Consider the following 115343-nt stretch of genomic DNA (forward strand, 5'->3'; position numbering starts at 1 on the left):
CACTCGCGCTAGCTTCGGTTTGTCAGTTTGCCAGTGCAGACCAACTCACTGTGGTGTCTTTTGGTGGTGCCTATGGCGCCGCTCAGCAAAAGCACATGTTAGACCCCTATATGGCTAAAACTGGAAACAAACTATTATTTGAAAACTACTCGGGTGGTATTGCAGAAATTAAAGCCCAAGTCGAAAGTGGTAATATCCTTTGGGATGTTGTCGACATCGAAGTGATCGACTTAGAACGAGCCTGTTCCGAAGGTTTATTAGAGGTCATTCCTCAAGACAAACTCCCTCCAGGTGATGACGGTACACCCGCAGCGCAAGACTTTAGCAAAGCGGCCTTAGCCAACGAGTGTGGTGTGGGTAACATTGTTTGGACCGTACTCTACGCCTACAGTGACGACACCATCAAGGGCGGTACACCAAGTACCATCGCTGATTTATTTGATACCAAGAAATTCCCAGGTAAACGCGCCCTACGTAAACGTCCTCAGGTGAATCTTGAGTGGGCTTTGATTGCCGATGGCGTGCCTAAAGACAAAGTCTACGACGTTCTAGAAACTGAAGAAGGACAAGCAAGAGCCTTCGCCAAACTGGCAACGATTGCCGATGATATCGTCTGGTTCGACAGCTGGTCACAAGCGCCACAACTCCTCAATGACGGCGGCGCGGTCATGGTGCAATCAGCAAATGGCCGGATCTTCGATGCCATTCAAAGTGAAGGGAAACCCTTTGAAATGGTTTGGGATGGCCACCTCTACGATCTAGATGTCTGGGCCATTGTGAAAGGCACCAAGAAAAAAGATCTCGCGCTAGACTTCGTGAGTTTTGCCACTAGTTCTAAACCGCTCAGTGGTATGCCAGAAGTAGCCTACGGTCCAACCCGTAACTCCTCTTATGCCTATGTTGATAAGGCAGTGATCCCTAAACTACCCTCTTCTCACCTCGATGAAGGTTTGAAAGCGTCAGGCGATTTCTGGGCTGACTACGGTGAGTCTTTAGGCGAAAAATTCAATGAGTGGCTGTTGAAGTAATCACTAGATTGACGAAGGCTTTTAGCCTTCGTCTCTTATCATAGAGGTACAGATGGAAACAAACAGTCTCAGCGTGGAAGAGATCTTAGCCGGTAAGAAAATGCTCAAGCGTAAAAAACGCTTGTTGCTAGCCTTTACCATGCCTTTATTAATATTTATCTTTATCACCTTTATCGCACCAATAGCTTCGATGCTCTATCGCAGTGTTTATCATCCTGCGGTCAGCCAATTGGTGCCACTCACCTTGAGTGAGATGAAACATTGGGATGAAACCAGTGAAGAATTACCGAAGCCAGAAATCATCCAACAATTTGCCATCGAATTGCAAGACTTAGCCAATCAACGCTTATCAGGAAAATTAGCGGAAGAAATCAATCGGCTTAAACCCGGCAGCTCCAGTTTAATTAAATCAACCGCGCGTAAACTCAAGAAAAAAGACTTGAGTGAGCTACAACAGCACGGTGCCGAATTCCTATTATCCAGTTCAAAAAAATGGCACGACATTTATTTATGGCGAGCAGTCAAAAAAGCCGGACAACCTTTTACCGACAGCTACTACCTCACCGCTTTCGACTTAAAACGCGACTCAGCGGGAGAAATTGCACAACGAGACACTCAGATTTACCTAAAGCTTTATTGGAAAAGCCTAAAAATTTCGCTGATTATTACCTTATTAACAGCATTATTAGCCTATCCTTTGGCCTATTACTTGGCCAATGCACCCAGTAAAATAGCCAACCGCTTAATGGTGTTTGTACTCCTGCCATTTTGGACCTCGCTATTAGTGCGTACTACCTCATGGATTGCGATTTTACAAACCAATGGGGTACTGAACTCAATCCTACAAACTTTAGGCATTATCGATGAACCCTTGGAGTTGCTGTATACCCAATCAGCAACAATCATAGCGATGACTCATATCTTGCTGCCCTTTATGATTTTGCCTCTATATAGCGTGATGAAAAATATTGACCCAAGCTATTATAGAGCGGCGCTTTCTTTGGGCTCTAAACCACTACCAGCTTTCATTAAAATTTACTTACCGATGACCGTGCCCGGAGTCAGCGCGGGAGCCTTACTGGTATTTATCATTTCAATTGGCTACTACATTACCCCTGCAATTGTCGGTGGTACCGAAGGACAAATGATCTCCAATATCATTGCCTTCCATATGCAATCGTCAAATAACTGGGAACTCGCCGCAGCCTTGGGCTCGTTATTATTAGCGTTAATTTTGGCGCTGTATTGGATCTATGACCGCCTGATCGGGGTCAGTAACATTAAGTTGGGCTAAACTATGAGTCGTTACCCGAAATACTTTACCTTTTGGCATATCTCGGCACATTATGGTCTGCGTCTCAGCTCACTGCTGGTATTAGCTTTCTTAATGTTGCCGATTATGGTGATCATTCCCTTATCATTTAATGTGGAGCCTTTTTTCACCTTTACTGAAGGCATGTTAGCCCTCGACCCCGAGGCCTATTCATTGAAGTGGTACGCCGAGATTTTACACGATGACAAATGGCTATTAGCGATTAAGAATAGCTTTGTGATCGGTATTTTTGCCACCCTTATCGCGACCGTATTAGGCACTTTTGCCGCCATCGGTTTAAGTAATCCAGCGATGCCTTGGCAACGACTTTGGATGGCGATTTTACTATCGCCAATGATTGTGCCGCTGATCATCACCGCGGCTGGCATGTACTTCTTCTATAGCCAGCTTAATCTGGCTGGTTCCTATATGGGCGTGATCTTGGCGCATGCAGCCTTGGGGACGCCCTTTGTGGTGATTACGGTGAACGCTGCCCTATCCGGTTTTGATTATTCGCTAGTGAACGCGTCTTTAGGTTTAGGCGCCAAACCCATGTTTACCTTCTTCAAAGTCATCATGCCGCTGATCCGCCCTGGCGTCATCTCGGGTGCTTTGTTCGCCTTCATCACCTCCTTCGATGAAGTGGTCGTGGTCCTGTTTTTAGCTGGCCCCGAGCAACGCACCATTCCAAGGCAAATGTTTTCTGGTCTGCGAGAACAGATCAATCCAACCATCCTCGCGGTGGCAACCTTGTTGATCGTTATTTCCGCGATGCTACTGTTCACCATTGAATACCTGCGCGCGCGCAGCGAACGTATTCAAAGCGGTGACTTAGACAACTAAGCCATTTTACTTCGGTTCCGCCCCACCACATTGTTCGGTGGGGCGTCCTTATCGAACACTCGATAAGGCTTTTCATCTCAAGTACAACTTGCTCATCCTAATGATGCGCATCGTTTATCGAGCAAAGTCATCTAAAAAAGCTTGATGGCTTGCTTCTGAGCGATCAATAGAATCCGCTCGTCATGAATGTTACTTACAACATTCATGACGAGTTGCCTGCGTCCTACCAGCCCGCATGACTAGATAAAATAATGCCGAAAAATCAACGCGCCTGACCATCTTCGATAATTGAAATAATTACCCCAAAAACTAAGTATCTACAAACAAACTTGTTAAGCTGATTAATCAAACACAAGACGATAGCTAATAGCTATCATAAGGATAGATCTAATCGTTTTTACTTATTAACCCTGAAGCTTGATACTAAACCTATCAAACGAACACACTTATTCATCAAATTTGGAGAGACCCATGTTAGAGAATCGCGAAGGCCAAACTATTCCCAGCGTTACTTTTCACACCCGTCAAAACGACGCTTGGGTAGACATTAGCACCGAGCAACTGTTTAAAGATAAAACAGTGGTGGTATTCGCTTTACCGGGTGCCTTTACCCCGACTTGTTCTTCAACTCATCTACCTCGTTACAACGAGCTAGCGAGTGTACTCAAAGACAATGGTGTGGATGATATTATCTGCCTCAGTGTCAACGATACTTTTGTGATGAATGCTTGGTTAGCCGACCAAGAAGCAGAAAACATCACCGTCATTCCCGATGGCAACGGTGAATTCAGTGCAGGCATGGGCATGTTAGTCGACAAAACAGCCCTCGGTTTTGGTCAACGCAGCTGGCGCTACTCAATGCTGGTTAAGAATGGAGTGATCGAAAAAATGTTCATTGAAGCTGACGTTCCTGGCGACCCCTTTGAAGTCTCAGATGCCGATACCATGTTGCATTACATTAACTGTGATGCCAAAAAACCCGCGGCGATTAGTATCATCACCAAACCGGGGTGTCCATTCTGCATCAAGGCTAAACAGCTCTTGCAGCAACAAGGCTTAAGCTATGAAGAAGTGGTACTTGGCGCGGATGCGACCAGCGTTAGTCTGAAGGCCCTCAGTGGACGTAGCACCGTTCCACAAATATTCGTCGATGGCCAACACATTGGCGGTAGCGAAGAGTTAGAAGCCTACTTGGCCTAAGCCTTATCCGCAGGCGTGTCTCGTAACTCGTCTGCATTTTCTTCCATTATCAGTGATTTATAGGTCGTGAAGATGTCCCAATTAAAACCCAACAAAACCGTTGATGTCGCCATTATCGGCGGAGGTACTGCTGGCCTAGCTGCCTACCGTGCCGCTAAAGAACATACCAGCTCGGTAGTGATGATTGAGGCTGGTCCCTACGGCACGACCTGCGCGCGTGTCGGTTGCATGCCTAGTAAATTATTAATCGCGGCCGCAGAAAATGCTCACCAGTACCACAAATCGGCCCAATTTGGCGTCAACTTAGGAAAACCCAAGATCGATGGTTTTGCCGTCATGCAAAGAGTAAAAGCCGAACGAGACCGCTTTGTTAGTTTTGTCTTAGAATCGGTCGACGGCATCGAAGCGGAACACAAAATCGATGGCTATGCAGAATTTGTCGACCAACATCACCTGAGGGTGAGCCATAGCAACGGCGACACTCTGATTATTAAAGCCAAACGAATTGTTATCGCGAGCGGCTCTCGCCCCGCTTATCCGGCGGCATGGCAGGCCTTGGGCGATCGTTTACTAATTAATGATGACATCTTTGAATGGGACCGCCTCCCAAAATCAGTGGCAGTATTCGGCCCAGGTGTGATTGGTTTAGAATTAGGCCAAGCGCTGCATCGCTTAGGAGTAAAGGTTCTCATGTTCGGTGTTGGTGGTGCGGTCGGTCCGCTCAGCGACCCCGCGCTCACTGAGTATGCGAATATAGTTTATGGTAATGAATTCTATTTAGATAGCGATGCAAAAGTAAGCTTAATTGAACGCAGTGAGCAGGGAGTAAAGTTACGTTATCAAGACCAACAAGGTCAAAGCGTAGAGACCGAGGTCGACTATTTAATCGCCGCGACGGGTCGCCGACCCAACACCGATAAGCTGGGCTTGGACAAACTAAATATTGAATTGGATACCCGTGGCGTCCCAGTAGCCGACCACTACACTTTGCAGACCTCTGTTAGCAATATATTTATTGCGGGTGATGCCAGTAATCAAATTCCACTGCTGCATGAGGCCGCAGACCAAGGAAAAATTGCTGGCGATAACGCAGGCCGTGGTAAAGATATCAGAGCAGGCTTACGTCGTAGTCCAATTGCAGCAGTATTTAGCGATCCGCAAATCGCCATGGTGGGTGAAAGCTATCGCGATATTGAACAACGCTTGGGTAACTGCGGCTGCTTTGAGATCGGCAGTGTCAGCTTTGAAAACCAAGGGCGTAGCCGAGTGATGTTGGTCAATCAGGGACTCGCTCACTTATATGGTGAACAAGGCACTGGCCGTTTTTTAGGCGCAGAAATCATCGGCCCCAACGCTGAACACTTAGCGCATTTACTCGCCTGGGCACATCAAGCAAAAATGACGGTATCACAGATGCTAGACATGCCCTTCTATCACCCGGTCATCGAAGAAGGTTTACGCACCGCCTTACGTGACCTCAATGCCAAATTACACCTTGGCCCAGAAATGATCGATGCCTGTATGGAGTGCGGCGTAGGCAGTTAAATCGCGAACCACCACCGCAACGAAACTGAACAAATTCTATCAACAAAAAAGTTAATAGAATTTGTTTATATAGCCACAATATGCATCAGGGCTTACCATCTCGCGCTGTTTGCTCTATGCTACTTATAGTTTTGTTGGTACAGGGATCGTCGACGCAAACATTTATGCCTATTTTTCGCCTATTCGCCACATTGGGTTTAGTGATCGTGTTGTTATCTGATTACGCCAATGCTGCCACAGCACTCAAGAGCAGTGCTCAACATATTTATATTGCCGAAGATCAGCAAGTATTGCCGCATCGCTACGCAAATATTCCCCATTGGCTTGATAGTTTAACCGAGGTGAATCGGGTCGCCTTAACGGGTGGCAGCTACTGGTTAGTTAAGCAACTCAATATCCAGCAAGCAGATCAATGGCTCGCCAGCGTCGATGGTCCCAATATCGAGAATATAGATTATTATCTTTACTCTGAAGGTAACCAGCTCCGCCATCTTAGCAGCGGCTATTTGCACCCTTACGAATATCTGTTCAGCTATGCCCGACATATTGACACGCCAACTTTGGGAGGTTATTGGCTCATCGCCCGTGTATCAAGTCACTATTATACCGAGCAGCCGCAACTTAATTTCGCGCCCAAAGCAGAACTAGGCCAGTTATACCACCAACGGGCGAGTTTAATTACCCTCTGCTTAGGGGCCTTACTGATTTTGGCAATCTATAACGGCGCTGTCAGTATTGTTCAGCAAGACAAAGTATTTACCCTTTTTAGCGCTTACTTGCTAGCGATAACTATTTCTTTAGCCTTGGTTTTTCAAGTCACCGTTCACTTATTTAATCTACGAGCACTGAGCATACAATTGTTACCACTGCTCACAATTCCAGTTTTCAGCGTATTGTTTTATAGTCGTTTTCTTGATCTCCAACGATACTCGCCGCGGTTATGGTTAATCAGTCGGTATTTAATCGCGCTTTGCCTACTGGCAATCCCCGCCACCACAATTTGGCTGAACTATACCGTCGTGATCATTTTCAACTTAATCCTACTATGGATAACGCTCACGCTGGTCAGTGCGATGGTCTGTTGGCGAAAAGGTTCTGAGCAGGCAAGATCATTCATTTTACCAACCCTATTATTAATCGTACCTGCACTGCTAATCGTGTTATCAGTGATCCCCAAAGACACCACGACCTTACTCGCTACCGATATTTTATTATTACTTTGCTGTACCTTAAGCGGCTTAAGCATGTCGCTGGCATTACACTATAAATTTAAACGCTTAGTGCTTGAGTCATTGAAAGTGAACCAACAACTCAACCTGGAGCGTGACGCAGCCAGACTAGACGCCTTAACAGGCTTACAAAATCGCTATGCCTTTAACGAATATGTGAGTCAACAACTCACATTTACCGGCGAGCAAAACTGCTGCCTAGCCCTCATTGATATCGATTATTTAAAAATTGTGAATGACCAATCTGGACATCAAGAAGGAGATCGCTTAATCAAACTGGCCGCCGAAGCTTTAAATATGGTGTTAACTGATCGAGTTGAACTATTTAGGATCGGCGGGGATGAATTTGCGGTTTTTTCCAGCCAGCTTTCTGCGAGCGAACTTCAAGAGAAACTCAGTATCGTAGACAAGGTTATTCAACTCAATGGTGCGGCACACAGTGGGATAAGCTTTGGCTGTGCCAACACCAATAGCTGTCGCGACGCCGAGCAACTTTTTTATCGCGCCGATATGACCATGTACCAACAAAAAGCACAGCGTAAAAGCAAAGCCAAATTGGTTGTCGCTCCCAGTTATCCTTAAAGCTTACTCGCATTAATATGCTTAAAGGAGTCATCGATGCCACAGCAAGCAAACCAGACAAACCATTCAATGAACGACGCAACGGCGATATCCTTGCCAATAGCGGATTGATCAATAAAGTCATGAGAAAACAAGGTTCACCAGAACCAAGTATTAAGCCGTATAATTGCCAACGCGGTAGGCATTTATACCCGCATCGTTTTGGCCCGCCAGCCATCGAGACTTGATAAGCTTGAATGAGATCCAGAGCTACAGTATTAGATCATGAGTGAAAAATTAAGGGGGACTCATTTGAGTCGACTAAAACGATGATTGTAATTAAAGCGATTACCAGTGAACAAACGCTCGCCATTCGCCAGCAAGTATTATGGCCTCAACATGATATCAACTTCTGTCGTGTCGCCGAAGATCAACAAGGGCTGCACTTTGGTGGTTGGCTTGAACAAAAATTAGTCATTGTAGCCTCGCTATTTGTTAGTCAACGAGAAGTTCGCTTACGTAAATTTGCTTGCTTAGAGCAATATCAAAACCGCGGATTTGGAAGCACCATGCTCCGTTACCTAATCGAACAACAACAAAACCAAGCGCAATCCGATACGTTTTGGTTTGACGCCCGCTATACAGCCATCACCTTTTATCAAAATTTAGGCTTTCACGTCGACAGCGAAGTATTCTACAAGCACCAAATTGCCTACGTTAAAATGTCCCGCGACCTTGTTGCAGCAAGAACTGAAGAGGCAAACACATAAAAAAGACGAAAAAAAGGAGAAGCTAATAGCCTCTCCCATTTTCTGTCGGTCAACAAAGGTCAGATCTTATTTCTTTATCGCGCCAATCCTTAGCGCGATGTATTTAGAGTAATGATAGCGTTTTCTTGATGCAAGTTTTTTCCCCTAAAATCATAAGAAACTAGATCAAGCTCACTTAAAGTTGCCATTAAAGTGACCTAGATCAATGAAGCTAATTTAATATCTATTAACCGTACAAACCTTGCACTCAAGAGCACTGAGCTCATCGTCAACTGGAAACATCCCTTCCCAAAAAACAAGCAAAATGACATTTAAAAATGCATAAATGTCATAAATAAGCAGCATGTAAGCCATCGCTACAGCCAAGCTAAATGGACCTCTGCCCTTAGGCCAAAGCGTAAATATCGAAACGGTGAGTCTTGGTTGTTAGCTGATGATGGCTAGCCTTTCCCGCTAAAGGCTCCGCATAGCTCGGACGTTTCACTACCACTCGCTTGCTGGCAACCGCCAATGCTTGATCTAACAACAAATCGGCATCGAGATCGGCCCCAACGAGTTGCTGAAATACTCGCATTTCTTTCTTAACTTGCGCCGATTTTTTACGATGGGGATACATCGGATCAAGATAAACCACCTCGGCTTCTAGGCCAAGTTGTTGCAACTCATCAATACTACTCGCGTGTACCAACTGCATCCGCTCTGCGACCCAGGCGCCGATTTCAGGATCAGCTTTTGCTCTGCGTAAGCCATCTGCCAGCAAAGCGGCAACCCAAGGAGAGCGCTCAACCATGGTGACTCGGCATCCTAAGTTAGCCAAAACAAAAGCATCCCGACCTAAGCCCGCTGTCGCATCAATCACCGTAGGCCGCAGCCCCTTCTTCACGCCCACAGCTTTACTCACGGCTTCGGCGCCGCCATAGTGACGACGATGGGCCGCTCGCCCTGCCAAAAAATCGACCGAAATGTCTCCTAATTTGGCTTCATCACACCAGCGTAAATACAAGGTCTGTTGATCCAAGATCAAACAAAACCCCTGCTCTGGTCGTTGCGAACAAACTTGTAAGTTAAAACCGTCAATTAAACGCTGAGCATATCCACCATCAGCAGATGCTTCACAAAAAATACGAGGCTGAATTTGACTCACCTAACACTCTCCCAAACTCGGCAATAGACCTAGTTTAACAGCCTTATGGTCATTTTAGTTAAGCACGAACATCTCGATGGGCACCGGCCGACCAAAATGATAGCCTTGGGCATAGTCCACGCCAATCTCGAGTAAGATTTGATTGATTGCTTCATTTTCAACAAATTCAGCAATCGTTTTTTTACCCATCTCATGCGCAACTTGATTAATACTCTTAACAATCGCTGCATCCATACTATCGTTTTCTAGATCGCGAATGAAAATACCATCAATTTTTAGATAATCGATCGGCAGATTTTTTAAATAACCGAAGGAAGAGAGACCGGAGCCAAAATCATCCAGGGCAATTTTGCAACCTAACTGACGAACTTTATTGAAGAATTCTGTCGCAACATTAAAATTAGAAATAGCGACCGTTTCAGTGGTTTCAAAACACAGTTTATTCATTGGTAAAGCACACTCTTCCAACGTTGCTAGTAACCACTCAACAAACTCGCGATTCCCTAAAGACTGACCCGAGAGGTTCATCGAACACATCGTTAAACGAGTGAGATGACCAGGATTAACCGCCAACCATTGCAAACTTTTCGCAATCACCAAACGGTCTATTTGTTCTGCTAGATTATAATTCTCAGCCGCGGGTAAAAACGCACTCGGAGGCACAACTCGGCCATCTTCATCAATCATGCGAATTAAGACTTCATAATGTAGATAGTCTTCATCAACAGCTGAGACCGGAACAATCGGCTGGGCATAAAGTAAAAAACGCTCCTCTCGCAAGGCTTTTTGAATACGCGTGACCCATTCCATCTGCCCTTGACGCTCCAACAACATCTGGTCACCCATTTGATATAAGTAAGCTCGGTTGCGCCCTAAAGACTTAGCGGTAAAACAGGCTTTATCTGCTTGAGTTAAGATCTGTTGTGCAGAAGCTTGGTAGTGCCCAAATAAAGTCAAACCGATGCTACAGCCAAAACTAAACATACGCTCATCACACACATAGTGAGTATCATTCAGGCTCTTAATCAACAAGTTAGCAAAATCGAGACAGCTCTGCTGATCGGTCTGTTCAAGCAAAATAGCAAACTCATCACTGCCCAAGCGAGCCACAATTGCTGACCCTGTCAGCAATTGTTCCAGTACGCCAGCAACCTGTTTTAATGCCTGATCGCCAGAATTATGGCCGAAGGTATCGTTAATCACTTTAAACTGGGCTAAATCTATCACCAATAGTGCATGTTGACACGAATCAGATTGCTGCAACAACGTACTTAACCTGCGTTCAAAAAACGTACGGTTATAAACATCCGTGAGTGAATCATAGTTGGTGTAATAATCAAGTTTCTGAGTCAGATCACGAGTGGTGGTAATATCCTCACAACAGACAATAAAGCTATCTTCATTGGCTATTTTGAGGATGGATTCCTTAAACCACAAACCTTGCTCATTTCGAGTTCGATAGCGGACTTCTCGTACCTGAATATGGTCCGAAATCCCATCTAAATAGCGAAGCAATGAGGTTTGTAAATCGGCGTCACCATACAAACTACGTAATTGAGACAACTCTAATTGCTTGCGAGAAAAGCCTAAGTGATCGGCAAGCATTCTGTTACAAAAAACAATCACCCCCAAACGATTCAACAGCATTAACATCGCAGGGTTATGCTCAAACATCGCTCGATAATGACGCTCACTAGAAGTGAGCTGCTGATATTGCAACTCCATTAAATGAAGGCTTCTCAGCTCTAAGACCATTTGTTCGACCTGCTGCGCCGCTTTAAACTGAGGACTAATCACAAAATCGTATAATAGGTTTTCACTGGCGAGTAATAGAGTTGCATTAAAATGAACGACATTGCCTTGTAAACACTGAGCAAAGCCTTCTCGCAAACGTTGCGCTAGGGCCTGCTGATGCTGCCAAAACTGGCTGGAGAGCAAGGGATTCCCCACTAAATACTTCGCTCTCTCACCTAATAAAGTCATCAATGCCGGATTCATCATGAGCACGACACCGTGCTCATCCAGTAAAGCGCAAGCCTGCTCAGTATTAACAAATGCAGAGCAGAGTTGCTGCTGCTTTGCCTGCAAAGATTGCTTACTCTGGAGCCGGCGACGCATCACCCAAATCAGCAACAGCAACAGCAACAACACCACACTACTAAGAATAACGCTCGCTTGATAACGTGGTAACCAAGCCTGAAAAGCGGGTCGATTGATAAAAATTGCATCGCTTGCCAGATTCGATTTAGACATCTGCCAACGAGTTAATTGCGCATAATCAAAAAGATAGAGCTGCGGACTACGAGCCCGAATCGGGATCTCTTTTACATCACTTCCTTGTAAAGCTCGTCCAACCATCACACCAACCGCTTCACCGAGCTGATCTGGTAAAGTGACCATTCCACCAACGACGCCATCACCAATCGCATAATCCCATAAACTAAAAATAGGCGCCCGAGAAGCCAATGATAAAGCTTGCAGATTCTGCTGACTAAGTTTGCTGTTTCCGGTAAGCGAGGACGGCAACATCCCAAGTAGCAGGGCATGTTTAGGGGTTAACTGCGAGGTTTTTGCTTTGAGTTCCTCATAATCCATATCTTGCCAAATGGTATAGGTAATACCAAATTGTTCGGCTAAGCGCTTAAAACGTTCCGCAATACGTTGGCTAATGGCACTTTTGTCGAGCACTAAGTGCAAAGATTCAAGTTCGGGGAGCAATTGCCTGATCAACAATAGATTTTCACGTACCGCTTGCTGTTCGTGGATCCCAGTCAACATCGCCTTACGAGGTCCGGTGTAGGCGACCAAATCGGCACCCGCGGCAACCAATGGCGCTTGCAGCGTACCTTCGTTTTGTAAGGCTAAGGCCAACTTTAAAGCTTGCTCACCAACACTCACAACCAAATCAAACTGATAATAAAGAATGACTTGCTTAAGCATATTGAGCTGCGCTGCGCTGTATGGAGATTGATTGGGATTCAGCTCCGCTTCTACACGCTGATTAAAAAACCATATGGAACGTTCCGCTAATTGATCACGCAAACCTTGCTCAAAGCTTGCATCCCACTGCAAACCCGCCGGATAAGAATTCAGTAATAATACTCGTTCAGTCCGAGCCAAGGCAGCTTGTGAAATAAGCAGTAAACTCAACACAGCCGCATAGCAAAGTTGATTCGGCCTTGCTATCAACCCTATTCGTTTTAGTAACGTACTCACAAAAATAAACAACCGTCCTTCTCTGTTTTGGTTGACTCACTAGGCGTAGAAAGAGCCTTTGATACTGCCACTAGGCGTAAGCAAATCAGTTCTGTAGAATATGCGTCAATTCACCATAAGGTTTCACGCATTTATGAATATTTTGATGGCTCTTTCACAGCTCGAAGTGACTGGAGCCGAAGTCTACGCAACTCAAGTTGGTAATACTCTAGCGCAACGAGGGCATCAAGTATTCTATGTTTCTGACACCTTAAATTCTCCCCATCAAGGGCAGTATTTCAAGTTACGTTTCAATAAACGCAGTCTACCTAGAAGAGTATGGCATGTATTTTATCTTATCTATTTAATTTTTAGATATAAAATACAGTTAGTTCACGCACATAGTCGCGCTTCGGGTTGGTCTGCTTATGTTGCCTGCCGACTCACCAATACGCCAATGATCACCACCGTTCATGGACGACAGCCGGTACATCGCTCACGCAAAAAGTTCCATGCCTTGGGATATCATGCTGTCGCGGTGTGTGAAAATATCGCCCGACAAATCGTCCGTGATTTGGGTGTCGCCGAGTCACAGGTCAGCGTGCTGCGCAATGGCGTCGATAGTCAAGTATTCAAACCCTTAGCAGCGAATCACCGGGCCAAACCGGTAATTCAGATTATTGGTCGTTTAACCGGCCCCAAGGGCCAATTGGTCTATCAACTACTGGAACAATGCATTGATTTAGCGGCAAACCAAGTTCAAGTGATCAGCGGTAGTCAAATCGATCCAATCTTCGATAAATTTAAAACTAAAGTAAAATTTTGCGGCTATAGCGCCAATATTCGCCAAACCATCAGCCAAGCAGACTTAGTCATCGGGGCAGGACGGGTGGCCATGGAAGCCTTAATGTGCCAAAAACCGGTTTTTGCGGTCGGCGAAGCAAATGCCATCGGTTTAATCTCGGTAGACAATCTAGCATCGGCCATGGCCAGCAATTTTGGTGATGTTGCCGACGGAGGGAAAACCGAACTCGATATCGACTACCCTCAATTAGCCAAGCAACTACGAAGTGCGCTCAAACAGCCCAAAGTTGATGAAGAAGTTTACCAAATAATCACCGAACAATATTCCTTAGAGAAAATGACTCAACGACTGCTTGAGTTGTATCAAAGTGCTTATGTATACACCAAGAAACGAGAAATCCCGATCATCATGTATCACCGGGTGATTCACAACGATCCAAGCCAACACGGGGTGTATGGCACTTATGTGACTTTGGAGCGTTTGGAGCAACACTTTCAAACGATTCAGCGCATGGGTTTAAGCCCGATCACTTTCCAGCAATTAGATGAGATCGGTTTAGACCATCGTTTCGACCACGGCAAACGCTACATCATTCTTACCTTCGACGATGGTTTTAAAGACAACTACGATTTATTACTACCACTACTCAAAAAGTATCAATTTAAGGCAATGATCTACGCTGTCACCGGCACCGATCATAATCGCTGGGATGTAGAACATCCCAGTAAGCCCGACCAACGCTTTGAACTGATGAGTCCACAACAACTGCGCGACATCGACCGCAGCGGTTATGTTGAGATCGGCGGACATACCGTGAACCATCCCAAATTGGCCAGTCTCAGTCATGCCGAACAACAGCATGAGATCGCGTACAACAAGGCACAACTCGAAAGCTTACTTGAGCGCCCCCTTTATAGCTTTGCCTACCCCTATGGCGACCATAACGAGCAAACAAAACGACTGGCGAAACAAGCGGGCTATACCTACACTGTCGCCACCGACTCTGGACCGGTAGCCCTACATGAAGATTTACAACAGATTCGACGAATCGTGATGTTCCCCAGTACCACCAAGTTCGGTTTGTGGCGTAAAATTAAAGGCAACTACACCATCAAAAAAGCGGCTAAACCTCAAACTAAGAACTTGAGTTAAGCAATCAATTGAAAATCTAAGGTCACTCAACAATGAATATTTCGATTGTGATGATTAACTACAATTCGACCCGACATACACTCGAGTGTTTGCAGTCTATTGCAGACTCTCAACCCAAGGTAAGTTTTGAAGTTATTGTGGTAGACAATGCTTCTCAAGCTGAGCAACTTGAAAACTTACAACAAGAAATTGGTGCTTATCCGTGGGCAAAGCTCATCATCAATCCCCTTAATCTTGGTTTTTCCGGGGGCAACATGTCTGGTTACCCTCACGCCACTGGTGACTACTTATTTTTTCTCAATAATGATACTCAGGTCAGTCCGCACTGCTTAGATGTATTACACCATTTCATGGAAAGCCACCCAGAAGTAGCCCTTTGCAGTCCGACCATCTTCAGCGAAACCAATCAGCATACAGCCTCTTTTGAGTTCATCCCTAGCGTCGCCAATAAACTATTCGGAGCATCGCTATTAAGACTACTGCAGCCGAGCAACTATCCTCAGCGCAAACAGCAGCATCAACAACCGATTAAAGTGCCGGTGATCAGCGGTGCCACCATGTTTTTCAGACGCCAGGACTTTGAGCAACTGGGTGGCTACGACACCAAATATTTCTTGTATTGCGAAGAAGAAGATTTTGCCATCCGTCTACGTGATGCCAACAAAGCCATCTACTTACTGAATGAGGCAAAGGTGGTCCACTCCGGCGGCGGCAGCACAGAACGGGATCTTGCGATTGAAAAAGAGTTCTATATCTCATTTTATCGTCTACTCGATAAACACTATTCACGCTTATCAAAAATCATTATTAAGGCCTTATATATCATTAAGGAATGTAAGCGAGTACTAAAAAAACCAGAAAGAAAACCCTTGCTAGCTTTCTTACTTAAAGGGGCTCCGGAGTCAGAATCTCTTCGATACCAACAATCAAGTCAGGATATGCAATGAGTCACTCAACCTTAAAAGCCAGTGTCATTATTTCGATTTATCAAGATGTTGAGGCTCTCCATGCAATTTTATACGCTTTAAGCCGTCAAATCGAGCAACGCTTTGAGGTCATCATCGCTGAAGACTGTGAATGTAAAGCCGTAAGGGAATACCTCGCTCAGCACACATTTCCTTTCGCCATCAATCACCTCACCCAAGAAGATAAAGGTTTTCGTAAGACCAAAGCCGTAAACCGAGCGGTCGCCGCAGCAAAAACCGAGTATTTGATGTTTTTAGATGGCGATTGCCTGCCCCATAGCCAATACGTCGCCGAGCATTTGAATCAACGTGAAAACAATCGCGTCTGCACTGGGCGTCGCGTGCATCTTGGCCCCACAATGTCCAGGTGGTTTAGGAAGAACCCCTCATTAATAAAGCTGATTGAAAATCGGCTGGTGTATACCCTGCTAGGACTTCCCTTAGTGTTTGATCACACCAAAAACTATGAGATTGGCTTTCGCTCAACTACGCTACACAAACGCCAAGCAAAAAAATACCTAACGATCGTAGGTTGCAACTGGTCAGTGTCAAGAGCCGATATGTTGAAAATAAACGGCTATAATGAAGATTTGCCGGGTGTGGGAGGAGAAGATGACGATCTGGGATGGCGTTTTAATGGCAAGGGCATTCACGAAAAAAGTGTTAAATTTGTAATTCCCGTTTATCACCTTCACCATGTTGAACGCCGCGCAGATGTCAGCACCAACTTACAGATCATCAAGCAAAATACCGCCCAAAAGCGCTACTACTGTAAAAATGGTGTCGATAAATATCTTTCTGAGACTCACGAAAACTTAAATCAAACGCATAAATCATGACGCATCAATTCACACCAGTGGAAATCGACCAAGTTAGCTATAGCCACCAATTTGCTATATGCACCCTTGTCACCGATCACGCAGAATACCAAGGTATGCTAAACTCCTTCGCTCGCGCTGGTTTTAGCCCACAAAACTCTCAATTCATTTTTGCTGACAATAGTACGCATAATAAATTGGATGCTTATCAGGCAGTCAAAAAATTTATTAATCATGCCGACGCCGAATACATCATTATTTGCCATCAGGACATCTTGTTAGATTTTGACGATAAAGCAGTTTTAGAACAGCGCATAGCAGAACTTGATGCCATCGATCCTAACTGGGGGATATGTGGCAATGCGGGATATATCAACTTTAAAAATTATGCCATGAGAATTAGTGACCCGCATGAAGAAAACATAAATGTGGGGCCATTCCCCGCCAAGGTAAAAAGCTTAGATGAAAACTTTTTAGTATTAAGAAAACATGCTGCACTGTCTGTTTCTAGCGACCTATCTGGGTTTCACTTGTATGCCACCGATATGTGTATCTTAGCTAACATATTAGGCCACAATAGCTACGTGATCGATTTTCATCTGCGCCATAACAGTGGCGGAAATATCGAGCAAAGCTTTGAACAGAGTAAGCGTGCATTACTCAATAAATATGCCAATGCATTAAGCAATAAGTATATAAGAAGTACCTGCACCAAAATGATAATAACCAGCAATCGTGCTTTAAATAGAATATTCAATAGAAATCTATTTTATAGCATTCGAAAAAGAATAGAGATAATCACCAATCTATTCAGGAATTAAGCATGCGAAAATTTATAATATTTGCCCCGTCATATGACGAAACCGTGGGGGGCGCAATCGTACTTCACAAGCTTTGTCATGTGATCAACAAATTAGGCTTTAAAGCTTATCTCTTCCCTAGCTTTGATTCTGAATTAACGAATAAATATCACTTTTTAAAGCCTACCAAGCAGATTTTCAACTCTCTTTTCCATAAAAGAGACCGGAAATTTAGAGTCAATCCTAGCTTTTTAACGCCCATCTATACTGGGCAATTATCAGCTTTAAATGACGACTACGTCGTGGTTTACCCTGAAACTGTATTAGGGAATCCTCTGCAAGCTAAAAATATCGTTCGCTGGCTACTGCATGAGCCTGGCTATCATACGGGTCAATTCTGTTTCGGTAGAAATGAGCTTATTTACAAGTTTAGTAGCGGCATAAAAGATTTCATCGTCGATAGTTCGCTAACATCATCACTGCTGTTAAAGGTGATTCATTATCCTCTAGAGCACTACAATACAGAATCAACAGCTAAAGTACGCTCTGGCACCGCATACTGTTTACGTAAAGGTGCAAACAAAGCAATGATGCATGATCTTAACGACTCGATTCTTATCGACAATAAGTCGAACGCTGAAATTGCGGCCATTTTTAAGTCTGTTAAAAGCTTTATTTCCTACGATACCTTAACTGCCTATTCTGTTTTTGCCGTACTGTGTGGCTGTCAATCAATCATTATACCGGACCAAGGTGTATCAGAAGAACAATGGTACCCTAAGGCCGAAGACAGATATGGCCTCGCCTATGGCTTTAACAATATACACAAAGCTGAAGAAACAGCCCACTTAGTATTGCCGAGGGTTCTTAACGAAGAAAGAGGCGTTGAAAAGCTGGTCTCACAATTCTTACTAGAGACCCAAAACTTTTTTGCTTAAGCGACGAATGTCTTGGCATTTTTATATGACGACTAACGGTAAACCATCACCATGGATATAAAGTTTAATACGCCTTACATTTCAGGAAAAGAACTCTACTACATAGCGCAAGCTGTCATGGGAGGCTATTCGGCTGGCGATGGGCCTTTTGGTAAGCGCTGTGAGGATAGCTTAAATCAGCTATTATCTATTAAAAATAGCGTTTTACTAACTACATCCTGCACTTCAGCCATGGAGATAGCCGCATTAGAGCTTAAGCTCTCTAGTCAAGACGAGTTTATACTGCCTTCCTATACCTTTGTATCGACAGCGAATGCCTTTTGCCTCAGAGGCGCTAAGCCTATCTTTGCAGATATCGATCCTATCACCTTAAATATAGATTTGGCCCATGTTGAAAGCCTCATTTCATCGGCGACAAAAGCATTAGTTCCAGTTCACTATGCGGGTATTAGCTGTGATATGGAGCAATTAATGTCAATTAGCCACTCTGCAAATATTCCAGTTATTGAAGATGCCGCACAGGCAATAGGCTCTAGTTATAAGGGGCAAGCATTAGGCACTTTTGGAGACTATGCCGCCTTTAGTTTTCATGAGACAAAAAATATTATTTGCGGAGAAGGTGGAGCCTTAGTTTGTAAAACAAATAAACTCAAAGAAGCCAGTGAAATTATTCGTGAAAAAGGTACTAACAGAGCACAGTTTTTCCGAGGCCAAGTCGACAAATATACATGGACATCTATAGGCTCTTCTTACGTATTATCTGATTTATCTGCTGCATTTTTATTTGCTCAATTAGAAAACTTTAATGAAATACAGCAACGCAGAATGGCTGTTTACAATTGCTATTCCAAGCGCTTAGCCATACTTGAGCAGCAAGGCTTGGCAAAGTTGCCTAACATTCCAAACTACAATACCCATAACGGGCATATCTTTTACTTGCTGTTAGAAGATTTGGACACTCGACAACGCTTAATTGCCTTCCTTAAAGAAAAGGGAATTATGGCAGTGTTTCATTACGTTCCACTGCATTCTTCCCCTATGGGCGAATCTCTCGGCTACAAAAAGGGCATGCTACCAGTCACGGAAAAAGTGAGTGATACCTTATTAAGATTGCCTTTATGTTCAGCCTACGATGAAGACATTGCCAATACCGTATCCGATGCGGTTCTGGAGTTTTTTGGGCTACAAAAATGAATATTACTTTTTTCTTCATGACACAAAAAGCATATGACTGCTTACCTGTAATAAAACGCTTAAACAAAACCGTTAATCCGCTTGTTGTTATTGGTCAAGATCCGTCAGTAGAAAACGACTATTCAAAAGGTATGGTCAGCTACTGTGAAGAACACAATATAGCTTATTGCTTAAAACAGGATTATCCCAACGACAACCAAGCAGAGTATGCTGTAGCCATAGGCTGGAGATGGATGCTCACAAATTTAGATTGTGAACTAATCGTATTCCATGACTCGTTACTACCTAAATACCGTGGGTTTAATCCTTTAGTTTCTGCGCTAATAAATGGTGAGCCAGAAGTTGGTGTCACTGCATTAAAAGCTAACCTAGAATTTGATGCAGGTGATATTGTAGGGCAGCAATCTGTTCACATTAGCTACCCCATTAAAATTCAACAGGCCATCACTTTAGTTAGTCGATGTTACCAAGACTTACTAGATCGAGTCTTAATTAGCATGCTGAACGAAAACCTAAGTTATCAAGCTCAAGACACAAGCTTAGCGACTTACAGTGTGTGGAGAGATGAACGTGATTATCAAATTAATTGGAGCGACGATGCGAGAAAAATAGCACGTTTTGTTGATGCTATTGGTTATCCTTATAAAGGGGCTCAAACAACCATAAATGGCGAGCCTTGCCACATCACCGACGTCGAGGTGGTTGAGCCTTTTAAAGTAGAAAACAGAGTCGCTGGCAAGGTAATGTTCATTAAAGCGGGCCAGCCTGTTGTTCTTTGTGGAAATGGCGCAATTAAAATCATCAATGGCCACTACGAAGACCAAAGGCCATTGGTACCTCTAGAAAAGTTCCGTAGTCGCTTTGGAGATGAGAAATAGCCATCTAGCATTTGAGCAAGATGGCTCTTCCATCAAGTCCAATCCAAAACCACCTTGCCGCTTTGCCCAGAGCGCATCGCGTCAAAGCCTTGTTGAAAATCATCAACATGATAATGGTGAGTAATGATAGGGCTTAAATCAAGACCTGATTGTACCAAAGATGCCATTTTGTACCACGTTTCAAACATCTCTCGCCCGTAGATGCCTTTAATCACCAGGCCTTTAAAAATCACTTGGCTCCAATCGATGCTCATGTCGCTGGGAGGGATCCCCAACATCGCCACTTTACCGCCATGATTCATCAATTCTAACATCGAACAAAAAGCAGTCGGCACGCCTGACATTTCCAGGCCAACATCAAAGCCTTCGGTCATTTTAAGTTCGCTCATGGTATCGCTCAGTGCTTGCTTAGCGACATTCACCACTCGCGTTGCGCCCATTTTCTTGGCTAAATCGAGGCGGTAATCATTCACATCGGTCACCACCACATGCCGCGCACCAACATGTCTACAAATCGCAGCGGCCATGACCCCAATGGGGCCTGCGCCGGTAATCAGTACATCTTCACCCACCAGATCAAAGGATAAAGCACTGTGTACCGCGTTGCCAAAAGGGTCAAAAATGGCGGCAAGGTCATCGCTAATTTCATCCGGTAACTTAAAGGCATTCACCGCAGGGATCACTAAGTATTGGGAGAAACAACCGGTGCGGTTCACCCCCACACCGACGGTATTACGACACAAATGAGTACGCCCACCGCGACAGTTACGGCAATGGCCACAGGTAATATGACCCTCACCGGAGACCCGATCACCAACCGAAAAACCACGCACTTCCTGACCAATGTCGACCACCTCTCCGGCATATTCATGGCCAATTACCATGGGGACAGGAATGGTTTTTTGGGACCACTCATCCCAGTTGTAAATGTGTACATCGGTACCACAAATAGCGGTTTTATTGATTTTGATTAATAGGTCGTTATGACCAAGCTCTGGCATTTCCACTTGGGTCATCCAAATGCCGGGCTCCGCCTTCAGTTTTGCTAAGGCCTTAATAGTCATGCAATCACTCCTAGTTCTTTACCCACCTCAGTGAAGGCTGCTACTGCATGTGCTAACTGCTCGCGCGTGTGCGCAGCAGAAATCTGAGTGCGGATCCGCGCTTGGCCTTTTGGCACCACCGGAAAAGAAAAACCAATCACGTAAATGCCGCGCTCTAACAACTTATCAGCAAAGCAACTCGCCAATTTGGCGTCACCCAACATCACCGGAATAATCGCATGGTCGGCACCATCTAGCGCAAAACCCGCCTTGCTCATTTCCTCTCTAAAATACGCGACGTTGTCCCACAGCTGTTTGCGCAAAGCATCGCCTTCGGCCAATAGTTCCAGCACTTTAAGTGAAGCACTCACAATGGCTGGGGCCAGTGAGTTGGAAAATAAATAAGGGCGTGAACGTTGGCGCAACCAATCAATCACTTCTTTTTTAGCTGCGGTAAAACCACCCGATGCGCCGCCCATGGCTTTACCCAAGGTACCGGTAATAATATCCACTCGACCCATCACCTGATGATACTCATGGGTGCCACGCCCCCCTGCGCCAACAAAACCAACCGCGTGAGAATCATCCACCATCACCATCGCATTATATTTGTCGGCTAAATCACAAATGCCAGGCAGGTTAGCAATTACCCCATCCATAGAAAACACCCCATCGGTGGCGATCAGCTTAAAGCGCGCACCAGCGGCATCGGCATCCTTTAAGCATTGCTCTAATTCGGTGAGATCATTATTGGCATAACGGAAGCGTTTCGCTTTACATAAACGCACCCCATCAATGATCGATGCATGATTGAGCGCATCGGAGATAATCGCATCTTCAGGGCCTAACAAAGTTTCAAACAAACCTGCATTGGCATCAAAGCAAGAAGAGTAAAGGATGGTATCTTCCATCCCAAGGAATTCACTCAAGCCCCGTTCTAACTGTTTATGAATATCTTGGGTGCCACAAATAAAGCGCACCGAAGCGGCGCCAAAGCCATGGCTATCTAGGCCCGTTTTGGCGGCTTCAATCAAGGCTGGAGAGTTTGCTAAACCCAAATAGTTGTTGGCACAGAAGTTAATTACTGGGCCCTGCGCCACCGTAATATTGGCTTGCTGCTGAGAACTAATTACCCGTTCCTGTTTGTACAGGCCATCGTCTTTAACTTGTTGCAATTGCTGCTGAATATAAGAAGAAAAAGAAGCCGTCATAACACACCTAATTAAAAGCCAGAATTCTGGCTGAATTATAGTGATTTGTTTGGCAAATTCAGCTTATATTCTAAATAAAATGCTATTTTTTGCGCTGTGCACACTCTGAATAGTGTTGGTGCAATCGCTGATAAATACTCATCGACTGTTCTGTAAAATAAGGTCGTAGAATAAACAGTATTTTTAACACCCCCTCATAGAGTCGCGGTTTAGTGATTAGTCCGCCTTTTAGTTGCGCACTCTGGTAGCCGATCCAAGCACCAATGATGAATTTAATGCTATCCGCCAATTCGACTAGGCTGGCATCATCGCCCGTAATAAAGCGACTATCTCGAAACTGCACCAGTATATCCCGGCTCCATTTTTCCAGCTCGGTTTGTAAGGCCTGATATTTGGCTTCAAGCAAGGGATCTCGGGCCAATAACTCTAATAAATTGGCGTACATAAAACGGAAGCGCCACATCAGTTCAAAGCTTGCATCCAAATATTGCATCACATGATCGAGCGTTAATAGTTGATCGGCATGCGGGCGAAAACTACTATCAAGCTGCTCAGCATAAAGCTCAAAAATGCTACGAATAATCTCCTGTTTATTACTAAAATGGTAATACAGGTTTCCCGGGCTAATGCCTAACTCAGCAGCAATATGATTAGTGCTCACTTGGCGCTCGCCACGCTCATTAAATAACTTCAAAGAAGCATGAATAATTTTGTCTTTGGTTTTCATTTAGCTGTTACGTTGCCAGTTATATTATTGTGATACCTGTAAACGCCTCCAAAATCCAGTTTTTATTCACTGTTTTCCACTGGTCACGCAATTGCTATTCGGCGCATCACAGCATAAAATCCTTGCACTCATGGCAAATTTTAGAATGGTAGAATTATGATTATTGTAACCGGCGGAGCTGGCTTTATTGGCGCCAACATAGTGAAGAGCTTAAATGAGCTAGGCCATAACGACATCATCGTGGTTGACGACCTAAAAGACGGCACCAAATTTGTCAACTTAGTCGATCTGGATATCGCCGATTATCTCGACAAAGATGATTTTATCGCTCGTATCGTCTCCGGTGAAGACCTTGGCGCGGAATACGGCCAAGAGATCGAAGCCATATTCCACGAAGGTGCCTGCTCTGCCACCACCGAGTGGGATGGCAAATACATGATGGAAAACAATTATGAGTACTCTAAAGAATTACTTCATTATTGTTTAGAACGTCGTATTCCCTTCCTGTATGCCTCATCGGCGGCCACTTACGGTGATACCGAAACCTTCATCGAAGAAAAACAATACGAAGGCCCACTCAACGTTTACGGCTATTCAAAACTGCAATTCGACAATTACGTACGCCGTTTACTACCAGAGATAGAGTCACAAGTGGTTGGCTTTCGTTACTTCAATGTTTACGGCCCACGAGAGCAACACAAAGGCAGTATGGCCAGTGTGGCTTTCCACCTGAACAACCAAGTCAACGATGGGCAAAACCCCAAACTATTTGAAGGCTATGATGGTTACGGTAACGGCGGACAGAGCCGCGATTTTGTGTATGTAGGCGATGTAGCTAAAGTTAACTTATGGTTTTGGCAAAATCCCGAACAAAGCGGTATTTTTAATTTGGGGACAGGTCAGGCGGAACCGTTCCGTTCAGTGGCCGAAGCGGTGATTAAACATCACCAAAAAGGTGAAATTGAATACATTCCCTTCCCCGACCACCTCAAAGGTCGCTACCAGAGCTTTACTCAAGCCAATATCGATAAGCTACGCGCCGCAGGTTATAGCGAAGATTTTAAAACCGTCGCCGAGGGCGTTGCTGAATACATGACTTGGTTGAATAAATAAATCTCCCGCGACAAAAGGGGCGATAGGCCCCTTCAGGTAAAACATGAAGATATTGGTGGTCGGCCCGTCTTGGGTGGGTGACATGGTGATGTCACAAAGTTTATATAAAAGCTTAAAACAACTACACCCGCAGGCGCAATTAGACGTATTGGCCCCCGATTGGTGTCGTCCGATGTTGGAGCGCATGCCGGAGGTAGACAATGCCTTACGGATGCCGCTGGGCCATGGTGATCTGCAACTCGCGGTGCGCTGGAAGCTCGCCAGAGCCATCAAAGCTAAAGGCTATGATTGGGCCATCACTCAACCAAATTCGCTCAAAGCAGCACTGGTTCCTTGGTTTGCAGGCATTAAACGCCGTACCGGCTGGAAGGGAGAGAGCCGTTATGGTGTACTCAACGACCTGCGCAGCAATAAACAAGCCTTCCCACTCATGGTGGAACGTTATGTGTCTTTGGCCTACCCAAAGCAGACGATGACTTCTGCCGCTAAGCTTCCGAGCTACCAGCATCCGGCCTTAAGCGCCAACTCAAACAACCAGCAACAGGCACTCAGCCAATTAAACTTAAGCGACTCTCAACCCATTTTGGCACTTTGCCCCGGCGCAGAATTTGGCCCCGCCAAGCGCTGGCCAGAGCAACATTATGCAACAGTTGCCCAGCACTGGATTGAACAACGTAACGGTCAAGTGTGGATTTTCGGTTCGGATAAAGATCAAGCGGTAGGCGAGCAAATCATCGCTCATTTAGCGGAAGCCTCGCAAAGCGCTTGTTATAATCTCGCAGGTAAAACCAAACTAGCCGAAGCAATCGACTTAATGGCGCTGGCCAGCTTAGCCATTAGCAACGACTCCGGCCTAATGCACATCGCCGCCGCGCTAAAGCTCCCCTTAATCGCAGTGTATGGCTCATCGTCCCCACAATACACCCCGCCACTGACAGATACGGCAGAAATTTTACACACCGATATCGAATGCCGCCCTTGCTTTAAGAAAACCTGTCAGTTTGGCCATTTAAAATGCTTAAGCGAATTAGCGCCCGAGCGAGCTATCTTGCTCATCAATAACTTACTCACAACATCATGATCATAGGAAACTTATGCTACGAATTTTAATTATTCGTTCAGGCGCGCTAGGCGATACTATTTTTGCGAGTGCCGTGATGGAGGTACTTCATCAGGCATACCCTCAAGCGAGTTTTGATTGGATAGTCAGTAGCAAATCCATCGGTTTATTTGAACATGATCCGCGAGTGACTCAGTGCTTTAGCCTAAAACACCGTAAACTGCCGATTTTTATAAGCTTAGAAAAGCAAGCGATCATTCGTCACAGCAAACAACAACCTTATGATTTAGTGGTCAATCTAGAACATCACCCAACCTTTTGTGCTTTGGCAAAAGCCATACAAACCAGAGCCCGCCTCGAAATTAACGATCACCCGATAACTAGCAACAAGGTACCGCACGCTGTAGAAACCATGAAACAGCCTCTTTACGCCTTGCTAAGGAATGAGTCCTTAGCAAGCAGCCTTAATCAGCTGAATATTGCAGACATTGGCCCACGGATCATGGGTGAGCCGCTTGCTAAAATTGAGGCTAAATTTAAACTCCCGAAGCATTACATCGTCTTATGCCCAGGGAATAGCCATTCCAAAAAGAGTAAAATCAACCACAGGGCATGGCCAGAAGCACATTGGATTCAACTGATTAAGGAATTCGCAAACAGTCAGACGATCGTGCTATTGGGGAGCCAGGCAGACCGCCAGCAAATCGAACTTTGGGATCTGCCTAAAAGCTCGTCAATCTTAAACCTTGCAGGCAAAACCAATCTCAGTGAGTTAGTCGCGCTCATAGAACATGCAGTGGTAGCCGTCACCACCGATTCGGGCCCGACTCATATCGCATCCGCGGTACAAACCCCAAACATTGCACTGATCGGCCCAACCGATCCAGATAGTACCGGTCCCTATCAAACCCAAGATAATCATTCGCAGATACTGCTATCCAATTTGGATTGTCAGCCTTGTTATGGCACCGATATCCAGCGTCAATGTACGAATAATGAATGTATGAACCAACTCACTCCAGAGTTAGTTAAGCATACCATCAACAAATATCTTCACGCTTCAATGAGTGAGCAATAAAAGGCACAATCATGCTTGGTGGTTTATATCAGCTACTATTACTAATATTTTTACCTTTCGCCATGTATAAATTGTATTGGCCAAAACGAGGTAAACCAGTGGTGGGTAAACGCTGGCCAGAACACTTTGGTTTAGGTAAAAAAATCGCTCAGGTCGACCTGTGGTTGCATACCGTATCGGTGGGCGAGGTGATTGCCGCCACCCCTTTTATTCAGCAGCTAAAACAGCAGCAACCACAGCTGAACATTTTACTCACCACCACCACCGCCACGGGTGCTAAGCAAGCACAGCAGCGGCTCTCAGAGCTGGTGACTCACCGTTATGCGCCCTTTGACCTTTGGCCCTGTATTACCTTGTTTTTGGCGAAATACCAGCCTAAGCAGCTGTGGATCATGGAAACCGAGTTATGGCCCAACTGGCTTAGCCTATGCCACGCCAAAAACATCCCGGTGGCCCTAATAAACGCCCGCATGTCCCAACGCTCCTGTCGCCGTTATCAAAAATTATCTGCATTCTCTCGGCCGCTGTTCGCCAAACTCAAACTGGTGTTAGCGCAACATCAAGACGATGCACAGCGCTTCAATCAACTTGGCGTCGATGCGGCAAAGCTGGTGGTCACAGGTTCGATTAAATACGATTTACCCGATTGTCAGCACATTCAAGCACAAGCCATCCAGTTACGTGCGCAGCTATTTGGCCAACGCCCAGTGTGGATAGCAGCCAGCACCCATAAGGGAGAAGACGAGCGGGTGCTTGAGATCATGCAACAAGTGCAGCAGCAACACCCCACGAGTCTACTTATTTTGGTACCTCGTCACCCCGAGCGCTTCGAGCAAGTGGCCGAGTTATTAAATCAACAACAGGTCAAATTTGCTCGACGCAGTAAACACAATCATGTCGAACCGCAACAACTGGTATATTTAGCCGATAGCATGGGAGAAATGATGTTGATGTACGGCTGCGCAGATATCGCCTTTGTAGGAGGCTCACTGGTTCCCATTGGCGGGCACAATTATTTGGAGGCGGCGGCCATGAGCCTCCCTTGCATTGCCGGAGAATTTGATTTCAACTTCTCCGACATCAGCCAACAGCTACAAAGTTGTGGGGCGCTGAAACTAAGCGCCGATAGCAGCCAACTGGCAACTTGGCTAAACCAATGGCTGAGTCAGCCACAGCTGGCCGCAGAGGCGGGGGCTGCAGGCTTAACGGTGGTCAAACAAAACCAAGGCGCACTCCAGCGAAGTTTAAAGGCACTCAAAACACTTTAAAGCGCTTTTTGGTATGCATCCACTAAGTTTAGCCAATCAGATTCTAACCAATGACAATAGCCTGGCTTGGCTTGTTCTTTCACCAAGGAGCGGAGTAGCCGGGTTATATTTTCTTGCCGCCAGCGTTTACGAGGACGGCAAATCGCCCCATTATCGAAGTCGATCAGCCACACTTTGCCATTGGTATCAATCATGATATTACGTAGATTTAGATCGGCGTGATTCACTCCCGCCTTATGAAACGCGGCAATGGTTTCCCCCATTTGACGCCATAAAGAAACTGGCAAACGTTTCTCACTCAATAGCTGGGCCAGATCTCGAGCGCCATGGATCCGTTCTATAATCAAGTCGGCTTGAAAACTGAACCCCTGTCGTTTAATACGTCCAGCAATCGGCGTTGGTGCGGGCAATCCCAACGTTTGCAATTGCATCAATAACACAAACTCTCGCCACACTCGGCTACGCTTCAAACTAACATAAAAGTAACGATCATTACTCACCTTGGAGACGAGGCCACCTCGATGGTAATGGCGCAATACAAACTCCCGATGGAGATAACGAAAAAACAAAGTCTTACCACGGCCCATGGCTTGTCCAACCACCGCTCGATTTTGTTGCCAATGGCGTGCTTCAAAGTAAACGTCACTTACCTCTTGCCATTCAGCGGGGTTGTAGAACAACCATCCTTCATTTGTGCGTTGCTTTTCTATCTGCATAACTATCGCTTATGGAATATATCTGGGCGATTTTACATCGCAGGCTGCAAAAAGCATAATACTTAAGAAAATTCGCCAGCTTAGCCAAGATGAACTCAATTCAACCCGCACAAAAAGTTTGTATCTTACGCCTTTCGGCAATCGGTGATGTTTGCAATGCATTAGCAGTCGTACAGCAACTGCAGCAAGCTTGGCCACAAGCACAAATCACCTGGGTTTGCGGTAAAGCCGAAGCGCAAATGTTAGCACTTTTCGATAACATAAATATTATTATTTATGATAAAAAACAGGGTATTAAAGGACTAATCCAACTCAGAAAACAACTACGCGATACACAATTTGATGTTCTTTTACATATGCAGGCTGCCCTACGAGCCAGCCTTGTGAGTTGTTGCATTAACGCAAAACGTCGGATCGGTTTCGATCGCAGTCGCGCCAAAGATGGTCAATGGATATTCACTAATGAAAAAATAGCCAAAGCCCCCTCGCCCCACGTGTTAGACGGATTTTTACAATTCTTAAATCAACTAGATATCCAAGCTCAGCCGCCCCGTTGGCACGTCCCATTAAGTGCTACATTACACAATAAAGCCAAGCACTTACTGGGGGAAGGGCGACATCTATTAATTTGCCCCGCGGCCAGTAAACCCTATAAAAACTGGACTATTGAAGGTTATGCGGCATTCGCCCAATTTGCCCAAGCCAAAGGCTACAAAGTCAGTTTAATCGGCAGTCCCGCCCCCCAGGAGATGACTTTAGCCGAACAAGTGAACCTCGCCAGCCAAGGGCAACTCAATAATCTTTGTGGGCAAACATCCTTGCTCGAATTGTGGGCCTTGGTGGCCGAAGCAACACTGCTAGTTTCTCCCGATACGGGTCCCGCTCATATGGCAGTGGCGGTGAATACCCCAGTGCTCGGCCTGTATGCACATCACAACCCGCAACGCACCGGGCCTTATCACTATCGCAACTACGTGGTGAGTGTTTGGCAACAGTGTATTGAACAAGAGCAAGGCAAGTCCGTTGCGCAGCTTAACTGGCGCAGCCGCGTAAAAGATCCCAATGCAATGCAACAGATCACACTAGAATCAGTTATTCATATGTTTGAAATATTAGAAAAAGAGCAGCTATCATGAGTCAAGCAAGAGCTACCATATCGGCAATTATCATTACTAAAAATGAACAAGAAAGCTTAAAGGATTGTCTGGAAAGTTTAACTTGGGTTGACCAAATAGTGGTGCTTGATTCAGGCAGCAACGATGGCACGATTGAACTGGCAAAGCAATATACTCAAGACGTGTATAGCAATCATGAATGGCCTGGCTTTGGCAAACAAAAACAGCTCGCTCAAAGCTACGCCACCGGCGATTGGATCTTAGCAGTAGATGCCGATGAACGTATCGATTCGACCTTACGTAGCAGCATTGAAAATATGCTAAACGCTCCTCCCAGCCATACTGTATTCAACTTAAATGAGCTCACTTGGGTATTTGGTCGGTTTCTTAAACATTCGGGCTGGTATTACCGACATATTCGACTTTATCCACGTCATTTAACCCAATACAACGATAATCTAGTGCATGAATCGGTGATTGTTCCTGCGAACTGCCAGATCGCCGAATTAGACGGTGATATCCTGCATTATTCCTACCGAAATCTTGAACACTACTTGGTAAAATCGGCGGGTTACGCTAAGGCATGGGCCGACCAGCGAGAAGCCAAAGGTAAAAAAGCATCTCTCGGCCAAGGCTTATTACACGCGCTCGGTTGCTTCACCAAAATGTACCTACTCAAACGTGGCTTTTTAGACGGGAAACAAGGTTTATTAATTGCACTCCTGTCGGCCCACTCTACTTTCGTAAAATATGCCGACCTGTGGGCAAGGCAACATGATCACCACTATCGTAAATAAGTTTAACTCAAGCCTAGCTGCCTCAACACGGGTTGGGGCTGCAGCGCATCTAAATCGCAAATATTCACAACATGCTCACCCAAGCAGCCATATTGCATCACATTGGTCATGGTAAACAAACCAACACAACGCGCACCAGCAGCGCTGGCCAGATGTAAAGGGCCAGTATCGCCACAAATGAATAAGGAAACTTGCTGTAAAAATGCAGCCAGTTGCCGTAAGTCACGATTCAGATAAGTAAAATGAGTGTGGCTCAAAGGCTCCGCAATATCAGGGCTCAAAATTTCAATCACATTTAATTCACCCGCGTAGTATTGTTTAAACTTAGCCAACAATACCTGCCATTTTTCATCGTCAACTATTTTGCTACCACGCGCCCCTCTAAAATAGGCAAGGCAAGGCTTATGATGATGTTCACCGAGCATTTGCTTAAGTTGCTCTGCCGCATACTGTTGCTCGCGATGACTGAGCTTTAGGCACGCACTGGCGTGCGCTACCGGGGGTAAACCTAAATACTCTAATAGCTCCAAACATCCCAAAGCATAGTGCGAGTATTTATGTTGGTACTTAACCGTATGACTGCATACCGCAGCATCGGCCGGACCGTCAAAAGCATGCACATTCTTCCCTTCCGTTAAGGCCGCAACAATCCGGTCGCTGGAGCCGCCGTAAGGCAACAAAATTAAATCATAAGAATGTTTTCGTAGTTGATGTATGGAGCGAATAAAGGCGGGAATGGTTTTTAGACCAAATTGCGAGAAATGAATATTTTTTAATCCCAGGTTTTCAAAGACTTTCCCCTGCCAAGGGTCACTGAGTAATAACTCAACTTCTGCGTCTGGGTACAAGGCTTGAACATAATTAACAAAAGGCAATAAGAAGAACATATTCCCAATGCGCTTGTTATTTCGAATAATCAATACCCGTTTAATTTGTGACTTCTGGAGGCGTTCAGTTAATCGACCCTTACGCCCCCCGAGTAACTTTAAAAAGGCGACTTCAAGGCCAATGGAGCGCTCACGCCGTTTACTATCAAATTGACGTAAAGCAGTGCGAATCCGCTTGATTAGGCTCATGATAGCCTAACACCTTGCGATAACTGCAGCTTACGCCACCAACGATTAATTTTTAGGGCTGAATCACTCACATTAATCAAACTCATATCTTCTTGGGTTAACTCTCCTTCTGGCGGAGAAAAACATAGGTGGCGTCCTTCACTATTAGGCGGACGCCAGCGTAACGGAGTGGCGCTGGTTCGATTTGGAAAAAAACCTGCGGTGGGCACATCAATGGCACCGGCAATATGTAAAGGGCCTGTAGAGCCAGCAATAAACAAGTCTGCACAGGCTAATACTTCACAAAAAGCCGCTAATCCATCTTCAGAGAAGTACAAACAATATGCCACGTCTAAATGTTCCAGCTCACTCACCAACTCTTGCGCTGCTACCAATTCGCCAGGGCCTGCGGTGATCACAAAATACAATTCTGCATTGAGTTTCGCCAAACAATCAATCAAACTCACATACTGCTCTAAACTAAGGTTATTAGCCGACCCACCGCTGCCAATATGTACCATCACCAGTGAGTCTTTATCAGCAAATAGCTGCTGTTTGCGCTGTGTTAATACTTCAGTCGCGAACTGCAGATATGGCCCCGAAGGCTGTTGCGCAGAATAGCCATGCTGCTCTAGAAATGCCTTGGTCAAATCCAGATTATACTGATACTCGGGTTTTAGCGAGCGAGAACGGCGCTGTACCACGCGCTGAGTATAAAGGAATTGCGCCAGCTTAGTCGCCGGAGCACAACGGTTTGAGATCTTGGCACGAAAACCAAGCCAAGCATTGCGAAGATTAGAAAATAAACACAAATAACCGTCGAATTTTTGCTGTTTCACCTGCTTAAGCAAACTCGCTTGAGCCGCCGAATTTGCGGTGCTACCGCAATCAATGATCACCTTGTCGATCCAAGGGCATAATTCCGCCAAAGGCGCGGTATAGTTCGGCACCAAGGCCGTAATTTCACAATTAGGCATCGACAATTTCAACATGGCAAAACTGGGCCAAGCCAGCATAAAATCACCAATTTTGTCATTTCGTACCACCAACAACTTTTGCATTATTTAACCTTTATCTTCAAGCTTGCGCATTGTGACGAATCTTTATGACAGGCTCAAGAATTTTCCCCCAGCCCTGTGAGCAGGTTATAATCCCGCTAACATTTATCATTAGCAGATATTCATGACTACTCGAGTTATTTACCCCGGCACCTTCGATCCCGTGACTCACGGCCATAGCGATCTCATTCAACGAGCCGCTCGCATGTTCGACAAAGTTATCGTCGCGGTTGCTGCCAGCCCAAGTAAACAACCGCTGTTCAGCTTAACCGAGCGGGTTCAATTACTTGAGCAAAGCATCGGCACAAGCAGCAACATTGAAGTGATTGGTTTTACAGGCCTATTAGTTAACTTAGCGAAACAACAAAATGCCAGCGTCCTGTTACGAGGCCTGCGCACCGGTTCTGACTTTGAATACGAATTACAACTAGCCGACATGAATCGACAGCTAGATCCCAACCTGGAAAGTGTTTTTTTAACGCCTGGCGAAGGCGTCTCCTTCATCTCTTCCAGCTTGATTAAAGAAGTCGCTAAACATGGCGGCGATATCAACCGCTTTGTTGCGCCGCATGTCGCCGAAGCCGTGGCCCAAAAGCTCGCAACTAATTAACCACCGAAGGGCAGCATCGCTTGCTGCTTAACTTCAATTAGCGCTGGCAATGTGGGCAGAAAAAAGTATTACGCTGCCCTATTCGTAGTGCCTTAATCAGCTCACCACAGCAATCACAGCGCTCACCTTCACGGCCATATACCGCCAAAGTTTGTTTAAAATAGCCTGGCTTACCATCCACATTAGTAAAATCTTTTAAGCTGGTGCCGCCTTGCTCAATGGCCTCGGCTAATACTTGTTTAATATTTTCGGTCAGTTGTTTTAAGCGAACTTTACTAACCTTGTTGGCGGCGCGTTTTGGATGGATCCCGGTTCGAAATAGGGCTTCATTGGCATAGATATTCCCCACGCCCACCACCACCTTGTTATCCATAATAAACTGCTTAATCGCCACACTACGTGTTGCCGCCTTAGCAATTAAATAAGCACTCGAGAAATCCTCTTCTAAAGGTTCCGGGCCTAAGTTTACGAACAACTGATGCTCCTCTAAAGGAAGCGGAGTAAACAATACGCAGCCAAACCGTCGAGGATCATTAAAACGCAGCACCTTTCCATTGGCAAATTGCATATCGAGATGATCATGTTTTCCCGCTGCAACCGCTTGTTCCAGTACCCTTAGGCTGCCCGACATCCCCAGATGAATGATAATGTAGCCCGCTTCGGTTTCAATCAGCAGATACTTGGCTCGGCGGCGAATGCTTAACACGGACAAACCCACATTACACTGGATCAATTCGGGTACTGGCCAACGTAACTGCGGCTGGCGAACCACAATCGCGCTAATCGTTTGCTGCAGCAAGTGTGGACTAATGCCGCGGCGGCTGGTCTCTACCTCGGGTAACTCAGGCATCAGCTTTCACTTAAATGAGGGAACAAGGCACTGTAGCTGGCTTGATCAAGTTGAAATAACTGCCCCTGCCAATTGGTGATCATCCGTTGATCGCCCAATTCAAACAAGGTGAGTTGTAAAGGACTCGCTAAATTAGCCAAATAAACTTGAATAATGTGACTCCGAGCCGCACCGCCTACGGCGTTTGGCCAAGGTTCGAGTTGCACATGCAGCCATGCATCAACCACCGCAATAGGGTGGTCAATTACGGGCTTGCTGCGCCATTCGGTGCCTAAGCGTTCAATTAGCAAATCTGGCAGCTCTATCCGCAAAATCGTGGCGCCAACAGGCAACAGCTGCTGAGCTGCACTTGCCTCAACACTCACCGACTTATCGTTAATCTCGACATACTTAAAAACCAAAATCATCGCCGCAACGGCAAAGATAATAATGTTATTCCAGCCTCGGCGGCTCATTTTCATCGGATATCTCCCTTTTATCCATTCATCATAAGCGGGAAGTAATTCACGAGTAAACCCTCTGACTCATTCAGCGGGGCGAAAAAAAGCCAAAAAAAAGCCCAGCCTAAGCTGAGCTTCTTTACATCAAAGCCAAAATCTATTTGATTTTGCCTTCTTTGTACATAACGTGCTTGCGAACAACGGGATCAAATTTTTTGATTTCCATTTTTTCAGGCATGTTACGTTTGTTCTTATCAGTGGTATAGAAGTGACCAGTGCCAGCTGATGAGTTCAAACGAATTTTCTCGCGAATACCTTTAGCCATTTTTTAGTTCCTTATACCTTCTCACCACGACCACGCATCTCGGCTAAAATAGCGTCGATACCTTTTTTGTCGATGATGCGCATACCTTTAGTCGATACACGTAATTTAACAAAACGTTTTTCACTCTCTACCCAAAAACGGTGAGATTGAAGGTTAGGCAAAAAACGACGACGAGTGCGGTTTTTTGCGTGCGATACGTTGTTACCAACAGCTGGCTTCTTACCAGTAACTTGGCATACTCTAGACATGTCAGTCTTCTCCAAATAAATACTTCTGCTCGAGCATCTGTTCATGCCCCGTTAGGCCGTCGCCCGGGACGACAGAAAGGCCGCATTTTATACAGGAAATAGAACCCTAGATCAACTAAAAATTGAACAAAGATCAGATCCAACCTCGCTCGGCGAAAGACATTGTCTCTCCACAGCCGACAACAACATGGTCTAAAACTCGCACATCAATCAGTGCTAAGGCCTTGATTAATTTAGTAGTAATTTGCCTATCGGCCAAACTTGGTTCGGCCACACCCGAAGGATGGTTATGGGCAAATATTACCGCAGCGGCATTTTTTTCTAATACACGCTGTACCACTACCCGTGGATAAACACTGGCAGCATCAATCGTTCCGAAAAATAACGGCGCGAATTGTAACACTCGATGCTGATTATCCAATAGCAATATTGCAAATACTTCACGTTGTTGGTGAGATAATTCCATAGAAAGGTAGTTTTTGGCCGATTCAGCGCTATCCAGCACACTTTTTTCACTGATCTCGGCCAACAAATAACGACGACTCATTTCAATTGTTGCACGTAATTGTGCATATTTTGCGCTTCCCATGCCTCGCTCGGCACAAAAAGTTGCCTGATCCGCCGACAAAATCGCCCGCAACGAACCAAATTGTTGGAGTAAATGCTGCGCTAAACTCACCGCATCCATTCCAGCACAACCAATCCGTAAAAAAATGGCTAATAACTCCGCGTCACTTAAACTCGCTGCGCCTTGCGCCAATAATTTTTCTCTAGGCCGCTGCTCGGCAGGCCAATCAGATATAGCCATTATTTTAATTACAAAAAAGTCAATATAATAAAGGTAGCCGAATCTGCAGTCTTGTCTATGCGGAGAACTTAAGTTTTATGGTAGGCTTGCCGATACTAGACGGTGATTATTATTTCGGTATCAGCATGTTAACGGGAAAGAAAATTCTGCTCGCAATCTCTGGTGGGATTGCAGCCTATAAAATACCAGAGTTGGTGCGGCGCTTAAAAGACCAAGGCGCGCAAGTCAAAGTAGTGATGACCGAACACGCCACCCACTTTATCACTCCCTTAACTTTGCAAGCCGTCTCTGGCGAAGCGGTCGGCCTTAAAGTGGTTGACCCAAGTCAAGAAGGCTCTATGGGCCACATTGCCTACGCCAAGTGGCCGGATTTAGTATTGGTGGCCCCCGGCACAGCCAATGTGATTGCAAAGTTTTGCCATGGCATCGCCGATGATTTGGTGAGTACCTTATTACAAGCCACCAGCGCACCAGTCGCCCTCGCGCCAGCCATGAATCAACAAATGTATCTCGCAGCGGCCACTCAAGCAAACCTAGCGGTCCTTCGGCAACGCGGCGTCCCTATCTGGGGGCCAGCTCAAGGCGAACAAGCCTGTGGTGATGTAGGGCCAGGCAGAATGCTTGAACCAGCTCAACTGCTAACACATATTCAGCAACACTTCGCGGCCTTAGACCAGCCGCAAAGTTTAGCTGGGCGAAGAGTTGTGATTACCGCCGGGCCAACCCGTGAGGCCATTGATCCGGTGCGTTATATCAGTAATCATAGCTCAGGAAAAATGGGCTTTGCTTTAGCGCGAGCCGCTCAACAACTAGGTGCCGAAGTCAGCTTGATCGCCGGGCCAGTCAACTTAGCCACCCCAGCAGGGGTACGCAAAGTCGCCGTAGAAAGCGCTCAGCAAATGCTCGAAGCGGCCTTAGCTGAGACCGTGAGCAGCGACATCTTCATCGCTTGCGCAGCAGTCGCTGATTATCGAGTGGCTACCGTTGCCGAACAAAAGATCAAAAAAACTGACGACCAACAACAACTGCAGCTACAGCTGGTTAAAAACCCAGACATTGTGGCCACCATCGCCGGCCAAAAAGAGAAGCCGTTTACGGTCGGCTTCGCCGCCGAAACCCAAGATGTCGCCAGTTACGCTAAAGACAAATTAAAGCGCAAAAACTTAGATATGATTGCGGCCAACGACGTATCTAATCCCGAACAGGGCTTTAATAGTGAACAGAATGCCTTAACGGTATTTTGGCCAAATGGACAACAGCAATTAGACCTCGCTGACAAGACCTTATTGGCCGAACAACTACTCGCGTTGATCGCCGAGCACTACTCTTTACAACAAATAAAATAATAAGCATGAAACAAATAGCACTTAAAATACTAGACCCTCGAATTGGCAGTACGTTTCCGCTGCCTGAATACGCGACTCCCGGCTCGGCAGGCATGGATCTGCGGGCCTGTCTGGATCAAGCCCTAGAACTAGCCCCTGGTCAAACAGAGCTAATTCCTACTGGTTTGGCAATTCATATTGCCGATCCCGGCTTAGCGGCCACCATCTTGCCACGTTCCGGCTTAGGCCATAAACACGGCATCGTCTTAGGCAATCTGGTGGGTTTAATCGACTCCGATTACCAAGGGCAGTTGATGGTGTCTTGCTGGAATCGCGGACAAAGCACTTTCACCATCGAACCCGGTGAGCGGATCGCCCAGCTGGTCTTTGTACCCGTGGTGCAAGCCAGCTTCGAGATTGTGGAAGACTTCGACGCAAGCCAACGCGGAGAAGGTGGGTTTGGCCATTCAGGTAAACATTAAATTGGTTCAGATGCAGTACGCTAATAAATAATAAAAGGATAATTATAACAATGGCGGGAAAACCAAAAAGCAATCGCCGCGAACAGATCCTCCAAGCCTTGGCAAGAATGTTAGAGACCAGCCATGGCCAACGGATTACCACCGCGAATTTAGCCAAAGAAGTCGGTGTTTCAGAAGCCGCACTCTATCGACACTTTCCAAGCAAAGCACGCATGTTTGAAGGTCTGATAGAATTTATTGAAGAAACCTTATTGTCTCGAATCAATCTGATTCAAGAAGAGCAAAAAGACACCCTAAATCGCTGTCAGCACATCCTGATGCTACTGCTGGGGTTTGCTGAACGTAACCCCGGTTTAAGCCGCATTCTTACTGGTGATGCCTTACAGGGCGAACACGAGCGTTTACGTGCCCGAGTGAGTGTGCTGTTTGACAAAATAGAAGTTCAGCTGAAGCAAGTGCTACGAGAGCGGCGACTGCGAGAAGGACAGGGCTTCTTAATTGAAGAGAACAGCCTTGCCACCTTACTCCTCGCCTATAGCGAAGGGCGCATTAGCCAATATGTACGTAGTGAATTTAAACTCGCCCCCACCGAACAATTTGACATCCACTGGGGCTTTTTAAAGCAACAACTGATGCGCGCTTAGATCTTTAATTCCCTGATGAAGCCGACAAATTTTCGCGAGAAGTGAGGGTCTGCCCAAACTCTCGCTCGGCTTTCATACACCGCCCGCTCACCATAAATTAACTCCCCACCATCAAACTAGACAAGTAGCTTTACAGGCTGCTGCAACGCTCTGCGAAGCAAAGTGCTTAGCAGCGGATTTCAATCCGGGCAAAAACCTGCAGCACTTCGTAAAAACTAAACGAAACATAATCTTGTTTGTCATGAAAAAACTGCTAAATTTGTAACAACTTTAATTCATCACGGGTCTCAACACATGGATGTACTTCATCAAGGAACCAATTGGTTCGAAAACAACCAAGAAATGCTAGTTCAATACGCCATCAATATTGCTGCGGCAATCATTATTCTGATTGTGGGTATGTTGGTCGCGCGAATTCTCGCGGCAAGCATCGAGAAACTAATGAATGCACGCAAATTAGATAACACCATCAGCCACTTTGTCGGCTCCATGGTGAAATACACCATTGTCGCCTTTGTGATTATTGCTGCACTGTCACGCATTGGCATTCAAACAGCCTCGTTTGTCGCGATTATCGGTGCCGCAGGCTTAGCGGTTGGTTTAGCGCTACAAGGTTCACTCTCTAACTTTGCGGCAGGCGTACTGATTATTGGTTTTCGCCCATTCAAAGCCGGTGACTTCGTAGAAATTGCAGGTACTGCTGGCTCGGTAGCCTCGGTGCAAATTTTTACCACGGTATTAAAAACCCCAGACAACAAACAAATTGTGGTGCCTAACTCGGCAGTTTTAGGCGGCAATATTGTTAACTACTCGACTCACCCAACGCGTCGTGTCGACTTGGTGGTTGGCGTCAGCTACGCAGCCGACTTGGCCAAAACCAAACAAGTATTGCGCGCCGTATGTGAAGCCGATAGCCGGGTATTGAAAGATCCTGATATTACCGTTGCGGTATTAGAGCTGGCAGACAGCTCGGTTAATTTTGTGGTTCGCCCTTGGGTAAATTCTGCAGATTACTGGCCAGCACGTTTCGACTTGATGGAAAACATCAAGAATGCCCTAGACGAAGCGGGTATCGAAATTCCATTCCCACAAATGGATGTGCACTTAGAAAAAGTCGCCAGCTAAATTCGGCTTCTTAAAACAACAAAAGCACAGCTACTAGGCTGTGCTTTTTTATTGAATAGCAATTTAAATATCATCCAAACGATGAGTAGCATGCACCATTTGTTGCTGACGCTTCTCTTGATGCTCGATCAAGTTTGCTAAAAACTGCTGCTCTGCCAGCATAGTTAAACCATCCTTCGCCTGCCTGAGTAAGTCTAAAGACTGCTCACTTAAATCCAAGGCCAGACTCATCACATCATCACTGCTCATGTTCGCAGGCAAGCTCACCTTGGCCATTTTATCCACCAAGTCGTGCTCGGCTCGAATATCGGTCCAGGTATCTAATAACTCAGGTTTAGCCTGACTAATAAAATCTTTTACATGAGCGGTATTTTCTTTTTCTTGATGTTGTAAATAATTTAACAGCATTCTCACGCGTTCCGCATCCGCATTCATTTCTAAGCGTCGATAAACCACCCGCATCTCTTCTCGACAATTCACAAAATGTTCGAGCAATAGTCTTAACTGATTAAATCGCATGATGAGCACTCCCACTAATCGTCTCTCTCTTTATAGTAGAGTGTGCCTAAAAAATCTGCTTTGGCTAAGCGATTATGGCTTGATGTATATCAACTTCATTGAAGCACTTCACTTTATCTTGTGAGTCACCAGCAATTTTTAACAGCGCTGAAACCGAGGCGAATGCTAAAATAGGCCTCATGATTCAAGGATTCATACTAGGTTATAAAATGAAAAAACTGCTGATTTGGAGCGAGAAAAATAATTTTATTTTTTTAACTCTGGCCTTGATTGGCTACATTTTTTTAGCCGCCTGTGTTGACCAATTTTGGCAAGGAGACGGCTTTAAGTTTCTGCAGGCCGCCATGGTTTTAGTGCTCGCCGCAGGCGTATGGCAAGCCAAGGGCAAAAAACTTTGGTTTGCCATCGGCTTGGGATTTTTACTCTCTACCACATTAATCGCCATTTTTAATTTGTGGTTTGAAGCCGAAAGCTTAGCGGGTATCTACCTCGGCTTTGTATTTTGTTATCTAGTGATCAGCACTTGGACCGCACTTAAGCAGGTCTTATTCACGGGCGAAATCGACACCAATAAGCTGGTAGGCGCTATCTGTATTTTCCTGCTGGTCGGTTTAGGCTGGGCCCACCTCTATACCATCTTAAACAGCTACCTCCCCGAAGCCTTTAGCGGCGTTTCCGCAGAGCATTGGAGCAGCCAGATAAACGCTTTCATCTACTTCAGCTTTGTCACGCTCACCACTTTGGGCTACGGCGAGATCACCCCCAAGGTGCCAATTACTCGCTTCTTTACCTTCAGCGAAGCCATTTTCGGGGTATTTTATATGGCAATATTAGTGGCAAGCCTAGTGGGCGCTCGCATGTCTAAGCGCGAACGCTAAGCAACAAAAAAGGCGACCCAATGGTCACCTTTTATTTCACTGAACGCGCAACAGCCCGCTTGCTTAAGCGATCCCGTATTGCTCACGGTAAGCACTCACCGCCGCCAACGCAGTTTGATTATCGCCTTGCTCTTCTAAATAAGTGATTAAATCTGCCAGCTTAACAATAGAAATCACCGTGGCATTGTAGTCACGCTCAACTTCTTGAATCGCCGACAACTCACCTTTACCTTTCTCTTGGCGATCCAGCGCAATTAGCACACCAGCTAACTCCGCATCATGGGCATTAATAATGTCCATCGACTCGCGAATCGCGGTGCCCGCGGTAATCACATCATCCACCAGCATCACCTTGCCAGCCAGCTCAGAGCCCACCAAGCTACCACCTTCACCGTGGGTTTTAGCTTCTTTACGGTTAAAGCAGTAAGGCACATCTTTTTGGTAATGCTCGTCTAAGGCCACCACGGTAGTGGTGGCAATGGGGATCCCCTTGTACGCTGGGCCAAACACTAAGTCGTACTCAATGTTTGAGTCTTGCAGCGCGGCGGCATAAAACTTACCTAAACGGTTTAAATCACGGCCAGTATTAAACAAACCCGCGTTAAAAAAGTAAGGGCTGGTTCGGCCCGACTTTAAGGTAAATTCGCCAAACTTTAGTACGCCTTTGGCTAAAGCAAATTCAATAAACTCGCGTTGATAAGCTTTCATCATTCTCTCTCAAATTAACCCGCAAGGGCTTCACGTTGGGCCGCATTAATTTGGGCAATACCTTGTTTAGCAAAGGCCAGCATGTCTAGTAGCTCTTGATGGCTAAATGGCGCGCCCTCGGCCGTGCCTTGCACTTCAATCATGTTGCCGTCTTCACACATCACCACGTTCATGTCGGTCTCAGCAACACTGTCTTCGGTGTACTCAAGGTCACAGACAACCTCACCACCAACCACTCCCACCGAAACCGCAGCAATCAGCTGCTTCAATGGGCTAACTTTCAATTTTTTCTGCTCAATCATCCACCAGATGGCATCTTGTAGTGCCACGCAAGCACCGGTAATCGCCGCAGTACGGGTGCCACCGTCGGCTTGAATCACATCACAATCCACCACAATGGTATATTCACCCAGCGCGCTCAAATCAACCGCAGCACGCAACGAGCGACCAATTAAACGTTGGATTTCTTGAGTACGGCCACTCTGCTTGCCGCGCGCCGCTTCACGACCCATACGGCTATGAGTAGAACGAGGTAACATGCCGTATTCCGCCGTAATCCAACCCTGGCCCTTACCTTTTAAAAAGCGTGGTACACCATCGTCTACCGAGGCAGTACATAATACTTTGGTATCGCCAAACTCAACCAATACCGATCCCTCGGCATGAGCCGTGTAGTTTCGAGTAATGGTGATTGGACGCATTTGTTCGACAGCTCTTCCGTTAGGACGCATGCTAGTAACCTTTAATAGAAAATTCGCGGCTATTATATAGGCTTTTGTCGCACTTGGTCACGCCCAGACTGACGAACCAGCGAATAGCCGCTATAATCGGGCAAATTTTTTGAGGATATTCAACTATGATCCACAGCATGACAGGCTACGCACGCCACCAACTTAAAGCCGATTGGGGCAGTGCCACATGGGAAATTCGCAGCGTAAACCAACGTTATTTAGAGACCTACTGGCGCATGCCAGAGCAGTTTCGCGCCCTGGAGCCGGTATTGCGAGACAAGATCAGAAAAGCCCTACAACGTGGCAAAGTTGAATGTAACCTGCGCTTCGACGCCGACCAGGCTAGCCGTGGCGAACTGCAGCTTAACCAAGCCCTCGCCGAACAGCTCATCAAAAATGCCGAATGGGTACAGCAACAAGCTGGCGGACAAATTAACCCCGTCGACATACTGCGCTGGCCGGGCGTGATGGAAACCCCAGAGCAAGACGCCGACGCCATTAGCAAAGAACTTTTAGCGGGCTGGTTAGTGGCCCTAGAAGCCTTTATTGAAAGCCGCGCCAGCGAAGGTGCCAACACAGCCACCATGATCACCAGCCGCCTCGATAAAATTACCCAGCAAGTGGCCTTTGTACGCGAGCAAATGCCCGCCGTAATGCAATGGCAGCGTGACCGCTTAAAAACCCGCCTAGCCGACGTCATTGATGAGCTAGACCCGCAGCGCATCGAGCAAGAAATGATCATGGTCGCGCAGAAAATAGACGTCGCCGAAGAGCTAGACCGCCTCGACTCCCACGTAAGCGAAACCCGCAAAATCATTAAAAAAGGCGGCGCCTGTGGCCGACGCCTCGATTTTATGATGCAAGAGTTTAACCGCGAAGCCAACACCCTCGCCTCTAAATCGATTAACGCCGAGATCACTCAAGCTGCGGTAGAGCTTAAAGTATTAATTGAGCAAATGCGCGAGCAGATCCAGAACTTAGAGTAGCCGCTTATTTAAAGCTCAAGTTCGCCCCTGTGTAATTTGTTGGCTTAAGACAGCACGTGTTTAGGCCAACACATTAACACTTAGCGAATATCACTACCCTCAACTTGCCCTGCCGAGTAAAAAACCGACTCCACAAACCTGCAACTTCCGTAAACATTGAAGAATAATTCGGTAGCAAACTTCCTATTATTTGCTTTGCGTTCACAAAAAGCAGTAGACGACTTCCGATTTGGTGTTATATCTAATCCAAATACAGTAATAAACTACCGTTTCAGATGAAAAGAAAGAGTTAGCCAATTAACTGATTGACTTACCAGAGCAGCTCACTCAATTAGGCAGCCCAGTAGAGATCGTAAGTTTTCCTGCCATTGACTTTCACTACACCCACAACAAGCTAATCGAAATGGGAGTGCTTGATGACTAATCTTTCCGCTAGCGAGCGCAAAGCACTTATTGATGAACTAGAGCAACAGTTGCTTAACGGCACAGTCCCAATGAGCTGATTAAAACCATAAGAACCAAGCTATATGGGATGACCCAAGCGCAATATGCGAGTTTTACAAAAGTGTCCGTCAAAACGCTTAGAAATATTGAAAAAGGCAATACCGACCCGCGGATTTCAATGGTCAATAAACGGCTTAAACCCGACGGGTTTCAGTTAAGCGCAAGAAAACTGAGCCGCAAAGTGGGATAGTTAAGCACTTATTTTGTATTAAAAGGCGACACCTCGATTTATGATGTAAGCGTTTAGCCGTGAAGCCAACACCTTCGCCTCTAAATCGATTAACTCAGAAATCACCCAAGCCGCGGTAGAGCTTAAGGTATTAATTTAGCAAATTCAGAACTTAGGCTAATACACAGTGAATAATTCAGCTCTACCCACCAATCAAACATCTAGTGATGGAACTAACCCGAGCTATATGTATAATTCGCCAGTTGAATTGGGGGGTGAGTTATAGATTATGAAAGCTATAGATTTGTTTGCAGGGGCTGGGGGATTTTCACTTGCAGCTAACAATTGCGGTGTTCAGATTCTTGCGGCAATAGAGCTTGATAAAACAGCTGCGCAAACCTATAAGAAAAATATAATCGAGCATAATTCCCACAAAACACAGCTGATAAATGAAGATATCAATCGCGTTAATATGAAACAATTGAAAGCTAGCTTAGCTCTCAAAACAGGGGAGTTAGACTTATTACTTGGAGGACCACCTTGCCAAGGTTTCTCCAGTCACCGCATTAACAATGCTGGCGTAGATGATCCACGTAATGCACTATTGTTTAGGTATTTTGACTTTATTAACACCTTCAAGCCAAAGGCTTTCTTGGTAGAGAATGTTTCAGGATTATTATGGAAACGCCATGCTGGTTATCTAAACACGTTTATTTCTCTTGCTCAGGCCTCCGGTTACGACATTAAGTTTTGCGGAAAACTTAATGCTAAAAATTACGGGGTACCGCAAAACCGCCAACGTGTGTTTATTTTAGGCGCTCGTAAATCTATAAAAATCACACCAGAATTCACCTTTCCACCAAAAGCGACTCATTTTGCCCCAGGAAAGGCACTCCCTCACTGGCGCTCAGCATCCTGTGTCTTTGAAAAACCTCCTGAAATGGTGAAACAGCAATATAAAGGTCACTATCAAAAAAAAATGACTACTGAACAAGCAGAAGCATTATTGGCAAATTTGGAATTTGGTGCAGCAATTGATTTAAGCGATAAATGCAACGTACATATGCAACACACCGCTGAAGTTACAAACCGTTTTGCTCAAACTCCGCTGAATGGCAGCCGTTGCGATATAACATTTCGCTTAAAGTGTCATGCGAACAACTATGCTGGCCACAAAGATGTATACGGTAGAATCATACTAGACAAGCCAAGTAACACTATCACTACTGGCTGCAATAATCCTTCTAAAGGCCGCTTTGTTCACCCGTGGTTAAATCATGGTATAACACTGCGTCACGCAGCTCGGCTTCAAACTTTTCCAGATACCTTCGAATTTATAGGCACCATTACAAACCAAGCTAAACAAATTGGAAATGCTGTTCCCATCAAGCTAGGCGAAGCTCTAATAAAAGAAATAAAGAGATTAATCCAACCTAAATCTCAAGTTAAATAACAAGATTATTTATTATTTACTACATAAACCGTATTATTCTTAGTTATAAGTACTTTAACTAAGGTTTTACATGCTTTCCTCCGTTTCTTTTCAAACTAGAGCTCGAACCATCGATCACTTAGGGCGAGAGCAAATAGCTGATTGTCCCACTGCTATTTCCGAGCTATGGAAAAACGCCTACGACGCTTATGCTCGAAATGTTTGTTTAAACATATTCGATGGCGCAATTCCCGTGGCAACATTAGTCGACGATGGCCACGGTATGAGTCTAAAAGACCTAAAAGATAAGTGGCTTACCGTAGGTACTGAATCCAAAGCAATCGCTTCTGAAACACCATTAGAAGAACGCAATGGTATTAAGCGCACTCGTGTAAAACAGGGGCAAAAGGGTATTGGTCGATTATCTTGTGCCGCTTTAGGCTCTCTTTTACTACTAGTAAGTAAAAAGAAAGGCCACCCCTTTGTAGCATGCTTACTTGATTGGCGGCTATTTGAAAATCCTTTTTTAATGCTGCATGACATCAAAATACCTACGACCACTTTTTCAGTAAAAAGCGAGTTAGCAGACCTCTTACCCGATATGCTTGATTCTCTAATGGGTAATCTGTGGGGTGATAAGGAGGACAAAGCCAGAGATGAACGAGTCATTCAAGCTTGGGAGTTATTCCATCAGCAAGAATTAACCGAACAAGAATCAAATAAGGAAGACCAAAGCGCGCAGCAAACGCCAAAAACAACCAAAGAACGAATAGAGAATACCGTAATAGATACGTATTTTAGTGAACGTCATTTCAACACTTGGCAAGCTTGGCAAAACAACACTGATCAAGGCACAGCCATGTTTATGGCAGATATTAGCGATGACTTAAAAGACCAATTGACTGCCGACGCCAGCTCTGAAGCTGAAGGAACAGAAGTTCGTTCAAAAGAGCGTCTAATTCAAACACTATCTAGTTTTGTTAATCCTCTATCAAATAATGAAGACCTGCAGATAACAGATTTTTCTACCTCCGTAATAGCTTGGAACGGTAACCTACAGCGCTTCATCGTGGATGAAGTTCGAAACTTTAACATGGAACGATTTAATGACTTAGAACATATAATAAAGGGCAGTGTAGATGAAACAGGTTTATTCACAGGCGATATTAAAGCCTTTGGAGAATGGCACAAAGATATAACCATAAAACCCAAAGCCCGCTATAAAATGCGTAAGGATACTCAGTTTGGACCATTTAATATACAAATCGGTACGTTTGAAGTAACCAAGAGAAACACTACGTTAAGCGAAGACAATTACAACTATTTTGATCATCAACGATCCCTCTTTGGTGGTTGCATGGTATACCGTGATGAATTGCGAGTCATGCCATACGGGCGTGAAGACAATGACTTCTTCGAAATGGAAAAACGCCGCTCCAAAAATGCTGGTTTATATGTTTTCACTAACAGGGCTTGTTTTGGCGGTATGCAGCTTTCTAAAGCAGCAAATCCAAACTTGAAAGATAAAGCAGGCCGAGAAGGCATCATTGATAATAAAGCCTCAAAACTATTTAGAGAGGTTGTCGAACACATTCTTATTGAAGTGGCCAAACGATTCATAGGCCGTGCATCAGATATTCGTAAAGATAAGCTTGAAGAAATCCACGCTGATTACGATGCAGAAAAAGCCGCGAAAAATAGAAAAAAATTACTTAAAAAAGAACAAACTAGAGTAAAAGACTCAATCTCGAAGAATAGTACAAAGCTACGCATTAACCATGATGAGATAACTGAATTAGCGGAAGTTTTAGTCCGCAAAGCACATTTTGAAAATCAAGATGAGCTAACTAGCCTGCAGCACCATGCCAATAAGTTAGAAGGTGAGCTTAATGGTTTTTCTTTAAGCCCTATACCTAAAACGTTAGGAAGCATAGAGCAAAGTTATCGCGATTATCGCGATATAGAACTAGCAGCCAAAGGGCTACTCAAGCAAATTAACGGCTCTATAGCCAGCGCGCAAGATAAACTCGTAGACAAGCAAGATATAGATATTGCTGAAAAAAACTTTCGCAGTAGAGCAAGTATATTGCATCACAAAATTCGTAAACTAGCGAGTGAAGGTAAAGCTTTAATAAACTCACAACTCATTGAATTTGAAAATCAAGTCGACATAGCCAACAAAGCTTTTCATAGCAATCTAGCAACTCACTTGGATGATTTAGCTGCAGGTAGAACAGAACTTGATAAGGTGACAGCTTTAATTGAGCTGGAATATGAAAAACAGAATAGGGAAGCTGATACTAGGCTCAAGCCATACATTACCGCCATGCAAAGTCTCAGCGAACAAATAGACTTACAAGGTTTAGCTATTCAATCAGTTAATGAAAGTTCAGCACTAAGAAAAGAGCTAGGAAAACTTCACTCTTTGGCTCAACTAGGCATATCCGTAGAAATTATTGGCCATGAAATCGAAGGAATCGATATGACGATAGAGCGCGGTTTAAAAGAACTAGCAACAACCCGATTAGATAATAAAGCTGAAAAAACACTAGATACAATTACGCACGCTCACCAGGCCCTTTCTGACTCTTGGCGCTTTTTAAGCCCACTAAAGCTCTCGGGTGAAAAAGTAAGAACCCATCTTACAGGTAAAGATATTTACAAATATATTGAAGAGTTTTTTGGTGAAAGACTTAAAAAGAACAATATAAAATTACAAGCAAGCGATACTTTTAAAACGTTGAGTATCTTTGAACAACCATCCAAGATATATCCCGTATTTATCAATCTCATAAACAATGCCCGCTATTGGGTCAAGCAAACAGATGAGAGCGAAAGACTTATAAAGCTAGATCTAAAGGAAGGCTTAGTGTTCGTTAGCGATAATGGACCAGGTGTCGATATAGATGATATTAATGAACTATTCACTATTTTCTTTACTAAAAAACAACGAGGAGGCCGAGGCGTTGGCCTTTATTTGTGCAGAGTCAATTTGGCCGCTGGAGGTCACAAAATTTACTACTCACAACCACAAAAAAAGCTCCTATCGGGGGCAAATTTCATCATAGAATTTAGAGGTCTAAAAAATGCCTAGTAATGCTTCATTTGATTATACGCCGTTTTTGAAACAGGCATACTTAGACCCAATTCGCACTGTTACTGTCATTGATGATGAATACCCAACACTAGAACGCTTGCTTAATAACGATTTAGCCAATTTTGAAAGTGACGATATTACACGCCTAAAAGATGTTGTTCAGGTATGCCGCAGCCCGGAAAATAATTGGCTCTTAGATGTGCATGATGGAAACTGTGATACAGCCTCAGCTGACAGTATTGCTAACCGCCTACACCATAGCGATCTGTTGATACTCGATTATCATTTAGATGGTGAAGATGACGGACTGTGTCAAAAAACTCTTGATATAATTTCCTACCTAACTAAAAACCAACATTTTAACTTAGTTGCTGTACACACTAAGGGCTATGAAGATCCTAATGGTGGAGTAAACACTGTTTTTAAAGATATTGTGATTTCGCTAACCAAATACCCTGAACTGGCAAACGTTGCACCAAATTTATTGGTTGATGTAGAGGCACAGTTAGATGAATGGGGGTTTGAAGAAACTGACATAAGAGCGAACCTTGAAGGCAGCATATCAGAATTACAATTACTTGAATTAATAAAGAGTTTCAATGGGGATATTTGCAAACCTCATTTTAATCACGAATATTTCAATCTATTAGACTTTCTTTTTGAACAAAAGCCCCAAGATGTGGTAATACCTAAACCTCTACTAATTAAATGGCTATGCCATCAAATACTGTCTCCGCTTAAAGGTAAGTTTTTTGAAGGAACCGCTGATACTATTGACTGGGGGATCACTGATGGTAATAATTGGATTAAAACAAATGATTTGTTTCTTACTGTTGTAGGGAAAAAAACCACTCCCGTTCAAGAGATTCCCAACAAGATAATTGAAGCAATGGCGTATTGGAATCCTCATCCACACAAATTAATCCTGAGTAAATTAAGAAGTGAAATTGAAGCTAATGGAATGTCAGCTACAAGTGAAATTTTACGTAAAAAACACTTGCAAGCAGCATGGTTAGAAAAACTACTTAAATCTTCGAATGAAAATGAAATAAAAACTGAAGCATGGTCCACCATTAGTAAGCTTTGGGAAGAGCTATCGATAGAAATGAAAGGCCCTCTAAACCAATTTACGGTTGAACTAGTAAAAGCACTAAAGCAATCTGATGAGAGTATTCTTGCCAGTTTTATCGATTCTTCAGTGTTAAGTAATAAAGCCAACCAAATAACGCATGCCAACTGCTTCAGTTGTTCAAAATCAGTTTCTGCTCATCACTTAATTACAGGGCATATATTGGAATTCGACCAAAAGTATTGGTTATGCTTGACGCCTATGTGCGATCTAGTTCCCGGACAGAAAAGCGATGGTGATTCAACCAAGCCGATGGCTATTGCTCTAGTACAAATGTATGACGCTAAACAAGCTTGGAAAAACACTCAAGAAAGGATGCGAGAAATTTTGGGTGTCGATAAATCAGCCCTTCCAAAGCTGAGTAACGAAGATGAGATGTCTAAAATTTTAGATTACTCGACACAAAACAATCTTGTTTTTATTAAGCCAAACAAACTTAATCCAGATATAAAAATTCTGAGCTTCACTGTTGGTCTCGATGGAAGTGCAAACCCCAAAGCTCAAGAATTCTTTGCGGAAAATCAGGGAGTATTTGATTCATCAACCCAAGAAATCACCTTACATTCAGCAAATATTACATCAAACTCGTCGGCTCGTTTTGAAGAAAAAGTTCATCAGGGCAAAGTTGTTGCTGAATTACGCTATGAATACGCTATAAACTTGTTGATGAGGCTAGGGTTTGCTAAATCTAGAGTAGGGCTAGATTTCGTGTCGAGCAATTGAATATCAACATTGAAAAATAAGATGCAAATAGCATTATCAAAGTTGGTGAATCAAAAAGTAAACCACTCAAATACAAAGGGCAATAACTAGACATCCCTCCCAATTGGCGATCACTCATCAATTATCTTAATTACTTTTGAGGGGAGGCTCCGCTATGCTCGGTCAAGGCGCTCACAAGTGAGCTAGTCGAACACACCTTACAGCCACTACGTTTCCCGTTGTGTTCGCCATTGATGGCTGTGCTGATGCGTTGGCCGCAATTGCATAAAGGTACCTAGATCCAGATTTACGCCCGCAGTTGGATAAAGTCCAACTTAGCTTGGTCGCAGATACGGCATACAGCATGCCCAGATAGTGCAGCTTTCTGAGTGTACCAGTAACGACCTGCCCAGTTTTTACATAATGCCCCAAGTAATTAATGCCATGTGGGCAGGGTTGGTGTCTGGCTAAATGGCGTGAATTAAGGCTTTGCCCATACCGCCCCAGATGCCCAAGGGATGGCGTATTACTTTGAAACGTCCTACCCAAAACTCAGTTTTGGTGAGTCGTATTGATTAAGTCTTGATATGTCGAGTGTATCGACATACAAGAAAGTCATGTCGAAAAAACAGCAAAAAATCGACATATAAAATTGATATGTCGATCTAATCGACATAAACTGACCCAGTAGTTCATTTATGTCGATATAAACTGGAAATTTAAACATGACCTGGCAAGCAGAGCAACCTTACAACCAATTACCCACATTGCCGCCAAATCTAAATTCCATAGAAACGAAGGCCGTTCTGAAAGCCTGTATTTCTGCACGCGCCGCTGTAGCAGAATTAAAAAAGGCAGGGGAACTCATACCTAACCAAAGCATGCTAATTAACTTATTGCCTTTGCTGGAAGCAAAAGACAGTTCAGAAATTGAAAATATTGTCACCACTACCGATAAGCTTTTTCAGTATGCGCTAGAAGATAAAGGCGCTGATCATGCAACAAAGGAAGCTTTACGCTACAGAACAGCGTTATATCAAGGTTATATACAACTTGAAAGAAAGCCGCTTTGCACAGCGACTACCATTGAAGTATGTAGTACGTTAAAGCACTCCGAAATGGATATTCGTAAAGTACCGGGGACTTTTATAGGCAACCAGACGACTGGAGAAATTATCTATACCCCGCCTGCGGGAGAGAACGTTATCCGCGACTTGTTAACTAACTGGGAGCGATTTCTTCATGATGACGATGATATAGATCCATTAATAAAGATGGCTGTTAGCCATTATCAATTTGAAGCTATACACCCATTTTATGATGGGAATGGTCGAACAGGACGTATTTTAAATGTTTTGTACCTTATTGAATGCGGTCTTTTAACGCTACCTATTTTGTACTTAAGCCGTTTCATCGTTCATAACAAACAAGACTATTATCGCCTATTGAACCAAGTGACCAAAGATCAGAATTGGGAAGATTGGCTGTTATTTATGCTAAAAGGTGTCGAGCAAACTGCCATATGGACTAGTGATAAAATCACAGCGATTAGGGCACTTATGGAAAGTACAACCGATTACATAAAAGCACAGCTACCTAAAATATATAGCTATGAGCTTGTTCAGCTTATTTTTGAACAACCCTACTGCCGTATCAATAATCTAGTTGAACGTGACATTGCAAAACGCCAAACTGCTTCAACGTATTTAAAGCAGTTAGCGGATATTGGTGTGCTGCAAGAAATAAATTCCGGTAAGGAAAAATTATTTGTACACCCGCGATTGATGACGTTAATGACAAAAGATAGTAATAGTCTCAACGCTTTTTGAGCGTAAAAGTGTGAGATGGTAGAAAAACCTTAACTAGGATCCCGAGGTCTACTCAACCTTACTTTATAGGTAACAATCTGTAGACCTAAAGGTGGGTATATAACCTTTCAGGTAATCCATGCTGAGCGAGTTTTTCTAACACTCTATGACCGTTCTATAACCTGATCGTTTAAAGCAAATCACTTAACCGGTTTAACAGCGCTTTACGGCTATTATTCGCCACAACAAAGCGCTTAAAGCGTTGCTCAAACGCCGCTTCATCCGCTTTAAACTGGTAGGCTTCGAACAGTTGATGCAGATAGCGTGAAGCCTCATCGTAACCACTGGCGCAGGTTCGATTCGCTTGCTCTTGTACTTGCTGCCAGTAGTGCTCACGCTGGCGATAAATCTCTGTCTGCGCTTTTTCTTTTTCCGCTTTTTCGATAGCTAATTTTTTAGCGAATGCTTCGGCTTGTTCTTGCTGTAATTGGTTTTTTGCTTGTTCAATATAAGGGGCAATTACGTCGGGCGTTAACCAATACTGATAGCTTTCATCGTTATTGGCAGATTCTTTTCGCGTCATGGCTAAGGCTTGGTGACGGGTTAACTGGCCTTGTTCAAATATTGCGCTTATCAACGCGTTTTTGTCTGCCTCTGTGAGATTATTTAGCCATGTGTCCAACTGAAACTGGCTTTGTTTGGCTTGGTGACTTGGCTTAGCCTTAAGCATCATAGAAAGCGCTTTAACCAGAGTGAAAGGGATACTGTAAAGTGCAGCAAAAGCCAATAATCCCTCATTGATATTCTGAAAATCGAACTGAATTAAAGGTATTGCTTCAAGTTCGCTATTCGAGTCAAACTCTTTAAGCCACATAAAATACAAAAGACGCCAATCACCTTGAATTAACGCACTGCGTAAGCCTGCTAAATGTTGGAAAAAATCTTCTGCACTTTCATCATCAAAATACTCGTAATACTCCTCAATGGAGAAAACAAGTAGTTGCCACTCGTCAGTTTGATGAAGATAAAGTTCGTCGCTTGAAAACTCAAACATCGCATCCCGTATCGTCCCTGCGGGCAGTTTAATGTAAACATAGATAGAGCCCCAGTCGGCGTAATAAAAACCGATATCAAAGTACTTTAGCATCAGCTCATTCGGCTCTGCTTTTAAATCACTGTAGTTATAATGTACTTGAAAAGACCTTGCCGTGATGTTGGCACGGCTTGAAATAACGTTGAGCGCTTGGAGCGCTTTACTGTCTAAGTGCCCATCCAGACACTCAAATCGATAGTATTGATATTCGCTCACGATAACCTTTTTATGAATTGATGGTGAATTGAAAGGTTTGCTTTAACAAAGGCTGAACCTGAACCACTCTGGCGACAAGTTCACCGTTTAAATAACATCTCGGATCGATGATAATAAATCCCCAAAACTGTAAAAATCGCTCAATAAACCGATTTTCGATGAGCATGCTTAAGTTTCTTTCTGGCGAGAAGTAATCATCCGTAGAGAAAGCCTGTTGCAAATCAGGAAAAGCTGTCATCACCTCTTTAACAAGCTGCTCCAAACTGTTATGGCTTTGTATTCGCCACAGCATAAACAACCAGAAGGTTCTTAGGTCAATATCGTGCTCCCAGCCATCTAGGTAGCCCCAATTGTACTGAGAGCTTGCAGCTTCGAGCATGGGGATAAAGAACGCCTGTATACCATGCGTTAGGTACTGCTTTTGAGCTGCTTTTTTAACATGATAGCGCCCACTTCGACGATAGATGATACCTGCAATCTCTGCTAGCACTCGGGTGTAATGCAATGCATTAAACTTATCTTCGTTACTACCCGCAAACTCGCTGATACTGATGTCACGTTCGAATTGAGCAACGGCAAACTCTGGCAACAATTCACTGGCTTGTTTAACGACTTTTGTTGGCAAGTTGCCTTTGGTGGTGGCTTTAAACGAGCCATCGTTTTGCATCGCTTCATCTAATATCAATGTTAAGTAACGCATCACAGGACAGGCCTTAAGGTCGTCTGGCGTGTGTATTAGTACCCCTTCCAACTCACTGAAAGGCGCATATAACCAATTACTCATTTGTGTTGGCGAAAGGCCACAAAAGTCAGGATGAGGCCGTTCATTAGCCGCCTTCATTTTTTGTTCTGCAACGATATTGAGTTCTTCTAAAGATAAGTTAGGGTTCATTGCGACTACTTGCTCAATATCATCCAGCATAGATGCGTGCTGCTTAGAGAGACTGTTCATGCAACAACGTTTGTATTTTTTACCGCTGCCACAAGGGCAAGGTTCATTTCGACCTGGTTTCATGTTTTATCTACTCGTCTTATTTATCTTAATGCTACGTCACGTTAAAAAACGTCACCTCAAACCAACATCATCTCAAGCTAAAAGTGCCGAATTTTCTTGCTTACGCTCTGCGAGTGTTTTTTCTATCGCTAACACAGTGGCCTTACTCACCCCGTGTGGCTCAGCAAGCTGCCTAAACAGACTAATGGCATCCACTACCTCTTGAATACATTGCTGCGCTTCCTTCCAATTAGCAAAGCCAGCACTGGCCGCTAGCTTTTGCATCACTTTGAGTGGTGGCGCTTTTCCGTACCCAGCAAAGGCGGTGGCATGTTCATTAAAAGGGTGAGGGCTAAAGGTTACATCGTAAAATGGTGCGAGCTGCCAACTGCCATCATCGGCTTGTAAAAAGCCCCAATTTTTACTGTGATCGTCTTGGTTCCCGGCCAATAAGTTAAACATTGCGCGTCGAAATTGAAGTTGCCCGGCAGCAGGTGACTTACACAGTTGACGACTGGCTTTAATTAGATCGCTGTAGTCTAAGCTCGGGCTTCGAAAGTCGGCATCCAATAAGCCGCAGGCACTGTGCATATGTAAACGCCCAGCCTTCTCCTGCGCGGGTAAATAATCGAAACGCTTTAACGCAAGCCATGCTTTAGCGCCGCTACTTGCTGGCGCTTCAATTAACTGCCAAGTCGGTGGCTGACATTTTGCCAGCTCAGCCATTTGTAAATAGGCCGCTTCACATAAACCTTCTTCATGGCCCAACGCTAAGTTCTTCGAAGTAAACTTAACTAACCATGCTTCATCACGAGGCTGTGCATAGGTGCGGCATTGCGTCGCGTCTCCAGCAGGCATATAAATTTGCGCTTTTGGTCTTGCCCCACCCGAACTACCACCAGCGACTAATGCGGCGAACACTTGCTGAGTGCTACCGTCTAAATCGTCAGTCTCTTTGTAGTCAAGAGTGGACTGGTCAAATAAGGTTTGCGCTTCTAAGCCCAGTGTTGCTAAATCAATATCTGTTCGCTGATCGAATGAGAACTCAGATACAGGGGTAAAAGACAATGCCCCCATTCCTTGCTGGCCAACAAACGCCAGTCTATCCATTGCTGTTACTTGTGCAGGTATTATACCTTGTTGGCGAAACACACGATCTTGCAACAGCAACCCCCAACCATCGGGAAGACTATCACCAAACACGCCGTGAATGCCTTGGTGAGGCTCTTTCGGTGCTTGCTGTAATCGCGTATCACCTTGAAGCGTAAAAGGAGATAAATTGCCAAACCTGCTTAGATAACTTTCATCGTACTGAAAGAAAACACCTTGGCGATTTTGCGCTAATATACCCACCAATACAGTTTCGCCCGTTGTGAGAGTGCGCTCCACATTCAACTTTTGAATGGATTTAAAGCTCATCTTTAAGCACCTCTTCTATACTGGTCGGTAAAGCGGTACGGTCAGTCGTGGTTTGTGTCAGTTGATAAAACCTGTCTAGTGAATCCAACGACTGCCACAAAAGCAGCAGCTGACGAAATGAGATTTGTCCGGTGAGTTCAAACTTTTTTATGGTCGAAGCAGGGACACAACTGCGCAGTGCCAGTGCCTCTCGCGATAGCTTCGCTTGTTTGCGTAAGCCCCGCAGATGAGTAGCAAAAGCTTGGCTTACATCGGTGTCATCTAAAAGTGAAAAGTTCATGCGCAGCCTAAATGGATACAATGATGTCTATTATAGCTATACCTTCTTATTTATGGATACAGTAATATCCATAAAAATATGGATGATAATCACATGACTGGAGAAGGATAGTAAAAGCTGATACTTTGCGTTAGGCAAGAGGTTGAGTTAAAGCGATTAATCGCCTAATAGGCTTGTATCTAAGAGGCGAATTACAAGTGGTTAAATTGATGGTTGTTTGATTTTAAATTATTAATCAATGAGAAGATCCAAACCTAGATTAAGCGAATTATTCAAACTAAAAAGGGTGGTGATTTAGTGTTTTGAGGCTTAAGTATTCACTTGCCAGGAATTCAAACTACCCTTAAATCGTCACCTATAGGCGAATGAGTGAGGCACTAAAAATCGCTAGTGATTTTAAAATGACTCTGACCCCTTTTATACTCTTCAAACGGCCACTAACCGATAAACAATGAAGCTGGCACACCAAAACGCGCCGATAGTGCCTTAATGTGGTTGAGTGTTAGAGAGCGCTTCCCATTCAAGATCATTGATACCGTCGATTTTGCACCAATCTCTTCTTTCAAGTCACTTAAGGTCAATTGATGCTGATCGATGATAACTCTTAGCATGGCGATGCCGGGCTCTAGTTTTTCGATAGCTTGATTAAATTCACTAAACTGTTCCGCTTCTGCTTCATACCTTTCAATCACCGGAAACATCAAGTCGATCACTGGCTGATGAGCATCATAATCTTCGATAAGTACTTCCATCGTGGCAATCAGCTCTTGATATTGCTCTGGTGAAGAGATACCACTCACCCAAGGCATGACTTGGCTCAGTTGGTTAGCGACTTTGTCTAAAACTGCGATATCTAACATAGGGTTACCTTTTCAGCTTCTTTTCACGGTATTGCTTTGTAATGCAGTCTTACTCGGCATGGCTGACAATGTTCTTAATGAAGCATCGACTTCCTACAAATTCGATAAATGCAATAAGCCTAAGGTTGTTACCACCAATATCAATCACCCACCACTTATCAACATATTTAAAGTTGTCTAATGAGGGAAATACTTTTCGTAGCTCATCCGGGCTTTTTGCTTTACTCTCTTTTAACACCTTGTACGTTGCATCTAGTGCATCGGAATCGTTTGGATAGCGTTTTTTCGCATTTTCAAAAGGTTGCTTACTTATAACGTGCATGTACTATCCAGCCTGTTCACTATATGTGAACACTATACCTAAGCCAAGTTTAGTTCACCATATGTGAACATCAAGAAATTATTCAAATTTGAAGCAAAGTAACTAGTGGTGGTTAACAATGAGCAGCAAAGATAATTAGCGTTGCAAGCTTTTGGTTTACAAAGGGTTTATTATTTAAATCTACATTCAGATCCAAACCTAGATTAAGCGAATTATTCAAACTAAAAAGGGTGGTGATTTAGTGTTTTGAGGCTTAAGTATTCACTTGCTAGGAATTCAGACTACCCTTAAATCGTCACTTATAGGTGAATGAGTGAGGCACTAAAAGGCGCTAGTGATTTTAAAATGACTCTGACCCATTTTATAAGGCCTGCTTAGAAGCCAAAGTGGAACGCTCGCGGTTGGAGCAACGCTTACGCCAGTTGGATGAAGACATCGCTCAAAAGCAGCAAGCACGAGGCTTATTAGCGGCCCTACTGGGTGAAGGCTCACTGCGAGCTTGGCATCAACAGACCAATCAACTAGCGCCAGATGCTCATCTGGATTGGTTAAGGCAGCAAGGCTTTAATGAAAAACAGGCTTTGCATTTGAAATGGTTGTCAAAAGATATGAACGCACACGAGCAATACATGGCCGACTTTATGACGGTGTTCCAAAATTTAGAGCACTGGGGGCCCGGTACCGATGATGACTCGCTTAAGGCTTTGTTATCACTCCCCACCGAGCCGCAAAGCATCATTGATATTGGCTGTGGTAAAGGCTTTTCTACCCGGTTATTAGAGCAACATACCAACGCACAGATTGTCGCGGTAGATAACGAACAAAGCGCCCTCGATGAACTTGGCGAGCGCCTTGCTGAGCAACAATTAGGCTCGCGGGTTACCCTGAGCTGCGCCAGCATGACCGAACTGCCGTTTTCAGCTTCGAGCTTTGATTGTGTTTGGTCAGAGGGCTCGGCTTACATTATGGGGGTCGAACAAGCGTTAACACAGTGGCGACCGTTACTTACAGAGAATGGCTGTATGGTACTCAGTGACTTGGTTTGGTTAACCGACAACCCAAGCCCTGAGGCCTTGGCATTCTGGCAACAAGAATACCCCGATATGCAAAGAGTACCAAAACGCTTGGCGCAAATGCGCCAAGCAGGCTTTGAAGTAATTGACCATTTCACCCTAAGTGAACAAGCCTGGCTCAATTATTACCAACCACTTAAAGCGCGTGTTGCGCAACTCAAATCGAGCCTGCCGGACTCAGCAGCCATTGCTGATTTAGAGCGAGAGATTACGATTTATGAGCGCTACTTAAGCGAGTTTGCTTACCACATGTTTGTGCTACAGAAAGGAGCGTAATGCGACGCCTCTTATAGCAAACCCTGCACGGCTGGAAAGAACAGACACCATAATACCCATATAAATAAGCGCGCCTTTCTGCGTTGGCAGATGGCTATTACAAAGAACACTAGAAAATCGGCAAACTCTACTCGATAAAATCCTTCAAACTGCTATTTCTTAGCGCTAACAGCAGAATACGCAGCGCGCTCTTCAAACATGCAATCTTTCCATTTACTTCCAAATAGTTAAACTTTAAGCTCACAAGCTGTCACTCTAAGATGACTTGCATCATTTAACCGCTTTATTTAGATAGGAATTGTTTGTGACCAAAGATGATTTTTTAGAACTGCAAATGATCAGTACATGGCGCTTATTTTTCTATTCTGCGATTACTTTAGGGGTTTATTCGGGCTACTACATCAAAGCCTTAAGCCACAAAGTGAACCAACTAGACAATAACTTGCCCGCCATTCATAACACTCTGGTCGAGACTCTATTTGTGTTGTGCTGGCTCGGCCCATTGAGCCTAGTCAAAGAGATTTGGTTTAAGGATCAGCCTATCTTTGTTTTGGCCGATGCACTGCTTAACTGGCTAGGTTTCATTTTAGTCGTTGTTTGGGCCTTTAAAGTGCGCAACCGCATCAACCTTACCTTCGACTTTGCAAAAACCGATCACCAGTTTTGGTTCTATGGTTTCTGGTGCTTTGTGTTTAACTCGTTCTATATCAACTATCGACTCAATCACGTCTGTTTGTGGGTACGCGCAGACCAAGATACAGCTGCGCCCCCCGAAGATCGATAAACACCAGCTAAGACAGAGCAACAATACCAGCCCTTCACTGGTTCGCAATGCTTACCCCATCGTGAATCCGTGAGGCGGCCCTTGCAAATTAAGCGCTACTTTTAAACTAAACTCGATTAAACCTTGCGCTATAGCCTAGAATCATTACAGTATCTGCCCCCGAGCCTGAAGCTCACGTCCTAGGATTGTCATGAAAAAAACCTATCTGTTAAGTCACCCCAAACGTAATCTGGCACGCATTATTGAAGCCGCAAAACATGATGCTAAAAAGTACATTAAGCGAGAGAAGGGTAAAACCTTGCCAGCGGGTGATGACTTTTGGGATTTTGATTGCAAATACGGCATCAATGAAGCCGAGGCAGAGGTAATTCATGTCTCGCAAATTAATGCCTGCATGGATAAAGCAGAGCAGCAGCAACTGCCTTCGTTCTATCTAGAAATTATCGCCAGAGGCGCACAACGTCCACCAAAACCCTTGTTCAGCGAAACCAATGAGGCTGCAGAAGAAGTCGCACAAGAAACAAAAGAAGATGAAGCCGAAAGATAAAGGTGCTGCTAGCGCACTCTCCAATCAAAAGCCTTAATGGGAGCTCCATTAAGGCCTTGTTCAGAACAGAGTAGCGCGCGTTTAAGTCTCGTGGTTTAACGCGTCCCATAAGCCATTGATATACATGATGCCGAGGGCACGGTCATACAAACCATAACCAGGGCGAGCCCACTTTTCTTCTCCCCAAATATGTCGACCATGGTCCGGACGCACATAACCCTGATAGTTATGTTTGTAGAGCATTTTCACCACTTGTACAATATCAATCGAACCATCGCAGGCGCGGTGAGAACTTTCGATAAAATCACCATTGTCGAAGCGCTTCACATTACGAATATGCATGAAGTGGATCCGCTCGTGGAAAGTATCGATTAGATCAGGAATATCATTGTTCACCGATCCTAAAGAACCAGAACACAGGGTTAAGCCGTTATAAGGATTGTCCACCAAGCCTAGAAAACGTTGGATGTTTTCTTTATTAATAATAATTCGCGGTAAACCAAAGATCGGGAAGGCCGGGTCGTCGGGATGGATCGCCATCTTGATACCACATTCTTCCGCCACCGGAATAATTTGCTCAAGGAAGTACTGCAAGTTTTTCCAGAGATCTTCCGCCGTAAAATCTTTATATAGCTTAAAGGTTTCTTTTAAATTGGCTAAGCGTTCTGGCTCCCAGCCCGGCATGGTCACGTCGGTATTTTTAGAAATCGTTTCAATCAGCTCGATGGGGTCAATTTCGCTAATCTTACTTTTCTCAAAGAATAAGGCATTCGAGCCATCAGGTAAGCTTTTATAAAGCTCGGTACGAGTCCAGTCAAACACCGGCATAAAGTTGTAACACACCACCTTCACACCAAATCGGCCCAGCGCTCGCAGGGTTTGTTTGTAGTTTTCGATGTATTGGTCACGGCTCTCTAGCCCCAACTTAATATCTTCATGCACATTGACACTTTCAACCACATCGATATTAAAGCCAGATTTTTTGATCTGCTGTTCAACTTCAGCAATCCGCTGCTCGTCCCACAACACCCCCGCAGGCATGTCGTGTAAAGACCAAACGATGCCTTCCACACCAGGGATTTGCTTAATTTGGTCAAGGGTGATTTGATCGTTGCCCTCACCGTACCATCTAAATGTCATTTTCATTGCGAATATTCCTGACAGGTTTAATTCACTCGCGTAGATCAAACCTTAATCGTTATTTAGCTCATCAATTCAACAAGCTAACATTTAAAATCGTAGACTGACTGCTTAGCGCCTTTTTCAAGGAGCAACTCTAATGCATGCAGTAAGTTCGCCTTAAAGGCGGCTTGTTTGGCCAATTTAGGTGGAAAAATTGCACTTAACTGCAAAAACGCCTCGACCACTTCTTCGACCGATTCATTGGTCAGCCAAATGTCGGCAAACTGTTCTGCCATGGGGTCACGAACATCAATCACGGCACCACGTTCATCCACCCCTCGGGTATACTTCATCCAAGCGGCCAAAGCCAAATACAAACCCGGACTCTCAATATTGTGCTGTAAGCCATAGGCAATCGTTTGTAAGAAACGTGGCGGGATCTTTTGCGAACCATCCATGGCAATTTGCCAAGTACGGTGTTTTAAGGCGCTATTTTTATAACGGGCGATCAGTGAGTCTTTGTAATGCCCAAGATTGATCCCCTCAACGTTCAGCGATGGGCTGATTTCAATATCCATTAAGTAACGAATGAAGCGTTCATAAGCCTCATCTTGAATGGTTTGGTTAATGGTTTGATAACCCGCCAAATAACCAAGATAAGCCATGGCCGAATGGGTGCCATTCAGTAAGCGCAGCTTCATCTTCTCGAAGGGCGTCACGTCATCGGTAATAATAACATTGTCGATTGAGGTTTTTTCCCAAGCGGGTCTTTCATTACAGAACTTGTCTTCAATCACCCACTGTAAGAAGGGTTCGGTAACCAGCGATTGCTGGTCTTCAAGGCCGAGAGCCTGATTAACACGCTGCTGATCTGCGGTGCTGGTTTGCGGCACGATACGGTCAACCATGGTTGACGGGAAACTCACCTCGGCGGCAATCCAATCATGGAGTTTTGGGTCCAGCTGCTTGGCAAAATCTAATATGATATTTTGCAACACCACACCGTTGTGCGGCAAGTTATCGCAAGATAAGGGAGTAAAAGGCGCAATTTTATCTTCACGGCGTTTTTTGAGTGCTGCCACTAAAAAGCCAATCGCGGTATGCGGTTCACCTAGATGCGCCAAATCATGCTGGATCTGTGGATGCTCTAGATTCAAACGCCCTGTCGCAGGATGATGACAATAGCCTTTTTCGGTAATCGTTAAACTCACCACCTTCACCGAAGGCAGAGTCATATAACCAAGGATCGCATCCACTTGGTTACTAAAAAGTACTTGTTCTACCGCACCAATAATCGCCAGCGAAAGTGTCTCGTCTTGGCCGACCGCTACGGTATAAAGATTATCTTGGTTAGCGAAGCTGGCTTCAGGGCCGGTTTGTTCGATTGACTGACCTGCCGCTCCCCAATTACACACCCCAACAATTTTCCAATCGCCACCATGCTCTTTGAGCAAAGTATCCGTGATTAAAGCTTGGTGGGCTCGATGAAATGCGCCAAAACCAAGATGAACCATGCCCACCCCAGCATTCATGCTCTGTTCCGTAGGTTTACTTGCTGCGTTCGCGCTCGGCATAGAGCTTTTATTTAGTTTCATTAAAACCTCAATAGTAGCAGCGTTAAAGGCAAAGCTTTGCTGGCTTAGGTCCGTATATAAACAAATAAAGCAATACCCAAGCGCAGTGTTGAGTATTGCTTCGAAGTAATTTAGCTAAAAAAGCCTAAATCATTATTTGGTGTTTTGAATATCATTCAACATACCAACAAGCTCTGGGTTTTCAGTTTTAAATTTCTCATAAACTGATTGAACCGCTTTTTGGAATGCAGGAGTATCACTCTCAACAAAGGTAATCCCTTGTGATTCTAAGTCAGTGCGAGCTTTAGCAACGTAATCGCTCCAGTTTTTCTCTTGCACTGCAACTGTGGCTTGCGCATCTTTACGTACTGCTTCTTGCTCTGCTTTTGACAAGCTATCCCATACACTGGTAGAAATAACCAATACGTCAGGCACCATGGTGTGACGGTCGTAAGAGTAAACTTTTTTCACTTCAAAGTGACGTGAAGAATAGTAAGACGGAATGTTGTTTTCCGCACCATCAACCACACCTTGTTGTAAAGCAGAGTACAACTCACCATAAGGAAGTGGCACCGGCGTCGCACCTAGCGCTTTGATGATATCAATCGCTAATGGTGAGTTTTGCACACGAATCTTCATGCCTTTCAAGTCTGCAGGAGTCACAATCGCTTTATCTGTGTAGAAGCTACGAGCACCAGCATCTAAGAACGCTAAACCAACAAAACCTTGGTCACGAGAAGAAGCTAAAATACCTTGGCCAATTGGTCCATTTAACACTTTGTTGTAATGGTCAAGATCACGATATAAATAAGGCAATGACAAAATTTTGTAAGCCTTTGAGAAAGACTCTAGTGGCGCAGCACTTACTTTGGTAAATGCAATGGTGCCATTTTGAACCATTTGCAATAACGCTGTTTCATTCCCTAAGGTTCCATTTGGATAAACCTTCACTCGCAAGTCACTATCTTTGGTCACACTTTTCGCGAACCAATCCAAAGATTGGTGAACAGGGTGCTCAGTTGGTAATGCGTGAGCCAATTTCAAAGTTTTTGCATATACAGCCGAGCTACAAGACATCCCTGCAATCACACCAGCCAGTAAGAGTTTTTTAAATTTCATAATTTCACGTCCTTAATCAATTTATTATTAGGATTTATATCCTGCCAAGTGAGGCAGCCACATGGTTAGTGAAGGAAATACCACTATCAATCCGAGTGTTATTACCATAATTAAGAAAAGGGGCAGTAACTTAGGCACCACTTCTCCCAGTTTATTTCCAGATACACTACAGCCTACAAATAGAGCTGTACCCACTGGAGGTGTACAAATACCGATACATAGATTGAATACCAAGATAATACCGAAGTGAATTGGATCCACGCCTAATAGCACCGCTATCGGTAAGAATATCGGGGTAAAAATCAATACCGCTGGTGACATATCCATGAACGTGCCCACAACCAATAAAATCAAGTTCATGAGCAACATAATCACAATTGGATTGGTCGAGTAATTCAACACAAACTCAGCAATCGCAGTTGGAATGTCTGCATTCGCCATTCCCCACGACATGGCCGAAGAAGTTGCAATCATCAGTAATACAATCGAAGTGGTTAACACGCTATCAATTAAGATTGAAGGTAAGTCTTTGACTTTTAATTCACGATAAGCAAAACCGAGGATCAAGCTGTAAACCACCGCGATGGCTGAAGCTTCGGTCGCGGTGAAAGCACCACCCAAGATACCGCCCATAATAATCACGACTAAGAATAAGCTCGGCAATGCATCCAGAATAACTTTAGAAGTTTTTTCGGTTTGAACAATTTTTTCTTGAGGAATACCATTTCGTTTACCCAAGATGAAGATACCAAGGATGATACCTAAGCCCATGAGTAAACCTGGGACATATCCGGCAATAAATAGGTATTGAACAGAAGTACTGCTCACAAGTGCATACAGAATAAGAATGTTTGACGGCGGAATTAACAAGCCAGTCGGGCATGACGCCACGTTCACAGCTGTCGAAAATGCCCGCGGATACTTATGCTCTTTCTGCATTGGCCCCATGATGCCACCAACAGCCGCGGCAGCTGCCGCTGCAGAGCCAGACAAAGAACCAAACATCATGTTGGCAATCACATTCACATGGGATAAAGAGCCTGGTAAGCGACCACCAAGTAACATCGCAAAGTTAATTAAGCGTACCGCTAAACCTCCCCGGTTCATTAAATTACCGGCCACAATAAAGAACGGTAAGGCTAATAAACCAAAGCTATTTAAACCATTTGCTAACTGCTGCGAGACGAGTATCGAGGCTTTATCGATAGGGAAATCGAGAAAAATCGTCAATAATGCAGCACTACCAATCGCGAAGGCAATTGGCATACCGATGATAAGAAAGATAGCCAAGGTGCCAAACAAGACAATAATAGGCAATAGGTCAAAAAGATAATCAGGCATAACGCTGATATATTCTTGAGTGAAAATAAGATCAATTAAAGTCATTACTTATCACCTTTCTTGCCAGAGGCGATATTCGCGATAGAAGCAAATATATCTAACAAACCGTAATAGTTAATAAGAACACCGGACAAAGGCAATACCACGTATACGTAGCCGATAAGTAGATGATTTCCACCAATAGCGAGTCCAGGCGATATTTGATGATGCTGTAAGGTTGTTGCCACAACCATGCTGCCACCATAGATAAGCGCAATCGATGAAAAGGTTATCACCAATATATTAATAAAAATGCTCAGTAAATTTCTATTTCTAAAATTCAACTTCGGCATCACTAATTCTAAAGCGAGGTGCCGTTTTACTGAATAGGTATACGCCCCACCTAAAATACCTATCCAAATAAGTAGGTATCTAGATAGCTCATCGGTAAAGACTGAAGGATCGTTGATAATAAAACGGGTAAAGACTTGCCAAACCACCGTTAAAATCATCGCCCCCATAAATATAATCAGAACCGTAGCCAACACGCGATTGACGATCTGATTCAAGGTAGAAATAATCATTGTTAATTCCATGTATCCTACTTACCATTTTGAAGAAATAGCCAAGACTCCTTCAAAAACTCAACACCAAAGCCGCAAAGCTAACATAAACCGCTGGGAGGATATGAGCTTAAGCTCACACCAAATGTTAAATTTGAACTACAGTTTCAAAATTTGTGACCCAGCGAGTCATAATTGGTATCACTACATATAGGAGAACACCACTCACAAGCTTGACGTGTCACTCCAATACCCGCTCATGTTATACCAATTACCCTAAATAGAAGAGTGTCTATGTCTCATTTTGGAAAGTGGTATGATCAATTTTGCGATGAAATACACGAAATGGGAGAGAAATGGATGCAGGACTTAGTAAAACTTAGTTGAGTTTTGTTATTTTGCAAGCAAGACAGAGTCCCGCATGCCAAGAGGACGACTCGCCACCAATAAAACCACATACTTCCTTGTATGTAGACTCACTTAAACAATAGAAGAGCAACCCGGTAGATTGATTAAAGACGGGGAATAACAACAAACATATAGCCGAAATACAGCTCACAAGCTATCTGGACGCCAATATAGCAGCGGCTTTGTTAGGCTAAACCAATATTGAGCGGTTGAAACTCAACCACCGGATTATCAGTGAATAAGTAACGGTCATCACCGTCAAATATGGTGGCGTTAAATAACATTTGCTTGGTGTTCTCAAGATGCTGCCACATCGCTAACTTAGCCGCTTGCGGGTCTTTACGGATCAGCGCATCTAGAATTTGTTCATGATCACAACACCAGCTATTAAGACAACTTTCATCAATGTGCTCATGTAATTTGAGCCAATAAGGATTCTGCTCTCGATGCTCCCACAATTGCTCTACCATAATCAGCAATACTGAGTTTTGCGTCGCTTTGGCAATCTGAATATGAAATAGCTTATCCCACTTAGAATCACGGAGACGATCTTCTTTTAGAGCTTTGGCCTGAATTTTTTTCAGCTCAATAATATCTTGTTTGGTCACCTGAGAGGCAGCAAACTCAGCGATATTGCTCTCTAATAGCTGCCTTGCCTGCAGCAGTTCAAAAGGGCCGGAGAACAATAAGGTTTCACTTGCTTTATCGGCACTCTGGTTATTGCTTGGCATGTCCGTGGCAATCACGTGAATGCCCGAGCCCTTACGCACTTCAACAAAACCTTCAATTTCCAGCATAATGATCGCCTCACGCACCACCGTACGGCTCACTTCCATGGTTTCGCCGATCACGCGCTCCGAAGGCAAACGCTCACCAACCTTATATTTACCACTCACTAACTGCGCTTTTAAATCTGCGGCAATCTTCTGATAAAGACGTTTTATTTCAAATTCAGACATCAATTTACCCAAAATGTGCACAATGACCGATACAGCCACATTGACAAGGCTATCGTACCAAAACAGCCTGATCGCGACAATGCCTGCAGCGGTTCAAAAAAACTAAAAACCACGCTTCAGCCCATTTATTCTAAATCACCTTAAACCGACTCAAGACAGGGGGCTGAGCTTAGCCTGAGCCATCTGGCTCCAGAAAAGGGCACAAATCGAAAATCTAAAGCGAAACCCCAAATACAATCGGTCTAACCAATTAATTTTAGCTCAGTCCCCCTTAACAGAGTAAAAAAAATGCTCAAAATACTCAAAAACAACTGATAAAAAACAATGAGGGACAAGCAAGTAACTGTTTTTGCTTTAAAAAATTTAATTTACAACTTCCATAAATAATACTATTTAAGTCAATAAGGTCTAGTGTAATTTTGCTGCAAACACGATTAGTGGGATCAAACTCTCAAGATCAAACTTTCTTTATGGGATAAATTTGTTATACCAGTTGAATAGGGTGTATTTTAATAGAGTTAAAATAACCAAATTTGAGAGAACCTGTATGTCGACATTTTTAAGCGAAGATTTCTTACTGACCACAGACGTAGCTAAAGAGCTTTACCACAATGTGGCAGCACAGCAACCAATCATTGATTACCACTGTCATTTGCCCCCGACACAAATCTCTCAAGATTACCGCTTTAATAACCTCACCGACATTTGGTTACGTGGCGACCATTACAAATGGCGAGCCATGCGAACCAACGGCATTGACGAGCGCTTCATTACTGGAGACGCCAGTGACCAAGAAAAGTTTCAGGCTTGGGCGAGAACGGTGCCTCAAACCATTGGTAATCCGTTGTTTCATTGGACTCATCTAGAATTACGTCGACCTTTTGGAATTACCCAACGGATCCTCAACGCCGAAAGTGCCGAGGGCATCTGGAATGATTGTAATGCGATGCTAGCCACTCCCGAATTTTCGGCAAGAAGCATTATGCAAAAAATGAACGTTCGTATGGTGGGCACCACCGACGACCCTATTGATGATTTAGCCGCCCACAAAGCGGTTGCCGACGACAAATCCTTTCATGTAAAAATGCTCCCCAGCTGGCGCCCAGACAAAGCCTTTAATATTAATGCCGAAGATTACCTAAGTTATATCGCCACCTTAGGCGAATTAACCAATATCGAAATCTCTCGCTTTCATCAGTTATGTGACGCGCTGTTTATTCGTCTTGACCATTTTGCCGCTCACGGTTGTAGTATCGCTGACCATGCTTTAGACACGGTTGAATATGAAGAAGCAAGTGAACAAGAGCTTGATCAAATCTTAGCCAACCGCCTGAACAACAAAACCGTCTCGGCAACACAAGCAGCGCAACTCAAAACCGCAGTGCTGGTTTACCTCGGTAAAGAATACGCGCGTCGCGGCTGGGTTCAGCAATACCACATCGGAGCCCTGCGCAATAACAATCAACGCATGTTACAACTGCTTGGTCCCGATACAGGTTTTGATTCCATCAACGATGGCTTAGTGGCAGCACCATTATCAAAGTTAATGAATGCTCTCGCGCTTGAAGATGCCTTACCTAAAACCATCTTATATTGCCTCAACCCACGCGATAACGAAGTTCTGGCTACCATGTGCGGTAACTTCCAGGGCGATGGTATTGAAGGCAAGATCCAATTTGGTTCTGGGTGGTGGTTTAATGACCAAAAAGACGGCATGTTACGCCAAATGGAACAGCTCTCTCAGTTGGGCCTACTCAGTCGCTTTGTAGGCATGCTAACCGACAGCCGTAGCTTTGTTTCTTATACTCGTCATGAATATTTCCGCCGTTTGGTATGTCGCCTATTAGGCCAATGGGTTGCCGACGGCGAAGCCCCACACGACATGGCACTACTCTCAAAAATGGTTGAAGACATCAGCTTCAACAATGCTAATAAATACTTCAACTTGAATCTGGAGAAATAATGAACACCCTTAATCGCGCTCAATTTGAAGCTAAACAATACACCACCCGAGTTCTTCAGTTTGGAGAAGGTAATTTCTTGCGGGCCTTTGTTGATTGGCAATTAGATATTTTAAATCATCAAACCGATCTCGATGCTGGCGTTGCCATTGTCCGCCCCATCGATACCGATTTCCCACCGCTACTGAACCAACAAGACGGCCTTTATACCACAGTGATCCGCGGTTTGAATGAAGACAATCAAGCAGTAGAAGAAACCCGAATTATTAGTTCGGTGAATCAAGAGTTATCGGTTTACCAAAACTATGATGAATATTTGGCACTCGCCAAAGATCCCAATATTCAGTTTATCTTTTCGAATACCACTGAAGCCGGGATTGCCTATAACCAACAAGATAAATTTACCGATACGCCGGCAAGCACCTTCCCGGCGAAGCTCACCTGCTGGTTACACGCTCGTTACCTCGCGTTTTCTGGTGCAAGCGACAAGGGCTTGTTCATCATTCCTTGTGAGTTAATTGACTACAATGGCGATAAGCTAAAAGAAATAATTAATCAATACATAGAGTTATGGGATCTCGGTAGCGAATTCAGCAGCTGGGTGAATGAAGCAAATACTTTTTGCTCCACCTTGGTTGATCGCATTGTGACGGGTCATCCACGTGACGAACTAGCTAGCTTGGAACAAAAATTGGGTTATCACGACCAATTTATGGTCACCGCGGAGTACTTCCATCTGTTTGTTATCCAAGGACCACAAGCGCTAGCCGAAGCTTTAAAACTTGAAGGGCAAGCACTCAATATTAAAATTGTGGATGACATCAAACCCTATAAAGAGCGTAAGGTTGCGATTCTGAATGGGGCCCACACCGCCATGGTGCCAGTTGCCTACATGAGTGGCATCGATACGGTTGGCGAAGCAATGCAAGACCAACAATTAAGCAAGTTTGTTGAATCGCTACTCTCAGAAGAAGTGATCCCAGCCTTATCACTGGAAAAAGATGAGCTGCAAGCCTTTGCTGATGCGGTTATCAATCGCTTTAAAAATCCTTACATTCAACATCAGCTCACGTCCATCGCACTCAATAGTATGACCAAGTGGCAAACTCGCCTGCTGCCACAACTGCTGACCAACGCCGAGCGTAACGGTAAAGCGCCCAAGTTAATGAGTTTCGCTTTTGCTGCTCAGCTATTGTTCTATCGCGGGCTTCGTGACGGTCAAAGCATTCCACTCAATGACGACCAACATTGGTTAGATTTGTTTAGTGAGCAATGGCAAGCCGTTGACTCGGGGCAAAGTACACCAGCCGAACTGGTCAGCAAAGTATTAGCGAAAGAAAAAAGTTGGGGCCAAGATCTCAATCAAGTGCCTCAATTCGCGCAACAGGTGACCGCCTATTTAACGGCGATGCTAACTGCCGGAACATCAGCAGCACTCAGTAAAGAGTTGGATGGATAAAATGAAGACTTGGATCCAAATACACCCACGAGATAACGTGATTATTGCCTTGGAGCCAATGCTTAAAGGCACCGAGATCAGCATTGCTGACCAGCATGTTTATCTACAGCAAAACATCGACAAAGGCCATAAAGTTGCCATTGCAGAAATTGCGCCCAATGGGTTATTGGTAAAGTACGGTGAACCTTTTGGTCATGCGACAGAGGCGATCAATTGCGGTGAGTGGATACATAGCCATAACGCCAAAACGAACTTAAATGATAAAAGTAGTTACCAATATACACCAAGCGCAGCAGTTGAATTACTGAGCAAACCCGACCGTGAAGTACAGCTCTATCGTCGCAGCAACGGTGAAGTCGCAGTGCGCAACGAAATTTGGATTATTCCAACAGTGGGTTGTGTGAATGGCATCGCCCAGCAAATTGCCAAGCGATTTCTGGCTAAAAATGACACCTCGATGATCGATGGGGTACATGTGTTTACCCATCAATTTGGTTGCTCACAACTTGGCGATGACCATCAAACCACCAAGAAATTGTTACAAAGCATGGCCACGCACCCCAATGCGGGTGGTACTTTGGTGATTGGTCTTGGTTGTGAAAACAATCAAATCGTCCCCTTTAGGCAAGGCTTAGCAGCACACGATCCAGAACGCATCGAGTTTATGGTGGCGCAGCACAGCGACGATGAAGTGGAGCAAGGGCTGGTTCATCTGCAACGGCTGTTTGATAAAATGCAGCAGGACCGACGCGAGCCCGGCAAGCTTTCTGAAGTTCGCTTCGGCTTGGAATGTGGCGGCAGTGATGGCTTATCGGGAATTACCGCCAACCCAATGCTGGGTTTATTCTCCGACACCATGGTGGCGCATGGCGGCACCACGGTGCTGACCGAAGTTCCTGAAATGTTTGGCGCAGAAACGATTTTGATGAATCGCGCTAAAGACCAAGTGGTCTTCGATAAAATCGTTGACATGGTGAACAATTTTAAAGAGTACTACCTCAGCCACGACTTACCCGTGTACGAAAACCCATCTCCAGGTAATAAAGCTGGTGGGATCACCACCCTAGAAGATAAATCTTTGGGGTGTACTCAAAAAGCTGGCTCTAGCCAGGTGATTGACGTGATTGATTACACTGAAAAACTCAGTAAACCGGGGCTTAACCTCTTGAATGCGCCGGGTAATGACGCCATTGCCACCAGCGCCTTAGGTGCGTCGGGTTGTCATATGGTGCTCTTTACCACAGGACGAGGCACGCCTTACGGAGGCTTTGTTCCAACGGTGAAGATTGCCACTAACAGTGACTTAGCAAGCCGCAAACCGCACTGGATAGACTTTAATGCTGGGGCTCTAATCACCGACAACTTATTAATGCCAGAGCTACTCGACCGATTCTTAGATCACTTAGCCAAATTGGTGAGCGGCGAGCTCACCAAAAATGAGTACAATGATATTCGTGAGTTAGCCATCTGGAAAAACGGCGTCACTCTGTAACTGCCGCACTAAAAAGTAAACAGCACTATCACCGCTCTCGGTGATAGTGCTGACTCTCCCTCTTCAAGAGATAAGGCCCGCTAAGCGACGCCTCGACCAACATTTAAACAAAACATCACCCCGCAACCCTCATCCGCAAACTCGCTGCTATGCTTGGTAATCACTAAGGTACTCCAGATATTTATCTGAAAAATCAATTTCCAATTCTACCCAGAGCGGTAAATGGTCACTCATTTGGAAGGTTCGCCATTCCTGATAGTAGTCAAATAAAGACTCATCAGAGACCAGTACCGCTTGAAGGCTCGCTAACTTATCTTCGGCTTTTTTTAACTTTTTATTGGTGCTTGCGCAATCAACTTGCTGCTTAGCGAGCTGCAGTTTTGTCTGTATATGCTGCTTCAATAGCGGCTTATACAGGTTAAAATCACTTAAGCGAAATACACTATCGAAGAATTGGAATACCCGATCTTGACGCTCGGCTTGTTTCAATTGCAACTCGTCACGGCGCGAGATAAATGAAATTTGATCGTAAAATTTAGTCTGATCACGATTGCTGCCTTTGCGATTTTTTACGATAGTAAAACCATTCTGCTGCAAAGCATTAAATCCAGCGCTCCCATGCGCCTTGATGTTAAAGTCGCCCACCAGCACTTGGTTCAGGTCACTCACTTTCGCCTGTTTCGCCAAATACTTAGCTACCGCCGCGATCTCTTTAACCCGTCGCTCGTAGCTAGGTGAACGAGGAGAGTTACTCCCATAGAAAATGTGTACCGTTGAAAATAAAAACTTAAACCAACCCGATTGAAACTGCGCACCAAAGGGAGTTCGAGAAAATTGCCGTTTTTTATTTGAAGCATCACTAATAAGCATTTTATCGGGAAGGACTAATTCACCGGCAACCCCTTTAAAAAACACCTTGTTCTTGTCATAGATAAAGCCTAAACGCTCCTTATTACCACCGAGGCTACTATGGGTTACGTCGGTTAAAATATAACGATATTGCCGACCTAATATATCCATTAAAGCATCTAATGGTGCCAGATCCTGACACACCTCCTGCACTGCAATCACATCGAAGCGCGAGATGATTTCCGCCAGATAATACAGGGATTCTTGCAAGCGAGGCCCATAGTTAAAGCGGTCATCATCAAAATTACGAATATTCCAAGAGCCAAGGATCAACGATTCTGCAGTCTTCTTTTCAGGAAACGCCTGCTCCTTAAACTGCTGCCGTAAGCCTTGAATACCGGCCACGATTCGTTTTCGTTCTGGTTCGGGTAACTGTTTCAACGGTTTATAGTATGGCATGGCTGTCCCTCCGATTACGCAGCGACAAACACGAGCTGCGGTCTCCTCAGAGAATAGTCCAGCGCGGTTCATTATTCATTGATATAAGAATCAAAAATATTCTAGTAATCCATCTTGACTAAACTCTGATTCAAGAAAAAAGGCATCCATAGGATGCCTTTTGTATCATCGAGCGTCGCGACCCAAATTGGCAAATCGCTATTTGGTTGACTCTGGATTATCGGGACAATTGCCACTCACGTAGAGCGGCAATCCAATCCCCGGCGCAATCGGGATCAACTTCTCACCATCAGTTGCCTGCGGTCCCCAATATTTTGCTGGCAAGTTGGCTCTTAAGCCCTGCGCGAGTGGATAATCACAAAAGTCGCCACCACTGGTCGGTGCTTGCTGAGCAAACTCGGCTAAGCTACTCAGCGCTTCAAATAAGGCAATTCGGTTGAGCCAAATCTGTTTCTTCAATAATTCGGGTTGAGGTAAACCAAGATTCACCCCAATCACTGGCTTACCAGCGGCCACCGCCACCACATCAGCGCGCAGATCTTTACTAAAATTCACCGTTTCCCAGCCCGCAACCGCAACCCCCAGTTGTTGATAATGACCCGTAGCCCCAGTGCTCACATGCCCAGCATCCAATTGAAGTTGTGAAAAACGACCAACCGATCCCTGAAATACACTGGCAATTTTCGCCATCACATTAACCGCCAAGCTCTGCACCACAAATTCATGCTCACTCCCCGGTTCGGCATCGGCATAGGGGCTAAGCAAACGAAAATCATCGGCCTCATCCTCAGCTAAACAGGCCACTGTCGGCAAACTACCCAACACAGCACCCGCTTGAATGCTGCTCATGTCGAGCTGACAATCGGTTTTTTGCAAATCACCATGTAAATCAAGCACAACTTCCGGGCGAAAAGCCAACACAGCGGCGACCATTGCTTGTGTTTCTACTGGCCGGATCGGTTGTTCGAGACCCGCATAGTGGTAACGGTTCAGATCATAACCACGACCCACCACCCCCACAAAATCAGCTTCAGAATTTTCAGTGAAGGCCCCGCCCGCAGAGGGGTCAACATTCTGTCGAGTCAACGCACAATCTTTGTCTAATACCATCCCAGGCTCAGGATCAATCGCACAAGCCCGCGGATCAGGTTCCCCACCATCGGGATTAGCGCGTAATAACATCACAATATCGAGGCGCCGCAGGATTTGTTGAACACTTTGACCAAATCCCATAGCGAGCCAACGCGCCACACTTAAGGCCGCTTCTGTCGCCGCAGGTTCATTCCCATGTTGCTGAGTAATCACCATCACTCGATAGCCATTTGGATTACCTAAACGCAAGGCCATCAGCTCTCGTCCCTGAGTCGAGAATCCCACTTGATTGGGATCGGTGTTGCCGCGCCCTCCATCATTCACGGTGCAGGCCACCGCCTGACGAATACTGGGGTCTGGTAAGTCTTCGCCACAGACCTGATAATCAATGGCTAAGCCAGCCGGTAACGGAACATCAATATCGAGGATCCCATAATGATGCGCCTGACGGATCAATGGCCCAGCACGCATCGGTCGCAACGCATAGAAAGGCAGAGAAATAACTTGATGACGTAATTGCTGGTAGCTCGAAAGCCCCCATAAGCCATGCGAATGAACCCGGTGCTTCCCAAAATCGTGCGCGCTCACCGGAATACAAAGCAGTAAACTCAAAAATAGGAGCCGGTAATTAAAGTACCGTTTGATACCTGTTGTAATACATATATTCATAATTCTTCCTTGATAAATGACCAAGGGCGAACAACATTTATAGTTGATTTTGTACAAAGATAGTCAGCGTTAACACAACCACAATAACCGCTTAATAAGCTAGGCAAACATAGTTTTCACGCCCTTCGACAAACAAACTTCAAAATACCTTCGCCACAGCCTAAACGGCGTTTAGGCACTTGATGAATGAATAACAAAAATATAACTAACTGCTAATAATAGAAGCCTCAAGTATTATTACAACATTTATTAATTAGAGTTCAATCGAGTATTCATTAAGACAATCTACCGCCAACATAAGCGATCCACATTGCCAACAATCACGATAGTTCAGTTCAACTAGACGCTAACGCTCAGCGCAGGCAGCCCTTCCATAGATACCGGCTCAGGCTCAAAACGGCATCGGAGCCAATACATAAATTAGGCTTTGCTAAAGATAGCCAATTCACTTTTGTTAACCAACGCCTACACTTACTTAAAACGGCAACGCGACTCACATGATGCCAACAGCAAGTGCGCCAACCAGCGAGAATCAACAAGTCCAATGAACGTCCATTCATAACTATGAGAACGTCTATGAGCACCACACCACGACCAAAACCACAGCCCTCCCCCTGGCAACATCGATTCCGCTATTTTTCAATTTCTTTCTTCGCCATTATTATGGGTTTTACTGGCTGGAGCATCTCTTGGAAAGTATCTGCACTAAGCATATCTGATCATATCGCGATGGTATTAGGCACGATTAGCTCGGTGATGATGCTGGTGATGACGCTACTCTACTGTATTAAACTCCGCTACTTTCCTGAAGAGGTATTTGCCGAGCTAAGACATCCCGTAAAACTCAATTTCTTCCCCGCCTTCTCGATTAGCTTGCTGTTGTTGTCGGTCATTTGGAATCAATACCCCAGCTTATCTGCCAATCTATGGGTCATGGGTACCGTTACTCAATTGGGTTTGACGCTTTACATCGTCAGCAGTTGGATAAATCATTCCCATTACTGTTTGTTACACGCCAATCCGAGCTGGTTTATCCCGGTGGTGGGTAATATGTTTGTGCCAATATCGGGTAATAGCCTCGGTTACATTGAACTCAGTTGGTTCTTTTTCAGCATTGGCTTATTGTTTTGGTTGAGCTTATTAACCATTATTCTGCACCGATTATTCTTTCATGAGTCCTTATCGGAGCAATTAATGCCGATGCTATTTATTTTTCTAACACCGCCTTCAATTGCTTTTGTGGCCTACACCAGTTTAATTGACGGCCTCGATACCTTTGCCCGAATCCTCTTTTATGTGGCGCTATTTTTTGGCCTACTGCTGTTCGTCAATATTTACCGACTAATCCATTTACCCTTCTTTATGTCTTCATGGGCTTATGCTTTTCCCTTGGCCGCGTTCACCATCGCCAGCAGCAAAATGGCCCACTTAAGCCACAGTCAAGGCTTAGCGGCATTAGCACTCGGTTTACTCATCGCTTTATCACTGCTGCTATTCGCGCTGGTATTACGCACCTTAAAAGCAATCGTGAACCGTGAACTTTGCCAACCAGAACCCTAATCACGAAAAGCGATATTCACTTCATCGCAGACGCTTTGCACCTAGCTATCGGGTCATTCATCGCAAAGAAAATGCTCATAAGCTAGAGATTTAGCTTAGCTAAGCTATTTTTAGTGTATATCCATTCATGATGTTCATACGCCATCACATCTTGGCTTGGGATCAATACATGCGTCAATTATCAATATCGACCAAATTACTTTGGATCACTTCTGCACTGTTTCTGATCATTGTAAGTGTTTTATCTGCTAGCTTATGGTGGTCATTAAGCAGCAAAAATGCACAATTAGCAGCGCAGGTACAAGCGGCCCTGCAACAAGAAACCCAACAAAAACTTAGCGCCGAAGCTGGTGAGTATGGGGAACGAATTGCCGGATTTATCAATGAGGCCTACCGTATTCCATATTCCTTTAGTGGAATAATCGAAACCACGGCACAACAACCACTCAGCAGAGAAACCATCGAAACGGCGGTCGCTGCGGTGTTACAAAAAAACAGCCAAATATCCTCCATGTATGCCCAATTTGAAGCCAACGGTTACGATGGTCGAGATCGGGAGTACACTGGCAAGTTTAGCCACAGTGTCCCCGGTACAGGCACCCTGGAAATCTATTACACCCGCAACAACGATGGCAGTGTAGAACACCATCAAGTCACCGATGCGGCTCCCAAATATGTCACTACGCTGAATGAGTTTGGCCTGCGAGAAGCCGAATGGTACTTATGTGCCAAAGACAGCAAAAAACCGTGTTTAATGGAACCCTACCTCTATGAAATATCTCCCGGTAACGAGGAGCTCATGACCTCGTTAACGGTGCCCGTGATCGTCGCTCGGCAATTTAAAGGGGTGGTCGGGGTAGATTTGAATCTACCAGTGTTTCAAAAATTGATTAATGAATTATCAAATAGCCTCTACCAAGGTCAGGCCAAGGTCACTTTATTAAGTGATAAGGGTTTAGTGGTTGCGGCCAGTCATTATAATAAACTAGCCCGCCCCCTCGCGGAATCAATCGACCCAAGCCTAGCCACTCAATATCAAAATTTGGACAAAAATGGCGCCTATCTAGAAACCAACGATCACATCGTTGTCGCTTATCCTGTCAGCATCCCTATCGCCGATGCTCAGTGGTCGTTAATCATTGAAGTGGCCAAAGCCGACGCCCTGCAGGCCGCAATAGAAATGGATAAGGCCATGAATGATATGGAGACCGCCTTAGGCAGCCTGTTGCTGATTGTGGGCGGCATTGTCTCGGTCATTGCAGTTACCACCATTAGCATTGTGATCCGCTCCATTATTGCACCACTCAAGATGATCCAGAGTCGAGTTGAAAACCTCGCCAGTGCCGAGGGCGATTTGACGCAATCAATATCGGTAGCATCTCACGCCGAGTTAATCGCTCTAGGCAGTGGGATTAACGGCTTCATTACCAAACTACGCTTATTAATTAGTGAACTTAAAGATCTAGCCTCTCGCTCGCAGAACGAAAGTAAAACCGCAGCCAATATTGCCGAGCAAACCCGTGATAATGTTAATCGTCAGCATCAAGAAATTGAAAGTGTCGTGACCGCAGTTAACCAAATGAGCTCAACCGCCCTGCAAGTTGCCAAAGCCTCAGAACAAACTGCCACAGAAACCGACGCAATGACCGCCAATGTAAAAACTGGCGAAGACAGTCTTAGTCAGGCGATGAACTATGTAAACAATATGGAACAAGAGTCACAATTAGCCAGGCAGGCTGTCGCTAAAGTAGCCGATAGTAGCTCAAATATTAGTAAGATTTTGGAGGTCATCAGCGCAATTGCCGCTCAAACTAACTTACTCGCCTTAAACGCAGCGATCGAAGCCGCTAGAGCTGGAGAGCAAGGCCGCGGTTTTGCGGTGGTGGCCGATGAAGTTCGCTCTCTGGCCTCAAAAACCCAGAGCTCGACCGACGAAATCAGCAAACTGATTGATTCGCTACAACAAGAAGTCAACAGTGCGTCTAAGATCATCGAACAAGGCGCTGAAGGGGCTAAATTAGCGGTTGGACAAACCGAAATGGCGCTAGATTCACTCAATACCATCGTGAGCCAAATTGAAGAAGTCTCAAGCCAAGTCACTCATATCGCAACTGCAGCCGAACAACAAAGCGCGGTCACCGAAGAAGTAAATCGAAACATTACCAGCATCTCGGATTCCGCTTCAGACCTGGCTCGCCTTGCCGATGAAGCCCAACAAAGCAGTAGTAGCCTGGCCGATCTGGTTTCTCAGCAACATCAACAACTGAGCAAACTCAAAACCTAAATCAGCCACAATCGATGCGACCTTGGCCATCGTCGGTCATGTCGCATTGTATTGCATCTTTTCACTCACTCGATAATCACGATTCCTCAGCCCAAGCTGACTTTATACCTGCCAGCATAACTAGGACATAAGCGTTTAACCTGCATCCTTGGTAGAAAGCAAACGAACTTCTCGTTGTGGAAAAGGGATCTCAATACCAGCCTGTTGCAGCGCCTTAAACACCGCTAAGTTAGCGGCAAACTTGGTTTGATGAAATTGTGGCGTCGGCACCCAAAAGCGATAACAAATCGTAATACCACTGTCGGCAAAGGCTCCTATCCCAACTTTCATCGCGGGTTGTTGCTGTACATCTGCGATGGCCATTAAAGTCACTTCTATTAATGCAATTGCCTGCTCCGGATCACAGCCATAGGCAACTCCAACCTCGCCCTCTACTAGGCTGCTCTGATTGGTATTCTTGAGTATTTCACCCACAATATGGCGATTAGGGATAGTAATCCGTTCATCGTCCTCATTCATCAACACCGTCGTCGCCAAGTTTATTTCTTCAACGATACCGGTATACCCTTTAACGGTAATGGTATTTTTAAGCACAAAGGGACGTGTCAAAATAATCGCCAAACCGGCACCATAGTTAGATAAGGTTCCTTGTATTGCCAAACCTGCGCCAAGAGAAACGGCACCTAACGCGGCCACAAAAGGGGTAATGCTAATCCCCAACTTACCTAAGGCAATCATCACCGTGATGGCAACAAACATGATCTTCACGAGATTCGCGATAAAATGGGCGAGCGTGATATCCAAGCCCTTTAACTCAAGCGCCTTAAATAGATACTTGCCGATCCTCCCGGCCACCCAAAGACCCAGTAACAAAATAATAAGGGCGCCAACCAGCTGAAAGCTATAACGCACCAAAAAGTCGATTATGGTTTGATACACAGATTCAAGTTGGGCTAGTTCTTGGTCAATCATCGATATTCCTTACTGAGCAATCATTTAAACGAATAAGGTAACTTTACAAAGCTTAGTTGATTTGAGCGATAGCTTCGTTCCACAGAACAACAAAAACTACGTCAACGCAAAGCAGTTTATCTTTTGCAGACAATGTTGTTCCCAATAAAAACATTTTAATTGCGTTGAAAACGGCAAAGCCGAGTCAACGAAATAGTTCCCTTTCAACCTTCCATTCAAAGGCAAATGGCCAAGCCGCAACTCCACGGTTATTAACAAGCAACCAAACTCAACCCAAAGCTATTAACACACCAATAGAAAACGTGAGCAGAATCACCTATGCTCATTAAAATGCGCTAGCTTTTTAACCAATTAGCGATCTGAATCACAAAAAACAAAAACCACCCAGATAAGAAAAACGCGATATTGATCACAACAAACACTATTGACAAGCTAAACCTTGTTGGGATTTGGTTTTTCCGGTGTGTATTTTCTTTAGCTGGATCACTAAATTTTGAGGGAAATGTTACGAGATTAAGAACTAAATCACAAAAACTCCGTTATCAGCTTCGCATACACCCCAATGTGGTAGATTGGACTTGAACAAGAGACCAAACGGTTTTGACGAACCGTCCACTAGAATCTAGCAAAGCATCAAACGGAGTTTGTTATGTTATCACCAGACGCAAAGGTAAGGGTACAAAATTTTGGCCGCTTCCTCTCGAACATGGTTATGCCCAACATCGGCGCTTTCATCGCCTGGGGTGTAATTACCGCACTATTCATTCCTACAGGTTGGTTGCCAAACGAAAAATTGGCCAGCTTAGTTGGCCCGATGATCACCTATCTGCTGCCATTATTAATTGGCTATACCGGAGGTAAACTGGTCGCTGGCGAACGTGGCGCGGTGGTTGGAGCGGTGACCACTCTCGGGGTCATTGTCGGAACCGACATTCCAATGTTTATGGGAGCGATGATCGTCGGTCCAATGGGTGGCTGGGCAATCAAAAAATTTGATGACGCAGTTGAGGGCAAAGTTAAAAGCGGCTTCGAAATGCTGGTGAATAACTTCTCGGCAGGCATTATCGGTATGTTATGCGCGATCCTCGCTTATTTGATGATCGGGCCGTTTGTTAAAGTCCTATCCACTGGTTTAGCTGCTGGCGTAGGCTTTTTAGTTGATGCTGGTTTATTGCCTCTTACCTCTATTTTTGTAGAACCGGCAAAAATTCTATTCTTAAACAATGCCATTAATCACGGTATTTTCTCTCCCTTAGGGATCCAACAAGCCAGTGAAGCTGGTAAATCAATCTTCTTCTTGATTGAAGCCAATCCTGGCCCAGGTTTAGGCTTATTATTGGCTTATATGGCTTTTGGCCAAGGCAATGCAAAACAATCAGCGGCAGGGGCGTCGATCATTCATTTCTTTGGCGGCATCCATGAGATCTATTTTCCCTATGTGTTAATGAATCCTCGGCTCATTTTAGCGGTGATTGCTGGCGGCATGACTGGCGTATTTACCCTTACGCTGTTTAATGCCGGTTTAGTCTCTCCCGCTTCGCCAGGCTCCATATTTGCAGTATTATTGATGACCCCTAAAGCCTCAATAATAGGCGTACTGTGCTCGATCATTGCCTCCGCTGGCGTTTCCTTTACGGTGGCTTCGCTGCTGCTTAAAACGCAGAAAAATACTAACAATGATGACGACGACTCACTCAGTAAAGCGCATTTACAGATGCAATCGATGAAGAATGAAGCAAAAGCAAATATCACCGCCAACAAGCCCGCGGTAAACATCGACCTGTCGCAAGTTAAAAAGATTATTGTCGCTTGTGATGCCGGCATGGGCTCAAGCGCAATGGGCGCCAGCTTATTACGCAAGAAATTTGCTGCCAGCCAATTGGACGTCAGCGTAACCAACACCGCCATTAATAACCTGCCCAGCGATGTAGATATAGTGATCACTCATAAAGATTTAACTGAACGAGCAAAACAGCATGCACCAAACGCGCATCACATTTCACTAACCAACTTTCTCGATAGTGAACTTTACAATCAACTTGTCGCAAATATGGTGGCTGCCAATACCCCGACGGCCGCCAATGATGATAGCTATCTCTCACTGTCTCCAGCAGTGTCCCCGTTGGCTGCCAACGACGATATCTATGATCCAGCGACTCCTGTGTTTCAACTCAGTGCCAGCGACATTCACCTCGGTTTGCAAGCTCACACGAAACAACAAGCGATTCAATTCGCAGGTGAGCAATTGGTTAAAGCGGGATATGTTGAGCCCGATTATGTGGCTGCAATGTTTGAACGTGAAAAACTAGTCTCGACTTATTTAGGGGAGTCGATCGCCGTCCCCCATGGTACCGTTGATGCCAAAGATAAGGTGCTCAAAACAGGCATAGCACTATGCCAATACCCCCAAGGCGTTCGCTTTGGTGAAGATCCGGATGATGTTGCGCGCTTGGTGATTGCTATCGCCGCAAAAAATGACGAGCACATCCAAGTGATTACCGCTATCACCAACGCACTTGATGATCCCAATGCGATTGAACAACTGGCAAACACCCAAGACGTTCAAGATGTATTAACACTATTAGCTGGCAAATCAGCCGCTTAAACGATCATCATCAAGCCGAACCAGGTTCGGCTTAAACGCTATTTTTAGAGGTAATCAATATGAAAGCAGTACATTTTGGCGCAGGAAATATCGGTCGAGGATTTATTGGTAAAGTCTTGGCCGATGCCGATGTCAACGTTACCTTCGCCGACGTCAACAAACCCCTAGTCGACCAACTCAGCCACCAGCAATCCTATAATGTAAAGGTTGTTGGTAGCGACAGTCACATTGAAAAAGTCACTCGGATCAACGCCGTTAATTCAAATAGCGCAGCCTTGATCGAACAAATGACCTACACCGACTTAGTCACCACTGCTGTGGGGCCAGCTATTTTAGATAAAATTGCGCAAACTATCGCTCAAGGGATCGAAGCAAGATTTAAGGCAGACAACCTCAAACCACTCAATATTATCGCTTGTGAGAACATGGTTCGAGGTACCACCCACTTAAAACAAGAAGTGTTTAAATACCTAGCGGCCAGCTATCACGACTTGGCCGAAGACAAGATAGGTTTTGTTGATTCCGCGGTTGACCGAATCGTACCACCGGCGGATGCGGCCAATGATGACCCGCTCGATGTCACCGTAGAAACCTTTAGTGAATGGATTGTCGATGAAACCCAGTTTAAGGGCGATATTCCCAGTATTGAAGGCATGGAAACCACCGCAAACTTGATGGCATTTGTAGAGCGTAAATTATTTACCTTAAATACCGGACACATTATCACTGCCTATCTAGGCGCTCTTGCGGGTTATAAGACCGTCCGAGAAGCCATCGAAGATCCCGACATTCGCCAGCAAGTCAAGGCAGCGATGCAACAAAGCGGAGCGGTATTAATTCGTCGCTATGGCTTTGATAGCCAACTTCACCAATCTTACATTGATAAAATCATCGAGCGTTTTGCTAATCCCTTTTTAGTCGATGATATCGAACGAGTCGGCCGCCAACCAATCCGTAAACTGGGCGCGAACGATCGCCTACTCAAACCGCTACTCGGAACTCTGGAATATAACCTAGACAATCAGTATTTAGTCAAAGGGATTGCCGCGGCGCTGTTTTACAACAACCCTGCAGACCCTCAAGCTCTGGAGTTACAGGACTATTTAAAACAACATGGGGTACGTGCTTGCTTGATAAAATACACCGGCTTAGGAGAAAATGATGCAATACTCGATAACATCGAAACCACTTATCTAGCACTGCAAAAGCAATATGTTTAGGAGGCATTAATCTTGGTGATTATTTTGGCCGCCAAGGGTGGTTTATTGAAGCAAAGTATATCCGATGAAATTTCTTTGTCGGGACAGGCAACGTCAATGAACCACAACCCCAGCCCGAAGGGTTCGGCTAAAATTCTTTTAAGACTTTTCTTTGACTGGAAAATTAGCCAGTATTTGCCGCTGAAACGAGGTCTTACACGATTCGCCAGCATTAAGATGCTGTTATGTCTAATAAATAGACAACAAAGGTCCACAGCCTCGCGGCCATATCATCCATTACTGAATGAGTGAATACGACAAAACTATGGATAAATACCAGCAAGAATTAGACAATATTGAGCAACTGAGTGAGGCTGTAACTCCGCGCAGCTTTTTCATTAGCTCAGTAGATATTTTTGAAGCAAGTATTGAAGACTTAGTGCAACGCGTGTTTCGTAAAGATGACCACGCCGTTAAGTATGCCGTTGAACCACTATTAAATAATAGTGGTCCCTTAGGCGAACTGGATGTTCGCCTAAAACTACTGTACGCCTTAGGAATTATCTCTCAGGATATCTATCAAGATATCGATAAATTTATTCAACTTAGAAATTTTCTAAATCAAGAGGCTAGTGAGTATCATTTCACCGATAGTGAAATTATAGAGCCAATTAAGACCTTGCACGAAGTCAAAAACATGGGCGTGGTCCAGCTAGATATCGCGCCTCCGGCAGACGATGCCGAATTAAGCTTCTACCGCATGCAAATAGCCAGACAAGAGCAAGTGGTCCGCTCAACCTTAAGCTTAGTTGTCGCCGCCATTTGCCGTGCCCTTCATGCGGATAACCCCTTACTATAACCCTTTGCTCCGCCTCGGCTACCGGTTTAACTTTAAGCGCTTTGAACGCGATTACGACCGCCAGATTTCGCTAAATAGAGTGCCTGATCGGCACGTTTAAACATCGACTCCTCGCTATCGTTATCACAGAACTCGGTGACGCCAACGCTAATTGTATAAGTTGGTAAATCAGATTCTGTCAGCTGTTCTACTATTCTTCTCAACTGCTCAGCAACTTGACTAGCAGCCGCGACCCCTTGCATTGGTAACAGGATCGCAAACTCTTCACCGCCGACCCGAAACAGCAAGTCGACACTTCTCAATCTAGCCTTAAAGGTCGCGACCAAATGTTGCAGGATCTGATCGCCAACCTGATGACCATGTTGGTCATTGATACCTTTAAAATGATCAATGTCGAGCAACAGCAGACTAAATTTACTACCCCGTCTCGCTAAATCGAGGTGAATTGTAAGCTGCTCGTCCCACTTATGCCGATTGTAGGCACCGGTCAGTTTATCTTGTGTTGCCAGCACCAACAGCTGTTGTTCCACTTGCTCTCGATTGATGATCTCTTTGGTTAGGCGTCGCATCATCAACTTTAAATCTTGCTCGAGCTCAACCAGCTCATCCTGAGAAGAGCGAACCGCCCCTCCCACCTCTAAACCCGAATTATCGTCACGAAAAGACGATTCAAAGGCTCGTATTTGTTGTTTGATCCGAACGATACGGTAATCAAATATCCGGATAATATAAGTGGTGAGAATCAGCCCTAAAATGAGGGCGCTGAAACCCAAGGCAATATTAACCAACTTAAATTCTTGTTCATGTTTTTCGGTGTAACGGCCCGCTTCCAGTGTTAAAGTTTCAATCCGTCGCAAAATAACCGAGACACTGGCTTCCAACTCACTCGCCATGAGCTCCAATTGGCGTTGTTTCTCATCACTGATGTGCGTTGTCGATATCATTGCTAATAACTGTTGTTCAAAAACGTTACTTTTTTGATGATAAGTCTCAATATCCAACATAATTTGCTGATGAGATTTCAAATCATATCGAATCTCATGAGAAGACAAGCTATCGGCAATCACCTTAACGGCTTTATCCAGTAGCAGCCTCAACTGCTGCTTTTGATAAGCAAACTGTTTATTTTTCGGAGGCTTACTCTCTTTAGCTTGTTCTTTTAGCCGAAATTTTTCTAATAAGATATGCTGCTCAAGCTGCAACATCTCAATCTCATTCATAATTTGGCTTAGAGGTATGTCAACATAGGCAACCTCTTTCATCTCATTATCAATCATATTCAGTTTATAAATTGAATAGATAATTACCACCAATAAAAATGACAGCAACAATACAAACAAGCTACTCACTTTCTTACTAATAGAGGCGTTTAAAAATTTGAATGACAACATTACTTAATCTATTTCCATAAAAACTAGCGATCACAGTAAACGAACGCTCAACCTTTTCTTAGTACAATATTAGTCGGTGTATACGCGGTTGCGACCTTCTGACTTGGCCCGATACAGCGCTTTATCGACTCGTTTAATGATCGACTCTTCATTGTCATTCTTAAGATACTCTGTCACCCCAATACTAATGGTATAGCGAGGTAGGTCTTCATGATTAATTTGTTCTATCATCTCTCTTAATACTTCAGCCAAATGGGTCGCTGCTGCCGCATCTTGTAGGGGCAATAGAATTGCAAATTCTTCGCCACCCAGCCGAAACAATTGATCCACATTTCTAAGTCTTTCCTTCAACGCGGCCACCATATGAATCAGCACTTGATCGCCCACTTGATGACCATGTTGATCATTAATCAACTTAAATAAATCGATATCCAACAAGATCAAACTAAATTGACCACCTCGTTTTGCCAAATTGAGCTGTACCTGTAGCTGTTCATCCCATTTATGTCGATTATAAGCACCCGTCAACTTATCCTGCGTAGCCAACACAAGCAACTGTTGCTCAACTTGCTCTCGATTGGTGATTTCTTTAGTTAAACGCCGCATCATCAACTTTAACTCTTGCTCTAACTCAACCAACTCATCCTGCGATGAACGCAACCCTTCTTTCTCTAGACTACGTTCTTCATCACTTAAAGATGATTCGAAAGTCTGTATTTGCTGCTTAATGCGAACAATACGATAGTGGAATAGTCTGATGATATAAGTGGTAAGAATAAGGCCCAAAATTAACGCACAACAGCCTAAAGCAACATTTACTAATTTAAATTCTTGTTCGTGTTTTTCGGTATAACGACCGGCTTCAAGCGTCATCGTTTCAATCCGCTCTAAAATCGACGTCACTCCGGCTTCTAAGTCATTCGCCATATCTTCCAACTGCTTCAACTTTGCAGCACTGTGGAGCGGCGAGGATGAGAGCGACTGCAACACCTGCTCAAAAAGATCACTCTTTTGATGATAGACCTCGATCTTCGCCATTAGTTGTTGATGGGCCATCAGATCGTATCTTATTTCGTGCGTAGACAAGCTGTTGGCAATCACCTTAACCGCTTTATCCAACAAGGACTTAAACTGCTTCTTTTGATAAGTAAACTGCTGCTCTATCGAAAAATCTTCACTTTTACGCTGTTCTCTTAACTCGAATTTCTCTAATAGAATATGTTGCTCTAATTGCAACATTTCAATTTCACTCATAATTTCATTCAAAGGAATATCAACATAAGCGACTTCCTTCATTTCACTATCAATCAGGTTTAATTTATATATTGAATAAATAATCACCACCAGTAAAAACGACAATAGCAAGGCAAACAGGCTGCTAATCTTTTTACTTATGGATGCGTTGATAAAATTGAATGGCAACATAACTTAAGCATTTCCGTTAAAAAGAGCGCATAAATAGGGTAAATTCGCATAAATGACGCGCTTTATTATTTGGTCATCTAAAAGCAAAGGCCGACTTTACACCAAACCCCCCCACAAATGCCCACAAACTCGGTAAGATATTTCAGTGTAGACTGTAAAGATAAGCTTCTACACCTCGATGACTTTTTGTTGACCTTAAGAGGGAAACGTCTCAACGATGGTTTTTTGAGCAACTCAATGCTAATGAAAGCAAATTTTGTGGAATACAAGGCTCAACAAGATCACCAAGAAGTGCCGCGTTAAGGGGCCACAAAGTCATTGCAGACAAGTAACTCCGACTTTTCTCTTTGGAAGGAAGCTTAAGCGATATTTGCTTAAAGAAGCAAACAAGCCAACTCTCAGCGTAATTTAAACTGGCTAGTTCGGTGCCAGCCGCGACCCACCGTCGCAGTAGTCGCTCAATGTAAGAGAATTATTCATTATGGCACGCAAGCAAGGGATTGGGATTGCACCAGGGCATATTTTTTCCACCGACCATCGCTATGATCACTGTTTTCGCCTCAATGCTGGCTTTGGTTGAAACGCGGATGTGGAAAATGCCATCAAAATGCTGGCGCAGTGGTGTGCACAATCGCGGATAAGTGCCAAGTAAAAATGTGTAAGACGTTTCAGCTAATAGTGCTCGTCCTGAGTTCAAATACCCCTGAGGCTCACCACGCTGGAAAGTCCTTATAGACCAATAAGCACTGATCATGGGATGCACGGGCAGGGCGAGATCGCGAACATTTATCAATCAAATGTTGACTAATTATCAAACGAGAGCTGGTTACTAAACAGTCGCTTTAATTGTGCTGTTTTCGAAACCTGGTTGGTTTGAAATCAAACTGTATGCAAAATGAACACTCACGCTCTCACTCTGGATGCACGGGGAAGACCTCATTTTATTTAAACAAAGTATCTGCAGCATCAAGGCAATGGTATTTTCCGCTCAAGTATCTTGTTTGATTGCTATTTTAAAATCCCCTCTTCCACGGCTTGATTGAGTTTCTTTTCGAGTAATGACCAAAGCGACTGACTCCCTTCGGCAATTCGGCGATTCACAGCGAAAACTTTTTCTTTAGGGACCTTATTTTCTTTCCAACTATGTCCGTCACCGTGTAAGTTATGAAGCAGCGGTGGCACACGATCAATTGCTTTCGCAAATTTAGAATCGGCGGTTTCCCCTGCTTCAAATTCAAGCCATAAAGATAAATATTGTTCCGCTTGTCCTTCAGGAAGCAAAGCAAAAATGCGCGCCAAACCCGCTTGTTCTTTCTTTTTGAGTTCTGGCGTTTCACTTGCGTAAATAATGGTGTCACCGGCATCTACTTCACCCAAATCATGGATCAATAGCATCTTGATAACACGATCGATATTCACAGGCTGATTCGCAGAATCTTTCAGCATTAAAGCCGCAAGACAAACATGCCAAGAATGTTCTGCTGAGTTTTCATATCGTTCAAGACCAACGGGGCGTGTTTTTCGATGTACATCTTTTAACTTTTCAATTTCGACAATGAAGTCCAGTACTTTTTGAATATCACTCATCTCATACTCCGGGAAGGAAAATCTAAAGCCGTGTTCTCGTAACTATTCATGACGCGACGGGGATCATATGCTGCGAAATAACGGGGAAGCGTATATCAAGGCCTTCGCTTGTTTAAATAAAGTGTCTGCTGAATCGAAAGAACAACACAGCCCGCGAAGCCTCTTACTTAGCGTTCAATAGTGCGTAATGTTGAGACTTGGACTGTCACATCTAATTGAGCCTGTTTTAGGCGTTCTTCAACTTTTAAAAAATCGTCTTTAGAGGCGGATGGATGCAACCTTATCTGCTTGATTATTCGGTTCAAGTCATAGGCTATTACATAACCATCGCCCTTTGTTTTGATGACGCGGTGGCTTTGCCGCTTCCCTTGTTCACTCATACAGCACGTGAATAAGTCGTTCTCATATGATGGTTTGCCATCTGCGTATACAGTCCCAAATTGCTCTCGATCAAATCCAGTCAGCTTAGAATACCGATTCATATCAACTACTAACCTGAACTCTTTTTCATGCCGATATTTTTCTTCTTTAAACTTTAGAGGTTCATTCATTGCAATTGATTTTTTCTGATCGCTATATGCTATCTCATAAAAACTTGAAGCATTTGTAATAGGTTCCGGTAGCAAACTAATAAGAAGCTGCTCGTCGCTAATGAGAGCAACGCCATCAGAACCATATTCATTCCACATTTCTGCTGTTTCAGTTACACCGGCGAACCAAGATGAAAGATAGTTATCTTTTCTATTTAGCTGCATTAGGTTTTCATTCAAGTCGTCGAGGCGACTAAAAAGATCTTGGTTAACATCCCCCATTCTATGTTTCAATGCCTTAGTGATTGTCGAGCTATCATATAGACCTTCTTTGGGATCACTTTGACCAGCAGCAGACCCAATATACAAACCATGATCGGAGAGCAACCACTCAAATTTTTCTTTGCTGAGATATCGAATTAACACGCAGTGTTTCCTTAGAAATTAACGTCCACTTAAGCAGACAAAAATGCTTGGCAATCATTGTGGAGTGAAGCAAAACGTTATTTTAAATAATGAAACGCCATCATCGAACAATGAGCGACAGCCAAAAATTTACCTCCCTTTGAACACTCTCGCTAGGTTCTGCGACGCGCCAATTGAACCGTCGATATAACAAATATGACAGGAAGCAACCACATTGCGATCACCGCTAACAACGCTACCGGCTTAAAAATAACCCAAAACGGCATGTATAAATGATACCAAGGGAAATTTAGAGCCAGTGCAAATAGCTTAAAGCCGACAAATCCTTGGCATTCGAAGCCAATAAGCATCGCGTCATAGGCATAACATCCGACATATTCGGTAGTCTTCACGCCATATTCAACAAAACCCAGTATCGCCAAGTCTAACGCAAATAAACCAGCAACAATAATCATGTAGATTGCAGCTATTTTTTGAAGTCGCTTCCAATATATAATTTTCAATTAAGTCCCTAACGTAAATTAAAATCGAAAATACCAAACATGACACATCACTGTTAAGCATCTTTTTATGTTCTTATCTACAGCGCTACGACGGCCGCTACTTCTATTTGTAAGTCGGGATGAATTAACCCACAAGAGAACAGGCAGATAACCTTCATAGAAGTGACATCGTTGTTCTCGAATTGAGGGTAACAAGCTAATTTGCGAACCAAGATGGTGAGTTTTACTCAATCAATTTTTGACCGCCGTTCATACTCAAGGATCGCTGACTCCTGACCAAGAATGTCCGAACGTTGCCCACTCATATCAAATGATTGATCCTTAGTTCCATAAACAGTAAGCCCCGATATATAAAACGTTTTATTATGTTTAGTCGCATCAACATAAGGACCTGCAACTTGAGGTAAACCTTGGTCATTACCCCTTTCAACCACTGAATGCCTCCTTAGCACATGATGCATCTATCCAACAAATCGACTGATAATCACTTGATAATTTAATGCAGTAGATATGCCGCTAACTCGTTATACAGACCGCTATTGGTAAAATTCTAATTTTATTGCCTTGTTATGAGTATTTTTCAATAACCAGCGATGCCTGTTTGCTGTTGTTGGCATTCATAAAGTAAAACCCAATCGCTGCAAATATAGAAATAGCGATCACACTGAACCAAGTAAAACGATAACCATAATTATCAATTAAATAGCCGATCACAATAAAACTTGGCATCAACAAAACATTTCTGAGCGTCACAAGTACCCCCTGAATTCTCCCCCGGTGACTAGATGGAGAGTTATTCGCGAGATATACCCCTTCTTTCGTCGACAGCAAAACTTCTCCGGCGGATAAAAATAACCACGCTAAAAAGTGCATCGGAATTGTTGGATACAACATGACAAGCAAATACCCGAATGCAAACATTAAACCTGCATATGCCAAGCTAATTGTTTCTGTCTTACTGGAAGTTAATTTCATTAATAGCGGGGTAATAAGTACAACCAATACACACGCATAAGTCATTAACTGTCCAAATAAAACGGGGCCCGTTTCTCCAAAAATATGACTCAAATATAATGGGCTTGCCATCGTCATTTGGTTAAGTGAGTAACACAGCAGACCGCAAAGAAAGGTGAAAAATAATAGTCGTGGTCTTGCTTGCAGAACGGTCCAAACTGAGCCCGAAACCGCTTGCTCTAACTCACTTTCGTTTGTCGCTTCCGTTTCTGGTTGCACTTGAATAAAAATGGCAATAATCAAAACGCCAAATAATGCAGCCAAACCATTACCAAAAAATATCCACTCAGTATGCTTCCAGAATAAGTACCCTGCGATGATAGGGCCTAAAGCAGAGCCAAAATTATATGCAAGGTAGCTCAGTGACATCACCGCATCACGATTCTTAACATGAGAAAGGTCGGCAACCAAAGCGTTACTGGCTGGTAATGCCAAGCCAATAAAGAAGTAAGCACCGCACAAAAATGCAGGGACTAAAACGGGAGAATCAGAAACGAAACCACAGTAAATAAGTAGCAGAGCCCCTATCAACTCACCGACAACCATGACCCGTTTATGACCCAGGATATCTGATAACTTCCCACCTAAAAAGCTACCCAAAAGATAAGTTCCTGTAACACCCATCGCAAGGGAGCCTGCGACTGTGACTGAATAACCTAGCTTGTCAGTGAGTAGTAAGACTAAAAACGGAATAATGAAATTACCCATTCCTAGAATCATCCTCGCTATCGCCAAGTAATATATATTTTTCGGTAAACCGCGATAAATCGATATCGCAGATAAAAACTTGTGAATGACAAAACCCTCAATGAATTGAATTTACCTGAAGAAGTGAGCGCCGCTAGCGTCGAAGCGAAATCATTGAACCAAAAACATAAAACCCAAGCTTGAACAGAGACACCAAGCCTTAGAAATCACTCTTAATGTTTGATTATTGGCTATCTCCCACCAGCCAAATCGATAAAAGAACCGGTAACATAAGAAGCTTCATCAGATAGTAACCAGACAATTGCATTGGCGACTTCATCAGGGGTGCCACCCCGTTGCAAAGGAATCTGAGGAGACAAACGCTCAACTCTATTTGGCTCACCGCCATCGGCATGCATGTCGGTATAGATAAAACCAGGTCTTACCGAATTAACTCGGATCCCCTTTGGAGCTAGTTCCAATGAAAGACCTTTAGTCAAAGAATCCATTGCACCTTTCGATGTCGCATAATCGACGTACTCAAATGGAGCGCCACTTCGAGAAGCTGCAGATGAAACATTAACGATAGAGCCTGTCGCTATAGGGTCTATGCGCCTAATAAACTCACGAGAACAAAGAAAGCAGCTAGTCACATTAGACATCATCACTTTATTGAATCGTTCTAGATCAATCTCAGAGAAAGTCATTTGCGAAAACAAAACGCCTGCGTTATTGACCAAATGAGTCACAGGGCCAAACGCTTTCTCCGTTGCGTCAAATAAAGAGATGACATCACTTTCATTGGAAACATCCGCTTGAAACGAAAATGCTGAACCACCTAACTCTCTTATTTCACAAACCACTGCTTCCGCAGCTTGAGCATTTGCAAGATAGTTTACACAAACTTGATATCCTTTTGCGGCCAATAACTTTGAGGTAGCCGCTCCAATTCCTCGACCACCGCCAGTGACAATGACAACTTTATTCATGCAAATACTCCTTATGAATTTTTACGCTCTGGTGTAGAGAATGCCCTCATCATCCATCGGAAATTTCATAAAGTAAATACGCTAGCTTGGTTTGATTGAGTAAATATCGCCAAAAAAAATCCTATTAACCCTCTGGACTAAAGCACTCAGGATGCGCAAAATCCCCAGCCCCCAAAAATACTGCTTGAATATTAGCCACCAAATAAAACTTTTTATTTCAGACTGTTACATGCACACTTTTGCTCAACTGGCGTATCAAAGGTGTATCGCACAAAATCAAAACATTGAACAAGTGATAAAAACTGCCATTGAAAGCTGCAATCAAGCGAGTTGGGGTGAGTGTTTCAATAGTTTATTCTTTTGTAAGGAGACCAAGGTGTCAGCTACGCGCTCGCCGCACTCCAAACCGACAACCACAGCGCCACTCGACCATGCCCTTGTTGCCAACACCCCATGCACTGCACAGGCATTAGCCGAACGAGCTAGCCAAAAGGCGAACAGTATAAGGAGAATGGCAGGGCTTAACACGAGGATGAAAACACACAAAAAATAACAACTTAGCACTACGCCAGACGGGGAAGGGCTTAACGCCGTTCACCCCATCTTAGCCAAACTCGCCTTGCGAAAACGAACAAGGCCTTGGCCCCGCCAACATCAACACCGTTATTTACTATAGAAGGGAGCATCGGGCTTGTTCAACACCCGAATAAGGTGTCGACTGCGCGACACCTATCCTTATTTGTTATAAAGCTATTTATACGTACTGCCATTATGCTTTAACCAACCGTCAACATGACGACCATTAGGGTCATAATGAGTCCAGTGAACTACACCACCTTTTTCATTCCATTCATATTCACCATAAAATTGAACCTGATCACCTTTAGATATTGAATCGATTCTGGGAGCAAGATCAATGTTATGAGCAATTAGAATCGTTTGGCCTGATGGCAACTTTAGAATAAATTTTTGATGACGCGAACCTTCATTATCATCTTTTAATATACGAATTACCGTCCCACTTCCTTTAACCTGTACATCGCTTTGATGGTTTTCATAGGCTGATTTTACTGACGCAGCTTCAACAAGATTAATAGATTGCAGTAAAACAAATACGACAAATATGGATTTAAATAATTTACGCATATGCCAAACCTTCCCCAGCTTTATAGACATAATGACCCCCACGAGGTGCTAGCCTCCATTGTCGTGGGTTAGCGCGAAGCCAGAGCCATACTTAGTGTGTTAACAACTAAAGCTCGAGGCTAGCATGAATAACGATAACATAATTTTTATTGGCTTAGATACGCATAAGTCCTTTATACAAGTGGCTGTATTACAAGAACATCGTGGGGCTAAACCTGAGCACTTAGGCCGGATTAAATCGAACAAATCGGCGCTCATCAAACTGGCTCAACAACTGCAATCCAAGTATCCAAAAGCTACGTTACATTTCGTCTACGAAGCAGGACCTTGTGGATATTGGACCTATCGCCTGCTCACAAGTCTTGGGCATTGCTGTTACGTCGTTGCGCCATCACTTATCCCTAAAAAACCTGGAGATAGAATTAAGACTGACATGCGTGATGCAGCCAAGCTTGCAAAACACTTCAAGGCAGAAGAACTCACTCCTATCTATGTTCCTGAAGCAGAAGACGAGGCGATACGCGACTTATCCAGAGCCAGAGAAACTGCAATGAAAGATTTAAAAGATGCAAAGTTTCAGCTCAAAGGATTCTTACTACGCAACAACATACAAGCCAAGGTGAAAGACAATTGGTCGAAACAACACCTGCGTTGGTTAACCGAGCTTATATTGCCACACCATAGCCAACAGAGCGTCTTACAAGAAATGATCATGACTATCAGCGAGAGAATTCAACGCTTACAACGTCTCGACAATGAGCTGCTCCATCAAGTTAAAAATTGGCGATACTATCCCGTTGTGAAAGCGATTCAAGCCATGCGCGGGGTTCGTCTACTCGTCGCATTAGGAACCATCGCAGAACTTGGAGACTTGAGACGATTCGATCACCCAAGAAAATTGATGGCTTACCTCGGTTTAGTGCCGAGTGAAAACTCAAGTGGAAATAAAACACGACGAGGCAGTCTAACCAAATGTGGGAATGGTCGAGCAAGACGCCTGCTCATTGAAGGCGCTCATTCCTATAAACACAAAGCTAATATTTCTACTGAATTACAACGGCGACAAGAAGGGCTACCTAAAGAAGTTGTCGATATTGCTTGGCACGCACAACAACGATTATGTCGTCGTTATCAACGTTTACTCCAACAAGGAAAGCACCGAAACATTGTTGTGGCAGCAATAGCTCGAGAAATGATCGCGTATATCTGGACAATCGCCAGAGAGGTCGTTGTGAGTATCGTTGACCCTAGAACACGTATCTCGAGATTGCCCGCATGAGCCAAGAATTAGTGTTATCGCATTGGATGAAGCATCGGGTGTGGCACAACCACCGACGGCGTTAGGATGGCAGTAAAGCGCAGGCTTTATTGAACCTCGAGCATAGACTGAAGCCAGGTGCCACGACGAAATAAGTAAGGTTGGCTCTACTCATCAAATAGTGAGTAATCCACGCATATCAGCATGAGAACCAACGAAGTTACTTGCTTCATCTATGCGGTAACACTATACCCAAAACAAGTAGTAGGCTCTCAAATGTAAGAGTCGAAATTTCTGCGCTTTATATTGACTGTGGGGGTCATATCAACGCCTCAATAAAGGGCTCGCGTTAGCGCGTCCAGCCGAAGGCGAACTTTGATTGACTTGTTATAGCTATACACCGTCAAATTGCCCCCATGCTAGCCACTTGGTAACGGCCTTGTTTTGATCATAAATGACTTTGATACCACCGCAAGACTGCATAAATGGGAACCCCCAATATGGCTTACATGACTGGTGATCTCTCACTATTTTATTTTGGTATGTGCTTTCACGAAACTCGACGCCAATGCACTTTTCAACAGCGCTCATACTTTTACCGATGGATACACATTTGCTACCGAGACTATTGTAACGACTCTCCAATTGTTCAGGGCTTACACAAGATGCAAGCAAAACAGTAATAGCGATAATCGCAAGTGCTGGCTTAATCATTCTTGGGCCTATAACGCCGCATTAAGCGGACTAAAATAGTGGGTTAAAATGTGTAGCGAAGCGAAACCTAACCCACTGTTTTAGTTCCGTTTAAATGCCTTGTGTACGCCCAGCATGGGCATGAACTAATGAGGTGAAAGTCCTCTGTAGGAAGGTCACCGTTTAATAACATTCTGATTATTAAACGCTAACTACTAGCGAATGGCAAGGGCATTGCCGCGAGGGAATGTCTGAAGGAAGCCGGACGCAAATCTGCGAGCTGATGAACAAGAACATCATATGAGGCGTAGGCTGGAGGCGAGTTGGCACAAGACAACGAAGCCATGTGATCTAACGGCCACCGTAAATGATGCAGCAGTGCAGAGACAGTGCATGTTCTTATCTGGGGAGATCTGCTTAACAGGCGATCGTTAAACTCACTAGCTTGGCCGCTAGCTCAAACAGGCCTGGCACTTAATTCTCATCAACTTAAGTGAGCAAATACGATGAACAACGATAGCGCTATTTGGGGTAACTCAAACGGTGATTAAGCAGAAGTCAGCAGACGGCATAGTAGCCCAACGCCCATCGTAATGGTTGGGACATGGTGAAGGCCTGAACCTGAAAATCAATGAGGAGCCTGTGCAGCTCATTGTCTCCGTATCCGACCGGACTGAGGAGTCATGGCGCAAAAAAAACAGAAGCCATCATTGGAATGCAAAGGAGCTAATCGGCCGTTGTATTTTAATCGTTTTCAGGAAACGCCCTGTGCGGAGCCGCATGCAGGGTGTTGTGGGGGCTGGAGGTTAGATACCTCCGGCTACCCGATTAGCTGTATTTAACGAGATCAAGCAACTACTGGCGGTTCATTTTCATTTTCTAAATTCTTACTTGCTATAATTATCTTATCAATAATATTATCGATAAGATGGTCAGCAGCAGAGAAATCTGTGCCTTCTACTTTAACCTTATAGTTTGTCAATAGTTGCTTACAAGTCCAAAAATCCCTTAAACCACAATATTTAGCTAGCAATAAAATATCGCAATCTAAGTCTTTAACTAGCTCTGTTATAGATTCTTCTAATAAGTTATTTGAACTATTAAATATGACATTTTTAAACGAAGTTTCTGCTACTTGCAATTCAATTTCACTTTTATAGTTTTCTACGTAATTCTGTGAGTGAGAAATGACTTTTTCTAGTTTTTCCTTTCCTCGCAATCTATATGCCAGAATAGGATTAATAGTTGCAAACTCAGCTAAAGAATCATCGTAAGGTTCAAGAAGCTTTGTGTGCATATCTTCTTTTAACGTAGTAGATAAATTTTCAAAATGAGTTGTAATCATTTTATGTAGTGGGTTATCTGCACTAATATCCCCCATTGGATACCCTCGATCTTCCACTTTTGTAGATATATATTCTAAGTAATTTTTTGTTGCATTTTTGGGGTCAAACATTGACCTTATAGTTTGGTGGCGTATTTCGAGAAGAATAAACAACACTTTCCGGGCACTTTTTTTAATTTCTAATCTACTTTTAAAAAAGAACCCTACATAACCTAATAGTGCGGCGAAAAAAATACCTACACTACCTATCAATGCAGCAATGATTTTAGGATCCATATTACACTCCATGTATAAATTAAGACTACAGCTAACGCCAGCTTAAGCGGACTAAAATAGTTGGCTAAAATGAGAAGCGAAGCGAAACTGAGCCAACTGTTTTAGTTCCGTTTAAAGCTCTTGTGTACGCCCAGCATGGGCATGAACTAATGAGGTGAAAGTCCTCTGTAGGAAGGTCACCGTTTAATAACATTCTGATTATTAAACGCTAACTACTAGCGAATGGCAAGGGCATTGCCGCGAGGGAATGTCTGAAGGAAGCCGGACGCAAATCTGCGAGCTGATGAACAAAAACATCATATGAGGCGTAGGCTGGAGGCGAGTTGGCACAAGACAACGAAGCCATGTGATCTAACGGCCACCGTAAATGATGCAGCAGTGCAGAGACAGTGCATGTTCTTATCTGGGGAGATCTGCTTAACAGGCGATCGTTTAACTCACTAGCTTGGCCGCTAGTTCAACAGGCCTGGCACTTAATTCTCATCAACTTAAGTGAGCAAATACGATGAACAACGATAGCGCTATTTGGGGTAACTCAAACGGTGATTAAGCAGAAGTCAGCAGACGGCATAGTAGCCCAACGCCCATCGTAATGGTTGGGACACGGTGAAGGCCTGAACACTTAGAATAAAGGAGGAGCCTTGTTAAACTTGAACACCCATTCGCCGTCCGGCGTAGATGCGATTCAGCGTAATAACTCGCAGCCAACCTTTAGCCAACATCTATTCGAACATATGCTAACGCGGCAGAATATTCAGCTCGCGTGGCAAGGTGTTCGAGCCAATAAAGGGGCTGCTGGAGTGGATAACATGTCCATTGATGCATTTCCTTCTTGGGCAAAACTACACTGGAAGCAGGTTGCTGCTGCGCTGCGTAATGGCCAGTATCAGCCTAAACCGGTTCGCCGTGTGGAGATTGACAAACCCGATGGCGGTAAACGCCAACTGGGGATCCCAACGGTGCTAGACCGTGTTATTCAACAGGCCATAGCTCAAGTGCTTACGCCCATTTTTGACCCTAGTTTCTCAGCGAACAGCTTTGGATTTAGGCCAAACAAGAATGGGCAGCAAGCGGTGAAGCAAGTTCAAGGCATCATCAAGCAAGGCCGACGTTTTGCGGTTGATGTGGACTTATCTAAATTCTTTGACCGAGTTAACCATGATCTGCTCATGAGTCAGCTGGGAAATCGAGTTCAAGATAAACGGCTACTTACACTGATTGGAAAATACCTGAGAGCGGGTTTTATCCATAACCAGTGCTATCAGGAAAGTCGAGAAGGTGTACCGCAAGGGGGACCATTATCGCCCTTGCTGGCCAATATCATGCTCGATCCATTGGACAAAGAGCTGGAAAAGCGAGGGCACAAGTTTGCTCGTTACGCCGATGATTTTACCATTTTGCTGAGAAGTCAGCGTGCGGGTGAACGAGTGCTTACGAGCATTAGTAGCTTCTTGCAACGGCGCTTAAAACTTGTGGTTAATACAGCCAAAAGTCAGGTGGTTAAAACGGCGAAGAGTAAGTTCTTAGGGTTTACCTTTAAAGCGGGACGGCTGCAAATTCACGCCAAAACGTTACACCGTTTTAAACAACAAATTAGGCGTCTAACAAACCGTAACTGGGGCGTGTCGATGGGCTATCAGCTATTTAAAGTAAGCCAATACTTGCGAGGATGGATAAACTACTTTGGGATCGCGAATTGCTATCAACTGTGCGTAGATCTAGATCACTGGATAAGGCGCAGAGTGCGAATGGCCTACTGGCGACAGTGGCGAAAACCGAGAACCAAAGTAAGAAATCTGATGCGTAGAGGAGTACATGTTCAAGCCGCGGTAGCCTGTGGCATAACCAGTAAAGGCCCATGGAGAAGCTCGAAAACACCGGGGATCCAACAAGCATTATCGAATGCTTATTTAGCATCCCAAGGTCTATTTGCGCTTCGAGATGGATGGATTAAGCTTCACCATTCTAAGTGAAACGCCCTGTGCGGAGCCGCATGCAGGGTGTTGTGGGGGCTGGAGGCTAGATACCTTCGGCTACCCGATTATACGTTTATTCCATAAAAATCATATTCATATAAGTAGGTCTTATTTTGTTTTCTTCACACCACAAATCGAATTTTTCACGTTCAGATGAAACAAAACCAGTTCCATCATCATTTGTAATCACAAGCGTTAGACCATTAATAGGTCTCAAATAATCTCCATCAATCATAAATTCTCTACTGTTAGTTAGAGAGCCAATAACATGCTCTAAGCTAGAGTTTTCATTATTTTGTAGGTGATCTTGCATACCTTCATCTAATGGTAAATAACCGCCTTGCATTGCCATTATATTTATTGCGGACATTTCAGCTGTACCTATAGTATACGGTGCCCAAACATTGTCATTATTTCGAATTAAGTCTTTTTCTTTCATTTCTATAGTTTTATACAACCATCCAGCTCTATCTTCTATTTCTTTAGGTATTGCTAAAAGCAAGGGTTGAATATTGTCCATGTGAAGTCCATCATCCCATGGCATTTTCACATCAAAAAATATTGCGATTTTAGACCAGATTAATTCCAAGATCATTTTTGCTGGATTATGCCTAGTCGAGAAAGATATAACCCAAGAATCTTGATCTTTAATTACAGTAAAAGGAATACCATTACCTTTAACAATACAATATTCATTAGAGGTTACCAATGTTGGCAGGCTAGGAACTCCAAGTCCTTGACCACCATCTTTACCTTTTTCTTCAAGGATATTTATAAAAGCGGTTCTTAATCCATTCTCACTTTTATAACCTTCGTAACCATGAATAATACTTACTGGAGCTAATGATTCCTGCACCAAGGCATAAAATAAAATACCGTCACTTTTTGAAAGATGATGTATATCCAAGTATTTCTCTGGTGCTATTTTTCCAGTAATTTGAGAGAAGTGCTTTCTAGCAATTGAGATATCAGGCTCATAATTTTCAGTTCTTAACTTATTTTCAAAGTGTTCAGAGAACCTCTTTCTTATTCCACCTAAATGTTCAAATGCATCAATGTAATCTTTTTTCCTCAAAGTTTTCTTAACTTCAAAAATACAAAGGATATTTTCTATTTCGTAGATGTACTCGTCTGTTAGTCCATACCGAACACCATCACCATGAACCAACATGCAATCAATCTGTTCCGGCAACATTTCACCACCAACTGATATAAAACCAGACACTACTTGTAAATTGAGATTTTGCGGAAGGATAAATGCTTGGTCGATGCCTTGTTTGGTAACTTCTTCATATGCACTACCTAGTGTAGGCATGTGAGGCATATCAAACCCTTTTAACTTTGTTGTTTCTTCTTGAATAAACAACTCTAAGAGTTGAGAGGCTTTAATAATCATCGGTGAACTCCATCCTTGAGAAACGTATAACGCTAAGTAGGCCGCACGTGCGGTCTATCCCATTCAATGAGCGCGCGTCCTATCACAAAAAACATGATCTTCATCACGTTCGCCCATCAATTTATGATTTGATATTAACCCATTGTCTACCTTAGTTTTTTACTCGGAATCAATCAATCGTCGATCCATTTCTATCATTGATTACTTTGACAAATGACGCAAACGAAACTAAAGATACTGTATATATATGGCTCTTCACCGTTCTTGGTGGAAAGTCATATCAAGCCCTCCAAAGTGAAATAAAATAGCTCGCTTAAAGCGTTCTTTATTTCTAAAACCCATCGAACGTATTTTTAGGCGTTGATTGTTTCCATTTATCGCTTCCGCTAAGCCATTTGATACCTTATAACGCATCGCATTGATGATGCCCTTTAAGTGCGTTTTCACGGTTTCTGCTGCTGTCATCATCGGCCTGATTTGACTGACCTTTATGAGTGCCAACCAATCATTCCAAGCTGCTTTGGCGTTAACTGCATGGCCATACCAAATGGCTCTTGCTTGCTCTTTAAATATCCAGCTCAAGCCAGTATTTTGCATCATCTTGGCCAGCGCACTCACTCTTTCTCTCAATGTCCCATGTAGGTGGCTGTTTCGTTTTAACCATCCATACCGTGTTTGGTGGCACTCTCTTTTTAAATGCTGGGGCAACGCCATGAGTTCGCTTTTTCTCTCGCCAGTAGGCCATTCGCACTCTGCGCCTTATCCAGTGATCTAGATCTACGCACAGTTGATAGCAATTCGCGATACCAGAGTAGTTTATCCAGCCTCGGAGGTATTGACTCACTTTAGCGAGTTGATAAGTCATGAGATTTAAAAGCGTAATCTTGGCTATCGGGAGTGTGAAAGATTTTTGTTTTTAGAATGGGGGTCTAGTTTATTTTGTACTGCATCTTCTTAAACCCTGCGTTGCTCATTCTCAAGGGCGTTGAACTAACTCGCTACGCTCAAACAGACTTCAACTTTGCTCCCTTGTTCATTTGCGCTACTCGGCGAAGATGATGGGATTTAAAAGCGTAATCTTGGCTATCGAGAGAAAAGGTTTTTGTTTTTAAAATGGGTGTCTTGTTTATTGCTCATTTAGCTGAAGGGAAACCTAAAAAAGTAGCCATCATTGCATGCGTAAGAAAGATGGTAACCATCCTAAACTCAATGCTACGAGATGGCGCCTTATGGGATGCAAAAATAATTTAATCTAACTTATTGACACCATAGTCGTTTGTTAGGCATTATTCTATATGGTGACAAACTGCTTCAATATTATGGCCATCAGGATCAATGACAAAAGCTCCATAATAATTAGGGTGATATCGCTCTCTTATTCCTGGCGCACCATTATCTTTTCCACCAGAAGATAAAGCTGCCTCATAAAACTGGTCTACCTGCTTTCGACTGTCGGCGGCAAAGGCTACATGGAGGGGTGACTGTGATCGGTTACCTTTTCCAAGCCAAAACTCTGCTTTTCCTTTCTTCCCAAAACCGCTACTCCCTTCGAACGCCATTATTTTTTCAATTCCCAGAGGAGCCAAAGATTTGGAATAAAATTCATCACTTTTTTTAAAGTCTGATACTGAAAATCCAACGTGGTCAATTATCATAATAATATCCGTTATATTTTTGATGCCTAACGCTAAGTAGGCCGCACGTGCGGTCTATCCCATTCAATGAGCGCGCGTCCTATCACAAAAAACATGATCTTCATCACGTTCGCTCATCAATTTATGATTTGATATTAACCCATTGTCTACCTTAGTTTTTTACTTGGAATCAATCAATCGTCGATCCATTTCTATCATTGATTACTTTGACAAATGACGCAAACGAAATTAAAAATACTGTATATATATGGCTCTTCACCGTTCTTGGTGGAAAGTCATATCAAGCCCTCCAAAGTGAAATAAAATAGCTCGCTTAAAGCGTTCTTTATTTCTAAAACCCATCGAACGTATTTTTAGGCGCTGAATGTTTCCATTTATCGCTTCCGCTAAGCCATTTGATACCTTATAACGCATCGCATTGATGATGCCCTTTAAGTGCGTTTTCACGGTTTCTGCTGCTGTCATCATCGGCCTGATTTGACTGACCTTTATGAGTGCCAACCAATCATTCCAAGCCGCTTTGGCGTTAGCTGCATCGCCATACCAAATGGCTCTTGCTTGCTCTTTGAATATCCAGCTCAAGCCAGTATTTTGCATCATTTTGGCCAGCGCATTCACTCTTTCTCTCAATGTCCCATGTAGGTGGCTGTTTCGTTTTAACCATCCATACCGTGTTTGGTGGCACTCTCTTTTTAAATGCTGGGGCAACGCCATGAGTTCGCTTTTTCTCACTTCATTCACCGCTTTAGTGAGCACCTTTGCGATATGAAAATGGTCTATGGCTATCATTTGCTTAGCCCGCTCACCGAAGTAGTCATATGCTGCGTTTATATATGCTCTGCTCATGTCCATCGATATGGAACGTGTAACCATTGTTGACTCAGGGGGCAATGCCTTAAAGCAAGCTGATAAGCTCAGGCCTGTTCGACCGTCTTCAACCGATATCACCTGACCATCACGATTGGATAATACCGTGACATAGTCATGGCCTTTCTTAAATGCCGTTTCATCGACCAACAGGTCTTGGTAGTTCATGGTGGTTCTGGCTGTCAGACCGCGTTGAACGGCTCGTGCCATAATACGGTCGATGGCTCCCCAGCTAAGCCGATAGGTTTTACTCACCGCGTATAAGGAACTGACTTTAAGCATCTCTATAACGCGAGCCTCAAACAGCTCTGTGTAGCGACTGTTACTTGTCGCCCAAGGCACTTGAAGTGTTTGCACTCCATGCTCTGGGCAATCAGCTCGAGGGACTTCAGCCTCAATACGTGTTTCAAACTGACAGGTATCTAAATGTCGCCAAACCCGCCGCCGAGTATCGTGTCGACGAACAGCCTTACCGCAAGAGGGGCAAGCCGTTAATGAAGCTCGGTCATAGTCAACGCGTACGGTGATGGTTTGGGTTGACTCATTGAGTTCAACAGATGAAACAGCCCAAGGATGAGTTAATCCAAGAATGGATTGATAAAGCGTCGTGTCTTGCATGGTCGCGAGGTATTCATGAACGTTTACTTATTATCTCGCTCATTAATGTTTGTTGAAAGTGTTTCCACTACATTCGGTGAAGAGCCATATATATACAGACAAAAAGTGCGCAACATGTCAAACACACCATTGCGGCTCCAGCAGCGATTTAGAAATACGATTTATCAGCACCATTACAGTATTCGCACCGAGCAAACCTATTGGCATTGGATAAAACGTTTTTTGTATTTTAATCACAAGCAGCACCCAGCAAAGCTCAGAGCTGCTGATATTGAACGATTTCTAACTCATCTAGCGGTCGATAGGCAAGTCGCTCCGGCGACTCAAAACATCGCATTTAATGCCTTAATGTTTCTCTATAACAAAGTACTACGTATCGAAATGATTGGAATTCAGGCGAAACGCGCGAAAAAACGAGTCAACATTCCCGTGGTTTTTACTCGAGCTGAAGTGAGCCAAGTGATTGCGAATTTACCCGCGGATTATCAGATCATGGCTTCACTGCTTTACGGTTCGGGACTAAGACTCAGTGAATGCTTGAGATTACGGATTAAAGACTTAGATTTTGATCAAAATACAATCACCGTACGGCAAGGCAAAGGAAATAAAGATCGCGTGACTTTGTTACCCCCTAACTTGATCCCAAAGCTTCGCGATAACATTCTCGTGAGCAAAAGTGTTTTTGCTCACGATATGAGTCTACATTATGCTGGAACGACGATGCCTTACGCGTTAGCCCGAATAATAAACTAGACACCCATTCTAAAAACAAAAACCTTTCTCACTCTCGATAGCCAAGATTACGCTTTTAAATCCCATCATCTTCGCCGAGTAGCGCAAATGAACAAGGGAGCAAAGTTGAAGTCTGTTTGAGTGTAGTGTTTACTTCAACGCCCTTGAGAATGAGCAACACAGGGTTTAAGAAGATGCAGGGCGAGCTTTCTTTTTGCTTAGCTAAGCTTTGCTCGTTGAAGCTTAATGACGTCGCCGTAGGCGAAAGCTTTTACCCCGTTGCTAACACAGAACGGGGCAAAAACGTTTTAGAAATGGCAGCGTCCACATCGTGAGCGCTGCCATTTTAATATGACACTTTAATACTTGGTGCGAGACTTTATTGTCCGCCGACAGCTCGAACCATCACCGCCGAGTCGCTATTCCACAGTGACCGACTTGGCCAAGTTACGTGGTTGGTCTACATCGGTGCCTTTAATTAATGCGACATGATAAGACAAGAGCTGCATCGGAATGGTGTAAACAATAGGCGCGATCAGTTCATCAACATGAGGCACATTAATCACCCGCATGGTTTCATCGCTGCTAAACTTGGCGTCTTTATCGGCAAACACATATAAAATGCCACCTCGAGCCCGAACTTCTTCAACATTAGATTTAAGCTTTTCTAATAACTCATTGTTCGGCGCCACCACAATAATTGGCATTTCGGCATCAATCAGGGCTAAGGGGCCGTGTTTAAGCTCACCCGCCGCGTATGCTTCGGCGTGAATGTAAGAAATTTCTTTTAACTTCAACGCACCTTCCATGGCTATCGGATATTGAGTTCCGCGGCCGAGGAACAAACTATGATGTTTGTCGGCAAAGTCTTCGGCTAATTCTTCAATCGCACCATCTAAAGTTAAAGCTTGCTCGATTTTCGCGGGTAAAGCCAACAAAGCACTCACGATCCGCTGCTCCATTTCTGCACTTAGCCCTTGATTACGACCAATGGCTGCTACCAACATCAATAAACCCGCCAATTGCACGGTAAAGGCTTTAGTGGAAGCGACTCCAATTTCGGCACCCGCTTTCATGATGTAGGCCATGTCGGATTCACGTACTAATGATGAGCCTTCCACATTACAAATCGTTAAGCTGGCGGTATAGCCTTGCTCTTTCGCCAGACGCAGCGCCGCTAAGGTATCGGCCGTTTCACCACTTTGTGACAAAGTGACTAACAAGCTATTTTTCGGAGTGCAGGACTTGCGATAACGAAACTCAGAAGCGATCTCAACATTACAAGGAATGCCAGCCAACTCTTCAAACCAATAACGAGCCACCATGCCCGAATTATAAGAGGTTCCACAGGCAATAATTTGCACATGCTCAATGCTCGGCAAAATAGCAGCGGCTTTTTCACCAAAGGCGCTGTCGAGCACCTTACCCGCTTTTAAGCGACCTTCTAAGGTTCGCTGAATAGCAATCGGTTGCTCATAAGTTTCTTTAAGCATGTAGTGACGGTATTGACCTTTATCACCGGCATCGTGTGCCGCGGTTGACTCGGTAACTTCGCGCTCAACCGATTGACCATTGGCATCAAAAATAGTCACCGAATGACGTGTCACTTCGGCAACATCACCTTCTTCTAGGAAGCTAAAACGGCGAGTGACGGGTAACAAGGCTAATTGATCGGAAGCAATAAAGTTTTCACCCACCCCATAACCAATCACCAAAGGACTGCCAGAACGAGCGACCACCAAACGAGAGGGGTCGCGTTTATCCATAATCACCATCCCGTAAGCGCCTTCCAGCTCCGCCACTGCAGACTGAACCGCCTCTAACAAACTTTGGTGATGCTTTAATTTATGCTCCACTAGGTGAGCAATCACCTCGGTATCCGTTTCAGAAGAAAATAGATAGCCTTTCGCCTGGAGTTGTTCGCGCAGCGGCTCATGGTTTTCAATAATACCGTTATGTACCACCGCAATGGTTTCACATGAAACATGCGGGTGAGCATTGCGTTCGCTTGGCTCGCCATGAGTCGCCCAACGGGTATGAGCGATGCCAGTGCCGCCCAATACCGGGGATTTGACTAAGGCATCGGCTAATTCTTGCACCTTGCCTAAACAGCGCACTCGGCTTAATACGCCATCGGGAGTCAACGTTGCTACACCAGATGAATCATATCCGCGATATTCCAAACGACGTAAACCTTCCACTAAAATATCGGCAACATCTCGTTGAGCAACAGCTCCTACAATTCCACACATATTTATGTCCTTGTGATAGATACTATGGTGCTATCACCAAGTTGACGCCTTGAGCCCGTATTTGCTCTGCAACTTTGGTTTCTAGCTGATTGTCTGTAACTAAAGTTGAAATATTTGACCAAGCCAACTCTAGATTGTGAATTTTTCTGCCTACTTTATTCGATTCGACTAAGACCACGACTTCACGAGCAACCTCTGCCATCACTTGGCTAAGACCCACCAGCTCATTAAAGGTAGTTGAACCCCGCAGTACGTCGATCCCATCTGCACCAATAAACAATTGATCAAAATCGTAGGCCCTTAAGACCTGCTCCGCGACCTGCCCTTGAAATGCCTCTGAATGACGGTCCCAAGTTCCTCCCGTCATCAAAAGTGTAGGTTCGTTTTCCAACTCACGCAGCGCAGCAGCAATGCTTAAAGAATTGGTCATCACCACTAAACCTTCTTTATCTGATAACTCAGGTAACAGTGCAGCGGTCGTGCTACCACTATCGATAATGATACGATTATGATCTCGAATTAAACCCGCCGCAGACTTAGCAATAGCTTGTTTTTGAGCAGAAATTAGCTCATCACCATGCTCATGAATTAACTCGCTAGGGATCGGTACCGCACCGCCGTAGCGTCGCAATAACAAACCATTTGCTTCTAAGCTCGCCAAATCTTTTCGGATGGTCACTTCTGAAGTTGCACAAAACTGAGCGAGTTCGTCAACCTTCACCTCACCTTGCTCGGTCAGCCTTTCCAATATTAAACGACGTCGTTGTTGAGTATTTCTTTTGATCATATCTTTCGACTTAAGTTTCGAATCGAAAGATATTATATTTAAGTGAAACTTAATATCAACCCTTGTCGTAAATATAGACAAGCTTGATTGCGAAAACTGCAACTTTAATCATATAAAAAGCGTAGCTGAGCTGACCGTAAATACCAGTCCAGCGACTCTATTCCCAAGCAAGAATAATGAACCTCGGGCATAGACATCCCCTAACCAAGATTATTTTTCAATCCAAAGATCACAAAAAATTTGCGCACGCCATACAGCAATTTAACAAGCACTAACATAAATAAGCATTTTTGTGAGCGTGGTAACGCTTTCAGATGATACTGTGATCGGCGTCACGCAGTTATCGTGGAAAAGGAAAGCTTTTACTGTGAAAATCACCCCGATTAAGCGGCTGATCATCAAGGTCAGATAAACTCTCCCCAACGAATAAGCATCGCGATGAACACAAACAAACCCAAATTACGTTTTTGGCAGATCTGGAACATGAGTTTCGGATTTCTTGGTATTCAATTTGGCTTTGGTTTACAAAATGCCAATGTCAGTCGAATTTTCGAAACGCTTGGTGCAAGCATCGATCAAATACCTATTTTGTGGCTGGCAGCGCCAGTGACTGGTTTATTGGTCCAGCCTATTATTGGCTATATGAGTGACCGCACCTGGAACGGACTAGGTCGTCGCCGTCCGTATTTCTTGGTGGGTGCGATTATGTCGTCCATAGCGCTATTGGTTATGCCCAACTCTCCTCATCTTTGGATTGCAGCGGGCATGTTGTGGATCCTCGATGCGTCAATCAATATTTCAATGGAACCTTTCCGTGCCTTAGTCGCAGATAATCTCCCCTCGGAACAGCGCACCCAGGGTTTTGCAGTACAAACCTTCTTCATTGGTGTCGGTTCAGTAATTGCCTCAGCCATGCCTTACATGCTGTCGAATTGGCTTGGTATCGCCAATACCGCACCAGAAGGTATGATCCCGCCTTCGGTTAAAATTTCATTTTATGCCGGTGCAGCCGTATTCCTTTGTGCAGTATTATGGACGGTGTTTAAAACCAAAGAATATAGCCCACAAGAGATGGAACGCTTTGAACCCTCCCCAGAAGAAGCTGAACCAGAGAATCGTTCAGGATTCGCTACCGTTATCGCCGACCTAAAAAAAATGCCAGCGACCATGCGCCGCCTGGCTATCGTTCAATTTTTCTCGTGGTTTGCCTTGTTTGCAATGTGGATCTATACCACCTCGGCAGTCACCAGTAGTATCTACGGCACCAACGATACTGCTTCAAGCTTATATAACGAAGGAGCTGACTGGGTAGGCTTATGTTTTGCGATGTATAACGGTATTAGCGCCCTTGCCGCTTTTGCACTGCCTTGGTTGGCTCATCGAACTAGTCGAAAATTTGTTCATGCCGTTTGCTTATTGATTGGTGGTATTAGTTTAGCTGGCATGCACTTTATCGCCGATCCAAAGATGTTACTGTTAAATATGGTCGGTATTGGTTTCGCCTGGGCCAGCATTCTTTGTATGCCTTATGCCATCTTAGCCGGTTCATTACCAAGCAAAAAAATGGGTTTCTTCATGGGGGTATTTAACTTCTTCATCGTTATCCCACAAATTTTAGCCGCTGGCTTGCTAGGCTATATTACTCGTGAAATATTTGGCGGAGATTCGATGATGGCCTTGGTATTAGGGGGCGCGTCAATGGCTATCGCCGCTGTAATCACTCTCACCATCAATGATCAAGATGACCCCAGCTTAGTCAGCGAACCAGACTCAAACACAGCAACAGCACAGCCAGCCTAAACAGGGTGAGGTTTAATTAAACACCAAAAAGCCGAGCATGCGCTCGGCTTTTTACATGCCGGATGAGCTATTCAGCATCCCATTCAAAATCTGGCAATTCCTCTGGCTCTGCTCGGTATTTAAGCTGCAAACCGTGTAAAAAATTGCGCATCACCTGATCTTTACAAAGACGATAATGTTTGTGATCAGGCTTGCGGAAAAAGGCGCTCAATTCATGTTTACCCAACTGAAACCCAGTTAAGCCTAATACCGCTAACATATCTTCCGCTTTTAAATTTAAAGCTATTTTTAGCTTCATTAATATCTGATTGTTATTTAAACGTTTTTCAGGCTCTGGCTGAGCCCCTTCCCGCTTGCCCCGTCGCTCGTTAATAAAACCATTCAGAAACGTTGCCAAAGTTTTGTCGGTGCAATTTTTATAAGCCGGATCATCGTCTTTCTTGAGCCAGTCACTCACTTCGGCGCGACTCACTTCAACATCAGCTTGAGCAAAAATGGCAATCATCTTGTTATCATTCAAGTTAAAACAATAGCGAAGGCGACGAAGAATATCGTTATTAGTCATGTAAACATCCTAAATCAAACAAAAACGGCAAGCCGAGGGCGAAAAATCTGCAGAATTCTACTTCAATGACGTTAAAGTAGATACTCTCTCAAGGCTTATTATTGCGTTTAGTCAACATAGTTCGCCTTGCTCGCAATGGTTTCAGGCAGTTGAATTTGATAACGAGCCAACTGTGAGCGACTAAATAAATAACGTCCTTTGGCAGCCGTAAGTGGACCTAAACTGCGGGGAACCACAGGCTCTCCTTCAAGTATTGTTTTCGCTAAGCCCGCGGCTAAGCGCCCTTGTTCAAAACCATCCACCACCAGACCGCCAATGGCTTTATTTTCACCAACGGCAAAATCCCAAAAACTAAAGGGAGGCACTGGTGAATGAGCCACTGACCAAGTTAACACTTGTTCGGTGGTCACATATTGATTGGCACTATCACGGATCCCCTCAAGCGAGCCAAAAATTACCGCATCAAACCCCTGTTGTTGCATGCTTTCAACGTTTGCTTGCCAAGCTTGCCAATGATTAAGCAAGCGCAATTCCAGTTCGACACCCGCCACCTGCATGCTTGTTTGATTTGCAAAGAGCTCTTGCTGAATAATTTTTGACGCGTGACTGTCGTCAAACAATAATAATACACGCTTAGCTTTACTGGCTAATAACTGACTAATCATTGCCACCGACGGTTCAAGCAATGGTCGTTCTAATACACCAGTGATATTCACTCGCCGATCAACATGGTAGGTACGAGGGCTATGATTAATTCCCAAATAAACCACTGGTAGTTTTGTTTTGGCAAAACGAGGACCCAGATATTGCAGGGCTTCATCATCACCTAGAATGACAAGTTCAGGCCGCACATCCAAATAATATTGCCAAGCGATTTCACCTCGACCGCGATGCTGTTTTGCGGGTAAATTTTTGGTATTCATTTGAAAATATTCGAGCTGATAATCGGCTGCGAGCAGCGATTTCAAACCCGCGATATACTGGCTGTCCCATAATTCTTGCTGCTGATAGCTTTCAATCACCAAGATTTTTGGTTTTGCTTGAATCGTCCAACAGCAAAATAGCGCCATGATGCAGAATAATCGAGCGTAAAGTTTGTTCACGAGCCAACTTAACTAGATGATGAAGTGCTTACAGTATAACCAATGCCCCTGCAAGCGCCTCAGTGGTATATCACGGAATGAGCGTTAGCTGTTCTCGCCCATGCGGCTGGTCTAAACCCAAATCAGGTCCTTTCGGCACCACCCCTGTTGGGTTAATCATCCGATGACTCTGATAATAGTGTTGCTTAATATGCGCTAAATTGATGGTCTCACGAATACCTTCCATTTGATACAAATCCAGCATGTAAGCATGCAAATGAGGATAGTCGGCTATGCGCCTTAAATTACATTTAAAGTGCCCGACATAGACCGCATCAAAGCGGATCAAGGTGGTAAATAAACGCCAATCCGCCTCGGTTAATTCAGAACCCAACAAATAACGCTGAGCGCTCAAGACCTGCTCTAAAAAATCTAAACTTGCAAATAAGGGGACCACAGCCTCTTCGTAAGCCGCTTGGCTGGTGGCAAAACCAGCCCGATAAACGCCATTATTCACCGTCTCATAAATCCGTAGATTAAGTGCGTCGATGTCTTCGCGCAATGCTTGCGGATAGTAATCACCGAGTTTAGCGCCGAGTGAATCAAAAGCAGAATTAAACATACGAATAATGTCCGCCGATTCATTAGACACTATGGTTTGCCGCTGTTTGTCCCAGAGCACTGGCACGGTGACTCGCCCCGAGTAATCTGGAGCGGCAGCAGTATAGATTTGATGCATAAATTCAGCATGATGAAGCGGGTCTTTCACCACCCCTTCGCCCTCAGCGAAGGTCCAGCCATTTTCAGCCATGTACCAATGTACCACCGAATAATCGATGAATTCTTCCAGTCCCTTAAGCTTACGAAAAATTAAAGTCCGATTCGCCCAAGGACAAGCCAAAGACACATACAAATGATAACGGCCCACTTCGGCTTTAAAACCCGCCTCTCCTGTCGGGCCTGCGGAACCATCGGCGGTAACCCAATGGCGAAACTGAGCTTCACTGCGCTGAAAGCGTCCTTGATGCTTCGCCGTGTCGTACCACTGATCTTGCCATTCACCGTCAACCAATAAACCCATACCCGTTCCTCGTTGTTCAAGCTTAAAATCGATTATTTTGAAAATCGTCGAAGGCCTGCAGTACTTCTTCACGCGAATTCATCACAAACGGGCCTCCCCAGGCCACAGGCTCGTTCAAGGGCTCGGCACCAACTAACAATAGTCGACAAGCTGAATGACTGCTTAATTGCAACGCCTCACCAAAGTCTAGTACCGCTAACTGGTAAGCATTTAAAGGTTCTGGGTCATCCGCCACCTGAAGTTGCCCTTCAATCACGTAGATAAAAGCTTGTTGAGATTGTACCAAATCCAGCTGCAACTGCCCGCCCGCCACCATGCTAATATCCAAATAAGTCGCCGTTTGGTGCACCACTTGCACAGGGCCTTGAGTACCATCTGCCAACTCACCCGCAATGACCCGAATCAGATTACCTTGTAAATCTCGGCTTTGCGGGATCTGCTCGGCACTAAACTCTTGATAGCTTGGTGCCGACATTTTCTGCGCGGCCGGCAAATTAATCCAAAGCTGAAAGCCCTTTAATAAGCCGTCTTGCTGCTCTGGCATTTCGGAGTGAATAACCCCTCTGCCAGCACTCATCCATTGCACCCCACCAGCTTCAATCACCCCCTCATTACCGACGCTATCTTTATGTCGCATTTTGCCATTAAGAATATAAGAGACGGTTTGAAAACCACGATGCGGGTGTTCGGGAAAACCCGCCAAATAATCATCTGGCTGATCTGACTCAAAACAATCCAACATTAAAAAGGGATCCAGCATGGGTAATTGCTGACTACCAAGAATCCGAGTTAACTTAACACCAGCCCCATCCTGGGTGGCTTGGCCTGTCACTCGCTTAATCACGGTTCGGCGATGTTTCATTTTTAACTCCTAGCACTGAGAATCTTGAGCACAATTGATGTTTGTTTAGCACAAGCAAGCGCTATGCTTTTCGATTATCCAAGGAATAAGCACCAGCACCATGAGCAACTAATAATAGAAAGCCGCCCGCAACCGAAATATTTTTCATAAATAGAATCATCTGCATCTGGTCATCAACATTGCCGTGGAACAACAGCGCCGCCACGACACTAAAGCCTGCCAACAAAAAGGCCACGATACGGGTATTCCAGCCCACAACAATGGCCAAGCCACCGACCAATTCAAGGGCAATCACTAAGGGTAATAAAGCACCCGGCACTCCCATTGCCTCCATATAACCTTGAGTACCGGCATAAGCGCCAATTTTTCCAAAACCAGAAAGGACAAACATTAATGCTAAAAGTAAACGGCCAAGCGGTTGAGCCAATAATTGTATTTGTTTCATCTTCATTTCCTAATTGATGTGATATCAACTGGGTCTCCCCAACTATTAGACTCAGCATAACCATCAATATTGGTTCAATAAATAGTGTGTTTAGCAAATTATTGTTCCTATAATAGCAACAATAGAACGATTCAAAAGTTCAACTCGCGAGGTAAAGATGGGCCAGTTAGAAGACATGCAGATTTTTGTACGGGTGGTAGAAGCCGGTAGCATTACTCGCGCCGCCGAGCAGTTGGGAATGGCGAAGTCTGTGGTTAGTCGACGCCTAAGTGGGTTAGAGCAACGCTTGGGGATCAGCTTAATACAGCGTAGTACGCGCCGCTTAAAACTAAATGATCATGGCCAAAGCTATTACCAACGCAGCCTCGCCATTCTGGATGACATTAACCAACTCAATCACCAAACAAGCCAGCAAAATACCGCACTCAGTGGTTCCTTACATGTCGCCGTTCCTTTGTCATTTGGCCTCAGTCATCTCAATTCGGCCTTCGATGCTTTTATGCAGTTACACCCGCAGCTACAGTTAAAGATCAGCCTGACCGATAGCCAACAAGATTTAGTCGCCGAAGGAATCGACCTCGCATTGCGCATCGCCGAGCTAAAAGATTCGAGCCTCAAGGCACGAAAAATCACCCCAATCAACTTCCTTCTGGTTGCTTCAGCGAGCTATTTACAGCGGCATGGCACCCCCCAACACCCTGAAGATCTGAAGCAACATCAAATATTGCATTACAGCAATCTACCCACGACCAACTTTATTTTGTTCGATAGCAAAGGACTGCGTCATCAGGTGAATTATCAACCGCATATCTCCGCGAACAATGGTGACTTCTTAAAAGACATGAGTATTGCTGGTCATGGAATTAGCTTTAGCCCTAGTTTTATCGCCTGGCGTAGTATTGCCACTGGTGACTTAGTACCAGTATTGCCACAATATCGAACACCAAGTTTATACGCCTGGGCTATCTACCCGAATACTCGTTATTTATCACAACGAGCACGCTTACTAATTGATTTTTTATGTCAGCGCTTTGGCAATAACCCCTACTGGGATCAGGCGATTGCTCAGCATTTAAAACAGCCCGCAGAACCACATTCGTGAGTCTCGACAAACTTTGAAGCAAGCTTTACTCATTTAATCACATGACTATCAAAAAGCGCTGTATTCTCAAGAGATTTTATGTTTATCTTGCAGCTTAAAAATTATAATAGGCACGGCGAATCAAGCCAAATTTTGCTGAATTCAGCTTAGCCCGCTCAACCACTATTTCGCAGCATCCATCATTTTTAACTCATCGTTAAGGAAAGTCATATGCCGATCGTTTTTGATTATGTTCTCACTGTTCAAGTCGCGCTGCTGATTTTTGCACTATTTGTGCTGAAATCATCGATTAAATTTGTGCCACAAAATGAAGCCTGGGTCGTCGA

100 protein-coding genes and 3 pseudogenes (2 of these 103 only partly in view) are annotated in these 115343 nt (G+C 44.3%); 50 read left to right on the plus strand and 53 right to left on the minus strand.

The genetic code is table 11. The features are described from left to right. From ACRRSY_RS22060 to ACRRSY_RS22090, 7 genes are all read left to right on the plus strand, one after another. On the plus strand, positions 1-1028 hold the 3' portion of the coding sequence (locus ACRRSY_RS22060) for an ABC transporter substrate-binding protein (protein WP_432455419.1). It extends 19 nt beyond the left edge of the window; only the last 1028 of its 1047 coding nucleotides appear in the window; its start codon lies off the left edge, out of view; the stop codon is at positions 1026-1028. A gap of 52 nt (positions 1029-1080) precedes the next feature. Continuing rightward, positions 1081-2322: an ABC transporter permease gene (locus ACRRSY_RS22065; RefSeq protein WP_432455418.1), complete on the plus strand. Its 1242-nt coding sequence runs from the start codon at positions 1081-1083 to the stop codon at positions 2320-2322. 3 nt (positions 2323-2325) lie between these two features. Then, positions 2326-3183, plus strand: a complete 858-nt coding sequence (locus ACRRSY_RS22070) for an ABC transporter permease (RefSeq protein WP_432455417.1) — start codon at positions 2326-2328, stop codon at positions 3181-3183. A 471-nt stretch (positions 3184-3654) separates the two neighbouring features. Then, entirely contained in the window at positions 3655-4383 is a 729-nt protein-coding gene (locus ACRRSY_RS22075; protein ID WP_432455416.1) for a glutathione peroxidase, read from the plus strand. A gap of 72 nt (positions 4384-4455) precedes the next feature. Continuing rightward, positions 4456-5928 carry a dihydrolipoyl dehydrogenase gene (locus ACRRSY_RS22080; RefSeq protein WP_432455415.1) on the plus strand — a complete coding sequence of 491 codons (1473 nt, stop codon included), beginning with the start codon at positions 4456-4458 and terminating at the stop codon, positions 5926-5928. A gap of 164 nt (positions 5929-6092) precedes the next feature. Beyond that, on the plus strand, positions 6093-7739 hold the full coding sequence (locus ACRRSY_RS22085; RefSeq protein WP_432464040.1) for a diguanylate cyclase domain-containing protein: 1647 nt from the start codon (positions 6093-6095) through the stop codon (positions 7737-7739). A 308-nt stretch (positions 7740-8047) separates the two neighbouring features. Beyond that, positions 8048-8488, plus strand: a complete 441-nt coding sequence (locus tag ACRRSY_RS22090; RefSeq protein WP_432464041.1) for a GNAT family N-acetyltransferase — start codon at positions 8048-8050, stop codon at positions 8486-8488. Positions 8489-8873: 385 nt separating this feature from the next. Here the strand turns inward: ACRRSY_RS22090 and ACRRSY_RS22095 are convergent. After that, a pseudogene (locus ACRRSY_RS22095) lies at positions 8874-9518 on the minus strand (class I SAM-dependent methyltransferase); the annotation flags it as partial. Between the two features lie 168 nt (positions 9519-9686). Then, complete coding sequence (locus ACRRSY_RS22100; protein WP_439033338.1) at positions 9687-12782, minus strand: ABC transporter substrate binding protein; 3096 nt, start codon at positions 12780-12782, stop codon at positions 9687-9689. Between the two features lie 199 nt (positions 12783-12981). Here ACRRSY_RS22100 and ACRRSY_RS22105 point away from each other — a divergent pair, with 199 nt between their 5' ends. The 7 genes from ACRRSY_RS22105 to ACRRSY_RS22135 are packed head-to-tail and all read left to right on the plus strand — an operon-like array spanning position 12982 to position 20377. Beyond that, positions 12982-14784 carry a polysaccharide deacetylase family protein gene (locus ACRRSY_RS22105; protein WP_432455411.1) on the plus strand — a complete coding sequence of 601 codons (1803 nt, stop codon included), beginning with the start codon at positions 12982-12984 and terminating at the stop codon, positions 14782-14784. A gap of 32 nt (positions 14785-14816) precedes the next feature. After that, positions 14817-15731, plus strand: a complete 915-nt coding sequence (locus ACRRSY_RS22110) for a glycosyltransferase family 2 protein (protein ID WP_432460476.1) — start codon at positions 14817-14819, stop codon at positions 15729-15731. After that, positions 15728-16588 (plus strand): glycosyltransferase, encoded by an 861-nt coding sequence (locus ACRRSY_RS22115; RefSeq protein WP_432455409.1) that lies wholly within the window; start codon positions 15728-15730, stop codon positions 16586-16588. Before ACRRSY_RS22110 ends, ACRRSY_RS22115 begins: the two co-directional genes overlap by 4 nt. 17 nt (positions 16589-16605) lie before the next feature. Then, a complete protein-coding gene (locus tag ACRRSY_RS22120; protein WP_439033339.1) occupies positions 16606-17388 on the plus strand; it encodes a hypothetical protein in 783 nt (260 codons plus the stop codon). A 2-nt stretch (positions 17389-17390) separates the two neighbouring features. After that, positions 17391-18305: a hypothetical protein gene (locus tag ACRRSY_RS22125; protein WP_432460477.1), complete on the plus strand. Its 915-nt coding sequence runs from the start codon at positions 17391-17393 to the stop codon at positions 18303-18305. A gap of 51 nt (positions 18306-18356) precedes the next feature. Further along, complete coding sequence (rffA, locus tag ACRRSY_RS22130) at positions 18357-19499, plus strand: dTDP-4-amino-4,6-dideoxygalactose transaminase (protein ID WP_432455406.1); 1143 nt, start codon at positions 18357-18359, stop codon at positions 19497-19499. Continuing rightward, positions 19496-20377, plus strand: coding sequence for a methionyl-tRNA formyltransferase (locus tag ACRRSY_RS22135; RefSeq protein WP_432455405.1), 882 nt, complete (start codon positions 19496-19498; stop codon positions 20375-20377). Before rffA ends, ACRRSY_RS22135 begins: the two co-directional genes overlap by 4 nt. Positions 20378-20409: 32 nt before the next feature. On the opposite strand, the gene tdh is transcribed toward ACRRSY_RS22135, so the two are convergent. The 3 genes from tdh to ACRRSY_RS22150 all read right to left on the minus strand — a co-directional run bounded on the left by tdh (position 20410) and on the right by ACRRSY_RS22150 (position 23358). Next, on the minus strand, positions 20410-21435 hold the full coding sequence (gene tdh, locus ACRRSY_RS22140; protein WP_432464698.1) for an L-threonine 3-dehydrogenase: 1026 nt from the start codon (positions 21433-21435) through the stop codon (positions 20410-20412). 2 nt (positions 21436-21437) lie between these two features. Continuing rightward, the gene (locus ACRRSY_RS22145; RefSeq protein WP_432464043.1) at positions 21438-22631 is read right to left on the minus strand and encodes a glycine C-acetyltransferase; all 1194 of its coding nucleotides are present in this window, start codon (positions 22629-22631) and stop codon (positions 21438-21440) included. 82 nt (positions 22632-22713) lie between these two features. Next, complete coding sequence (locus ACRRSY_RS22150; RefSeq protein ID WP_432455403.1) at positions 22714-23358, minus strand: TetR/AcrR family transcriptional regulator; 645 nt, start codon at positions 23356-23358, stop codon at positions 22714-22716. 156 nt (positions 23359-23514) lie between these two features. On the opposite strand from ACRRSY_RS22150, the gene rfaD reads away from it, so the two are divergent. The 4 genes from rfaD to waaA are packed head-to-tail and all read left to right on the plus strand — an operon-like array spanning position 23515 to position 27877. Continuing rightward, entirely contained in the window at positions 23515-24471 is a 957-nt protein-coding gene (gene rfaD / locus ACRRSY_RS22155; protein WP_432455402.1) for an ADP-glyceromanno-heptose 6-epimerase, read from the plus strand. A gap of 43 nt (positions 24472-24514) precedes the next feature. Next, positions 24515-25552 (plus strand): lipopolysaccharide heptosyltransferase II, encoded by a 1038-nt coding sequence (gene waaF / locus ACRRSY_RS22160; RefSeq protein WP_432455401.1) that lies wholly within the window; start codon positions 24515-24517, stop codon positions 25550-25552. A gap of 13 nt (positions 25553-25565) precedes the next feature. After that, positions 25566-26609 carry a glycosyltransferase family 9 protein gene (locus ACRRSY_RS22165; protein WP_432455400.1) on the plus strand — a complete coding sequence of 348 codons (1044 nt, stop codon included), beginning with the start codon at positions 25566-25568 and terminating at the stop codon, positions 26607-26609. Positions 26610-26620: 11 nt separating this feature from the next. Next, positions 26621-27877, plus strand: coding sequence for a lipid IV(A) 3-deoxy-D-manno-octulosonic acid transferase (waaA, locus tag ACRRSY_RS22170; protein ID WP_432464044.1), 1257 nt, complete (start codon positions 26621-26623; stop codon positions 27875-27877). Here waaA and ACRRSY_RS22175 read toward each other — a convergent pair. Then, positions 27874-28593: a 3-deoxy-D-manno-octulosonic acid kinase gene (locus ACRRSY_RS22175; protein WP_432460478.1), complete on the minus strand. Its 720-nt coding sequence runs from the start codon at positions 28591-28593 to the stop codon at positions 27874-27876. The genes waaA and ACRRSY_RS22175 overlap by 4 nt on opposite strands. A gap of 89 nt (positions 28594-28682) precedes the next feature. Here ACRRSY_RS22175 and ACRRSY_RS22180 point away from each other — a divergent pair, with 89 nt between their 5' ends. Continuing rightward, positions 28683-29729, plus strand: coding sequence for a glycosyltransferase family 9 protein (locus ACRRSY_RS22180; protein ID WP_432464045.1), 1047 nt, complete (start codon positions 28683-28685; stop codon positions 29727-29729). After that, on the plus strand, positions 29726-30505 hold the full coding sequence (locus ACRRSY_RS22185; protein WP_432455396.1) for a glycosyltransferase family 2 protein: 780 nt from the start codon (positions 29726-29728) through the stop codon (positions 30503-30505). Before ACRRSY_RS22180 ends, ACRRSY_RS22185 begins: the two co-directional genes overlap by 4 nt. A 2-nt stretch (positions 30506-30507) precedes the next feature. Here the strand turns inward: ACRRSY_RS22185 and ACRRSY_RS22190 are convergent, their stop codons facing one another. Both ACRRSY_RS22190 and ACRRSY_RS22195 read right to left on the minus strand, forming a co-directional pair. After that, entirely contained in the window at positions 30508-31581 is a 1074-nt protein-coding gene (locus tag ACRRSY_RS22190; protein WP_432464046.1) for a glycosyltransferase family 9 protein, read from the minus strand. Further along, positions 31578-32621 (minus strand): glycosyltransferase family 9 protein, encoded by a 1044-nt coding sequence (locus ACRRSY_RS22195; protein ID WP_432455394.1) that lies wholly within the window; start codon positions 32619-32621, stop codon positions 31578-31580. The genes ACRRSY_RS22190 and ACRRSY_RS22195 overlap by 4 nt, the downstream gene beginning before the upstream one ends. Positions 32622-32742: 121 nt before the next feature. On the opposite strand from ACRRSY_RS22195, the gene coaD reads away from it, so the two are divergent. Continuing rightward, a complete protein-coding gene (coaD, locus tag ACRRSY_RS22200; RefSeq protein WP_432455393.1) occupies positions 32743-33228 on the plus strand; it encodes a pantetheine-phosphate adenylyltransferase in 486 nt (161 codons plus the stop codon). Positions 33229-33265: 37 nt separating this feature from the next. Here coaD and mutM read toward each other — a convergent pair whose 3' ends face one another. The 5 genes from mutM to radC form a co-directional block, all read right to left on the minus strand. Then, positions 33266-34078 carry a bifunctional DNA-formamidopyrimidine glycosylase/DNA-(apurinic or apyrimidinic site) lyase gene (gene mutM / locus ACRRSY_RS22205; RefSeq protein ID WP_432455392.1) on the minus strand — a complete coding sequence of 271 codons (813 nt, stop codon included), beginning with the start codon at positions 34076-34078 and terminating at the stop codon, positions 33266-33268. Then, positions 34078-34539 carry a hypothetical protein gene (locus tag ACRRSY_RS22210; protein ID WP_432455391.1) on the minus strand — a complete coding sequence of 154 codons (462 nt, stop codon included), beginning with the start codon at positions 34537-34539 and terminating at the stop codon, positions 34078-34080. The genes mutM and ACRRSY_RS22210 overlap by 1 nt, the downstream gene beginning before the upstream one ends. 136 nt (positions 34540-34675) lie before the next feature. Then, positions 34676-34831 carry a 50S ribosomal protein L33 gene (rpmG, locus tag ACRRSY_RS22215; RefSeq protein WP_285762680.1) on the minus strand — a complete coding sequence of 52 codons (156 nt, stop codon included), beginning with the start codon at positions 34829-34831 and terminating at the stop codon, positions 34676-34678. 23 nt (positions 34832-34854) lie between these two features. Further along, positions 34855-35091, minus strand: coding sequence for a 50S ribosomal protein L28 (rpmB, locus tag ACRRSY_RS22220; RefSeq protein ID WP_432455390.1), 237 nt, complete (start codon positions 35089-35091; stop codon positions 34855-34857). Positions 35092-35224: 133 nt separating this feature from the next. Further along, positions 35225-35899, minus strand: a complete 675-nt coding sequence (radC, locus tag ACRRSY_RS22225) for a RadC family protein (RefSeq protein WP_432455389.1) — start codon at positions 35897-35899, stop codon at positions 35225-35227. Between the two features lie 125 nt (positions 35900-36024). On the opposite strand from radC, the gene coaBC reads away from it, so the two are divergent. The 4 genes from coaBC to mscS all read left to right on the plus strand — a co-directional run bounded on the left by coaBC (position 36025) and on the right by mscS (position 39475). Then, the gene (gene coaBC / locus ACRRSY_RS22230) at positions 36025-37245 is read left to right on the plus strand and encodes a bifunctional phosphopantothenoylcysteine decarboxylase/phosphopantothenate--cysteine ligase CoaBC (protein ID WP_432464047.1); all 1221 of its coding nucleotides are present in this window, start codon (positions 36025-36027) and stop codon (positions 37243-37245) included. A 5-nt stretch (positions 37246-37250) separates the two neighbouring features. After that, the gene (dut, locus tag ACRRSY_RS22235) at positions 37251-37706 is read left to right on the plus strand and encodes a dUTP diphosphatase (protein ID WP_432455388.1); all 456 of its coding nucleotides are present in this window, start codon (positions 37251-37253) and stop codon (positions 37704-37706) included. A 50-nt stretch (positions 37707-37756) separates the two neighbouring features. Beyond that, a complete protein-coding gene (gene slmA, locus ACRRSY_RS22240; RefSeq protein ID WP_432455387.1) occupies positions 37757-38350 on the plus strand; it encodes a nucleoid occlusion factor SlmA in 594 nt (197 codons plus the stop codon). A 294-nt stretch (positions 38351-38644) separates the two neighbouring features. Next, a complete protein-coding gene (gene mscS / locus ACRRSY_RS22245; protein ID WP_432464048.1) occupies positions 38645-39475 on the plus strand; it encodes a small-conductance mechanosensitive channel MscS in 831 nt (276 codons plus the stop codon). A gap of 63 nt (positions 39476-39538) precedes the next feature. On the opposite strand, the gene ACRRSY_RS22250 is transcribed toward mscS, so the two are convergent. Then, on the minus strand, positions 39539-39994 hold the full coding sequence (locus ACRRSY_RS22250) for a hypothetical protein (protein ID WP_432464049.1): 456 nt from the start codon (positions 39992-39994) through the stop codon (positions 39539-39541). Between the two features lie 209 nt (positions 39995-40203). Here ACRRSY_RS22250 and ACRRSY_RS22255 point away from each other — a divergent pair, with 209 nt between their 5' ends. Next, a complete protein-coding gene (locus tag ACRRSY_RS22255; RefSeq protein WP_432464050.1) occupies positions 40204-40872 on the plus strand; it encodes a potassium channel family protein in 669 nt (222 codons plus the stop codon). Positions 40873-40935: 63 nt separating this feature from the next. Here the strand turns inward: ACRRSY_RS22255 and pyrE are convergent, their stop codons facing one another. Then, entirely contained in the window at positions 40936-41580 is a 645-nt protein-coding gene (pyrE, locus tag ACRRSY_RS22260; RefSeq protein ID WP_432456123.1) for an orotate phosphoribosyltransferase, read from the minus strand. Between the two features lie 14 nt (positions 41581-41594). Beyond that, positions 41595-42311 (minus strand): ribonuclease PH, encoded by a 717-nt coding sequence (gene rph, locus ACRRSY_RS22265; RefSeq protein ID WP_432460484.1) that lies wholly within the window; start codon positions 42309-42311, stop codon positions 41595-41597. 125 nt (positions 42312-42436) lie between these two features. On the opposite strand from rph, the gene ACRRSY_RS22270 reads away from it, so the two are divergent. From ACRRSY_RS22270 to fic, 6 genes are all read left to right on the plus strand, one after another. Then, positions 42437-43297, plus strand: a complete 861-nt coding sequence (locus ACRRSY_RS22270; protein WP_432464051.1) for a YicC/YloC family endoribonuclease — start codon at positions 42437-42439, stop codon at positions 43295-43297. 532 nt (positions 43298-43829) lie between these two features. Continuing rightward, positions 43830-43991, plus strand: a complete 162-nt coding sequence (locus ACRRSY_RS22275; RefSeq protein WP_432464052.1) for a hypothetical protein — start codon at positions 43830-43832, stop codon at positions 43989-43991. A 268-nt stretch (positions 43992-44259) separates the two neighbouring features. Beyond that, the gene (locus tag ACRRSY_RS22280; protein ID WP_432464053.1) at positions 44260-45423 is read left to right on the plus strand and encodes a DNA cytosine methyltransferase; all 1164 of its coding nucleotides are present in this window, start codon (positions 44260-44262) and stop codon (positions 45421-45423) included. Positions 45424-45493: 70 nt separating this feature from the next. After that, positions 45494-48496, plus strand: a complete 3003-nt coding sequence (locus ACRRSY_RS22285) for an ATP-binding protein (protein ID WP_432464054.1) — start codon at positions 45494-45496, stop codon at positions 48494-48496. Then, positions 48489-50351: a response regulator receiver domain gene (locus ACRRSY_RS22290; RefSeq protein WP_432464055.1), complete on the plus strand. Its 1863-nt coding sequence runs from the start codon at positions 48489-48491 to the stop codon at positions 50349-50351. The genes ACRRSY_RS22285 and ACRRSY_RS22290 overlap by 8 nt, the downstream gene beginning before the upstream one ends. Positions 50352-51055: 704 nt before the next feature. Continuing rightward, positions 51056-52159, plus strand: a complete 1104-nt coding sequence (fic, locus tag ACRRSY_RS22295) for a protein adenylyltransferase Fic (protein ID WP_432460489.1) — start codon at positions 51056-51058, stop codon at positions 52157-52159. 169 nt (positions 52160-52328) lie between these two features. On the opposite strand, the gene ACRRSY_RS22300 is transcribed toward fic, so the two are convergent. The 6 genes from ACRRSY_RS22300 to ACRRSY_RS22325 form a co-directional block, all read right to left on the minus strand. Next, on the minus strand, positions 52329-53447 hold the full coding sequence (locus ACRRSY_RS22300) for a hypothetical protein (RefSeq protein ID WP_432455377.1): 1119 nt from the start codon (positions 53445-53447) through the stop codon (positions 52329-52331). Between the two features lie 10 nt (positions 53448-53457). Next, positions 53458-54462, minus strand: coding sequence for a YecA family protein (locus ACRRSY_RS22305; protein WP_432464056.1), 1005 nt, complete (start codon positions 54460-54462; stop codon positions 53458-53460). 72 nt (positions 54463-54534) lie between these two features. Next, on the minus strand, positions 54535-55860 hold the full coding sequence (locus ACRRSY_RS22310; RefSeq protein ID WP_432464057.1) for a type II toxin-antitoxin system HipA family toxin: 1326 nt from the start codon (positions 55858-55860) through the stop codon (positions 54535-54537). Further along, positions 55850-56140 (minus strand): helix-turn-helix domain-containing protein, encoded by a 291-nt coding sequence (locus ACRRSY_RS22315; protein WP_432455373.1) that lies wholly within the window; start codon positions 56138-56140, stop codon positions 55850-55852. Before ACRRSY_RS22315 ends, ACRRSY_RS22310 begins: the two co-directional genes overlap by 11 nt. A 437-nt stretch (positions 56141-56577) precedes the next feature. Continuing rightward, on the minus strand, positions 56578-57000 hold the full coding sequence (locus ACRRSY_RS22320) for a helix-turn-helix domain-containing protein (RefSeq protein WP_432455371.1): 423 nt from the start codon (positions 56998-57000) through the stop codon (positions 56578-56580). Between the two features lie 49 nt (positions 57001-57049). Next, entirely contained in the window at positions 57050-57322 is a 273-nt protein-coding gene (locus ACRRSY_RS22325; protein ID WP_432455370.1) for a type II toxin-antitoxin system HigB family toxin, read from the minus strand. A 386-nt stretch (positions 57323-57708) separates the two neighbouring features. On the opposite strand from ACRRSY_RS22325, the gene ACRRSY_RS22330 reads away from it, so the two are divergent. The 3 genes from ACRRSY_RS22330 (at position 57709) to ACRRSY_RS22340 (ending at position 60002) form a co-directional block, all read left to right on the plus strand. After that, a complete protein-coding gene (locus tag ACRRSY_RS22330) occupies positions 57709-58671 on the plus strand; it encodes a MerR family transcriptional regulator (protein ID WP_432455368.1) in 963 nt (320 codons plus the stop codon). Positions 58672-58975: 304 nt separating this feature from the next. After that, complete coding sequence (locus ACRRSY_RS22335; protein WP_432455367.1) at positions 58976-59455, plus strand: DUF4234 domain-containing protein; 480 nt, start codon at positions 58976-58978, stop codon at positions 59453-59455. A 190-nt stretch (positions 59456-59645) separates the two neighbouring features. Further along, complete coding sequence (locus tag ACRRSY_RS22340) at positions 59646-60002, plus strand: DUF6172 family protein (protein ID WP_432464058.1); 357 nt, start codon at positions 59646-59648, stop codon at positions 60000-60002. Positions 60003-60083: 81 nt separating this feature from the next. On the opposite strand, the gene uxuA is transcribed toward ACRRSY_RS22340, so the two are convergent. From uxuA to exuR, 6 genes are all read right to left on the minus strand, one after another. Further along, positions 60084-61148 carry a mannonate dehydratase gene (gene uxuA / locus ACRRSY_RS22345; RefSeq protein WP_432455364.1) on the minus strand — a complete coding sequence of 355 codons (1065 nt, stop codon included), beginning with the start codon at positions 61146-61148 and terminating at the stop codon, positions 60084-60086. A 77-nt stretch (positions 61149-61225) separates the two neighbouring features. Next, positions 61226-62719, minus strand: a complete 1494-nt coding sequence (locus tag ACRRSY_RS22350; protein WP_432464059.1) for a mannitol dehydrogenase family protein — start codon at positions 62717-62719, stop codon at positions 61226-61228. Between the two features lie 132 nt (positions 62720-62851). Further along, positions 62852-63817, minus strand: coding sequence for a TRAP transporter substrate-binding protein (locus ACRRSY_RS22355; protein ID WP_432455360.1), 966 nt, complete (start codon positions 63815-63817; stop codon positions 62852-62854). Between the two features lie 27 nt (positions 63818-63844). Then, a complete protein-coding gene (locus ACRRSY_RS22360; protein WP_432456122.1) occupies positions 63845-65158 on the minus strand; it encodes a TRAP transporter large permease in 1314 nt (437 codons plus the stop codon). Positions 65159-65202: 44 nt separating this feature from the next. Then, a complete protein-coding gene (locus tag ACRRSY_RS22365) occupies positions 65203-65733 on the minus strand; it encodes a TRAP transporter small permease (protein ID WP_432455358.1) in 531 nt (176 codons plus the stop codon). A 560-nt stretch (positions 65734-66293) separates the two neighbouring features. Beyond that, positions 66294-67067, minus strand: a complete 774-nt coding sequence (gene exuR / locus ACRRSY_RS22370) for a transcriptional regulator ExuR (protein WP_432455357.1) — start codon at positions 67065-67067, stop codon at positions 66294-66296. A gap of 547 nt (positions 67068-67614) precedes the next feature. On the opposite strand from exuR, the gene uxaC reads away from it, so the two are divergent. Genes uxaC through ACRRSY_RS22385 form a run of 3 tightly spaced genes read left to right on the plus strand, consistent with a single transcriptional unit; the run spans position 67615 to position 71979 of the window. Beyond that, entirely contained in the window at positions 67615-69030 is a 1416-nt protein-coding gene (gene uxaC, locus ACRRSY_RS22375; protein ID WP_432455355.1) for a glucuronate isomerase, read from the plus strand. Then, on the plus strand, positions 69030-70487 hold the full coding sequence (locus ACRRSY_RS22380) for a tagaturonate reductase (protein ID WP_432455354.1): 1458 nt from the start codon (positions 69030-69032) through the stop codon (positions 70485-70487). The genes uxaC and ACRRSY_RS22380 overlap by 1 nt, the downstream gene beginning before the upstream one ends. Continuing rightward, on the plus strand, positions 70480-71979 hold the full coding sequence (locus ACRRSY_RS22385) for a UxaA family hydrolase (RefSeq protein ID WP_432460501.1): 1500 nt from the start codon (positions 70480-70482) through the stop codon (positions 71977-71979). Before ACRRSY_RS22380 ends, ACRRSY_RS22385 begins: the two co-directional genes overlap by 8 nt. A 147-nt stretch (positions 71980-72126) precedes the next feature. Here ACRRSY_RS22385 and ACRRSY_RS22390 read toward each other — a convergent pair whose 3' ends face one another. Both ACRRSY_RS22390 and ACRRSY_RS22395 read right to left on the minus strand, forming a co-directional pair. After that, the gene (locus ACRRSY_RS22390) at positions 72127-73287 is read right to left on the minus strand and encodes an endonuclease/exonuclease/phosphatase family protein (RefSeq protein WP_432460502.1); all 1161 of its coding nucleotides are present in this window, start codon (positions 73285-73287) and stop codon (positions 72127-72129) included. Between the two features lie 198 nt (positions 73288-73485). Next, positions 73486-75048: a M14 family zinc carboxypeptidase gene (locus tag ACRRSY_RS22395; protein ID WP_432460503.1), complete on the minus strand. Its 1563-nt coding sequence runs from the start codon at positions 75046-75048 to the stop codon at positions 73486-73488. 576 nt (positions 75049-75624) lie between these two features. Here ACRRSY_RS22395 and ACRRSY_RS22400 point away from each other — a divergent pair. Together ACRRSY_RS22400 and ACRRSY_RS22405 are read left to right on the plus strand one after the other, a co-directional pair. Continuing rightward, on the plus strand, positions 75625-76608 hold the full coding sequence (locus tag ACRRSY_RS22400) for an SLAC1 anion channel family protein (RefSeq protein WP_432460504.1): 984 nt from the start codon (positions 75625-75627) through the stop codon (positions 76606-76608). 169 nt (positions 76609-76777) lie between these two features. Continuing rightward, positions 76778-78892 carry a methyl-accepting chemotaxis protein gene (locus ACRRSY_RS22405; RefSeq protein WP_432464060.1) on the plus strand — a complete coding sequence of 705 codons (2115 nt, stop codon included), beginning with the start codon at positions 76778-76780 and terminating at the stop codon, positions 78890-78892. Positions 78893-79027: 135 nt separating this feature from the next. Here ACRRSY_RS22405 and ACRRSY_RS22410 read toward each other — a convergent pair whose 3' ends face one another. Continuing rightward, positions 79028-79864 (minus strand): mechanosensitive ion channel family protein, encoded by an 837-nt coding sequence (locus ACRRSY_RS22410; protein WP_432464061.1) that lies wholly within the window; start codon positions 79862-79864, stop codon positions 79028-79030. Positions 79865-80513: 649 nt separating this feature from the next. Between ACRRSY_RS22410 and ACRRSY_RS22415 the strand changes: the two genes are divergently transcribed. The 3 genes from ACRRSY_RS22415 (at position 80514) to ACRRSY_RS22425 (ending at position 84527) form a co-directional block, all read left to right on the plus strand. Next, positions 80514-82469, plus strand: coding sequence for a PTS mannitol transporter subunit IICBA (locus ACRRSY_RS22415; protein ID WP_432464062.1), 1956 nt, complete (start codon positions 80514-80516; stop codon positions 82467-82469). 59 nt (positions 82470-82528) lie between these two features. Continuing rightward, positions 82529-83689, plus strand: a complete 1161-nt coding sequence (locus ACRRSY_RS22420) for a mannitol-1-phosphate 5-dehydrogenase (protein ID WP_432455346.1) — start codon at positions 82529-82531, stop codon at positions 83687-83689. A 304-nt stretch (positions 83690-83993) separates the two neighbouring features. Further along, complete coding sequence (locus ACRRSY_RS22425; RefSeq protein WP_432455345.1) at positions 83994-84527, plus strand: MltR family transcriptional regulator; 534 nt, start codon at positions 83994-83996, stop codon at positions 84525-84527. 32 nt (positions 84528-84559) lie between these two features. Here the strand turns inward: ACRRSY_RS22425 and ACRRSY_RS22430 are convergent, their stop codons facing one another. The 9 genes from ACRRSY_RS22430 to ACRRSY_RS22470 form a co-directional block, all read right to left on the minus strand. Next, positions 84560-85918 carry a GGDEF domain-containing protein gene (locus ACRRSY_RS22430; protein ID WP_432464063.1) on the minus strand — a complete coding sequence of 453 codons (1359 nt, stop codon included), beginning with the start codon at positions 85916-85918 and terminating at the stop codon, positions 84560-84562. A gap of 69 nt (positions 85919-85987) precedes the next feature. Further along, positions 85988-87343 (minus strand): GGDEF domain-containing protein, encoded by a 1356-nt coding sequence (locus ACRRSY_RS22435; protein WP_432464064.1) that lies wholly within the window; start codon positions 87341-87343, stop codon positions 85988-85990. 1008 nt (positions 87344-88351) lie between these two features. Beyond that, entirely contained in the window at positions 88352-88930 is a 579-nt protein-coding gene (locus ACRRSY_RS22440; protein WP_432464065.1) for an HD domain-containing protein, read from the minus strand. A gap of 167 nt (positions 88931-89097) precedes the next feature. Then, positions 89098-89886, minus strand: a complete 789-nt coding sequence (locus ACRRSY_RS22445; protein WP_432464066.1) for a DUF2971 domain-containing protein — start codon at positions 89884-89886, stop codon at positions 89098-89100. Between the two features lie 152 nt (positions 89887-90038). Continuing rightward, positions 90039-90389, minus strand: a complete 351-nt coding sequence (locus ACRRSY_RS22450) for a hypothetical protein (RefSeq protein WP_432455339.1) — start codon at positions 90387-90389, stop codon at positions 90039-90041. Positions 90390-90616: 227 nt separating this feature from the next. Next, positions 90617-90823, minus strand: a complete 207-nt coding sequence (locus tag ACRRSY_RS22455) for a hypothetical protein (protein WP_432464067.1) — start codon at positions 90821-90823, stop codon at positions 90617-90619. 133 nt (positions 90824-90956) lie between these two features. Beyond that, positions 90957-92111 (minus strand): MFS transporter, encoded by a 1155-nt coding sequence (locus tag ACRRSY_RS22460; protein ID WP_439033340.1) that lies wholly within the window; start codon positions 92109-92111, stop codon positions 90957-90959. Positions 92112-92341: 230 nt separating this feature from the next. Then, the gene (locus ACRRSY_RS22465; RefSeq protein ID WP_432455336.1) at positions 92342-93079 is read right to left on the minus strand and encodes a glucose 1-dehydrogenase; all 738 of its coding nucleotides are present in this window, start codon (positions 93077-93079) and stop codon (positions 92342-92344) included. A 750-nt stretch (positions 93080-93829) separates the two neighbouring features. Then, positions 93830-94225, minus strand: a complete 396-nt coding sequence (locus ACRRSY_RS22470; protein ID WP_432455335.1) for a DUF3465 domain-containing protein — start codon at positions 94223-94225, stop codon at positions 93830-93832. 124 nt (positions 94226-94349) lie between these two features. Here ACRRSY_RS22470 and ACRRSY_RS22475 point away from each other — a divergent pair, with 124 nt between their 5' ends. Beyond that, positions 94350-95504 (plus strand): IS110 family transposase, encoded by a 1155-nt coding sequence (locus tag ACRRSY_RS22475; RefSeq protein ID WP_432455334.1) that lies wholly within the window; start codon positions 94350-94352, stop codon positions 95502-95504. Between the two features lie 1519 nt (positions 95505-97023). On the opposite strand, the gene ACRRSY_RS22480 is transcribed toward ACRRSY_RS22475, so the two are convergent. Continuing rightward, positions 97024-97797, minus strand: coding sequence for a hypothetical protein (locus ACRRSY_RS22480; RefSeq protein WP_432464069.1), 774 nt, complete (start codon positions 97795-97797; stop codon positions 97024-97026). 641 nt (positions 97798-98438) lie between these two features. Between ACRRSY_RS22480 and ltrA the strand changes: the two genes are divergently transcribed. Continuing rightward, the gene (gene ltrA, locus ACRRSY_RS22485) at positions 98439-99770 is read left to right on the plus strand and encodes a group II intron reverse transcriptase/maturase (RefSeq protein ID WP_432461015.1); all 1332 of its coding nucleotides are present in this window, start codon (positions 98439-98441) and stop codon (positions 99768-99770) included. A 76-nt stretch (positions 99771-99846) separates the two neighbouring features. On the opposite strand, the gene ACRRSY_RS22490 is transcribed toward ltrA, so the two are convergent. The 3 genes and pseudogenes from ACRRSY_RS22490 to ACRRSY_RS22500 form a co-directional block, all read right to left on the minus strand. After that, positions 99847-101169, minus strand: coding sequence for a DUF6602 domain-containing protein (locus ACRRSY_RS22490; RefSeq protein ID WP_432464070.1), 1323 nt, complete (start codon positions 101167-101169; stop codon positions 99847-99849). A gap of 255 nt (positions 101170-101424) precedes the next feature. Beyond that, positions 101425-101883, minus strand: coding sequence for a transposase (locus tag ACRRSY_RS22495; RefSeq protein WP_432464071.1), 459 nt, complete (start codon positions 101881-101883; stop codon positions 101425-101427). A gap of 58 nt (positions 101884-101941) precedes the next feature. Next, positions 101942-102034 (minus strand): annotated as a pseudogene (locus tag ACRRSY_RS22500) (group II intron maturase-specific domain-containing protein); the annotation flags it as partial. Between the two features lie 272 nt (positions 102035-102306). Between ACRRSY_RS22500 and ACRRSY_RS22505 the strand changes: the two are divergent. Next, positions 102307-102420, plus strand: a pseudogene (locus ACRRSY_RS22505) (IS110 family transposase); the annotation flags it as partial. Positions 102421-102455: 35 nt separating this feature from the next. On the opposite strand, the gene ACRRSY_RS22510 reads toward ACRRSY_RS22505, so the two are convergent. Together ACRRSY_RS22510 and ACRRSY_RS22515 are read right to left on the minus strand one after the other, a co-directional pair. After that, positions 102456-102824 carry a VOC family protein gene (locus tag ACRRSY_RS22510; RefSeq protein WP_432464072.1) on the minus strand — a complete coding sequence of 123 codons (369 nt, stop codon included), beginning with the start codon at positions 102822-102824 and terminating at the stop codon, positions 102456-102458. Positions 102825-103079: 255 nt separating this feature from the next. After that, positions 103080-104309 carry an ISL3 family transposase gene (locus ACRRSY_RS22515; RefSeq protein WP_432463495.1) on the minus strand — a complete coding sequence of 410 codons (1230 nt, stop codon included), beginning with the start codon at positions 104307-104309 and terminating at the stop codon, positions 103080-103082. Between the two features lie 114 nt (positions 104310-104423). Here ACRRSY_RS22515 and ACRRSY_RS22520 point away from each other — a divergent pair, with 114 nt between their 5' ends. Beyond that, a complete protein-coding gene (locus tag ACRRSY_RS22520) occupies positions 104424-105062 on the plus strand; it encodes a phage integrase N-terminal SAM-like domain-containing protein (protein WP_432464073.1) in 639 nt (212 codons plus the stop codon). Positions 105063-105460: 398 nt separating this feature from the next. Here ACRRSY_RS22520 and glmS read toward each other — a convergent pair whose 3' ends face one another. Beyond that, positions 105461-107293 (minus strand): glutamine--fructose-6-phosphate transaminase (isomerizing), encoded by a 1833-nt coding sequence (glmS, locus tag ACRRSY_RS22525; RefSeq protein WP_432455331.1) that lies wholly within the window; start codon positions 107291-107293, stop codon positions 105461-105463. 22 nt (positions 107294-107315) lie between these two features. Next, positions 107316-108080 (minus strand): DeoR/GlpR family DNA-binding transcription regulator, encoded by a 765-nt coding sequence (locus tag ACRRSY_RS22530; RefSeq protein ID WP_432455330.1) that lies wholly within the window; start codon positions 108078-108080, stop codon positions 107316-107318. Positions 108081-108518: 438 nt separating this feature from the next. On the opposite strand from ACRRSY_RS22530, the gene ACRRSY_RS22535 reads away from it, so the two are divergent. Continuing rightward, complete coding sequence (locus ACRRSY_RS22535) at positions 108519-109880, plus strand: MFS transporter (RefSeq protein ID WP_432455329.1); 1362 nt, start codon at positions 108519-108521, stop codon at positions 109878-109880. A gap of 67 nt (positions 109881-109947) precedes the next feature. On the opposite strand, the gene ACRRSY_RS22540 is transcribed toward ACRRSY_RS22535, so the two are convergent. The 5 genes from ACRRSY_RS22540 to ACRRSY_RS22560 form a co-directional block, all read right to left on the minus strand. After that, positions 109948-110445 carry a DUF1456 family protein gene (locus tag ACRRSY_RS22540; RefSeq protein WP_432460516.1) on the minus strand — a complete coding sequence of 166 codons (498 nt, stop codon included), beginning with the start codon at positions 110443-110445 and terminating at the stop codon, positions 109948-109950. Between the two features lie 107 nt (positions 110446-110552). Further along, complete coding sequence (locus ACRRSY_RS22545; RefSeq protein WP_432464074.1) at positions 110553-111548, minus strand: ABC transporter substrate-binding protein; 996 nt, start codon at positions 111546-111548, stop codon at positions 110553-110555. 70 nt (positions 111549-111618) lie between these two features. Then, positions 111619-112608 carry a glutathione S-transferase family protein gene (locus ACRRSY_RS22550; protein WP_432455326.1) on the minus strand — a complete coding sequence of 330 codons (990 nt, stop codon included), beginning with the start codon at positions 112606-112608 and terminating at the stop codon, positions 111619-111621. Between the two features lie 22 nt (positions 112609-112630). Beyond that, a complete protein-coding gene (locus tag ACRRSY_RS22555) occupies positions 112631-113470 on the minus strand; it encodes a pirin family protein (RefSeq protein ID WP_432460519.1) in 840 nt (279 codons plus the stop codon). Positions 113471-113531: 61 nt separating this feature from the next. Next, entirely contained in the window at positions 113532-113915 is a 384-nt protein-coding gene (locus ACRRSY_RS22560) for a DoxX family protein (RefSeq protein WP_432455324.1), read from the minus strand. Positions 113916-114072: 157 nt separating this feature from the next. On the opposite strand from ACRRSY_RS22560, the gene ACRRSY_RS22565 reads away from it, so the two are divergent. Next, positions 114073-115017: a LysR family transcriptional regulator gene (locus ACRRSY_RS22565; RefSeq protein ID WP_432464075.1), complete on the plus strand. Its 945-nt coding sequence runs from the start codon at positions 114073-114075 to the stop codon at positions 115015-115017. A 210-nt stretch (positions 115018-115227) separates the two neighbouring features. Then, on the plus strand, positions 115228-115343 hold the 5' portion of the coding sequence (locus tag ACRRSY_RS22570; protein WP_432460521.1) for an SPFH domain-containing protein. Its footprint extends 820 nt past the window's final position; 116 of the gene's 936 nt are visible here — the first part of the coding sequence; the start codon lies at positions 115228-115230; its stop codon lies off the right edge, out of view.

Source organism: Agarivorans sp. QJM3NY_33 (genome assembly GCF_050870865.2).
Lineage (GTDB): Bacteria > Pseudomonadota > Gammaproteobacteria > Enterobacterales > Celerinatantimonadaceae > Agarivorans.

Coding starts and splice junctions, on each gene's coding strand:
- ACRRSY_RS22560 (WP_432455324.1), bottom strand. CDS start 113,915: ATGAAACAAATACAATTATTGGCTCAACCGCTTGGCCGTTTACTTTTA.
- ACRRSY_RS22510 (WP_432464072.1), bottom strand. CDS start 102,824: ATGATAATTGACCACGTTGGATTTTCAGTATCAGACTTTAAAAAAAGT.
- rffA (WP_432455406.1), top strand. CDS start 18,357: ATGGATATAAAGTTTAATACGCCTTACATTTCAGGAAAAGAACTCTAC.
- ACRRSY_RS22465 (WP_432455336.1), bottom strand. CDS start 93,079: ATGAATAAAGTTGTCATTGTCACTGGCGGTGGTCGAGGAATTGGAGCG.
- dut (WP_432455388.1), top strand. CDS start 37,251: ATGAAACAAATAGCACTTAAAATACTAGACCCTCGAATTGGCAGTACG.
- ACRRSY_RS22435 (WP_432464064.1), bottom strand. CDS start 87,343: ATGTTGCCATTCAATTTTATCAACGCATCCATAAGTAAAAAGATTAGC.
- ACRRSY_RS22495 (WP_432464071.1), bottom strand. CDS start 101,883: ATGGCGTTGCCCCAGCATTTAAAAAGAGAGTGCCACCAAACACGGTAT.
- ACRRSY_RS22550 (WP_432455326.1), bottom strand. CDS start 112,608: ATGGGTTTATTGGTTGACGGTGAATGGCAAGATCAGTGGTACGACACG.
- ACRRSY_RS22115 (WP_432455409.1), top strand. CDS start 15,728: ATGAGTCACTCAACCTTAAAAGCCAGTGTCATTATTTCGATTTATCAA.
- ACRRSY_RS22400 (WP_432460504.1), top strand. CDS start 75,625: ATGAGCACCACACCACGACCAAAACCACAGCCCTCCCCCTGGCAACAT.
- pyrE (WP_432456123.1), bottom strand. CDS start 41,580: ATGAAAGCTTATCAACGCGAGTTTATTGAATTTGCTTTAGCCAAAGGC.
- ACRRSY_RS22390 (WP_432460502.1), bottom strand. CDS start 73,287: ATGCCATACTATAAACCGTTGAAACAGTTACCCGAACCAGAACGAAAA.
- ACRRSY_RS22270 (WP_432464051.1), top strand. CDS start 42,437: ATGATCCACAGCATGACAGGCTACGCACGCCACCAACTTAAAGCCGAT.
- ACRRSY_RS22355 (WP_432455360.1), bottom strand. CDS start 63,817: ATGAAATTTAAAAAACTCTTACTGGCTGGTGTGATTGCAGGGATGTCT.
- ACRRSY_RS22075 (WP_432455416.1), top strand. CDS start 3,655: ATGTTAGAGAATCGCGAAGGCCAAACTATTCCCAGCGTTACTTTTCAC.
- ACRRSY_RS22090 (WP_432464041.1), top strand. CDS start 8,048: ATGATTGTAATTAAAGCGATTACCAGTGAACAAACGCTCGCCATTCGC.
- ACRRSY_RS22190 (WP_432464046.1), bottom strand. CDS start 31,581: ATGAGCCTAATCAAGCGGATTCGCACTGCTTTACGTCAATTTGATAGT.
- ACRRSY_RS22395 (WP_432460503.1), bottom strand. CDS start 75,048: ATGAATATATGTATTACAACAGGTATCAAACGGTACTTTAATTACCGG.
- ACRRSY_RS22320 (WP_432455371.1), bottom strand. CDS start 57,000: ATGTTAGATATCGCAGTTTTAGACAAAGTCGCTAACCAACTGAGCCAA.
- ACRRSY_RS22490 (WP_432464070.1), bottom strand. CDS start 101,169: ATGATTATTAAAGCCTCTCAACTCTTAGAGTTGTTTATTCAAGAAGAA.
- ACRRSY_RS22180 (WP_432464045.1), top strand. CDS start 28,683: ATGAACTCAATTCAACCCGCACAAAAAGTTTGTATCTTACGCCTTTCG.
- ACRRSY_RS22275 (WP_432464052.1), top strand. CDS start 43,830: ATGACCCAAGCGCAATATGCGAGTTTTACAAAAGTGTCCGTCAAAACG.
- ACRRSY_RS22340 (WP_432464058.1), top strand. CDS start 59,646: ATGAAAAAAACCTATCTGTTAAGTCACCCCAAACGTAATCTGGCACGC.
- ACRRSY_RS22385 (WP_432460501.1), top strand. CDS start 70,480: ATGGATAAAATGAAGACTTGGATCCAAATACACCCACGAGATAACGTG.
- mscS (WP_432464048.1), top strand. CDS start 38,645: ATGGATGTACTTCATCAAGGAACCAATTGGTTCGAAAACAACCAAGAA.
- ACRRSY_RS22410 (WP_432464061.1), bottom strand. CDS start 79,864: ATGATTGACCAAGAACTAGCCCAACTTGAATCTGTGTATCAAACCATA.
- ACRRSY_RS22315 (WP_432455373.1), bottom strand. CDS start 56,140: ATGAACTTTTCACTTTTAGATGACACCGATGTAAGCCAAGCTTTTGCT.
- ACRRSY_RS22565 (WP_432464075.1), top strand. CDS start 114,073: ATGGGCCAGTTAGAAGACATGCAGATTTTTGTACGGGTGGTAGAAGCC.
- ACRRSY_RS22065 (WP_432455418.1), top strand. CDS start 1,081: ATGGAAACAAACAGTCTCAGCGTGGAAGAGATCTTAGCCGGTAAGAAA.
- ACRRSY_RS22460 (WP_439033340.1), bottom strand. CDS start 92,111: ATGGGTAATTTCATTATTCCGTTTTTAGTCTTACTACTCACTGACAAG.
- ACRRSY_RS22425 (WP_432455345.1), top strand. CDS start 83,994: ATGGATAAATACCAGCAAGAATTAGACAATATTGAGCAACTGAGTGAG.
- waaF (WP_432455401.1), top strand. CDS start 24,515: ATGAAGATATTGGTGGTCGGCCCGTCTTGGGTGGGTGACATGGTGATG.
- coaD (WP_432455393.1), top strand. CDS start 32,743: ATGACTACTCGAGTTATTTACCCCGGCACCTTCGATCCCGTGACTCAC.
- ACRRSY_RS22555 (WP_432460519.1), bottom strand. CDS start 113,470: ATGAAACATCGCCGAACCGTGATTAAGCGAGTGACAGGCCAAGCCACC.
- ACRRSY_RS22360 (WP_432456122.1), bottom strand. CDS start 65,158: ATGCCTGATTATCTTTTTGACCTATTGCCTATTATTGTCTTGTTTGGC.
- ACRRSY_RS22420 (WP_432455346.1), top strand. CDS start 82,529: ATGAAAGCAGTACATTTTGGCGCAGGAAATATCGGTCGAGGATTTATT.
- ACRRSY_RS22440 (WP_432464065.1), bottom strand. CDS start 88,930: ATGAGTGATATTCAAAAAGTACTGGACTTCATTGTCGAAATTGAAAAG.
- ACRRSY_RS22305 (WP_432464056.1), bottom strand. CDS start 54,462: ATGAAACCAGGTCGAAATGAACCTTGCCCTTGTGGCAGCGGTAAAAAA.
- ACRRSY_RS22175 (WP_432460478.1), bottom strand. CDS start 28,593: ATGCAGATAGAAAAGCAACGCACAAATGAAGGATGGTTGTTCTACAAC.
- ACRRSY_RS22535 (WP_432455329.1), top strand. CDS start 108,519: ATGAACACAAACAAACCCAAATTACGTTTTTGGCAGATCTGGAACATG.
- waaA (WP_432464044.1), top strand. CDS start 26,621: ATGCTTGGTGGTTTATATCAGCTACTATTACTAATATTTTTACCTTTC.
- ACRRSY_RS22110 (WP_432460476.1), top strand. CDS start 14,817: ATGAATATTTCGATTGTGATGATTAACTACAATTCGACCCGACATACA.
- ACRRSY_RS22125 (WP_432460477.1), top strand. CDS start 17,391: ATGCGAAAATTTATAATATTTGCCCCGTCATATGACGAAACCGTGGGG.
- uxaC (WP_432455355.1), top strand. CDS start 67,615: ATGTCGACATTTTTAAGCGAAGATTTCTTACTGACCACAGACGTAGCT.
- ACRRSY_RS22350 (WP_432464059.1), bottom strand. CDS start 62,719: ATGAAACTAAATAAAAGCTCTATGCCGAGCGCGAACGCAGCAAGTAAA.
- ACRRSY_RS22475 (WP_432455334.1), top strand. CDS start 94,350: ATGAATAACGATAACATAATTTTTATTGGCTTAGATACGCATAAGTCC.
- ACRRSY_RS22325 (WP_432455370.1), bottom strand. CDS start 57,322: ATGCACGTTATAAGTAAGCAACCTTTTGAAAATGCGAAAAAACGCTAT.
- ACRRSY_RS22380 (WP_432455354.1), top strand. CDS start 69,030: ATGAACACCCTTAATCGCGCTCAATTTGAAGCTAAACAATACACCACC.
- ACRRSY_RS22365 (WP_432455358.1), bottom strand. CDS start 65,733: ATGGAATTAACAATGATTATTTCTACCTTGAATCAGATCGTCAATCGC.
- ACRRSY_RS22515 (WP_432463495.1), bottom strand. CDS start 104,309: ATGCAAGACACGACGCTTTATCAATCCATTCTTGGATTAACTCATCCT.
- ACRRSY_RS22540 (WP_432460516.1), bottom strand. CDS start 110,445: ATGACTAATAACGATATTCTTCGTCGCCTTCGCTATTGTTTTAACTTG.
- exuR (WP_432455357.1), bottom strand. CDS start 67,067: ATGTCTGAATTTGAAATAAAACGTCTTTATCAGAAGATTGCCGCAGAT.
- ACRRSY_RS22085 (WP_432464040.1), top strand. CDS start 6,093: ATGCCTATTTTTCGCCTATTCGCCACATTGGGTTTAGTGATCGTGTTG.
- ACRRSY_RS22145 (WP_432464043.1), bottom strand. CDS start 22,631: ATGACGGCTTCTTTTTCTTCTTATATTCAGCAGCAATTGCAACAAGTT.
- ACRRSY_RS22185 (WP_432455396.1), top strand. CDS start 29,726: ATGAGTCAAGCAAGAGCTACCATATCGGCAATTATCATTACTAAAAAT.
- ACRRSY_RS22280 (WP_432464053.1), top strand. CDS start 44,260: ATGAAAGCTATAGATTTGTTTGCAGGGGCTGGGGGATTTTCACTTGCA.
- rpmB (WP_432455390.1), bottom strand. CDS start 35,091: ATGTCTAGAGTATGCCAAGTTACTGGTAAGAAGCCAGCTGTTGGTAAC.
- ACRRSY_RS22150 (WP_432455403.1), bottom strand. CDS start 23,358: ATGAAAACCAAAGACAAAATTATTCATGCTTCTTTGAAGTTATTTAAT.
- ACRRSY_RS22310 (WP_432464057.1), bottom strand. CDS start 55,860: ATGAGCTTTAAATCCATTCAAAAGTTGAATGTGGAGCGCACTCTCACA.
- ACRRSY_RS22530 (WP_432455330.1), bottom strand. CDS start 108,080: ATGATCAAAAGAAATACTCAACAACGACGTCGTTTAATATTGGAAAGG.
- mutM (WP_432455392.1), bottom strand. CDS start 34,078: ATGCCTGAGTTACCCGAGGTAGAGACCAGCCGCCGCGGCATTAGTCCA.
- ACRRSY_RS22415 (WP_432464062.1), top strand. CDS start 80,514: ATGTTATCACCAGACGCAAAGGTAAGGGTACAAAATTTTGGCCGCTTC.
- coaBC (WP_432464047.1), top strand. CDS start 36,025: ATGTTAACGGGAAAGAAAATTCTGCTCGCAATCTCTGGTGGGATTGCA.
- radC (WP_432455389.1), bottom strand. CDS start 35,899: ATGGCTATATCTGATTGGCCTGCCGAGCAGCGGCCTAGAGAAAAATTA.
- ACRRSY_RS22195 (WP_432455394.1), bottom strand. CDS start 32,621: ATGCAAAAGTTGTTGGTGGTACGAAATGACAAAATTGGTGATTTTATG.
- glmS (WP_432455331.1), bottom strand. CDS start 107,293: ATGTGTGGAATTGTAGGAGCTGTTGCTCAACGAGATGTTGCCGATATT.
- ACRRSY_RS22105 (WP_432455411.1), top strand. CDS start 12,982: ATGAATATTTTGATGGCTCTTTCACAGCTCGAAGTGACTGGAGCCGAA.
- ACRRSY_RS22070 (WP_432455417.1), top strand. CDS start 2,326: ATGAGTCGTTACCCGAAATACTTTACCTTTTGGCATATCTCGGCACAT.
- ACRRSY_RS22430 (WP_432464063.1), bottom strand. CDS start 85,918: ATGTTGTCATTCAAATTTTTAAACGCCTCTATTAGTAAGAAAGTGAGT.
- ACRRSY_RS22405 (WP_432464060.1), top strand. CDS start 76,778: ATGCGTCAATTATCAATATCGACCAAATTACTTTGGATCACTTCTGCA.
- ACRRSY_RS22080 (WP_432455415.1), top strand. CDS start 4,456: ATGTCCCAATTAAAACCCAACAAAACCGTTGATGTCGCCATTATCGGC.
- ACRRSY_RS22250 (WP_432464049.1), bottom strand. CDS start 39,994: ATGCGATTTAATCAGTTAAGACTATTGCTCGAACATTTTGTGAATTGT.
- rph (WP_432460484.1), bottom strand. CDS start 42,311: ATGCGTCCTAACGGAAGAGCTGTCGAACAAATGCGTCCAATCACCATT.
- ACRRSY_RS22480 (WP_432464069.1), bottom strand. CDS start 97,797: ATGGATCCTAAAATCATTGCTGCATTGATAGGTAGTGTAGGTATTTTT.
- slmA (WP_432455387.1), top strand. CDS start 37,757: ATGGCGGGAAAACCAAAAAGCAATCGCCGCGAACAGATCCTCCAAGCC.
- ACRRSY_RS22165 (WP_432455400.1), top strand. CDS start 25,566: ATGCTACGAATTTTAATTATTCGTTCAGGCGCGCTAGGCGATACTATT.
- ACRRSY_RS22520 (WP_432464073.1), top strand. CDS start 104,424: ATGTCAAACACACCATTGCGGCTCCAGCAGCGATTTAGAAATACGATT.
- ACRRSY_RS22255 (WP_432464050.1), top strand. CDS start 40,204: ATGAAAAAACTGCTGATTTGGAGCGAGAAAAATAATTTTATTTTTTTA.
- ACRRSY_RS22210 (WP_432455391.1), bottom strand. CDS start 34,539: ATGAAAATGAGCCGCCGAGGCTGGAATAACATTATTATCTTTGCCGTT.
- ACRRSY_RS22290 (WP_432464055.1), top strand. CDS start 48,489: ATGCCTAGTAATGCTTCATTTGATTATACGCCGTTTTTGAAACAGGCA.
- ACRRSY_RS22285 (WP_432464054.1), top strand. CDS start 45,494: ATGCTTTCCTCCGTTTCTTTTCAAACTAGAGCTCGAACCATCGATCAC.
- ACRRSY_RS22470 (WP_432455335.1), bottom strand. CDS start 94,225: ATGCGTAAATTATTTAAATCCATATTTGTCGTATTTGTTTTACTGCAA.
- rfaD (WP_432455402.1), top strand. CDS start 23,515: ATGATTATTGTAACCGGCGGAGCTGGCTTTATTGGCGCCAACATAGTG.
- ACRRSY_RS22135 (WP_432455405.1), top strand. CDS start 19,496: ATGAATATTACTTTTTTCTTCATGACACAAAAAGCATATGACTGCTTA.
- uxuA (WP_432455364.1), bottom strand. CDS start 61,148: ATGAAAATGACATTTAGATGGTACGGTGAGGGCAACGATCAAATCACC.
- fic (WP_432460489.1), top strand. CDS start 51,056: ATGACCTGGCAAGCAGAGCAACCTTACAACCAATTACCCACATTGCCG.